General features: G+C 57.6%; 109 protein-coding genes and 6 pseudogenes (2 of these 115 only partly in view). 44 read left to right on the top strand and 71 right to left on the bottom strand.

All coding sequences use genetic code 11. The annotated features are described in order from the left end of the window. Positions 1-2 carry a 2-nt sliver of a glyoxalase/bleomycin resistance/dioxygenase family protein gene (locus tag SULPSESMR1_RS25625; RefSeq protein ID WP_250161491.1) on the top strand. Its footprint begins 361 nt before the window's first position, so only 2 of the gene's 363 nt are visible here; its start codon lies beyond the left edge, outside the window; its stop codon straddles the left edge of the window (only 2 of its three bases are visible, at positions 1-2). Between the two features lie 118 nt (positions 3-120). Here SULPSESMR1_RS25625 and SULPSESMR1_RS21710 read toward each other — a convergent pair whose 3' ends face one another. After that, a complete protein-coding gene (locus SULPSESMR1_RS21710) occupies positions 121-546 on the bottom strand; it encodes a type II toxin-antitoxin system VapC family toxin (protein WP_089423150.1) in 426 nt (141 codons plus the stop codon). Beyond that, on the bottom strand, positions 546-791 hold the full coding sequence (locus SULPSESMR1_RS21705) for a type II toxin-antitoxin system VapB family antitoxin (RefSeq protein ID WP_089423149.1): 246 nt from the start codon (positions 789-791) through the stop codon (positions 546-548). The genes SULPSESMR1_RS21710 and SULPSESMR1_RS21705 overlap by 1 nt, the downstream gene beginning before the upstream one ends. A gap of 906 nt (positions 792-1,697) precedes the next feature. On the opposite strand from SULPSESMR1_RS21705, the gene SULPSESMR1_RS21700 reads away from it, so the two are divergent. The 9 genes from SULPSESMR1_RS21700 (at position 1,698) to SULPSESMR1_RS21660 (ending at position 9,099) form a co-directional block, all read left to right on the top strand. Further along, positions 1,698-2,585 carry an ArdC family protein gene (locus SULPSESMR1_RS21700; RefSeq protein WP_089423148.1) on the top strand — a complete coding sequence of 296 codons (888 nt, stop codon included), beginning with the start codon at positions 1,698-1,700 and terminating at the stop codon, positions 2,583-2,585. 93 nt (positions 2,586-2,678) lie between these two features. Next, positions 2,679-2,882 (top strand): hypothetical protein, encoded by a 204-nt coding sequence (locus tag SULPSESMR1_RS21695; protein ID WP_089423147.1) that lies wholly within the window; start codon positions 2,679-2,681, stop codon positions 2,880-2,882. 1 nt (position 2,883) lies between these two features. After that, entirely contained in the window at positions 2,884-3,390 is a 507-nt protein-coding gene (locus SULPSESMR1_RS21690; RefSeq protein ID WP_089423146.1) for a hypothetical protein, read from the top strand. 35 nt (positions 3,391-3,425) lie between these two features. Beyond that, positions 3,426-4,166: a ParA family protein gene (locus tag SULPSESMR1_RS21685; RefSeq protein ID WP_089423145.1), complete on the top strand. Its 741-nt coding sequence runs from the start codon at positions 3,426-3,428 to the stop codon at positions 4,164-4,166. Position 4,167: 1 nt separating this feature from the next. Continuing rightward, the gene (locus SULPSESMR1_RS21680; RefSeq protein WP_089423144.1) at positions 4,168-5,136 is read left to right on the top strand and encodes a ParB/RepB/Spo0J family partition protein; all 969 of its coding nucleotides are present in this window, start codon (positions 4,168-4,170) and stop codon (positions 5,134-5,136) included. Positions 5,137-5,178: 42 nt separating this feature from the next. After that, entirely contained in the window at positions 5,179-5,508 is a 330-nt protein-coding gene (locus tag SULPSESMR1_RS21675; protein WP_089423143.1) for a hypothetical protein, read from the top strand. Positions 5,509-5,651: 143 nt separating this feature from the next. Beyond that, a complete protein-coding gene (locus SULPSESMR1_RS21670) occupies positions 5,652-6,200 on the top strand; it encodes a toxin-antitoxin system HicB family antitoxin (protein ID WP_250161490.1) in 549 nt (182 codons plus the stop codon). After that, positions 6,193-7,380 (top strand): relaxase/mobilization nuclease domain-containing protein, encoded by a 1,188-nt coding sequence (locus SULPSESMR1_RS21665; protein ID WP_089423141.1) that lies wholly within the window; start codon positions 6,193-6,195, stop codon positions 7,378-7,380. The genes SULPSESMR1_RS21670 and SULPSESMR1_RS21665 overlap by 8 nt, the downstream gene beginning before the upstream one ends. A gap of 798 nt (positions 7,381-8,178) precedes the next feature. Then, complete coding sequence (locus tag SULPSESMR1_RS21660; protein WP_240311381.1) at positions 8,179-9,099, top strand: DUF6282 family protein; 921 nt, start codon at positions 8,179-8,181, stop codon at positions 9,097-9,099. A 57-nt stretch (positions 9,100-9,156) separates the two neighbouring features. Here SULPSESMR1_RS21660 and SULPSESMR1_RS21655 read toward each other — a convergent pair whose 3' ends face one another. Continuing rightward, the gene (locus SULPSESMR1_RS21655) at positions 9,157-9,849 is read right to left on the bottom strand and encodes an IclR family transcriptional regulator (RefSeq protein ID WP_250161489.1); all 693 of its coding nucleotides are present in this window, start codon (positions 9,847-9,849) and stop codon (positions 9,157-9,159) included. 214 nt (positions 9,850-10,063) lie between these two features. Here SULPSESMR1_RS21655 and SULPSESMR1_RS21650 point away from each other — a divergent pair, with 214 nt between their 5' ends. The 10 genes from SULPSESMR1_RS21650 (at position 10,064) to SULPSESMR1_RS21600 (ending at position 19,933) form a co-directional block, all read left to right on the top strand. Further along, on the top strand, positions 10,064-10,855 hold the full coding sequence (locus SULPSESMR1_RS21650; protein WP_089423139.1) for an HpcH/HpaI aldolase family protein: 792 nt from the start codon (positions 10,064-10,066) through the stop codon (positions 10,853-10,855). A 72-nt stretch (positions 10,856-10,927) separates the two neighbouring features. Continuing rightward, a complete protein-coding gene (locus SULPSESMR1_RS21645; protein ID WP_240311382.1) occupies positions 10,928-11,758 on the top strand; it encodes a hypothetical protein in 831 nt (276 codons plus the stop codon). A 159-nt stretch (positions 11,759-11,917) separates the two neighbouring features. Then, on the top strand, positions 11,918-12,820 hold the full coding sequence (locus SULPSESMR1_RS21640; protein WP_157729090.1) for a TRAP transporter substrate-binding protein: 903 nt from the start codon (positions 11,918-11,920) through the stop codon (positions 12,818-12,820). Positions 12,821-12,955: 135 nt separating this feature from the next. Beyond that, positions 12,956-13,468, top strand: a complete 513-nt coding sequence (locus SULPSESMR1_RS21635) for a TRAP transporter small permease (protein WP_157729089.1) — start codon at positions 12,956-12,958, stop codon at positions 13,466-13,468. Then, complete coding sequence (locus tag SULPSESMR1_RS21630) at positions 13,468-14,739, top strand: TRAP transporter large permease (protein ID WP_089423135.1); 1,272 nt, start codon at positions 13,468-13,470, stop codon at positions 14,737-14,739. The genes SULPSESMR1_RS21635 and SULPSESMR1_RS21630 overlap by 1 nt, the downstream gene beginning before the upstream one ends. 8 nt (positions 14,740-14,747) lie before the next feature. Next, positions 14,748-15,674: a 3-keto-5-aminohexanoate cleavage protein gene (locus SULPSESMR1_RS21625; protein ID WP_089423134.1), complete on the top strand. Its 927-nt coding sequence runs from the start codon at positions 14,748-14,750 to the stop codon at positions 15,672-15,674. A 2-nt stretch (positions 15,675-15,676) separates the two neighbouring features. Further along, a complete protein-coding gene (locus SULPSESMR1_RS21620; RefSeq protein ID WP_089423133.1) occupies positions 15,677-16,405 on the top strand; it encodes an NAD(P)H-dependent oxidoreductase in 729 nt (242 codons plus the stop codon). 27 nt (positions 16,406-16,432) lie between these two features. Further along, positions 16,433-17,179 carry an SDR family NAD(P)-dependent oxidoreductase gene (locus SULPSESMR1_RS21615; RefSeq protein ID WP_089423132.1) on the top strand — a complete coding sequence of 249 codons (747 nt, stop codon included), beginning with the start codon at positions 16,433-16,435 and terminating at the stop codon, positions 17,177-17,179. A 528-nt stretch (positions 17,180-17,707) separates the two neighbouring features. Next, the gene (locus SULPSESMR1_RS21610; protein ID WP_089423131.1) at positions 17,708-18,727 is read left to right on the top strand and encodes an IS110 family transposase; all 1,020 of its coding nucleotides are present in this window, start codon (positions 17,708-17,710) and stop codon (positions 18,725-18,727) included. Between the two features lie 408 nt (positions 18,728-19,135). Further along, positions 19,136-19,933: a class I SAM-dependent methyltransferase gene (locus tag SULPSESMR1_RS21600; RefSeq protein ID WP_089423251.1), complete on the top strand. Its 798-nt coding sequence runs from the start codon at positions 19,136-19,138 to the stop codon at positions 19,931-19,933. Between the two features lie 219 nt (positions 19,934-20,152). Here SULPSESMR1_RS21600 and SULPSESMR1_RS21595 read toward each other — a convergent pair whose 3' ends face one another. From SULPSESMR1_RS21595 to SULPSESMR1_RS21560, 8 genes are all read right to left on the bottom strand, one after another. Beyond that, a complete protein-coding gene (locus SULPSESMR1_RS21595) occupies positions 20,153-20,629 on the bottom strand; it encodes a dihydrofolate reductase (RefSeq protein ID WP_089423129.1) in 477 nt (158 codons plus the stop codon). After that, positions 20,626-21,441, bottom strand: a complete 816-nt coding sequence (locus tag SULPSESMR1_RS21590; RefSeq protein ID WP_089423128.1) for a thymidylate synthase — start codon at positions 21,439-21,441, stop codon at positions 20,626-20,628. Before SULPSESMR1_RS21590 ends, SULPSESMR1_RS21595 begins: the two co-directional genes overlap by 4 nt. Positions 21,442-21,641: 200 nt before the next feature. Next, entirely contained in the window at positions 21,642-22,328 is a 687-nt protein-coding gene (locus tag SULPSESMR1_RS21585; protein WP_089423127.1) for a class I SAM-dependent methyltransferase, read from the bottom strand. Further along, entirely contained in the window at positions 22,325-23,221 is an 897-nt protein-coding gene (locus tag SULPSESMR1_RS21580; protein ID WP_089423126.1) for an NAD(P)/FAD-dependent oxidoreductase, read from the bottom strand. The genes SULPSESMR1_RS21585 and SULPSESMR1_RS21580 overlap by 4 nt, the downstream gene beginning before the upstream one ends. Continuing rightward, positions 23,222-23,668, bottom strand: coding sequence for an RrF2 family transcriptional regulator (locus SULPSESMR1_RS21575; protein WP_089423125.1), 447 nt, complete (start codon positions 23,666-23,668; stop codon positions 23,222-23,224). 479 nt (positions 23,669-24,147) lie between these two features. Next, the gene (locus tag SULPSESMR1_RS21570; protein WP_089423124.1) at positions 24,148-24,963 is read right to left on the bottom strand and encodes a substrate-binding domain-containing protein; all 816 of its coding nucleotides are present in this window, start codon (positions 24,961-24,963) and stop codon (positions 24,148-24,150) included. Positions 24,964-24,995: 32 nt separating this feature from the next. Continuing rightward, positions 24,996-25,769, bottom strand: coding sequence for an ATP-binding cassette domain-containing protein (locus SULPSESMR1_RS21565; RefSeq protein ID WP_198362916.1), 774 nt, complete (start codon positions 25,767-25,769; stop codon positions 24,996-24,998). Beyond that, positions 25,730-26,425 (bottom strand): ABC transporter permease, encoded by a 696-nt coding sequence (locus tag SULPSESMR1_RS21560; protein WP_089423249.1) that lies wholly within the window; start codon positions 26,423-26,425, stop codon positions 25,730-25,732. Before SULPSESMR1_RS21560 ends, SULPSESMR1_RS21565 begins: the two co-directional genes overlap by 40 nt. 91 nt (positions 26,426-26,516) lie before the next feature. On the opposite strand from SULPSESMR1_RS21560, the gene SULPSESMR1_RS21555 reads away from it, so the two are divergent. After that, positions 26,517-27,431, top strand: a complete 915-nt coding sequence (locus tag SULPSESMR1_RS21555) for a helix-turn-helix transcriptional regulator (RefSeq protein ID WP_089423123.1) — start codon at positions 26,517-26,519, stop codon at positions 27,429-27,431. A gap of 262 nt (positions 27,432-27,693) precedes the next feature. Beyond that, positions 27,694-28,734, top strand: coding sequence for an IS110 family transposase (locus SULPSESMR1_RS21550; protein WP_089423122.1), 1,041 nt, complete (start codon positions 27,694-27,696; stop codon positions 28,732-28,734). A 361-nt stretch (positions 28,735-29,095) separates the two neighbouring features. On the opposite strand, the gene SULPSESMR1_RS21545 is transcribed toward SULPSESMR1_RS21550, so the two are convergent. Next, positions 29,096-30,448, bottom strand: coding sequence for an IS1182 family transposase (locus SULPSESMR1_RS21545; RefSeq protein ID WP_240311373.1), 1,353 nt, complete (start codon positions 30,446-30,448; stop codon positions 29,096-29,098). On the opposite strand from SULPSESMR1_RS21545, the gene SULPSESMR1_RS25620 reads away from it, so the two are divergent. Continuing rightward, positions 30,332-30,586, top strand: a complete 255-nt coding sequence (locus SULPSESMR1_RS25620; RefSeq protein ID WP_240311374.1) for a hypothetical protein — start codon at positions 30,332-30,334, stop codon at positions 30,584-30,586. The two genes, SULPSESMR1_RS21545 and SULPSESMR1_RS25620, sit on opposite strands and share 117 nt — an antisense overlap. 108 nt (positions 30,587-30,694) lie before the next feature. On the opposite strand, the gene SULPSESMR1_RS21540 is transcribed toward SULPSESMR1_RS25620, so the two are convergent. The 18 genes from SULPSESMR1_RS21540 to SULPSESMR1_RS21455 form a co-directional block, all read right to left on the bottom strand. Beyond that, positions 30,695-32,494, bottom strand: coding sequence for an LPD7 domain-containing protein (locus SULPSESMR1_RS21540; RefSeq protein WP_089423120.1), 1,800 nt, complete (start codon positions 32,492-32,494; stop codon positions 30,695-30,697). 14 nt (positions 32,495-32,508) lie between these two features. Continuing rightward, positions 32,509-34,491, bottom strand: coding sequence for a type IV secretory system conjugative DNA transfer family protein (locus tag SULPSESMR1_RS21535; protein ID WP_089423119.1), 1,983 nt, complete (start codon positions 34,489-34,491; stop codon positions 32,509-32,511). A 146-nt stretch (positions 34,492-34,637) separates the two neighbouring features. Further along, on the bottom strand, positions 34,638-35,666 hold the full coding sequence (virB11, locus tag SULPSESMR1_RS21530) for a P-type DNA transfer ATPase VirB11 (protein ID WP_089423118.1): 1,029 nt from the start codon (positions 35,664-35,666) through the stop codon (positions 34,638-34,640). Positions 35,667-35,672: 6 nt separating this feature from the next. Beyond that, entirely contained in the window at positions 35,673-36,815 is a 1,143-nt protein-coding gene (virB10, locus tag SULPSESMR1_RS21525) for a type IV secretion system protein VirB10 (protein ID WP_089423117.1), read from the bottom strand. Further along, positions 36,815-37,666: a TrbG/VirB9 family P-type conjugative transfer protein gene (locus tag SULPSESMR1_RS21520; RefSeq protein ID WP_089423116.1), complete on the bottom strand. Its 852-nt coding sequence runs from the start codon at positions 37,664-37,666 to the stop codon at positions 36,815-36,817. The genes virB10 and SULPSESMR1_RS21520 overlap by 1 nt, the downstream gene beginning before the upstream one ends. Continuing rightward, the gene (locus SULPSESMR1_RS21515; RefSeq protein ID WP_089423115.1) at positions 37,663-38,346 is read right to left on the bottom strand and encodes a virB8 family protein; all 684 of its coding nucleotides are present in this window, start codon (positions 38,344-38,346) and stop codon (positions 37,663-37,665) included. The genes SULPSESMR1_RS21520 and SULPSESMR1_RS21515 overlap by 4 nt, the downstream gene beginning before the upstream one ends. Beyond that, a complete protein-coding gene (locus tag SULPSESMR1_RS21510) occupies positions 38,333-38,521 on the bottom strand; it encodes a hypothetical protein (protein WP_089423114.1) in 189 nt (62 codons plus the stop codon). The genes SULPSESMR1_RS21515 and SULPSESMR1_RS21510 overlap by 14 nt, the downstream gene beginning before the upstream one ends. A 45-nt stretch (positions 38,522-38,566) precedes the next feature. Further along, complete coding sequence (locus SULPSESMR1_RS21505) at positions 38,567-39,439, bottom strand: type IV secretion system protein (protein ID WP_089423113.1); 873 nt, start codon at positions 39,437-39,439, stop codon at positions 38,567-38,569. 8 nt (positions 39,440-39,447) lie between these two features. Then, on the bottom strand, positions 39,448-39,720 hold the full coding sequence (locus SULPSESMR1_RS21500; protein ID WP_114284581.1) for an EexN family lipoprotein: 273 nt from the start codon (positions 39,718-39,720) through the stop codon (positions 39,448-39,450). Then, positions 39,717-40,418: a type IV secretion system protein gene (locus SULPSESMR1_RS21495; protein WP_089423111.1), complete on the bottom strand. Its 702-nt coding sequence runs from the start codon at positions 40,416-40,418 to the stop codon at positions 39,717-39,719. Before SULPSESMR1_RS21495 ends, SULPSESMR1_RS21500 begins: the two co-directional genes overlap by 4 nt. Further along, a complete protein-coding gene (locus SULPSESMR1_RS21490; RefSeq protein WP_089423110.1) occupies positions 40,415-42,775 on the bottom strand; it encodes a VirB4 family type IV secretion/conjugal transfer ATPase in 2,361 nt (786 codons plus the stop codon). The genes SULPSESMR1_RS21495 and SULPSESMR1_RS21490 overlap by 4 nt, the downstream gene beginning before the upstream one ends. Next, positions 42,775-43,089, bottom strand: coding sequence for a type IV secretion system protein VirB3 (locus tag SULPSESMR1_RS21485; protein WP_240311361.1), 315 nt, complete (start codon positions 43,087-43,089; stop codon positions 42,775-42,777). The genes SULPSESMR1_RS21490 and SULPSESMR1_RS21485 overlap by 1 nt, the downstream gene beginning before the upstream one ends. 20 nt (positions 43,090-43,109) lie before the next feature. Next, positions 43,110-43,400 (bottom strand): TrbC/VirB2 family protein, encoded by a 291-nt coding sequence (locus tag SULPSESMR1_RS21480; protein ID WP_089423108.1) that lies wholly within the window; start codon positions 43,398-43,400, stop codon positions 43,110-43,112. 13 nt (positions 43,401-43,413) lie between these two features. Next, on the bottom strand, positions 43,414-44,082 hold the full coding sequence (locus tag SULPSESMR1_RS21475; protein ID WP_240311360.1) for a lytic transglycosylase domain-containing protein: 669 nt from the start codon (positions 44,080-44,082) through the stop codon (positions 43,414-43,416). A 328-nt stretch (positions 44,083-44,410) separates the two neighbouring features. Then, the gene (locus SULPSESMR1_RS21470) at positions 44,411-44,773 is read right to left on the bottom strand and encodes a hypothetical protein (protein WP_089423107.1); all 363 of its coding nucleotides are present in this window, start codon (positions 44,771-44,773) and stop codon (positions 44,411-44,413) included. A 428-nt stretch (positions 44,774-45,201) separates the two neighbouring features. Then, positions 45,202-45,786: a hypothetical protein gene (locus tag SULPSESMR1_RS21465; protein ID WP_089423106.1), complete on the bottom strand. Its 585-nt coding sequence runs from the start codon at positions 45,784-45,786 to the stop codon at positions 45,202-45,204. Continuing rightward, positions 45,783-46,871, bottom strand: coding sequence for a response regulator (locus SULPSESMR1_RS21460; protein WP_089423105.1), 1,089 nt, complete (start codon positions 46,869-46,871; stop codon positions 45,783-45,785). Before SULPSESMR1_RS21460 ends, SULPSESMR1_RS21465 begins: the two co-directional genes overlap by 4 nt. 88 nt (positions 46,872-46,959) lie before the next feature. Continuing rightward, entirely contained in the window at positions 46,960-47,442 is a 483-nt protein-coding gene (locus SULPSESMR1_RS21455; protein ID WP_089423104.1) for a hypothetical protein, read from the bottom strand. 144 nt (positions 47,443-47,586) lie between these two features. Here SULPSESMR1_RS21455 and SULPSESMR1_RS21450 point away from each other — a divergent pair, with 144 nt between their 5' ends. The 3 genes from SULPSESMR1_RS21450 to SULPSESMR1_RS21440 all read left to right on the top strand — a co-directional run bounded on the left by SULPSESMR1_RS21450 (position 47,587) and on the right by SULPSESMR1_RS21440 (position 50,654). Next, complete coding sequence (locus SULPSESMR1_RS21450; RefSeq protein ID WP_089423103.1) at positions 47,587-48,573, top strand: hypothetical protein; 987 nt, start codon at positions 47,587-47,589, stop codon at positions 48,571-48,573. A gap of 129 nt (positions 48,574-48,702) precedes the next feature. Continuing rightward, positions 48,703-49,290, top strand: coding sequence for a molybdopterin-dependent oxidoreductase (locus SULPSESMR1_RS21445; protein ID WP_205387980.1), 588 nt, complete (start codon positions 48,703-48,705; stop codon positions 49,288-49,290). Continuing rightward, positions 49,287-50,654: a sensor histidine kinase gene (locus tag SULPSESMR1_RS21440; protein WP_157729088.1), complete on the top strand. Its 1,368-nt coding sequence runs from the start codon at positions 49,287-49,289 to the stop codon at positions 50,652-50,654. The genes SULPSESMR1_RS21445 and SULPSESMR1_RS21440 overlap by 4 nt, the downstream gene beginning before the upstream one ends. A 31-nt stretch (positions 50,655-50,685) precedes the next feature. Here the strand turns inward: SULPSESMR1_RS21440 and SULPSESMR1_RS21435 are convergent, their stop codons facing one another. The 8 genes and pseudogenes from SULPSESMR1_RS21435 to SULPSESMR1_RS21400 all read right to left on the bottom strand — a co-directional run. Then, positions 50,686-51,258, bottom strand: coding sequence for a hypothetical protein (locus tag SULPSESMR1_RS21435; RefSeq protein ID WP_089423101.1), 573 nt, complete (start codon positions 51,256-51,258; stop codon positions 50,686-50,688). Positions 51,259-51,316: 58 nt separating this feature from the next. After that, complete coding sequence (locus SULPSESMR1_RS21430) at positions 51,317-53,164, bottom strand: hypothetical protein (RefSeq protein ID WP_089423100.1); 1,848 nt, start codon at positions 53,162-53,164, stop codon at positions 51,317-51,319. A gap of 53 nt (positions 53,165-53,217) precedes the next feature. Next, complete coding sequence (locus tag SULPSESMR1_RS21425) at positions 53,218-53,808, bottom strand: hypothetical protein (protein WP_157729087.1); 591 nt, start codon at positions 53,806-53,808, stop codon at positions 53,218-53,220. 154 nt (positions 53,809-53,962) lie between these two features. Then, a complete protein-coding gene (locus SULPSESMR1_RS21420; RefSeq protein ID WP_089423098.1) occupies positions 53,963-55,810 on the bottom strand; it encodes a hypothetical protein in 1,848 nt (615 codons plus the stop codon). An 18-nt stretch (positions 55,811-55,828) separates the two neighbouring features. Beyond that, complete coding sequence (locus SULPSESMR1_RS21415) at positions 55,829-56,626, bottom strand: hypothetical protein (protein ID WP_089423097.1); 798 nt, start codon at positions 56,624-56,626, stop codon at positions 55,829-55,831. 16 nt (positions 56,627-56,642) lie between these two features. Further along, positions 56,643-57,125, bottom strand: coding sequence for a hypothetical protein (locus tag SULPSESMR1_RS21410; RefSeq protein ID WP_089423096.1), 483 nt, complete (start codon positions 57,123-57,125; stop codon positions 56,643-56,645). Positions 57,126-57,159: 34 nt separating this feature from the next. Further along, positions 57,160-59,172 (bottom strand): VWA domain-containing protein, encoded by a 2,013-nt coding sequence (locus SULPSESMR1_RS21405; protein WP_157729086.1) that lies wholly within the window; start codon positions 59,170-59,172, stop codon positions 57,160-57,162. Positions 59,173-59,556: 384 nt separating this feature from the next. Beyond that, positions 59,557-59,802 (bottom strand): annotated as a pseudogene (locus SULPSESMR1_RS21400) (transposase); the annotation flags it as partial. A gap of 117 nt (positions 59,803-59,919) precedes the next feature. Between SULPSESMR1_RS21400 and SULPSESMR1_RS21395 the strand changes: the two are divergent. Next, complete coding sequence (locus SULPSESMR1_RS21395; RefSeq protein ID WP_089423094.1) at positions 59,920-60,951, top strand: IS110 family transposase; 1,032 nt, start codon at positions 59,920-59,922, stop codon at positions 60,949-60,951. Positions 60,952-61,290: 339 nt separating this feature from the next. Here the strand turns inward: SULPSESMR1_RS21395 and SULPSESMR1_RS21390 are convergent. From SULPSESMR1_RS21390 to SULPSESMR1_RS21345, 10 genes and pseudogenes are all read right to left on the bottom strand, one after another. Continuing rightward, positions 61,291-61,536, bottom strand: a pseudogene (locus SULPSESMR1_RS21390) (transposase); the annotation flags it as partial. A 256-nt stretch (positions 61,537-61,792) separates the two neighbouring features. Then, positions 61,793-62,818, bottom strand: coding sequence for an IS110 family transposase (locus SULPSESMR1_RS21385; protein ID WP_089422115.1), 1,026 nt, complete (start codon positions 62,816-62,818; stop codon positions 61,793-61,795). An 83-nt stretch (positions 62,819-62,901) separates the two neighbouring features. Continuing rightward, positions 62,902-63,441, bottom strand: a pseudogene (locus tag SULPSESMR1_RS21380) (IS30 family transposase); the annotation flags it as partial. A gap of 170 nt (positions 63,442-63,611) precedes the next feature. Beyond that, complete coding sequence (locus SULPSESMR1_RS21375) at positions 63,612-63,755, bottom strand: helix-turn-helix domain-containing protein (protein WP_089423092.1); 144 nt, start codon at positions 63,753-63,755, stop codon at positions 63,612-63,614. A gap of 210 nt (positions 63,756-63,965) precedes the next feature. Next, positions 63,966-65,555 (bottom strand): gamma-glutamyltransferase family protein, encoded by a 1,590-nt coding sequence (locus SULPSESMR1_RS21370; protein ID WP_089423091.1) that lies wholly within the window; start codon positions 65,553-65,555, stop codon positions 63,966-63,968. A 25-nt stretch (positions 65,556-65,580) separates the two neighbouring features. After that, the gene (locus SULPSESMR1_RS21365) at positions 65,581-66,603 is read right to left on the bottom strand and encodes an oligopeptide/dipeptide ABC transporter ATP-binding protein (protein ID WP_089423090.1); all 1,023 of its coding nucleotides are present in this window, start codon (positions 66,601-66,603) and stop codon (positions 65,581-65,583) included. Continuing rightward, positions 66,600-67,550, bottom strand: coding sequence for an ABC transporter ATP-binding protein (locus SULPSESMR1_RS21360; protein ID WP_089423089.1), 951 nt, complete (start codon positions 67,548-67,550; stop codon positions 66,600-66,602). Before SULPSESMR1_RS21360 ends, SULPSESMR1_RS21365 begins: the two co-directional genes overlap by 4 nt. Further along, positions 67,547-68,455: an ABC transporter permease gene (locus SULPSESMR1_RS21355; RefSeq protein WP_089423088.1), complete on the bottom strand. Its 909-nt coding sequence runs from the start codon at positions 68,453-68,455 to the stop codon at positions 67,547-67,549. The genes SULPSESMR1_RS21360 and SULPSESMR1_RS21355 overlap by 4 nt, the downstream gene beginning before the upstream one ends. After that, complete coding sequence (locus SULPSESMR1_RS21350) at positions 68,452-69,402, bottom strand: ABC transporter permease (protein WP_089423087.1); 951 nt, start codon at positions 69,400-69,402, stop codon at positions 68,452-68,454. Before SULPSESMR1_RS21350 ends, SULPSESMR1_RS21355 begins: the two co-directional genes overlap by 4 nt. Next, the gene (locus SULPSESMR1_RS21345) at positions 69,402-71,009 is read right to left on the bottom strand and encodes an ABC transporter substrate-binding protein (protein ID WP_089423086.1); all 1,608 of its coding nucleotides are present in this window, start codon (positions 71,007-71,009) and stop codon (positions 69,402-69,404) included. Before SULPSESMR1_RS21345 ends, SULPSESMR1_RS21350 begins: the two co-directional genes overlap by 1 nt. A gap of 214 nt (positions 71,010-71,223) precedes the next feature. On the opposite strand from SULPSESMR1_RS21345, the gene SULPSESMR1_RS21340 reads away from it, so the two are divergent. Then, on the top strand, positions 71,224-71,868 hold the full coding sequence (locus SULPSESMR1_RS21340; protein ID WP_089423085.1) for a GntR family transcriptional regulator: 645 nt from the start codon (positions 71,224-71,226) through the stop codon (positions 71,866-71,868). Positions 71,869-72,271: 403 nt separating this feature from the next. Here the strand turns inward: SULPSESMR1_RS21340 and SULPSESMR1_RS21335 are convergent, their stop codons facing one another. Beyond that, positions 72,272-72,478, bottom strand: coding sequence for a hypothetical protein (locus tag SULPSESMR1_RS21335; protein ID WP_089423084.1), 207 nt, complete (start codon positions 72,476-72,478; stop codon positions 72,272-72,274). 186 nt (positions 72,479-72,664) lie between these two features. Between SULPSESMR1_RS21335 and SULPSESMR1_RS21325 the strand changes: the two genes are divergently transcribed. The 4 genes from SULPSESMR1_RS21325 (at position 72,665) to SULPSESMR1_RS21310 (ending at position 77,242) form a co-directional block, all read left to right on the top strand. After that, positions 72,665-74,251: a hypothetical protein gene (locus SULPSESMR1_RS21325; protein WP_157729085.1), complete on the top strand. Its 1,587-nt coding sequence runs from the start codon at positions 72,665-72,667 to the stop codon at positions 74,249-74,251. Positions 74,252-74,309: 58 nt separating this feature from the next. Further along, entirely contained in the window at positions 74,310-75,248 is a 939-nt protein-coding gene (locus SULPSESMR1_RS21320; RefSeq protein WP_089423081.1) for an alpha/beta fold hydrolase, read from the top strand. A 250-nt stretch (positions 75,249-75,498) separates the two neighbouring features. Continuing rightward, entirely contained in the window at positions 75,499-76,251 is a 753-nt protein-coding gene (locus tag SULPSESMR1_RS21315) for a hypothetical protein (protein ID WP_089423080.1), read from the top strand. Positions 76,252-76,558: 307 nt separating this feature from the next. Continuing rightward, complete coding sequence (locus SULPSESMR1_RS21310) at positions 76,559-77,242, top strand: helix-turn-helix domain-containing protein (protein WP_089423079.1); 684 nt, start codon at positions 76,559-76,561, stop codon at positions 77,240-77,242. Positions 77,243-77,398: 156 nt separating this feature from the next. Here SULPSESMR1_RS21310 and SULPSESMR1_RS21305 read toward each other — a convergent pair. The 4 genes and pseudogenes from SULPSESMR1_RS21305 to SULPSESMR1_RS21290 all read right to left on the bottom strand — a co-directional run. Further along, positions 77,399-77,685 (bottom strand): annotated as a pseudogene (locus SULPSESMR1_RS21305) (transposase); the annotation flags it as partial. A gap of 64 nt (positions 77,686-77,749) precedes the next feature. After that, positions 77,750-79,135, bottom strand: coding sequence for an ISKra4 family transposase (locus SULPSESMR1_RS21300; protein ID WP_089423078.1), 1,386 nt, complete (start codon positions 79,133-79,135; stop codon positions 77,750-77,752). Positions 79,136-79,157: 22 nt separating this feature from the next. Beyond that, positions 79,158-79,739, bottom strand: coding sequence for a recombinase family protein (locus tag SULPSESMR1_RS21295; RefSeq protein WP_089423246.1), 582 nt, complete (start codon positions 79,737-79,739; stop codon positions 79,158-79,160). Between the two features lie 118 nt (positions 79,740-79,857). Beyond that, a complete protein-coding gene (locus SULPSESMR1_RS21290) occupies positions 79,858-80,463 on the bottom strand; it encodes a plasmid pRiA4b ORF-3 family protein (protein WP_157729084.1) in 606 nt (201 codons plus the stop codon). 673 nt (positions 80,464-81,136) lie between these two features. Here SULPSESMR1_RS21290 and SULPSESMR1_RS21285 point away from each other — a divergent pair. Continuing rightward, positions 81,137-81,586 carry a twin-arginine translocation pathway signal gene (locus tag SULPSESMR1_RS21285; RefSeq protein WP_089423076.1) on the top strand — a complete coding sequence of 150 codons (450 nt, stop codon included), beginning with the start codon at positions 81,137-81,139 and terminating at the stop codon, positions 81,584-81,586. Positions 81,587-81,675: 89 nt separating this feature from the next. Further along, positions 81,676-82,176, top strand: a pseudogene (locus SULPSESMR1_RS21280) (ferric reductase). 221 nt (positions 82,177-82,397) lie between these two features. On the opposite strand, the gene SULPSESMR1_RS21275 reads toward SULPSESMR1_RS21280, so the two are convergent. The 8 genes from SULPSESMR1_RS21275 to dctP form a co-directional block, all read right to left on the bottom strand. Then, entirely contained in the window at positions 82,398-83,348 is a 951-nt protein-coding gene (locus tag SULPSESMR1_RS21275; RefSeq protein WP_089423075.1) for a LysR family transcriptional regulator, read from the bottom strand. 218 nt (positions 83,349-83,566) lie between these two features. Then, positions 83,567-84,913, bottom strand: coding sequence for an NAD(P)/FAD-dependent oxidoreductase (locus SULPSESMR1_RS21270; protein WP_089423074.1), 1,347 nt, complete (start codon positions 84,911-84,913; stop codon positions 83,567-83,569). Next, positions 84,913-85,686 carry an NAD(P)-binding domain-containing protein gene (locus SULPSESMR1_RS21265; protein WP_089423073.1) on the bottom strand — a complete coding sequence of 258 codons (774 nt, stop codon included), beginning with the start codon at positions 85,684-85,686 and terminating at the stop codon, positions 84,913-84,915. Before SULPSESMR1_RS21265 ends, SULPSESMR1_RS21270 begins: the two co-directional genes overlap by 1 nt. After that, positions 85,686-87,194, bottom strand: a complete 1,509-nt coding sequence (locus SULPSESMR1_RS21260; RefSeq protein ID WP_089423072.1) for an aldehyde dehydrogenase — start codon at positions 87,192-87,194, stop codon at positions 85,686-85,688. The genes SULPSESMR1_RS21265 and SULPSESMR1_RS21260 overlap by 1 nt, the downstream gene beginning before the upstream one ends. Positions 87,195-87,197: 3 nt before the next feature. Continuing rightward, the gene (locus SULPSESMR1_RS21255; RefSeq protein ID WP_089423071.1) at positions 87,198-88,115 is read right to left on the bottom strand and encodes a dihydrodipicolinate synthase family protein; all 918 of its coding nucleotides are present in this window, start codon (positions 88,113-88,115) and stop codon (positions 87,198-87,200) included. 95 nt (positions 88,116-88,210) lie between these two features. Further along, positions 88,211-89,509, bottom strand: coding sequence for a TRAP transporter large permease (locus SULPSESMR1_RS21250; protein ID WP_089423070.1), 1,299 nt, complete (start codon positions 89,507-89,509; stop codon positions 88,211-88,213). Between the two features lie 6 nt (positions 89,510-89,515). After that, positions 89,516-90,031: a TRAP transporter small permease gene (locus SULPSESMR1_RS21245; protein WP_089423069.1), complete on the bottom strand. Its 516-nt coding sequence runs from the start codon at positions 90,029-90,031 to the stop codon at positions 89,516-89,518. Between the two features lie 234 nt (positions 90,032-90,265). Continuing rightward, positions 90,266-91,273, bottom strand: coding sequence for a TRAP transporter substrate-binding protein DctP (gene dctP, locus SULPSESMR1_RS21240; RefSeq protein WP_205387952.1), 1,008 nt, complete (start codon positions 91,271-91,273; stop codon positions 90,266-90,268). Positions 91,274-91,568: 295 nt separating this feature from the next. Here dctP and SULPSESMR1_RS21235 point away from each other — a divergent pair, with 295 nt between their 5' ends. Then, positions 91,569-92,597 (top strand): GlxA family transcriptional regulator, encoded by a 1,029-nt coding sequence (locus SULPSESMR1_RS21235; protein ID WP_089423244.1) that lies wholly within the window; start codon positions 91,569-91,571, stop codon positions 92,595-92,597. 5 nt (positions 92,598-92,602) lie between these two features. Here SULPSESMR1_RS21235 and SULPSESMR1_RS21230 read toward each other — a convergent pair whose 3' ends face one another. The 5 genes from SULPSESMR1_RS21230 to SULPSESMR1_RS21210 all read right to left on the bottom strand — a co-directional run bounded on the left by SULPSESMR1_RS21230 (position 92,603) and on the right by SULPSESMR1_RS21210 (position 99,461). Then, a complete protein-coding gene (locus SULPSESMR1_RS21230) occupies positions 92,603-93,574 on the bottom strand; it encodes a prolyl oligopeptidase family serine peptidase (RefSeq protein ID WP_089423068.1) in 972 nt (323 codons plus the stop codon). 937 nt (positions 93,575-94,511) lie between these two features. Next, entirely contained in the window at positions 94,512-95,093 is a 582-nt protein-coding gene (locus SULPSESMR1_RS25110; RefSeq protein ID WP_157729083.1) for a hypothetical protein, read from the bottom strand. Position 95,094: 1 nt separating this feature from the next. After that, positions 95,095-97,956: a 2Fe-2S iron-sulfur cluster-binding protein gene (locus SULPSESMR1_RS21220; RefSeq protein WP_089423066.1), complete on the bottom strand. Its 2,862-nt coding sequence runs from the start codon at positions 97,954-97,956 to the stop codon at positions 95,095-95,097. Continuing rightward, positions 97,949-98,209: a sarcosine oxidase subunit delta gene (locus tag SULPSESMR1_RS21215; RefSeq protein ID WP_089423065.1), complete on the bottom strand. Its 261-nt coding sequence runs from the start codon at positions 98,207-98,209 to the stop codon at positions 97,949-97,951. Before SULPSESMR1_RS21215 ends, SULPSESMR1_RS21220 begins: the two co-directional genes overlap by 8 nt. A gap of 10 nt (positions 98,210-98,219) precedes the next feature. Then, complete coding sequence (locus SULPSESMR1_RS21210; RefSeq protein WP_089423064.1) at positions 98,220-99,461, bottom strand: FAD-dependent oxidoreductase; 1,242 nt, start codon at positions 99,459-99,461, stop codon at positions 98,220-98,222. Between the two features lie 120 nt (positions 99,462-99,581). Between SULPSESMR1_RS21210 and SULPSESMR1_RS21205 the strand changes: the two genes are divergently transcribed. The 9 genes from SULPSESMR1_RS21205 (at position 99,582) to SULPSESMR1_RS21165 (ending at position 109,927) form a co-directional block, all read left to right on the top strand. After that, positions 99,582-100,430, top strand: coding sequence for a LysR family transcriptional regulator (locus SULPSESMR1_RS21205; protein WP_089423063.1), 849 nt, complete (start codon positions 99,582-99,584; stop codon positions 100,428-100,430). A 245-nt stretch (positions 100,431-100,675) separates the two neighbouring features. After that, on the top strand, positions 100,676-102,730 hold the full coding sequence (locus SULPSESMR1_RS21200; protein WP_089423062.1) for a hydantoinase/oxoprolinase family protein: 2,055 nt from the start codon (positions 100,676-100,678) through the stop codon (positions 102,728-102,730). Beyond that, positions 102,723-104,411 carry a hydantoinase B/oxoprolinase family protein gene (locus SULPSESMR1_RS21195; RefSeq protein WP_089423061.1) on the top strand — a complete coding sequence of 563 codons (1,689 nt, stop codon included), beginning with the start codon at positions 102,723-102,725 and terminating at the stop codon, positions 104,409-104,411. Before SULPSESMR1_RS21200 ends, SULPSESMR1_RS21195 begins: the two co-directional genes overlap by 8 nt. Positions 104,412-104,458: 47 nt before the next feature. After that, positions 104,459-105,457 (top strand): TRAP transporter substrate-binding protein, encoded by a 999-nt coding sequence (locus SULPSESMR1_RS21190; RefSeq protein WP_089423060.1) that lies wholly within the window; start codon positions 104,459-104,461, stop codon positions 105,455-105,457. A gap of 152 nt (positions 105,458-105,609) precedes the next feature. After that, on the top strand, positions 105,610-106,032 hold the full coding sequence (locus tag SULPSESMR1_RS21185) for a TRAP transporter small permease subunit (protein WP_157729082.1): 423 nt from the start codon (positions 105,610-105,612) through the stop codon (positions 106,030-106,032). A gap of 3 nt (positions 106,033-106,035) precedes the next feature. Beyond that, positions 106,036-107,349, top strand: coding sequence for a TRAP transporter large permease (locus SULPSESMR1_RS21180; RefSeq protein WP_089423058.1), 1,314 nt, complete (start codon positions 106,036-106,038; stop codon positions 107,347-107,349). A 10-nt stretch (positions 107,350-107,359) separates the two neighbouring features. Beyond that, a complete protein-coding gene (locus SULPSESMR1_RS21175) occupies positions 107,360-108,106 on the top strand; it encodes an SDR family oxidoreductase (RefSeq protein WP_089423243.1) in 747 nt (248 codons plus the stop codon). Then, positions 108,103-109,125, top strand: coding sequence for a Gfo/Idh/MocA family protein (locus tag SULPSESMR1_RS21170; protein WP_162791870.1), 1,023 nt, complete (start codon positions 108,103-108,105; stop codon positions 109,123-109,125). The genes SULPSESMR1_RS21175 and SULPSESMR1_RS21170 overlap by 4 nt, the downstream gene beginning before the upstream one ends. Before the next feature lie 37 nt (positions 109,126-109,162). Further along, positions 109,163-109,927: a GntR family transcriptional regulator gene (locus tag SULPSESMR1_RS21165; protein WP_162791869.1), complete on the top strand. Its 765-nt coding sequence runs from the start codon at positions 109,163-109,165 to the stop codon at positions 109,925-109,927. Between the two features lie 22 nt (positions 109,928-109,949). On the opposite strand, the gene SULPSESMR1_RS25890 is transcribed toward SULPSESMR1_RS21165, so the two are convergent. The 5 genes and pseudogenes from SULPSESMR1_RS25890 to SULPSESMR1_RS21145 form a co-directional block, all read right to left on the bottom strand. Then, the gene (locus SULPSESMR1_RS25890; protein ID WP_349813535.1) at positions 109,950-110,162 is read right to left on the bottom strand and encodes an SDR family oxidoreductase; all 213 of its coding nucleotides are present in this window, start codon (positions 110,160-110,162) and stop codon (positions 109,950-109,952) included. A 22-nt stretch (positions 110,163-110,184) separates the two neighbouring features. Continuing rightward, a pseudogene (locus SULPSESMR1_RS21160) lies at positions 110,185-110,673 on the bottom strand (SDR family NAD(P)-dependent oxidoreductase); the annotation flags it as partial. Positions 110,674-110,779: 106 nt separating this feature from the next. Next, positions 110,780-111,664, bottom strand: coding sequence for a formyltetrahydrofolate deformylase (gene purU / locus SULPSESMR1_RS21155; RefSeq protein ID WP_089423054.1), 885 nt, complete (start codon positions 111,662-111,664; stop codon positions 110,780-110,782). A 34-nt stretch (positions 111,665-111,698) separates the two neighbouring features. Continuing rightward, a complete protein-coding gene (locus SULPSESMR1_RS21150; protein ID WP_089423053.1) occupies positions 111,699-112,112 on the bottom strand; it encodes a RidA family protein in 414 nt (137 codons plus the stop codon). Further along, on the bottom strand, positions 112,109-113,194 hold the 3' portion of the coding sequence (locus tag SULPSESMR1_RS21145) for a pyridoxal phosphate-dependent aminotransferase (RefSeq protein ID WP_089423052.1). The gene runs 126 nt beyond the window's last position; the window shows 1,086 of its 1,212 coding nt (coding positions 127-1,212); its start codon lies beyond the right edge, outside the window; it ends in the stop codon at positions 112,109-112,111. The genes SULPSESMR1_RS21150 and SULPSESMR1_RS21145 overlap by 4 nt, the downstream gene beginning before the upstream one ends.

The raw sequence follows: 113,194 nt of genomic DNA, 5'->3' as shown, positions 1-113,194 counted from the left end.
GATCTGAAAATACCAAAGGCCGCAAAATTCCGCATTGTTCCAGTTCGTGGACTGCGCATCGAAGGTCTGTTGCCCCCGTAGTCCGTTCCACTTGCACCCTCCGGCCCATGTCCTCGATCTTCAGGCCAGATCGGTCTTCGCAAAATCGTTTCCCTTGTAGAGCAGGGGCGCATGGAATGCCTTTGCGGCTGCGTAGGCCAGTGCGTCACCCATGTTGAGTTGGGCAGGGTGCCCGGCCACCTTTCCAAACTTCTTCAAGGCGGCAATTGCTGCCGTGCCCATGCTCTCGGTAAGGTGCATCTCCCGAGCGCCGAGCGACTCGAGCAGCTCTGTCACAAGTTCACTCGCTTTATCGAAGTGTGCCTCGCTCATGTGTGTCGCCCCGTCCGCGTCTCTCAGGTTCCGCGCTGTTCCGAGCGTCGTTTCCACCCGCACAACTGGCGAGATCATCAATTTGCCTCGGGCCTGTTCCATCGCCTTGAGCATCGCCGGAGCTTCCGGCTCATTCAGTAGGACGGCGCACAGCGCGCTGGCGTCAATGAACATCAATCGCCACCCCACAGCTCGTCCATAAACGGTTTATCGTCGCTTTCGCGGGGCTTAAGCCCGGCTTCGGCTGCCTTCCGCTGCACCTTCGCAACGCGCGCAGCCAGGGTTTCTTGCTTCTCCAAGGCAGCTATACTGTTGAGCAGGGCAGTGCGAACAGCTTCGGTTTTCGTCTTTGCGCCGGAGGCCACAAGGTAGCGGTCCACCAGTCTATCAACGTCTGGGTCTTTGATGTAGAGGGCCATGAGAATATCCTTTCAGGATATATAGTATTGCTGAAAAGCATATCCTTCAAGTGTTGTTGTAGGGCTACATTTTTCAAATGAAGGTGAAGTATTCAGGCAAATCCTGATCGTTCGCTGACGCGCCCGCTCAGGACCGGGTCCTAGTCGATCGTCGGCTGCACCGACCCGAGCCAGCTGCCCTGCCTCTCCCTTTGCCCAAAATGCGCCGCCCTCTATCTCGTCCCGAGCCAGCGGTTCGACGCGGGCGAATGGTCGGGGCAGGGCGTCCGTCTCTGCCCTTCGGGTGACGGGCGTCCCTCGTTTCACTCGGCCTTTTGCGGTGCCCAGGATCGAGCGCGCGGGTTTTCCGCTCTTTCATCTTCTCTACAATATCTTGGGGAGCGCCGTAGGCGCAGGGGGCAGACAGCCCCAGGGCCGTGATGGCGGCGGACTTGCCAGACATTACCACAGGTCGCCTCGCTGTCCTGCGCAATATTGGCCGCGTCCAGCTCGTTGCCTGCAAGGCCCTGCCTCGTCCCCTTGGCTGGGCGGGGTGGAAAGCCCGCACCAAGAAGGTTTGGAGATCCCCGCGCTTGCGCGGCGATCACACTGGCAGGGGGGATTCGGGGCTTGCCCGAACGCCCCCTGCATCCCAGGGCCGCGCCTTTGGCGCGTCCGTCTAGGGGACCGCCGGTCCCCCACCGCAACAAGAAAATGCTGCGCATCCTGCGGGGCCGTGTCCTCGCCTTCGGCTGCGGGCCGCACCACCCCCTTGTCTGCTTGATTTTCCCATTGCGGCGGTTCCCCCCCGGCCCTCGCCGGGAGGCAGGATTTCAGGAGAGGGGCGCGCTTCGCGCTTCCTCGCCAGAAACCCCGCCCCAATTTTCGGCACCAGACCGATAGGGCATCACCACAAGGAGGCCAGACATGGCTGACAAATTCGATCTTTACGCCCACGTCACCGACAGCATCATTGCCAGCATCGAAGCAGGCACACCTGCGTGGCGCAAGCCGTGGACCGGCGAGAAGGGCGGCGCACCGTTCCCACTGCGCAGCAACGGCGAAGCATATTCCGGGATCAACGTCTTGATGCTGTGGCTGGCCGCGGATGACAAGGGTTATCGCGCCGCCCACTGGTTCACCTACAAACAGGCGAAGGAAGCAGGGGGACGAGTTCGCAAAGGCGAAAAGTCTTCCACTGTTGTAAAATATGGCACCTTTGACCGCACAGACGAAGAAACCGGCGAAGACCGCCGCCTGCCTTATCTGAAGGCTTATCGGGTTTTCAATGCGGAGCAGATCGACGACTTGCCCGCAGAATATTACGGCGCCCCTGCCGAACCGGCCCGCGATCTGGGGACCGAAGCCAACCCGGAGCTTGACGCCTTCTTTGTAGCGACCGGTGCAGAAATCCGTACCACGGACGAACCGCAGGCATATTACAGCCCCGCCCAGGACTTCATTCACATGCCGCCGATTGCGACTTTCCACGACGCGGCAGGCTACTATCAAACTCTTGCCCACGAGGCGACGCACTGGACAGGGCACAAGACCCGCCTTGCCCGCTTTTCACGGTTTGCCGACCGCAAGCCCTATGCGTTCGAGGAACTGATTGCGGAGATCGGAAATTGCATGGTTTGCGCCCGCCTTGGCCTGATCCCTGATTTTGGGCAATCCGGCGCATATATCAAGAGCTGGTTGTGCGCCCTCAAGGACGACAAGCGGCTTATTTTCAAGGCTGCGCGCGAAGCTCAAAAGGCAACCGATTTTTTGGTCAAGGGTGAGAGTGTGGAAGCAGAAAGGGCCGCAGCATGAGCGGCCGTATCGCTCTGCCCCGCGCCTGATTTTCGGGCGGGCCTTTCAGCCCGCCCATTCTCACATTATTCTGATCTGGAAGGGATTTTCGACATGATGAACGACTTCTATCTTCGCGCCTATTTAGCCGGCCATTCGGGGCAAACCATGCCTCGCTTGGTCCGTCGTCTCATTGCGGGAACCGAGCTTCACCGTGCCTGGCTACTCGGGGCCATGGGATTTTTCGAGCAGGGCGGTATTCGCTACGGTCCTGCTAACCCTTACAGTGTGGCGGCCGATACGCCGGAAAGGACCTAACATGACCTTGCCAGCCAAAGTTCACGCAATCTGGGAATCGGCGGAGTTGCTGATTGCTTTTCACAAAAACAAGAAACGGCAGAAGCGCGACGAACCTTTCCTATGGCGCCCAAAGGAGGCGTTTGCGCGTCTTCTGGCAAAGCCCGAAGACCAAGAGGCGTTTGTGATGTTGAAGGGCGTGGATGATGTCGAGGATGTTCAGATCAAATTGCACCCTGACAAAGTGGTGGTGCGCCGCGATCAGCCATTGGGATGGTCGGGCATCGTCATCGAAGAGCACTCTGTCAGAGTTTTAGTTGATAACGACTGGATTGAAATCAAGCATGACGGAAGTGTCGTGGTTAGCCGTGATATGGAGACAACATATTTGGAAGGTGATGGGTCGATCATCAAAATCAATCCAGATGCCGAGATCATGGTGTCAGGCGATGGGCGGCGCATGAGCCGTCGCACCGACGATCAGATTGACGCCTTTACGGAGGACGGTTTTGTCTCTCGGAAGAAGTAACCGGATAAACTCCGCTGATGCAGGAGAGCAGGACAATGAAAAAAATAGTAGTAGCAAATAACAAGGGCGGCGTCGGCAAGACCACGATTGCAAGCCAGATTGTATTTTCACTTGCGGGCAGGGGGCATTCGGTCATCGCTGTTGACTTGGACAGTCAGCGGAATCTTACCAGCTCGTTTGAACATTGCCTGGTGATTGGTGATGCGCTGGACATGGTGTTGGATGCCAAGCCATTCAAAGCCGGTCTGGGCGCGGGCGAAATCAACGTAATCGCGGGCCATAAGGATTTGCAGGCGCAAAACACCGATGACGTGATGGTCAATGTGAGCAGCGCGCTTAGCAATAGCAATGGTGCCGACTTCTGCGTTATCGACACGCCGCCGAGCTTTGGTGATGTGGTGTACGGCGCACTTCTGGGAGCTGATTACCTTCTGGTTCCTATTGAGCTGAAAAAATACTCTCTGGATGGAATTGAAATGGCCCTTGAGGCGTTTATCGCAGCTCAGGCCGTCAATGATGATCTGCAACTTCTGGGTTTCCTGCCGTCGCGCTTCGATGCGGTAAAGCAGGTGGAGCGTGACGCTTTGGCCGCAGTGGCGGCAGAGTTCGAGCAAGTTGTGATCCGCCATCAAATTCGCAACCGTGTGGCCTATGTGGTGGCGCAGGAGGATGGTGTGCCTCTTTCAGAGATAAAGACGAAGAGCGGCAAGGGCGCGCAAGAAGAGTTCGGGGCGTTCTTTGACTGGCTCTATGGCAAGGTGAACGGAGGCGCATGATATGGCAAGGAATCTAACAAGTACGCTGGATAAACTGGCGGCGGCGGGAAAGCTCGACAGCATCAACAACAAGAAGAAACCTGTTGCAGGTGACGGGCAGGCCGAAATCAAGCTGACTTTGATCGAATCCGATCCAGAGCAGCCGCGCCGCACGTTCGATCAGGGAAAGTTGCGATCCCTAAGCGACAACATCAAGATACACGGCATTTTGCAGCCGATTACAGTTCAGCCTGCCAATGATGACGGGAAGCACCTTATTATCATGGGTGAGCGCCGCTGGCGGGCTGCGAAGCTCGCAGGGTTGAAAAGTATCCCGGCATTTGTGAAGGAGGCCACTTCGCAGCTCCGAGCTATCCAGATCACGGAGAACGTACAGCGCGCCGACCTGACGACAATGGAAATCGCGGTGGCCGTTGAGCAGATGAAAAAGGATGGGATGACACGGCCTCAAATCGCGGAATCTCTTGGATGGAGCCAATCGGCTATTTCCAGGTTCGCGGCTGTGGTGAAGATGCCGGAAGAATTGCAGGAGCTGGCACAGCAAAACGTGCCGGTGTTGGCGCTTTCGGATTTGAATGCTCAGTGGAAAAAAGACGAAGCCGCCGCCCGCGACTTCATACAGGCAACACCGGCAGAGGACGTAAGCCGCGTAACGGTTGCAGCTCTTCGCAACGCGATTGAGGCGGGGCAGGGGCCGCAGAATGCGCCTGCTGAACCGCCCAAGACCAATTTGGAGCCGGTTTTGTCGGCCTTGACCAGTGCAGCGGACGCCGACACAGATAAAGGCGCGCGCAAATCGCCAACTGGTCAGGTGGCTATTCTTTGCCAGCAAGGCGACAAAATAGGCCGCATCCTGACTGATCGTAAGGCGAAAACGAATAAGGCTCTTCTGGTGAGCTTTGAGAATGGCGAACGAATTGAAGAGGTCGCGCTTACAGACATTGTGCTGTTTGAGGTGACCGAATTGTGAGGTGAAACTATGGCTGTGCTACGATTTATGATCTGAAATACAATGATACTGATCCGTCGCCGGGTTCAGTTTATCATGCGCGTGTTCATGTTCCTGTCACTGGGCGCGGCCATTGGTGCGTTTGTTGTGATCTTCACGGGAACGGGCAACGAGCGGCTCGACGATAACCTGCCACTCGTTGCCAAGCTCTTGGCCCCGATCATCTTGGCTGGCACCTACTTTATGTGGAGCGGTGTTTCATATCTCTACGCTAGCGCCGTGTTCCGGCTGACCCCGGAAGGTCGTTCCCGTGACGCTCTTCGACTAAGACCAAGACTGCGCGCGGCGTGTGGGGAAACTCACGCGCCGTTTGTGTTTTTGGGCACCGTATAGTCCGGGCAAGCCCCCTCTTCACCTTCGCAAACTATCCTCGGGGTCCGGGACAGATGTGCAAAAGTGCTCTGGGAGCACAAATCCGGTAGTGAAGTGTTCTAATGCAGGATAGGCTAAGCGCCAGCAATGGGACACAAATTGTCATGCCTCAGAAATCCGAAGTCGCCAAAACCCGTATTTCGCCCACCAGCAAGGCCCGCTTTGAGGCGGTCGCTGCAGGGCACGGTTTGTCTCCTTCGGAGTTTCTTCGGCAATTGATTGAAACGGTTTCAGAGGACGCGGAAGTTTCCGAGACGAGGCAGACCAAAGCGAAAAGAGAGGGCAAGCTGACCGTGCGTGTCGGGAAAGATGTTAGGGCGAAGATCGAGCGCGAAGCCAAAAGCCAGGGTGTCCCACCCTCAACTTGGGCTGCGCGCATTCTGACAGCCCGAACGCAGGCAGCACCGCAACCCGTCAAAGGTGAGCGCAAAGCAATCCGTTGGGGTTTCCGGCAGCTTCGAGGCGCGACGACAAACCTGAACCAAATAGCCACCGCTATGAACCGGGACGTTTTCACCGGGGGACGCTATGCGCCGAAACGGCAGGAGCTGCACGAGTTGCGCAATACGGTTGATGGCCTTCGGGAGCTGCTGAGATTGTACGCGGCGGGACGTTTGGAATTTCAGTTGGGCGAAGAGCTGAGCCATGAGTGATTTTAAATCCGAGTTTGGCTTTCAAGACTGTTGGACCCAGCCCGGACGCCCGCGCACTGTTCGTTCTCCGGCAGCAGGGTATTTTACGACTGGTAAGAAGTCGGACTTGGGCGGCGCGGAAAAAGCGGAGGCAGGGACAGGCAGTCGCGGGACAACAATCAGCGCTGCCGACAAGGCCCGCCTCTCGCGGGTTGTCAATAAAGTGCCCGAGGTCATGGTTAAGGTTTCCCGGCCTGCGAAAACTGACAAGAACGGCAACACCATCACTGTAAACAGACGTACTGAGGGAGCCAGGGTCAGCGCTCATATCGACTATATCAGCAGGAACGGCCAACTAGACGTTGAGACCAGCGACGGCGTGATCCTTACCGGCAAAGCAGCAACCGCAGGTTTGTACCGTGACTGGATGCAGCGCCATGATGATGATCGTGCCAACGGCGATGCGACAGACCGCACCCGGATCACAACGAGCATATTTTTTTCAATGCCGGGGAACACCAACGCCACGGCCGTAAAGGACGCGGTTCGCGATTTGGCGCAGCAAGAGTTTGGCGGACGTCATGATTATGTGATGGCCTTGCACACTGACACAAAGCACCCGCATGTTCATTTTACGGTTCGCACCGTTGGGCATGATGGTGTGAAGCTGAATCTTCGCAAAGCCGACTTACAGCTCTTGCGGGACACGTTTGCGGAAAAGCTACGGAAAAGAGGGATTGAGGCAGAATCGACACCCCGGCATGCGCGCGGCGTAACTCGACAGGGTGCGAAAACGCCAGTCTATAAAATGCGTCAGCGCGGCATAACCCCGTATGTTGATAAGGCAAAGCAACGGGAAGTGAAGCGCGACATGCAGGACAATGGGGGCCGTCTGCCTAGCCAGCCTTGGGACGGTGCGATTGTCGAGCGCCGCAATCGTGTGATGAGAACATATAGCGCTGCGGCGGCAGTTTTGGCGGAATCTCATGATCCAGACGATAGGGCGCTAGGGCGGGCCGTGGCGGCGTTTTCAGGGCGATTAACAGATGTGGCGACCGAACGGGCCGCAATGGTGCATAGCGCCTCTGTGGCCCGCTCTGAAATCCAACGCCAACCTTCCGTTGATCGTGGCCAAGGAAAAGACCGGCCAGATGACGAAAAACGGCCCGAGCGGGGGCGCGGACCGTTAAGGGAGCGTTGAGCTGAGTGAGACGGTCAAGTGCATGAGTCCTACCTGTCGAATGCTTCAGATTGCCTCAGTGTCGGTTATGCGCAGATAGCCGCCGGTGCAAAGTCACGGACCCAGCCGCAGGGCAACCAGCATGATCGGCCCAGTGGGATGTTGGTTGTGGAGCCGCGGCGCTTGACCCCGTCCGAATCCCACACCGAACCGCCAGACCAAGCCTGACGTTGAGGGCCGCGACCCCTCGCCCGGAATGGGCCTCCCCCGTTACCTGTTCCACCATTCCAACGTGCCGGGCCCACTACCCCGGCAGATCGGATGGGGGCATACGTCGATACCTTACCCATCCACGCGGCCTTCCACGTAATTCAGGCGGGTCGGCATCTGCATCATCACTTGCGAGGCCTGCTCAGGCTTCACTCACGTTACGGCCCGCTGGATTGCTCAACTGCCCTTGGCGGCCTTTGTCACGAGGCTTCGACACCGCCAGTTACCCAGCGAAATCGCTCGTCAGCTACCAGATCTATCGACAACTATCTGGGTGGATCCTTCCTCCACTGGTGAAACCCGCCATCGGCGCGCACTGAATTATTCGGGTTAGCTTCGTTCATGGACGCTCTCCTCTTAGCAGTGTTTCAACACCCGCTACTTTAGCACATTTTGATGCCGCCGGGGGGCGTCCACCCCATCGGATACGTAACACTTGACTCAGAGTTCCGTCAAAATTAGGTATTAAAAGCGTTTCGCTGAAAAGAACGCTGGTCTGTACTGCAGAACGAAATCTTGTTCCTAAAGAAATACTCAGGAGGATAGTCGATGACAGAAATCGAAGTGAGCGAGGGTGAAAAGGCCGCTCAGATATCTGAAATTTTACAGGGTGCGGTTGATCCCCACGTGCACAGTGGTCCGTCAATCGCGCCACGTGCTGTGGACCATCTGGATTTGGCGAAAACCTACTCCGATGCTGGATTTGCTGCTGTTGTTACCAAAGATCATGATTACTCGGGCGTTATGTGCGCCCAGTTGATCCGTGACCATCATCCAGAGTTAAAGACACGCATTTTTTCGGGGATTGCGCTGAACAATGTCATTGGCGGGTTTAATGTCTATGCTGTTGAACATACCGCCGCGATGGATGGTCGGATTGTCTGGCTGCCGACTTTGGCAGCGGAGAACCATCTGGAATGGGAAAAGACGTCTGGTTGGGAACACCCAGCGTCGACCCAGAAAATTCGCCCTGCGTCACCGATTCCCTTGTTCCAGGACGGCAAGTTACGGCCAGAGGTGTTGGATGTTCTCGATGTGATTGCCAAGACTGGTATGGCATTAGCGAGTGGGCACATCCATGTGTCTGAAACCAAAATAGTCTTTGCCGAAGCCAAACGGCGTGGAGTGGAGCGGTTGATCTTTACCCATCCCGAGGACATTGTCGGGGCCTCCTTTGAGGATACCAAGGAAATTGCCAAGTTGGGGGCATATGTAGAACACTCCCTAGGGTTTTTCATCGAGGGGTCGAAATTTCGCAACCGCTCTAACGAAGAGCTGCGCGAATTCATTGATTGCGTAGGTTTCGAGCGGACGATCCTGTGTTCAGATTTGGGTCAAGTAGGGACATTGTTACCCTTGGAGGGCTTAAGGCGCGGTGTGGCGACATGCTTGTCTCTTGGGTATTCGGATGCCGAAATTCACGCGATGGTGGCCACAAATGCGGGCGCGGTCATCGGACTGGATGACTAACTGCGCCGGGCCCGTACCGCAGGATTCAGCTGATCAATTTGCCCAGACGCAGATTGGTCAGCGCCATTCGCCCGGCAAATCCCCGATATATCCCAAAGCGTTCGAAATCTCCTGCGCTGCTGTGCCGACGGCCCTGACCTGCTTCTGAGAGGGGGGGGATCCGATGAACTGGGTCAGGCTGACGATCGCCAGGCTGCCCACCAACTCGCCAGAGGCACCCAGTATGGGGAAGGACAGAGCATTCAGCCCTATGGCTGCTTCATTCGGCGCGTCAGCCCAACCACGGGCACGGATCTCCTCAAGATGCTGGGTCAGCACGTCCATATCTGTAATCGAATAGGCCGTTTCGCGCACCAAAGGTTTTGACAGAATGCGGTTTCTGTTCTGCTCGGGCATGAAGGTCAGCGCCATTTTACCCTGTGCAGAGGTTGTGAAACCAAGAACCGATCCCGCGCGCACGCCAACTTCGACGGGCATTTTGCCGCCAAGCGTTGTCAGGATGCGTATTCCATCTTCCTCGATCTGGCCAAGGATGACAGCCTGTTCGGACGCATCGCGCAACGCGCGCATCGGTTGCGCGGCAACACTTGCGATGTCCGATGCATATGCCGCCGCGTTGCCCAACTCGATGAGACGCGACCCAAGCCGGTAGCGTTCTGTTGTCGGCGACTGAACGATGTAGCCTTGTTGCACCAATGTCTGGAGGTGGCGGTGAATCCTGCTTTTCGTCGTACCCAGAGACTCGGCCAAAGCGGTCACGCCCAAGTGGTTTCGTGCTTTCCCCAAGGTTTCAAGTATGGAGAGCGCTAAAACAACGCTTTGAATTCCTTCGGTTTTTTCGGACGAAATTTTTGGCATTTGAGATGACCTGTTTCTGACAATCGAGTGGGTTGACTTTAAGTGCTGACTCGCACAGTGTTCTGTAAAGAAGGATACTGTTTCGGTAGGCGATACGCAATAGGGAGTGAAAACAATCGAACAACATGACTTTCGCACAAAGTTTTTGGCGCGTGAAACGCTATATGGAACCTTCCTGAAGGTGCCTGCGACGATGCCTGCCGAAATCCTTGGAAGCATCGGATATGATTTCGTCGTGATCGACGAAGAGCATTCTCCCTTCAACCGAGAGACGACAGACCGGATTGTCTTGGCCTGCAAGGCCGCCGGGATTGCTTCAATAGTTCGGGTACAAAGCGCCGATCCTGCAAATATTCTATCGGTGCTGGACTGCGGTGCGGACGGGATTCTGGTGCCGCATGTGACCGATGCAGCAACGGCGCGCGCGATTGTTGCCGCCGGGCGGTATCATGGCGGCAAGCGCGGCTTCGCGCCAACAACGCGCGCGGGCGATTTCGGACGAGCAGGCCAAGCCGAGCATATGTCCACGCAGGACAAGCGCGTGACGATCATCGCAATGATCGAAGACCCCGAAGCCATAGAGAATATCGACGATATCGTTGCCGTGGATGGTTTGGACGGGGTGTTCATCGGGCGAGGCGATCTTGCCGCGGCATTTGCCAACTCCGCCGATCCGGGAGCCGAAGTTCGGGCTGCAACAAAAGCCGTTCATATCGCCGCGGGCAAAAACGGCCGCACAGTCGCCATTCTGCCCGGCACAGCAGAGGACGCAACCGCGCAAGCACAGGCAGGCTCAACCGCTTTTCTGATTTCTTCGGATCAGGGTTTTTTGAGAAAGGCAGCATTGCAGATGCACGAAGAGATCTCCCGCTCTGTTGTTCAAGTAAAGGGAAATTGAAAGATGTACGATAAATCCGACCCCCGCGCAGCGCTTGCGTCGAAACAAGGCGCCGCTGGCCCCAAAACAGGGTTGGTTGCGGAGCCTCAGGAAGCCTATTTTTATAAAGACGGTCCACAGATAGAAGATACAAACGGTAAGACGTGGCTGTTGCGGGGCAATAACTTTGTTCTGGCGTGGTCAGAGGCAAATGCAGGTGCGCAGTTTTCGCGCAGCCAGCAGACCGATGAATACGCGGTTATTCTTCCCGCCGCCGGGGCCGAAATCGAATGGAACGGGACCACAACGCAGGTGCCGGGTTGGTCCGTTGCATTTGTACCCGCTGGTGACAGCACGGTTACATTAAAGGACGGGGGACAGGTGACACGCCTGTTCACAACAAAAGCCACAGATCTGGCCGAGCAATGCGCAAATGCGCGCGGCTATGATGTCCCCAGGGCTCATATTCCTGCACTGGAGGCATGGCCAGACCCTGTTGGTGGCTGGAAGGTCAGGCACTACAGCCTTGATGTCCCTCAGCAAGACGGGCGGTTTGGACGAATTTTCCGCTGCACAACGATGATGGTCAATGTGTTGGACCCCTTTATGGGACCGCGGGATTCCACCAAAATGTCGCCGCATCACCATGACGACTTCGAGCAATGCTCATTGGCGATCAAGGGAGAGTTCAGCCACCATTTACGTTGGCCGTGGACCACAGACATGGCGGACTGGCGGGACGATATGACCGTCACGATGCGGTCACCATCTGCTTTGGTCATCCCTCCGCCGGTTGTTCACACGACGCGGGCTGTTGGTTCTGCAGAGAACCAGCTTGTTGATATTTTCTGTCCCCCGCGCGTCGATTTCTCTGAAAAACCGGGGTGGGTGTTGAATGCAGATGACTATCCAATGCCGACCTGACCGCCCATTGCGAAGTTAAAATAGGCGACAGCGTCTGTCTAATAAAACGGGGAGGAGACCCAAATGATCAACAGAAGAAAACTTCTGCAAGCCACTACCGCCTTTGGCGCGACACTGGCCATGCCAAGCATTGCGCGTGCCAAAGGCAAGATGATCCGAATGGCGCATGCGTCCAACGAAATCCATCCTGGGCACATACTGGCAGCCAGTTTCAAAGACGCTCTGGCGGATGTGCTGCCGGGTGCGTTCAACGTCCAGATTTTTCCGAACCGTCAATTGGGCGATGACAAGCAAAACCTTGAATCCACCGTGGCTGGCACTTTGGAAATGGCCATGGTTTCGGGTGTGTTGATACCCTTGGTCACTGGACGCCCGGCATATGATGCATGGCAATTGCCGTTTCTCGTGAAGGACTATGACCATTTTGAAAAGCTGGCCCTCAGCCCGATAGGCCGCAAGCTTCAGGATGATCTGGAACCCGCGGGAATTATCGGACTCGCGACCGCTGATATCGGCCAGCGGCATTTCCTTTCGGTGAATTCCCAAGTGCGCAATGTCGCGGATATGAAGGGTTTGAAGACACGCATTGTGCCAGTTCCACTGCACAAGGCCATCTGGGAGCAGCTGGGTACCGCACCGGTCGGCCTGCCTTACGGCGAAGTTTACGGCGCTCTGGAAACAGGTGTCATTGATGCCGTGGAAATCAACGTATCTTCGATGCTGGGCGAAAACCTTTGGGAGATCGGGAAAAACTTTACGTTGACCGGCCACTACCCCTGGCATGCCTCGAACGTGGTCTCGACAGGCTTCTGGAACACGCTTGCGGATGAGGAAAAAGAGGCCCTGCGCGAAGCGGGCCGCAGGTCGGTTTCTGCCACCTTGGGATATGCGAAAGAGCAGGATCTCGCAGGGCGGGACGAACTGCAGGAGAAAGGTGTCGAGATCATCGAACTCGATAATCTCGCCGAAATGCAGGAAACAGTTGCGCCACTGACCGCGCAATGGGCTGAAAAAGATCCATTGATAGCGGAATTCGTCGAAACTGCGCATAGCTTGGTTTGAAACTGCGGCTGCGCCTTCATCCGGAACGCGCAGCCTCCACACTCTAGGTAAAAGTGCGCTATGAAATTGCCCTCACCCCTGTCGAGACTGGTCTCAGCATACATCACGACTCTGCGGTTTGTCGCGGGGACCAGTATGGCGATCATCGTGCTGGTCATGATTGCACAAGTGTGGTCCCGCTACGTTATGGGCGGGTCGCTCATCTGGGCCGAAGAACTGTGCCGCTATCTGTTGATGTGGCAGACATTTCTTGTTCTCGGCCTCGCTTATTCAAAAGGGGAGTTCGTGGCCATCGACTTCCTGCCGTCGCATCTTTCTGCGCGGGGGAAATGGGTGTTGAAGGCAATTTGCGCCATACCGATCATCGTTTTCCTGGCCTTGATCACAATGTATGGCGCGGAATACGCATCGCGCTTTTCCAATCAGACAATTCCCGCCTTGGACTTCATCTGGGGATCGCTGTTCGGACACCCGTTGGGGCTGCACATTGGCTATATCTACATCTCGGTTTCTGTCGGGTGCGCTTTGATGATCCTGCATGTCGCAGCGGATGTTGTGACAAGTTTCGGACCCCAGATGCGCAGCGCGCATCAAAACGGACTGGATGAGTCCAACAACACAACCGAAATTGGAGGTCGGCAAGGCTGATGGGTGCTTTTTTTGTTATATTCGCAGGCCTGCTGACCAGCGGCATTCCGATTGCTTTGACGCTCGGAATCGCGGGAACTGCGTATCTGTACCTCTCTGGCAACGGCATGATGGCTCTCATGTTGCCGCAGCGCATGATGGCGGGGATCGACCAGTTTGTTCTGCTCACAATCCCGTTGTTTCTGCTGGCGGGCGCATTGATGAATGTGGGTGGCGTTACCGACCGCATCGTGCATTTCGCACGCGCAATGGTCGGGCACCGGCGCGGGGGCATGTCCTCCGTATCAATCCTGTCCTCCGGCTTTTTTGCCGGCATCTCGGGCAGTGCCACGGCGGAAGCTTCGGCGCTCGGCTCGATCCTGATCCCAACGATGAGCAAACAGGGTATGCCCACGGCCTATGCCGCGGCACTGATTGCTGTGTCCTCGGTGATGGGACCGATTATTCCGCCCTCGATCACGATGATTATCTATGGCGTGTTGTCAGGCACGTCGATCGGGCAACTGTTCCTTGCAGGGGTGGTTCCGGGGATCGGCATCGCCACAGGATTGTTGCTCTACGCCTCGTGGCGGGCAAAGCGCGATGGCTTTCCTGTGACGGAACGGATGGTCGGTCGAGACCGCTGGAAGGCGACTATTCGGACATTGCCTGCCTTGCTTCTGCCTGCGATCATTCTGGTGGGGATCAAGACGGGTGTTTTCACACCGACCGAAGCCGCGGCCGTGGCGGTTGCCTATGCACTTTTGATCGGGTTCATCTACCGCGACCTGAACTTCCGCCGCTTGTGGGAATCTCTGATTGCCACCACCCTGGTTTCGGCGTCGATTTTGTTCATCACCTCGATGGCTTCTATCGTGTCGTTTGTGTTCACATTGGAACAAGTGCCGCAACATATCGCGGATTTGGTTCTGACGATTACGGATGAGCCGCTGCTCATTCTTCTGCTGCTCAATATCTTCCTGCTTTTGCTGGGCATGTTCCTGGAACCGATTTCGATCCTGATCCTGACCATGCCGATCCTCTTGAAGTTTCAGGCACTGATCGACATGGACCCGGTTCAGTTCGGCACGGTGGTTGTGTTGAATGTCGTCATCGGGATGGCAACGCCGCCCGTCGGAATTTTGCTGTTTATCACCTCGGCGATATCTGGCGAACCTGTCACCAAGGTCATTCGTGAAGCGGTACCCCTGATAGGGATATGTCTCGCTATCCTTGCGCTGATCGCGCTGGTCCCGACCCTGTCCCTGTTTTTACCCAAAATGTTGTTCTGAGGTTTCCTATGCCACGTAAAGTCATCATCACCTGTGCCGTCACGGGGGCGATCCACACACCCTCCATGTCGCCCTATTTGCCAGTCACCCCGTCAGAAATTGCGGACGCGGCTGTAGAAGCGGCCGAGGCAGGCGCCGCGATTGTTCATCTTCATGCGCGCGATCCGGAAACGGGTCAGCCAGACCAATCGCCACAGGCCTACGAGCGGTTTCTGGGTATCATCAAACAGCGGTCAAATGCAGTCATCAACCTGACCACGGGCGGCGCACCCACGATGAAAATCGAGGAAAGATTGCTTCCCGCGACCGTGTTCAAACCCGAAGTGGCATCCCTGAACATGGGATCCATGAATTTTGCGATTTTCCCGATCCTTGAAAAGCTGAAAGAGTTCAAACACGATTGGGAACAGTCCTACATCGAAGGATCGCGCGACCGCGTTTTCCGAAACACGTTTGCCGATATCGAAGGCATTCTGACCACGTGCGCCGACAATGGTACACGCTTCGAGATCGAATGCTACGACATCGGCCACCTCTATACGCTGGACCATTTCGTGCAACGCGGGTTGGTGACACCCCCCTTCTTTGTGCAATCGGTGTTCGGCATCCTGGGGGGCATCGGCGCTCATTCCGAAGATGTATTGCACATGCGGCGCACCGCCGACCGTCTGTTCGGTGAGAGTTACTGCTGGTCTGTTCTCGGTGCGGGGCGGCATCAAATGCCCATAGCACTCCAGTCTATATTGCTTGGCGGGAACCTGCGTGTAGGCCTGGAGGACTCCCTTTATGCGGGCCGCGGCAAGTTGGCGAAAACCAACGCAGAACAGGTCAAGTTGGCCCGCGAATTGATCGAAAGTCTGGGGCTGGAGGTCGCAACACCGGATGAGGCGCGTGAAATCTTGAACCTCAAGGGCAGTGATAAAGTGGATTTTTAACTATGACTAATTCGCGTAATATTCTGATTGTTGTGGCTCACCCCGAGCCGAAGTCATTCAATCACGCAATGGCAGACGCTGCGGCCCAATCGTTGAAACAGGTGGGGCATTCGGTCACTATATCCGATCTGTGTGGAGAGGGGTTTCGCGCCGACATAGGCCGCCACGATATGACGACAGTATCAGACAGCGAGCGTTTTCACATTCAAGCCGAGCAGACAGAAGCAACACGCCAAAACGCATTTGCGTCTGAGATTGCCCGCGAACAGGCACGAGTCGCCGAGGCCGATAATATCATATTGCAGTTCCCTTTGTGGTGGGGTGGCCCGCCTGCAATTTTAAAAGGCTGGATTGACCGCGTCCTCGCCTACGGTTTTGGCTATGTGGATGGTCGTCGCTTTGACAGCGGAGTATTTCAAGGGCGGCGGGCCATGCTGAGTGTTACAACTGGCGGCACGCCAGCCCGGTTTGCTCAAGATGGCGTTTATGGCCCGATTGGCGGGATTTTGATGCCGCTGGAAAAGTTGGCTCTGGAATACATGGGTTTTGATGTGGGGCCTGCATATGTCGCGTACGGAGTGCCGCGGTCAGACGACGATGAGCGAAAAGCTCATCTTACTTCATTTGCCTCCACGGCACTGGCCCTTGCAAATCAAAACGTGACGCGGACAGACGCGTATCGCACTGCGCTAAATGCAGCGCCCGATGAGGCATGGAGCCGCCTCAGTTGAACACCTGAACGGAAAAGGAAACAGGCTATGAACGGCACGCGATCACTTACTGGAAAAGTAGCTTTGGTGACTGGCGGCTCGCGCGGGATCGGGGCTGAGGTTGCGCGTCGATTGGCGTCGGATGGTGCGGAGGTCGTGATTGCGTATCGTAGCGATAAAGCATCTGCCCAAAATGTTGTTGAAGTTTTGATCGCTGCGGGTGCCAAGGCACATGCGTTTTTGGCTGATATTGCGATTCCAGAAGACTGTGAGAAATTGATTGGCGACTGTATCAAGGCATGCGGTCGCCTCGATATCCTAGTGAACGCAGCGGGGGTTGCGGCCTACCATCCGTTGGATCAGGTCGATGCGGATCATTTTCACGCCATGTTTAACACCAATGTTCTGGGAGCCTTGTCACTTACCCGCGCTTTTGCTGCGGTTATGGATGGCCCGGGTCAGATCATCCATTTTGCATCGCGGCTGGCCGAGACTCCGATGCCCAACACATCCGTCTATGCCGCATCCAAAGCTGCCGTATCTGCGATGACGCTGGCATTAAGTCAGGAATTGGGGCCGCGCGGTATTACCATAAATGCCATCGCGCCGGGATTGATCGAAACTGACATGACCGCCGCCGCAGTTAGCGCGCGCGGTGAGGCGATGCGAAACACTACCCCACTGCGCAGAATTGGGCAGCCAAAAGATATCAGTGGGATCGTTTCATTCTTGGCCTCTGACGATGCCCGATGGATTACGGGCAAAACGATACGTGCCGATGGCGGGTTATTGTAGCCGTCATTGAGTTGACCCGCACAATTGGATCTAACCTTGTAATAGCACAATCCAAAACGGTGAGTGCTCTGATATTCTCCAAGGCGCTGACGTGATCGTATTGTCACATTAACGGGCCAGAGATTGCCGGTGTAGCGACGTCGGCAGTATCTAGAAAATCACATCGCTGATCCTACCGGCGCCAGTCGTTCAGTTGCTTAATGTCAACTGACGGCCGATTGTGTTGAAAAACTCGGGTGAGCTCGAAAAGGCCCGAATCTTCAGAACGAATGTTCTCATAAGTGATGATAACACCCAGTCAGAGCGTCAAACCTGACCGTCGGCAGAACGAAATTCTGGTCCGAGGCCTTTACTCGCAGGTGGATGGAGTTTTTCAACACAATCGGCCCAAACCTGCCGTTCAGCCATCCCCGGTCATGCTGCGGTGCGGCCCGTCAGAGCGGATGGTGTGGATAGCTCCTGCTCCAACCGGCGTCGCAATGCGCCATACTGCAGTTGTTATTGACTGCTTATGAGAGGAGCTACCCAATGCAGGTTACAACTGTCGGCCTCGATTTGGCCAAGAATATCTTTCAGGTCCACGGCGTGAGTGAGAATGGCGAAGTCGCTTTCAACCAAGCTTTGCGACGCGCGCAATTGCTCGCATTCTTTGAAAAACTGCCGCCTTGTCTGGTTGGCATGGAGGCTTGTGGTTCCAGCCATTATTGGGCGCGAGAGCTGAGCAAGTTAGGGCACGATGTGCGTCTGATCCCAGCGATGTATGTGAAGCCCTATGTGAAGCGGGGGAAATCCGATGCGGTCGACGCTGCTGCCATCTGCGAGGCGGTGACGCGTCCGACGATGCGGTTTGTCGCGATCAAATCGGAAGAACAGCAAGGCGTCCTGTTTCTTCACCGTGCCCGCGATCTGATCGTTCGGCAAAGAACCCAGCTGAGCAATATGCTGCGCGGCCTATTGGCTGAGTTCGGCATCGTGATTGCGCAGGGGATCGGCAGCGCAGTCAAGTTCGCGAAGGGTGTGCTTGATGGCGACAAGCCAGGCATTCCAGAAGTTGCTATTGATGTGCTCGGCAACCTCAGCAATCAGCTTGTTGCCCTGCACCTTCGCGTCCGTTGGTACGAAATGCGAATGCGCCTCCAGGCGAGGCAGGACCCCCATGTGATGTTGCTACGCACAATCCCCGGCGTCGGGCCAGTGACGGCGTCGGCGATCGTCGCAACAGCCGGAGACGCCAGCCAGTTCAGGAACGGTCGCGAATTTGCCGCCTGGCTGGGCCTGACACCGCTCAACCGGTCAAGTGGCGGCAAGGAAAGGCTTGGACGCATCTCAAAGATGGGGGACCAATATATCAGGCGTTTACTCGTCACGGGAATGACCTCGCGACTGAGGCAGATGAAGACACACCCGGAACGCGTGGACCCGTGGGCGCGAGCTCTGCTTGAACGCAAACCAGTCCGCCTTGCCACCGTGGCAATGGCGAACAAGACAGCGCGGATCATTTGGGCTGTCTTGACCAAGAACGAATACTACAGAGCGCACACTGCCTAAACTGAGGAGAACAGAACACATGAGACAGCAAGACCATTGAAATGATGGAGCACAGTCAGCCCGTCAGCCAAGACACCCCGTCGAATGTCAGGGACACCCTATTGTCCGAAAAGCGGTTTGGGACTTGGTTTGCGGAAACCATCAGGGCCAGCGGCCGCGTGCGCCGCGCAAACAGGCCGGACACACGTCTGCTTCTGACCAGTGCAAATCAGCTTCAAATATGTCTTGCTTTGCAGCAGCTATCCACACAGGCCATTCGCTGCAACTGCAAAATCTGCGAGGGCCGAATTCACACATTACGGGCAAAGCTGCCGTAAGGCCTTGCAAGAACAAAGTCCGTTTTCTTCCAGTGGATATGTTTCGAAATCTCTCTTAGTGTTTGCGTCGAAACGCAAAATTGGAATCTCGATGAACAGCCCAAAAGATCATGCAGAGGAAAACATCTACGATCCGGCATTTGTCGCAAACTTGTTTGATCGCTGCTCATCAAACTATAGACGTTGGAGCGCTGTCAGTTCTTTCGGTTTCATTTGGCTTTGGCGCCGCCAATGCGTAGGGCGTCTTGCCTATTCAAGAAAAATTGACGCGGTTGCTGTGGATTTGATGGCTGGGACGGGAGAAGTATGGCCTCACCTTTTGCGCCGGTTTCCTGATCTGAGTACGATCACTGCGCTGGATATCTCGCATCATATGCACTTAGATGCCGTGGGTCGCTTACACGGCAAGTATGCGGAAAGGATCACACATTTGGAAGCGGACGCGCTGCAAATGGACCTGCCCGCCAACTGCGCTGATCTCGTGATTTCCACCTTTGGACTCAAAACATTTGATCAGGATCAGCAATCGGTCTTGGCCAATCAGATTGCGCGCATTTTGAGACCTGGCGGTAGCTTTTCTCTGATCGAGGCATCTGACCCAAAAGGATGGGCGCTGCGACCACTTTACCGGTTTTACCTTGATCGCATTTTACCTCAGATAGAGCGGTGGTTCTTGAAAGGTGCGAACGACTTCAGCATGATTGGAACATACACCCGCAACTTTGGCAGCAGTGCCCATATGGCTGATGCTCTGCGCCAAGCTGGTCTGTCAGTGACGCTGGAAAAGCACTTCTTTGGGTGCGCGACGAGCGTAGCCGGTCATAAGCCCGACACTGCGACAATAGAAAGGCTTCAGCCAAAGCCGCTATTCGCTGACTTGCAGAAATAGCTGCACATTGGGCTCGACGCAGCCTTACGGCAGTGCAACCTGTCCCCGCTGCCCGTCCGAGTCAGCCATCGACGTGTTCGGCCCTTACCGGCTATCCACCCGCTGCTAGAATATTGCGATGCAGCTTCACCAGACCGGCCATTGGTGCATAGCGCAGCATTCTCAGATGGTGAATGACGGCAGAGGGGGACCAAGTGGCCATTCTGTGGTATCCTCCCCTCAGCGTCGGATCAATTCGTGTGCGGTGCAGGGGACGCTGTCGCTTTCCAAGGGCAGTTCCCTTAATGTCCTCCATCCGCTCGCATCAAACTGAGGGAAAAAAGCGTTTGCACGTTCGACAGCAAGATCGACTTCGGTGATCAACAGTCGATCAGCAAGGCCAAGCATCTCACGATAGATATATTCACCCCCGATGCCATAGATCCTCATGTGACCTTGCGCGTAGGCCAGCGCGATTGCGTCCTCCACCGTGGGCACGACATGCTCTGCCAGGCTGCGATCGCGCGACACCACGATATTCAATCTGCCCTTCAACGGTTTGACCGGCAGGCTTTGCCAGGTATTGCGGCCCATGATGATAGCACCGCCCAAGGTTTCGCGTTGAAAGAGCCTTAGGTCGGATGGCACGTGCCATGGGATCTGGTTGGCCCGTCCGATCGCGCCGTTCCGGGCCCGAGCAACGATCAGGGTGATCATATTGCCACCGGCGCCTTAATCGCCGGCGCTGGATCGTAGCCCGTGAACTCGAAGTCGTCGTATCGAAAGTCGAAGATTGATGCGACCTGCCGCGCGATCCGAACGTTCGGGAGGGCTCGAGGGTCGCGCGACAGTTGGGTCTCGACCTGATCCAGATGGTTCAGATAGATGTGTGCATCGCCGATCGTGTGGATAAAATCTCCCGCAACATGGCCCGTCACATGGGCAAGCATATGCGTGAGCAGTGCATATGAGGCGATGTTGAATGGCACCCCAAGGAACATGTCGGCCGAGCGCTGGTAGAGTTGGAGATGCAGCTTTCCGTCGAGCACGCGGACCTGCCAAAGCGTGTGGCAGGGCGGCAGGGCCATTCGGTCGATGTCACCTGGATTCCAGGCGGAGACGATCAGCCTTCGTGAGTCCGGGGTTCGTGAGATGCCCTCGATAAGGGCGGATATCTGGTCGACACTTCCCACCACCACGCGCCCATCCGCCTCACGGACGACTGGAAAACGACGCCACTGGTGTCCATAGACCGGACCCAGGTCGCCGTCGGCGTCGGCCCATTCGTCCCAGATCGATACGCCGTTCTTCTGCAGCGTGCGAACGTTGGTGTCTCCCGACAGGAACCAGAGAAGCTCATGCACGATGGAGCGAAGATGGAGTTTCTTGGTTGTGACCAGAGGGAAGCCGTCAGCAAGCGCGTAGCGGCATTGCATCCCGAAGTGGGAGATGGTTCCTGTTCCGGTCCGATCCGAGGAGCGGACCCCCAGATCCCTTACTGTCCTTAGCGCGGTTAGATACGTATGCATTGCCTGCCCCTTGGCTTGGTCACTTCGCCTAGACTTATGGCCTTTTACGGGCTCGATCCAGCTGCCTGACCATCTACATGGCTTTGCCCGACGAGTGTACCCTGCGACTGGCAGCAATGGCTTCAAGCCGATTTGCGGCGGTGCAGCATGCTGATTTACACCCTACCGGCAGCACTGCGGGACAAAGCCGCCGTTGTCCATCAACCAAGATAGCTCACCCATCCCCTAAATGTGAACGCGGCATAGAACAGCTGGATATCCATAAATCCGGCCTGCGCGAGAAGGGCTTGGTCTTCCTGCGGCGATAGGATCGGCAGGCGCGCCTTCAGGGTCTCCACGCTCTTTTCCGCTTGTCCAAGGGACATCCCGTGGGAGGCCATCAAGGCCGCGTTGCGGCGCAGCCAGAGATCCCGTTCTTGCCCGTGCGGCACACTATGATTCATTACCACAAGTGGCGCACCCGGGCGCAGGCGACGGGCGATCTGCCTCAGCGTGTGCAGGCGCTCCTCCTGCGGTAGGAAGTGAAGGGTCAAAAGGCAGGTCGCGCCATCGAAGAGGCCCAGTGATGCGTCATCGATATAACCCTTAGTGAACGTTACGCGGTCGATCATGTCGCCCAGCGTCTGGCAGGCCTGATCGATCATTTCAGCCGAAGGATCGACGCCGTCGAAACGCCAGTCCGGCTGCATGTCCGCGAAGGCGCGCAGTTCGAGGCCCCCACCGGCCCCCAGCACCAGCACCCGGCCGGACGGCGGCACCCGTTCCGCCAGCAGGAGCCCCGCCATACGGTAGACATCATCCAGGCCGGGGACGTGGCGCGCAGCCCGTGCCGCATATCCGGCGGTGTCTTGGCTGAAGGCATGATGGGTCAGCCCATGCTGCGTCATGACATCGTCTCCGGCCAGACCAGCGAGCGATGCATTTGCATGCCAGCCAGTGCGCCGTCGCCAACAGCGAAGGAAACCGCACCCGGAACGAAGGCCACGTCGCCACAGGCGAAGACGCCGGGCACTGTCGTCTGCTTTGACGCATTCACAGCAATGTTGCGGCCCATCGGGTTCTCCGCGATCTCGCAGCCCAAGTCCGAGGGAAGGCTGCTGGATGGGGCGATCGTCGTCGCGACGAACAGTCCCGCAAAGGATAGGGCCCTGCCGTCGGTCAGTTGCACGTCCGCGTCGCCCTCGATGGCATGAATTGACGTGTCCTCGACGGTGATGCCCTTGCGCTCCAATCCATCCCGCCCCTCGGGCTCCAGCATCAAGGCACCGTTGGTTAGCAGAGTGGCCTTACCCCACTCTGCCAGCAATTCCGCTTGATGCACCGACATCGGGCCTGTGGCGATGACACCGATGCGGCCCTGATCAAGCTCATAGCCATGGCAATAGGGACAGTGAAAGACGGACTGCCCCCAGCGCTCTGCCAGTCCCGTGATGTTTGGCAACTGGTCGGTCACCCCGGTCGCGAAAAGGACCCGTCGACCGCGATGGCTTTGCCCTTCGGCCGATGTGACGACAAAGGCATCCTGCTCCCCCGTGATCCCGGTGGCTTCGGACTCCAACCACGTCAGCGTCGGGTAGGCTTCCAGTTGGCGGCGGGCCGTGCTGGCGATAACAGCAGGATCGACGCCGTCCTGGCCCAGAAAGCCATGTGCGTGGCCGGCAAAGCGGTTGCGCCTTTGCCCGGCATCGATGACCAGGACCGACCTGCGCGCACGCAGAAGCTGGAGGGAAGCTGCCATGCCGGCGTAGCTTCCCCCGATGACGATGACATCGTGGATCATTCAGGGTTCTTTCTGGTTGCGCCGTGCGGCGTGCCGGACCGCAAAATCCGCGGCAAGATCGGCAAGGGTGACATTTTCGAAGCGCGCCAACAGCAAGGCCTCGGCTTCGGAAAAACTCTCGTCCAGCGCCGCGTTGACGGTCTGTTCGACCAGACACCCCGGAGCATCGTTGCGATTGCCGACTGCGAACAGTGCAGGCTCGCCCAAGGCGTCATGCAAATGCCGGAGCGAGACAGCCGACAGGTCCGCCGTGATCCGCCACCCGCCTGCATGTCCCCGGTCGGATGTCACGATCCCGGCCTCGCGCAGAAAGCCCATCGTGCGCCGGACAACCACCGGGTTGGTGCCAAGGCACTGCGCCAGATCGTCGGACGTCATGGGCCCCTCTCGCTCTGCCATGTGGAGGAGCGCGTGGAGGACCGAAGAAAGGCGGCTGTCACGCTTCATGTAACTTCAATAGTTATGATTCGATCTACTGTCAAGATGGGCGAGTTCTCACCGGCATAGAGGAGTAGATGTGGGTTCGAAGCCGACTTTCGGCACTGCGGCGAAGCAACCGAGATCATGACGGCTTAATCTGAAATTTCGGCCCTAACCTGCCATTCGCTTAATGACCTGTAGCTTCACGATTGTGTTGAAAAACTCCATCCACCTGCGAGTAAAGGCCTCGGACCAGAATTTCGTTCTGCCGACGGTCAGGTTTGACGCTCTGACTGGGTGTTATCATCACTTATGAGAACATTCGTTCTGAAGATTCGGGCCTTTTCGAGCTCACCCGAGTTTTTCAACACAATCTTCACCAAACCGGCCATTCGCTGCAGGCGCAAACTCACATGAGGCAAATGACGCAACTGCGGAGCTATTTTTTGCAAAGTGCTTCAGAGTTGCAAAAAGGGCGGCGCTAGATTGCCGCCGCCCCCCTTCGGTCATTGCGCGTTGGGAAAGAACAACTGCTCGCCACCGACCTGATACTCGGCGATGGCCTGCTGGCCAGCGTCGGAGACAAGCCAGTCAATGAATGCCTGTCCCTCTTGCGCTTTCACATGCGTATGGAGTTCAGGGTTTACAAGGATCACGCCATAGGGGTTGAACAGGACGGGATCGCCCTCGTAGGTGATGGTCAGATCACCGCGGTTCGAAAATGATAACCATGTGCCACGGTCGGTCAGTGCATAGGCCGGGACCTGGACTGCGGTATTCAGCGTGGCACCCATGCCGGACCCTGTTTCAAGATACCATGCGCCCTCGGGGGCGATATCTGCCGCTGACCACAACGCCAATTCTGCCTGATGCGTGCCACTGTCGTCGCCGCGCGATGCAAAAGACGCGCCAGCTTGCGCGATAGCAGTCATCGCATCCACTGCATTCTCTGCGGCATGGGTATCGGCGGGATCGCTGTCCGGCCCGACGATGACGAAGTCGTTATACATCACATCGAAACGCTCCACCCCGTAGCCTTCAGCGACGAATTGTTCCTCTGCGGGAAGTGCGTGAACAAAGACCACATCGACATCGCCGCGCCGTCCGGTTTCCAGCGCTTGACCCGTGCCCTGCGCCACCACGCGCACTTCGATGCCGGTCTCGTCCGTGAACATCGGCAGAATGTATCCGAAAAGTCCTGAATTCTCGGTCGATGTGGTGGAGGCGACAGTAATGAAGTCCTGCGCAAAGGCCGGAACAGCAACAATCGATCCGAGGCTGGATACGGCACATAGCAAGAGTGCCCGAGTGTTTGAAAGCATGTTGATCTTCTCCTTGATAATCGGTTGAAATTTTACCAGATGAGCTCGCCGCCCAGAAAATCACGGGCCTCGGGTGTTTGGGGCGCATCGAAGAACCGGGCGGCGGGGCCGTGTTCGATCAGCCGTCCGCGATGCAGAAAGGCAACGTCCTGAGCAAGGCGCCGCGCCTGAAACAGATCGTGGCTGGTCATCACGATGGTGATACCCTCGTCACTGAACTGGCCGATCAAGTCTTCGATGGCACGGGTCGCCGAAGGGTCGAGTGCAGCAGACGGCTCGTCCAGAAACAGGACTTGTGGCCGCATTGTCCATGCACGTGCGAGCGCAAGGCGCTGCTGCTCACCGCCGGACAGTAGACGTGCGGGGCGCTCTGCAAGCGGGATCAGGCCGAAACGCGTGAGGGTTTTATGGACCATTTCCTCGCGCGCAATGCGCGCATAACCGGCCAGGGCCAGCGGATAGTTCAGGTTGGCCCGGACCGACCGGCGCAGCAGCACCGGGCGTTGCAACACCATCGTCTGCGCCGCCGGTCGCGGACCTTGCGCCTGCCATGAGATGCTGCCCGAGGTGGGTGCAATAAGCCCGTGGCAGAGACGAAGGAACAGGCTTTTCCCCGCCCCGTTTGGACCCATCACAATCAATCGCCGGCCCGCATTGACCGTGAGGTCAATCCCGTCCAATAGCCGCGTCTTGCCGACCGAATAGCTCATATCCTTGAGCCGCAGGGGAAGGATCGTGGTTGCCGATGCAATGACCTTGTCCACTTTCATCCCAATCGCCCCCGTGCCGATTGTGCTAGTCCCCATGCCGCCGCATTCAGCGACAAGGTGATCAACAACAAGATGATGCCGAGAGCCACGGCAAGGCCCAGGCTGCCACGGCTGGTTTCCAAGGTGATCGCAGTGGTCATGGTGCGCGTATGGCCCGCGATATTGCCGCCGACGATCAGGACCGCACCGACCTCGGCGCTGGCTCTGCCAAAACCTGCAAGGATGCCCGTCACAAGGCTGACCCGTCCATCCCAGAGCAAGGTCGGCACCGCCCGCAAACGGTCCGCCCCGAGCGAGCGCAGCTGTTCACGATATTCGGCCCAGAGGTCTTCGACCACGGAGCGGGTGAGCGAAATCACGATGGGTAGGATCAGGATTGTCTGGGCAATGACCATTGCCGTCGGCGTGAAAAGAAGCGCGAGGTCACCCAGCGGGCCGGACCGTGACAACATCAGGTAAACCAAAAGACCTGCCACAACTGGCGGTAGCCCCATCAGGGCATTGAAAGCCACGACAATCGCGCCGCGCCCGGGAAACTGCGCAAGCGCAAGACTGGCACCAAGCGGCAGCCCGATCAGGCAACCGATGCTGACAGCAGTCAGTGTCACTTTTAATGACAGCGCAATTGTTCCGGTCAAAGCCGGGTCGCCAGAGGCGATCAGGGCAATCGCGATGTGAAATGGGCCATCCATTGACGCAAAAATCCCTTGAGAAATCATAGACAAGTAAACAAGATGCAGTCTATTGTGCAAACACCTAAATAATGCACGGATTTGCAGTATTATGCAGAACGATCCAGAAGATGATGGTGCGCACTCTGGTGTGCCGAGCCTGATGACGACGATTGAGGTGGCTGATTACCTGCGGGTCAAGCAGCGCACGATCTATGAAATGGTTACCCGACAGACGATTCCCTTTACCCGTGCGACCGGCAAACTGCTCTTTCCACGCCGTTTGATTGATGTCTGGCTGGAGGCACAGACCGAAGCCCCTGTCGCAGGCGTTCTTCAGGCAGCGCCGATCTATGCAGGGTCAAACGACCCCTTGCTCGAATGGGCGCTCCGGCAATCGGGCGCGGGTTTGGCGGTGCTGACGCATGGCTCGACGCATGGTCTGCGCGAATTGGCTGACGGGCGCGCGATGCTCGCGGGCAGTCATCTGCTGGATGCTGCCAGCGGAGAGTATAATCTGCCCGCAGTGCGCAGCCATATGCCTGGTGGCGGTTTTGTCATGATCCATTGGGCGCGCAGGGTTCAAGGCCTGTTGATCGCACCCGGCAACCCACAGGCAATCAACTGTCTGGAGGATGTCGTCTCGCAGGGGTTGCGTTTCGCCGCCCGCACAGAGGGGGCAGGATCGCAACTGCTGCTTGATGTCTTGCTCGGCCGTATGGGCCTGACAGCGGATGCTTTGCAGTTTGCGCCCCGGCAGGCCGAAACGCATGGGGATCTGGCCACGATGATCGAAATTGGCGAGGCCGATTGCGGGATCGGTCTACAGGCGGTGACGGGACGGCTTGGTTTCGTTCCGCTGGTTGGCAATGAGAGCTTTGATCTGGTCATGCGCCGACGTGACTACTTCGAGCCCCAGGTTCAGGCGCTGCTGGCATTCGCGCGCACTGACGCTTTTGCCGCCCGGGCAGCGCATCTATCTGGGTATGATGTCACGGAGCTGGGAAAGGTCCGCTGGAACTCGTGATCCAAAGCGATCTTACCGAAGTCGCTGGATTTCTCAGGTCAGCAATCTGTTGTGGCACGATGACCCGCCCTGAGAAAGATTGTCCGACAGCCAGCCTGCCAAACTTTGCAGAGCGCGCTTCCATCACGCGACGTCGACGCATCGTGCTGTCATGACGACATGGGGGCGAACGACATGGTGTGATCGCGGTGGTCGCTCTCCGATGGCGAACGAGGTCTGATAGTATCAGACTCACCAATCAACAGCCGTGAGGAGAACGACCATGAGCCATTATGTTGGTCTCGACGTATCATTGAAAGAAGTTTCGATTTGTGTGGTGGATGCAGACGGCAAAGTCTTGAACCGTGCGTCTGTTCCAACCGAACCGGACACCATTGCCGATTATCTGGCGCAGGAAGCCCCAAACACAGAACGCGTCGTGCATGAAAGCGGGATACTGGCCACATGGCTGACACGCGAGCTTGAACGGCGCGGTGTGCCGATCACATGTATCGACGCCCGCATGGCCCACAAGGCTCTGTCTGCGCGCCTCAACAAGTCGGACAAGGCAGATGCGGAAGGTCTGGCGCAGCTGGCGCGAACCGGATGGTTCACAAAGGTGCACATCCGCAGCGAAGCCTCGGACCGGGTGCGGGCGCTGGTCGCAGCGCGTGAACGGCTGATCCGCATGCGCAAGGATATCGAGGCCCATATCCGCGGCGTCCTGAAAACCTTCGGTATCCGGATGGGACCTGTTCTACGCGCCCATCATCGCCAAGGGTTCCGCGATCAGCTCGCTGAGGCCGGTGGTTGCGATCCAATGCTGGGGCTTCTGGCGCAAACCATGATACCCATCCACAAAACGCTTTGCGCCTCGGCAGAAGCTCTGGGCGATGAACTGATGCATATTGCCAAGCAGAACACATTGGCACGTCGCCTCATGACAGTTCCAGGTGTTGGGCCGCTGGTCGCGCTCAACTTCATCGCGACAATAGATGATGCAAGCAGGTTCCGCCGATCGACCGATGTCGGCGCGTTCCTGGGCCTGACACCACGACGATACCAATCAGGTGAGATCGATAGATCGGGCCGCATCTCCAAATGCGGGGATGCCGAGATGCGCCGTTTGCTGGTCTCCGCCGCCACGTCACTGATGACGCAGGTCAGGCGGTTCTCACCCCTCAAATCCTGGGCGATCCGGCTCAGTGCACGTAAAGGCTTCAAGAAGGCGGCCGTGGCAACTGCGCGCAAAATTACCGTGATCCTACACGCCATCTGGCGTGACGGAACCGAGTTCACTTGGACAAAGGAGCCCTTAACCTGACAAACAGCATACCCGCCTGAGGACAGGGCGGGTTTGGCGTCCTCCGGGACGGAGGCAGATCGATCTCGCGTAAAGCGGTCGAGGTGGCGCAGCCGCACCAACCTCGTGAATGACATTCCAGACGATCAGCCCCGGACGCCATCATGAAGCAGCATCGCCTGACTTCGGAGAGAACCACGACCCCGGCGGACAACAAACCCAACGCCCTTGACATAACCGCGATCAGAGAACCGCTTATTCTCCCTCTACATGAGCTCTTTGCAAACGCAGCGAATGACCGGAATCCGCCGATTTTGTGGAAAAACTAACGTTTGCGATTGCAGAAATAGCTGCTCGAATTTCAGCGCAGGCACCTTTCTTCTCAGGCTTTGCGCGTTTGCTGCGGTGCAGGAAAGATCTTAGCGAGTCTGCGGAGGTTTTGGGCAGTTGCGGCGAGCAGGAATTCGTCATTTGCACCGCATGGACCATGTAATCGAAGTCGGCTCAGGCCGAGAATACGTTTGAGGTGGGCGAAGAGCATTTCGACCTTCTTCCTGAGCTTCATCGCAATCGCATATTCATCCGTTTTGGCCAGATCTCTGGCAACTTGACGGGCATCTTCGTGTTCTTCACGCGTGATCGACCTGGCGTCGGCATTGGGGCAGCACTTCGGCTTGGATGGGCAAACCTGACAGGTCAGCTTCAGCGCACGATACTTTGCGGTGCCCTTGCCCGTCGGACACCGGTTCGGATCGGAATAATTCCGGCGGAACTGCTTGAGCGCGTGCCCCTCGGGGCAGATGTATTGGTCGTTCTGCGCATCCCAGTCGAAATCCGTGCGTGTCCAGGTCCCATCGGGGCGTCCGGCCTTGTCGATCACAGGGATGTAAGGATCGATCTTGCGTTCCACGAGCCAGCCAAGCATTGGGCCTGAACCATAGGCTGTGTCGGCGATCATCCAGTCAGGGACCAAGCCGAATTTGTCTTTCACACGCGTCAGCATCGTTTTTGTCGATCCAACCTCGGCTTGCCGGATTGAGCGGGTGGGTTCCACATCCAAGATGACACCGTGATCCGTGTCGATGAGATAATTGTCGGAATAGCTAAAGAAAGCAGGGCCTTTGCGGGCTGCTGTCCACTGACTGGCGGGATCAGAATGCGAGGTAAACTTGGGCTGCACCTCGCTGGCCGTGCCAAATGCGGCCTTATCCAGCGTGTCGAGATACTCACGCACTGCGCGGGGCGCGTCAGCCGGATCGATGCGCGTCGGGTCCCAGTCTTCCTTCGGCGTGGAGTTCTGCTTGTTGGTATCAGCTTCGATCAGGCTGGCATCGATAGCCATGCGCTGGCCGCTGACCAGACCTTCGGCGATGCAACGCGCGACAGTCGTCTCAAACAGGTGGCGCAGCAGTTCGCTGTCGCGAAAGCGCCCATGCCGGTTCTTGGAAAACGTCGAGTGATCCGGGACCCGGTCGCTCAGATCGAGGCGGCAGAACCAGCGATACGCGAGGTTCAGATGCACCTCTTCGCAGAGCCGCCGCTCTGACCGGATGCCGAAACAGTATCCGACCAGAAGCATTCGGATCAGCAACTCGGGATCGACCGAGGGGCGGCCTGTGTGACTGTAGAACTCCGCCAGATAGGCGCGGATACTGCTCAAGTCGACGAACCGGTCGATGGATCGCAGCAAGTGATCCGTGGGGATGTGATCCTCGAGCGAGAACTCGTAAAACAGTGCCGGTTGCGCTTCCTGCCTCGGTCCCATCATCGCCAATCCTCCCCTCAATTACAGGAATTGAATCAGCAGTTCAGCCCTCAATCAAGAAAGAGTTTTTCAACAAAATACGCCGTTGGTGTCGATCAACGCTTTTGACCCTTGGACCTTCACGCTACCTTCAAGATGCTGCGGTCGCAGTCCGCATTGCGGTCATTCGCGGCGGAAGCAAAATCTACACACTCCTGTAACTCGGGAACGCGGACGCTACCGGCCACGATCTTGTTGCTGAGTGCGTTCACGCGCCTGTTCTGGTGTCTGAGTTGGACCTTTGTTTGCCGTGGCCAGGTTCGGCGGCGTTCGAACACGGGCCTGCTCAATGAGCTTGGATACGTCTTTCGTAGTGATCGCCCGCGCGGCGGCTTGCTGGGAAGCGCTCACATTCGGAAGTCTTTGAACATCGTACTGGCGACCTGCGCGAATGCCGTTCGCAAGCTCGTTGACAGCCAGTTCTCGAACCAATTGCCGATCTTTGTCAGGCACACCCGCAGCACGCATTTCTGCGTCGATCAGCGCAAGTGTACTGGCTGCCCCGCGTAACTGGGGACTGCTGGCCGCGTCTTTGTGTTTCAGTCGTTCTTCAAGACGATCCGAGGGTCGTTGCTGTTCTTGATGATGCTTTGCGCCGTTATTGGAACCGGGCTGCATTGTCACGGAGGGAGCCTCTTTCTTAGCTGCTGGCGGGTCTGCACTTTCGATTACAGGCTCGTCATTCTTCTGGACGGGCACCACGCGGTTGCTTTCGCGCTCTGGGGTACGCTCAATGTCTCGCGCACCCCATTCCCTTCGAAAGGTGTCTTTGTCCTTCATTACCCCTGTTTTGGCGTCTCGTTCTTTGACGGTGACTGCCTTCTGCCCATCGGCAAAAATAGTCGCCTTGTCACCTACCTTGATCTGGTTTTTTTCCAGCATGTCAGGCAGGCCAACGCCCCAGAGCTTATGAGCACGACCATCCGCCAGTTCTAAAGCCACATACGGGGTTGCTGATGCCCCTTCGCGATCACGATAAGGGGCAGCGCCGATGTCAGTAATTTTGCCTTCAAGCCCGTCTTTGTAATTGATCATTGGAACAACGTTGGACTGGCCTTTAGCCTGGTTCTCAGGTTGTCCCGCTGCATCAGCCTGACGACCACTCTTGCCCCGATCTTGGTCAATACGTTCAATGACCCGTTCACCAATCAATTCAGTTCGGCGCTCGGCTTCCGCCCGATCTTTGTCGTTCGGCCTATAGCCCTTAACTTCGATGCCCTGCGCCGTGCCTTCAATCCACATTTCCCGGCGAAAATCTGTCGGTCCTTTCACCTTCATGGATGACCAGCCGCGATGCGCCGCCAGCTCGATCATGTCCATTGCCGTGCTACGATCTGTATTTTTGGTGTGGAGACTGTCACCACGATCTGAAATTGCTGGGCGCTTGTCGTCGTAAGAACGAAACATTTCCTGACGGTTGCTTTCGCGCGTCAGAATAAACCGCTCTTCAAAACTCATCGGGATTGCAAACCGTTCATCCTGCGATTTTTCAGGTTGCGGCTTTTCTGGCTCTGCCGATCCTTCAGGAGCAGTGTCGAGAGCGGGCGTCATTACAGGCTGGGCCTCTTTGGGCGGCTCTTTTCCCTCATCCTTGCGGCCTTGTTGGGGTTGCTGCCTCTCAGGCTCTTTCAGCTCGATAGGCGTATCATCCAGGGCAGGGGCACTTTCCGTATGGGCTTTCTCTGCGATCCGGTCATGATAGGCCGTCCAAAACTGTACATCGATTTCACGAGGTTTGTCAGCTTGGACCGCTTCCAGCGTTGGCACCTGCTTGTAATACGCATCGCCACTGCGACCACTATTTGCCAAAGTACGAGCGCCCTTATCATCCGATTCAATGACTCGGGGAGCAAGTTTCGCATCAGCATCCGCGAAGGCTTTCCCAGCTTCGACCGCAGTTGCATAGCTGTTCTTGTCGTCAGAATGTCCATACGACAGTTCGAAGTTGTGATTTATCTGGTTCTGTGTGTCAGCCATGACTACCTCTCAATCTATGCAATAGCGGGGTGGGGAAGATCGACGCCAAGAGACGTAAGCAGTTCTTTGGCACCGTCCTGCGAAGTGAGTTTTCCTGATTTTTTGAGCGCAGCGAGCTTTTCACGGGCGCTGGAATGATCGAGCTTCAAACGCTCGGGCATAATGCCACCCGGGTTTGTAATTTCTTCGGTGGTCATTTCGACGCTTGCAGGTTGTCCGTTTGCCACGTTCTCGTCGCGGTACTCAGCCAGGGCAGTGATCCGAGCCAACTCTTCCCTCAAAGCGGCCAGCTCTTCGCGCGTCTCGACCTGTTCTTTCCGCAGTTCGAGGTTTTCCGCTTCGACCTTTGCAACCTTACCGTCCAATGCGCCCGGGGAGATTGATGGAATTTCCGGCGGGGCGATTTTCGACCGTTCCAAAAACACCTCTTCAGCATAGTACCGTAGCTTGTTCGCCATCACGGGCGGTTGCCCGGCGATGATGACAAGTGCTTTGGACTGATCCATAGCCAGCAGTTCTTGAGGCATCATCAGAGAGCGTTTTTGCTCACTGGTGCTGACGGTCGTACCTTTGCTGTTGGCGAGGTGTTTTGATCGGGACTCACTCTTGCTTTCCATCGCCAACGTACCAAACCGCTCGGACAGGTTGCGCGCCTCTTTCAAACTCTTCGGAGTGAAGACGACCTCAACCCCCGCGTTATCCATGTAGGCGGCCGCACCATCCGCTCCGTAAATGTCCGAGAGTTGGGCGGGCGTCTGGATGATTGTCAGCACCTTCAAGCCATACCCGGCAAAGTAGCCGATACCACGCTTGAAGGACGGCAGTTCACCCACAGCGGCAAACTCGTCCATGCAAAGCAGAACCTTGTGCTTTAGCTCTGGGTTGTTCTCGGGCAGCTCTTGCATGTTGGCATCAACGCATGACTGAAAGAACAGGTTGAGCAACGGGCCGAGGCGTCCGAGGTTGTTGGGCGTGATGCCGACATAGATTGACATACTCCGCTTCCGAAGGTCTGCAAAATCGAAATCTGATGCAGAAGTCGCACGGTCAAGCAAGGGGTTGGCAAACAGTCCCAGGTTGGCCGTAATCGTGGACTTGACGCTTTCAAAGGTGTTTTCCGACTTAGAAATAAAATCAGTAAGCGCAGCCTCAGTTTGCCACGAGAGCGGGTGACCATCATCTTTGCGTTTCTTAATACGGTCTTTGAAGGTCTTAACAACATCACCACTAAGTGTGAGCTGCCGGAAAATCTCGCCCAGGGTAAACGGCAAACGCGGGGTCTCAGCCAGATAGCCGCCGACACCGACAAAGGCGGTTTGTGCCGCTCGGTCAAAGAAGGGGTCTTTCGATTGCACCGGAATGAACAGGTCGGCCAATCGCTGCAAATCTTCAATCTGAAAATCACCGCCCCGACGTACCGTTGAAAGCGGGTTCCAGCGGTGTGTTCTGCCATTCGGTTCCAGCGGATCGAACAGATAAACGTCCTGCCCACCGCTTTGACGAAAGCCCGCCGTCAACGTCCAGTTTTCTTTTTTAATGTCGAGGACAACCGCAGAACCGGGCCAATTCAACAGGTTTGGCACGACGACGGCAACACCTTTACCGGAGCGCGTGGGCGCATAAATGAACATGTGTTCTGGCCCGCCATAGGTAAGCAGATTCCTGGGTGTCAAGTGGCCTGTAGAAGCGATTTTGACGGCCCCGCCGTCCTCAACGTGCCGTCCCATCTTATCTACCGGCTTACCGTAGTTCCGAGAGGGCAGGGGGCCAGTGAACCCGGCTATCAGCCCGCTTTTCGACCGCAGCGCCGCAGCCTTTATGTCCCGATTTTCGGCAAAGCGCGCTTTGCCGTGCAGGTCTTGCTTAGGCTTGTTCATCAGAAAGGCGATGATCATGCCCAGAGCTGGCACCGCCCCTGCGTAACTTGCGATTTTAACCCAACGGCCTGTCTCCCCATCAAACCCACGGGCTATTACCAGTTTCGGGTAAAGGGCCATGCTCGCAACCGGATCGTATGTAAGACCCAATCCACGACTGAGGACGTATCCAGAAATTATCAGGAATCCGATTGCGGCGACAATGGTACAGGCCCCTAGAAATGTGCCTTTCGCGGCTGGCGATAGTTCAGGCCACTTCTCAAGTATCACGATTTGGCTCCTTCGAATTTGCGGGTTGGGTCGAAGAAAATTTCAGTGATGCGGAACCGGCCATCTCTGCGCTTGACCTGCACAACCACATCAACCATCTGCAACAGCATTTCCTTAATCTCTGAGCGTTTCAGATCACGTCCGGCCTCACTTTCTTTGACCAGCAAAGCGAGCTGTTCAAAGGCCAGCATGGCGGAATTTGCGTGAATGGTTGTGATCGAGCCCGAGTGCCCGGTGTTAACATTCCGCAGGTAATAGAACGCTTCGGCGTCTCGCAGCTCTTGAAGGAAAATCCGATCAGGACGCATCCGTAACGAGCTTTCGAGAAGCTGACGAACTGATAGCTTGGCCTGACCCTGGCCATCCTTAGAGTAAATAAGGCGCACGTTGTTAGGCTGGGGTATGACCAGCTCAACAGTGTCCTCAATTGTCAGGATGCGCTCATTGTCCGGTATCTCCGGGATCAGTGCCTTTGAGAAAGTGGTTTTACCTGATCCGGTTGAACCAGATACCAGAATGTTCTTTTTGTTCCGAACAGCGTATTTCAGGAACGCTTTCCACGACTTCTTGGAATGAAGATCGAGCAGCGTTTTGTCCACGTCCGACAACGAGCCTATTTCAGTAAAAATGTCGTCAAACATTCCCGACTGCTCATAATCTTCAAGTGTGAATGTGCGCTCTGCCGGTTTTCGGATCGTGATACTGACAGTGTCTTGTGGAACTGCCGGAGGTATCACAATCTGGATACGTTCGCCGCCCGGCAAACTACCCGACAAAATGGGGTGCGTCGGGTCGATTGACTGCTTGGTGAAAGTGGCGGCTGTTGTAGCCAGGCTGCTCAGATGCGCGAATGTGAGCGCGTCGATATACTCAATCTTCCAGCCGTCATAAGTTTCAACGAAAAGCTCTTTGGGCCGGTTTATACAAAGTTCGATAACATCAGGCTGGTCTAGGTAGTCTTGGAGCGGGGCCAAGAAGGAAGCAAGCCCCGCAGGGGCTAGCCGAGGCATGTTTCCATCGTGCATGTTCCGTTATCTCGTTTTCAGTCGGTAGACGTTTGAGAAATCCAGATCACGCGCCACCATCACGGCGACCTTTTCACCCTGGTTCTTACGCAAAACGATTGGGACATTGATCGTGCTTTGAAATTCCGTTTGCGCAAGGCTGCTTACGCCATCGGTCGTATTTTCAATCTTGTCGGCGTTGCTCTGGCTGGTAACAAAACCGGCAAGAACATCGTCGATGATGGACAGCATGATTGTGCCGCCAAAACGGGTCCAGAACTGTGTATCAATGGCGCCGTTGAAGCCAGCTCGGCCGAGACCATCCGTTCCGGCCGAGTCGAGCGTTACAACAACACCATTTGGCGTTTCTGCACGCGTCCAGATCACAAAGAGGCGCTTTGTGCCGCGTTGCAGCCCTCCACGGTACTGACCAACGATGCGGGTTCCCTTTTCCAAAAGGGTTACGGTGCCGGTGGTCGAATATATGTCGTCATTCACGGTGCAGCGGACCATTCCCGGCTGAGACGAGTCCATAGCCGTATCAAGTGAACACGGAATGAGTGTGCCCTGCGTGATGGTCAGGTGAGGATTTGCCAAAACCGTAGCCGGCGAACCCTCAAGTTTGGTTGCCTGCAAATCCGCCGCCAGGCCAGAGTTTCCCTGACCTTGCCCACTATCGGTTGAACCAAACAGCCCGGCGCCATCAGCCCCTGTTGCCGCGGCTTGCGGTGACGAGGTGCGAGCGCCTTCAAACGCCATCAGCGGAGCGCGCTTTGAGCTTTCAAACAACAATTCAGCTTCGGTTGGTTCGGTTGGCAATCCCGTTTGCTCGATCCTGATCCGCTCGATTGGCCCGACAGGCTGTTCTTCAGCCGGTGCTGCTGCTGGTGTAGCCGGTACGGGCTGTGGCTCTGCAATATCGGCAGGTTGAAACTGACTGCCCGATTTGATGCGGCGTGTACTTTCAAGAACCTCTTCTGCTGGCGGTTCTTCATGAGTTGGCCATTGCAGGAACGCGAGAAAACCAAGAAATGCTATACCAGCCGCGACACCGAGTTTTTTACCTACCTCTGATCCGCCCGCTTTGCCTTTGCTTTCAGCGATAGCGGTAATACCGCGCTCGCCGTCCAAAGTTTGCCCATCGGTGGGGCTGTCTTGCTCGACTGCCATTAGTTGCTCCCTCCAATGACTTCGCGTTCTACGTGGTGACTGGTTGTGCTGGTGCTGATTGACGTGTGGCCTTTGCCGATGCCCATGTTGTAGATCGCCGTGACCTCGCGCCCGAGGCGCAGACGAATTTCATGGACAACGTCATGCACGATGACCTCATTCCGGCGGACAGTCGTGTTCACTAACCGCTCTTCTCCATCGGTTCCCACCATGTAGACAGACGGCAAACGGTTGCTGCGTTTGAACGTCAGAACCGTCATATCGCCATTGTCAAAAATTTTGGCCGGTTGCAGGTTTCGCGAGCCCGCCGCCAGGAACTGCCAGTTTTTTGTTCCAGAATGTGCGACGGATGCCGACAAACGAGACCGCGCGGCTTGTTCCTGTGCGGCTTGACGTTGTGCAGCTCTTTCAGTTCGACGGGCATCCGCTTTATCGCGCGGGTAGCGAAACCTGATCTGAAAATACACATCGCGGTTATTCGCCAAAATCTCTCCTTCGCGCGTGATCAGTTCGAAAGAATAGGTCCGGGTCGTACCATCTGCGCGTACAGTGGCAACTTGCACGTTTGAAGGGGGATGCGGTTCACGGGGTTTCAGATACAGGATGTTGTTTCGCGGTTTGAACTCCCAAGCGACATTGTCGCCAGCGGCCACGTCCAAGATTTCCTCTGACTGGTCGAACACGATTTGAACCGTTGTACGAACCGTACCGATGACGCGCACCACGTCCCATTCATTGTAGTTCACGGACCGCACCCGACTATCCGAGCTGCTGGGGCTTGGAATGTCCAATGCGAGGGCTGGGGTTGCCGTCAAAAGAGCGGCGGTAAAGATTGCGGCTATGCGTATCATTGCACGACCTCCGGGTCTGTTCGGTAGTCTGGGACGACGAAGCCGAGCGGGTTAATCAATCGGTCTTGCGAGCTTATTTCTGCTGCACCGTCGAACTCGTAGTTGAGGGTGGCGACCCACTGACTACGCCGCTCCAAGTCCTCATCCTCGTTCTTTGTGACCAGGTAGTAACGGACCTGCGCCAACCCATCGTCTAGAAAAGAGACAGAGCGGATTTGGACTTCGGCCTTAGTTTTTCTGCCATAGATATACTGCGGGCTGTCAGGATTTGAGGCGTTGTAGTGCGCCGCAAACTCCGCCTGTTCATCCGGGCCGGACATGAGCATCACATGATTGAAGATCACGTTGCGGGCGGCATAGGAATAGCCTTCGCGTGTGCGGACATAGAGGGCCAGGAAATACTTCGCGACTGCCTCTTCATAGGCTTCCTGACCATCGGTCAGAGCAGTCATTACTTCTGGGACGCCGGTAGCCTGATCTACTCGGATCACGAACGGCTCGACCGACTTCAACGGGGCCAAAGCCGCCACAGCAAAAACGCCGGCACATGCGATCAGCCCCGAGATACCAGCTACCGCCCAAGCCAGCCGTTGAGAACGCTGCGCTGCAAGCAGTTTGTCTTGGTCAAAGGATCGAGCTTCCTCAAAGTATTGCTTAAGCTCTTTCTCATTCTGGATCATTGCTTGCCCCATTTCCGTTGACGCCAATCTCGGCCTGCTTGCGTTGCAGTGCCTCTTGGTAGTCCCATTGCGTCGGGTTCAGCGGGCGCACCACTGATCCACGAACATCGGGCAAGGGCGTATTGGTTGCGCATCCCGCTACACCGAGCAGGGCGACTAAGATAATTTTTTTCATTGGTTTACCTTGATGTACGAGTTGCAGCGCTGGATATGTCCGGCGCTATGTTCTTGTTGCGCTTCCGCCCGTGCCGCCGCGTGTCGGAATGCCCAGATTGCGTTCAACCGAGCGTTGAAGCATTCCGGTCGACGCCTGCGCGCCAGCCGACAGGCCGGAGGCGATGGACGGAATGAGGAAGAAGAAAATGATCGAGCATAGCAGGCCGCTGACGTAAGCCCCCCATGCGACTCCAATATCCAGCACTGACGTCTGCGTGTAGATGTTGCCCAGAAGCGAAACGATCAGAACCGTCAGGACAATCACGAGCAATTTGACCAGCGCGAAATTGAGGATTTGGCCGAGCCATGCAAAGAACCAACCGCGTGTGGCGTCGAACAGTGCAAAGCAAATGAACAGCGGGCCAATCCCGGCCATGATCGAGAGGGCGAACGTGGTCAACAGGCTGACCACAAAAGCGATTGCGGCGAAGATGAATGCCGTGACCAGGACAACAATCGCAATGATGCCGCCGACGATTACGCCGGTCCAGCTTTCGCTCGCATATTGTTCCTGAACTTTGTCCGCGAACTCATGTGCCTGAACCATAACGGAATCACCCGGCATGGTTCCTGAGCCGCCAGTTAGCGCATTAATGAACTCTGAAATGCCATTGTTGATCGTGGAGCCAACCCAGCTCGTGTACTCACCAGCGGAAGAAACGAGAGACCAAATAATAGCCAGTTTGATACCACGCACGGCAAAATCCAAGACGGGTTCCTGGATCGAGCCGCGTATGATCGCGATGCCGTACAGGATGATATACAGCATCATAGCAGCCGTAAGAGGTGGGGTCAGAGCCGACGACATGTTTCCAGCAATAGCATCGGTTTGCGAAGTCAAATTGCTGATGAAATCATCATAAAGACCCTGCCACATCGCCTTACTTAGCTCCCGTCGCCGTATAGAGATTTCACTGCATCTTGTTGGCGCTTCTGGTTTTCGTCACGGGCGGCAGACTGCGTTGCCGCACTCGCGTTCAAGCAATTCGCATCAGTCAGCGCATCGTCCATGACTTCGCACTTTTCCATCATTTCCGCGCGAGCTTCTGGGTTATCCAAAAAGTATTGAACGGTATGATTTGGTTCTTCCTCTTCGAAGCATCCCGCGAGCAGCAGGCCGAGAGGAAGGAGGCCAAGGACGCGGAGGTTCATTTTCATTGGTTGTATAGCTCCTGTGCTGCGTTCATGGTCGCTGCGCGGTTCTGAGCTGCAATTTCCCGGTTGCGTTGTTCTTCAACTTTGGCCTGCGCCTCTTGCAGCATTGCCAGCCCTTGAATGCGGTTTGTGTCGTTTTGCAGCATGGCAGATTCGACCTGCATGCGAGCTGTGAGCGCGTCGATTTCCTTCTGTGTGGATGCGCCACCAATCGCCTGACGCAAGTGCTCCAAGCCCGCTAGGCGGTCGTCAGCGGCTTGAACGATGCGATCCCCGATCGCAGCATCTCGAGCCGATTGCGCACCGATCCGGTCCAGCTCTTGCCGATAGAAATCCTCGGCTGACACGTCAGAGGGCGAAACCTTGGTGTGATCCAAAAAGCCTTGCGCGGTGCTGGACAGATCGCCAAGCGCATCAAGGTTTACATCAAACGAGCTCGCAATCTGCATGGCCTCTGGCCCGAGCAATTCGCGTACCTGCGGATCATTCAGGACTTCGGCAATATCAGCCATGTCGGTAAGGCCGTTTACAGCATCATAGAGCCGCTTCGCCTCTTCCAGTTCCTTGACCATCTGGGCTATTTCTTGGGTAAATTCCTGCTTGGCGTTGGCAATGGCGGTGGCATCAATAACCGGAACACCAGCAAAAGCGGACTGTGTGAGGACCATGGCGGAGAGCAGTAGAGCAGCCTTGAGTTTCATGACAATTCCTTTCGTTTGATGTGGAAAATGGGGAGCCACTGAGACGGATCAGGGTATTGCGCCCTGATGGTGTTCATCAGATTAGTTTCTTCTGTGCGCCCGGACAGGACGGCAAGGGCGTCGTCCTGTCCGCGCAGATCGAGTTCGCACACAACCGAATTGCCGCCTTGTTTGATCAAGAATTGACCAATGGACAGTTCGTTGCGGACAATCTGGTATTCGCGCTGTGTGAGGCCAAGTTCCTGCCTCAACTCGGTTTCATTGGCCTTCTCATTGGCAAAGAAAATCTGGCTGGCGCATTGCTCGATAACGGTTCTCGCGATTGGACTGTTCACCACGTCAGAGGTTGACTGAGTGCCAGCAATCACGATGCCATTTTGCTTTCGGATAACCTTGAGTTTGTCTTTGACAAAATCAACAAAGAAGTCGTCAGCCAGGGCTTTCCAGAACTCGTCAATGACAATGGCAATGCGCTGACCGTTGATGAGCTGTTCGACCCGGTGCATGAGGTACATCATCATCGGATTGCGAATAGTCGGATCATCCAAGAACGATGTAATGTCGAAACCGATCAGCTCGTCATCAAACCCGATTTCATCTTGGTCATTGTCGAACACCCAGGACAAACGACCATCATCCGCCCACCTGTCCAGCCGATTGCCAATGTCATCAGCGCCACCGGACCTGAAGCCGACCAGTTCCCGAAGAACGGAAACTGACCGCTGTTCCTGCGGCACGTTCCCGAGATCTGAAATAGCCGCCTCAATCCGAGCATTGTCCCCAGCTATAAACGGGTGGTTCGGGTCTGCGAGCATAGCTTTCGTCAGTGCCACCAGGAACGCTTGGTTGGCGGGGGTCAGGTCCAGGGCTTTGAACGGGGCACAGCCTGTACGTTCGCCAGTGTGCAAAGCAAGATACGTGCCCCCAGCTGCTCGCATAAAGATTTCACCGCCGCGATCCTTGTCGAACAGAACCCGCTTTACCTTGAGCTTTTCAAGCTGAGACAGCGCGTAGTTGATGACAACGGTTTTACCCGATCCAGACGGGCCGTAGATCGCTGTGTGGCCCAGATCGCCGACATGGAAATTCAGGTAGAACGAACTGTCAGCACTGGTTTTCAGCTTGGCTACTGCCTTGCCCCAATGGTTCCCGTCGCGGTGCCCCGTGGGGTAGTTGTGAAGCGGGGAGAAGGACGCAAAGTTGCGGCTGGTCATAGGCGCAGGACGCAGGCGCTTTGAATGATTGCCGGGGAGCTGTGCCCAAAACGCGCTTTCGATGCCCAGATCTTCGCGTGCTACAATCGCGCCAGAATTCGCAAGGAGATTGCTTGCATCAGACACGTTTTCACGGAGCGCTTTCAGGCTATCGCTGAATACCAGCAGGGACATGTTATGTTCGCCCATGACGTAGTTGCCGGACATAAGCTCATCGCGCGCATCCCTCAGCTCGTCGGCTTGTGAAACTGCATCGTCGCCTGCATTCCGCATCCGGCCTTCCTTGAGTTTCATGCTCTTGATGGCTTCGGAACGTGCTATGCACCGGAACGACTGCGACAAGACAAACCGAAACGGGGCAGTCAAAAGGTCGCTCAACATCGTGGGACGTGTAACAGAGGGATACTCATTGACGCCAAACATGGCGCCAAAAGTGGAGTCCGCTGAATGACGGATTTCCAGCGCTTCGCGACCAAAAATCACCCGATCCGTATAAATGGCCGAGCCGATTGCGCCATGCACAAGCGGCAACAACTGATAACGCCCATTGATGAGCTGGCGTAATACGCTCATAGGCTCTGAGCAGGTAAATCCTAGTTTGCTCTTCACAAGACCAAGACGCTGAACCCCGTAACGAGCAAGGTTTTTGGCAAGAACAGAAGTTCTATCTTCGAGCTGTTCAAGCAGGTCCTGATCAGCTTCGATTTGGCTCTTTCGGGCGCGCCTTACGCCAGTCGCCAATCGTGATGCGGCCATGCCGCGCGGCTGCATATAGATGGTGACGTAAATATCATTGCGGTACAGGCATTTTCCTTGAACTTGCTTGCGATAGGTATTGTCGAGCCAACAACCAAATTCAGACGTAAACTCACCGTCTGGATAGCTTTGGTCTTCGCTGCGGATGATGTGCGTGTAGATCATCACATTGTCATCCGCGATGTTGCGGATGTGATGGTTCAAACCGTCATGAAGCGAATTGATGCCGCTCGTATCCGCGGTGCGGAACGAAGTACCGTCAATTTTGAGCATTTGGAATGCACCGCGGTTTGTCGTGACGATGGTATGTTCATCCGCATGACGAACGAACGGTAAATATTCCGTGGCCATCATTTCCCGTTTCAATAGGCGGCTGAAAAAACTCATCAGTCAACTTCCTCAATCTTGTATGTTCTTTGGACCCGGAGGGGAGAAGGCGAAGAACCGCCCCAGTGGGGGCGGTTTCGACATTTCGCGCCTGTATCGAAGAATCTGAAAAGCACGCGGAATGCGTTCTGATCACGCTTTACGATGAAGTGTGAGATCACAAGGAGAGGACCGGCGAGGATCAGGTAGAAGATAGAATCCCCTATGATCATGGCGAGTCCGCCAACGAAAACCGAGATGAACGCAGCTTCAAGCGGTACTCCGTAAATCGTAGCCGGACGGGTCAGTGCCAAGTACAGTTTGTCGTGGTTCAACCGTTCCTCCTCCATGATGTTTACCCGGTGATCAGGTCGAGAATTTCACCAGCGGCGAAGATTATGATAATCCCTACAATGACCTGGCCTGTCCGGCGCATGTCCATGACATTGAACATGTAAAGCGCACCAACGATCATGACAGCGATCAGCGCCAGCGGACGACGAGCGCTGTTGAATTCGTTGACCACATTGTTCAGGAAGTCGGTGAAACCTGCGGCTGCGGCGGGACCGGAAAAGCCGAGTAGAAGCACTAGTGCAATGCTCGCAGGGGCCCCCAAGCGGTTGGTAAATGCTGCGATAGATTTCATGGGGCGGTTCCTTTCAATTGAACACGAGAGCAGGCGAGTTTGAGCCTGTTGTGAACACGTCCCATGCCGGGGTTGCGTCCACGTCCACAGGCGTAGAGGCTGATGCGGGTTGTGGTTTGGTGGTGGCGGGCGCTTCAATGTCCCCGCCCATCACGCGCTCAACGTAGCCGTTGGTAAAGCCGCGCGTGAATGTTCCGGTATTATAGGCTGAGAGAGCTTGGTGTAGCGCAGTCTGGGGATCCGAACCTTGCTTACGTGCGCGGTCATAACCATCACGCAACACCACCTCCGATGCCGTGAGGTTTGTGCATGAATCAAACACGGTTTCAACTGTCAGGTTAAGCCATTCCAGGTTCGCAGAATTGATCTGCCCCAAGCCCATGTCGATTGAATGGCCTTGCGCGATCAACTCGCGCGCGATCCGCGTAGCTTCCTCATGCGAGTTGGGGTTGTAGTTTCGGCGGTTCGCCCCGTTTACACCGATGGCGAACCGTCTGAAGCCGCTTTCGGCTTTGACGATCTTCTCCATGATTTCAGGGGTAACCGAGGGAGCGCAGTTTTCTGCGATCGCCCGGAACGCAACAGGGCTCAGTGTCTCTGCCGCAAGGGGTGAGAAGAGAGCAACGTAAGAACCAATACTAGCAAAAATTACACGAACGACGCTCTGGTTGATTGTTTTCAACTGCGTCGTGAGAATTGCGGACTGCGCTAGAAGCGCATCGCGTTCACAAGGCTCAATCTTCGGAGCTGTGGTCTTGCCCTTCCTGGGACACAGCGATCTGGCGCGGTGTCGAGACGGGGACATTGGTCGCGCCTGGGAAGATGCGCACGTGGAAACTGGCGAGCGCATCAGCAGGCTTGATATTGCGCGTTTCGCCAGTTTTGCTGTTAGTGACTGGCTCTTCTTTACCGTCGGGGTGGATGCCCCATAGCTTCCAGAGCCACCGTCCCCGATTGCCCAACCTTTTACCGAGGCAGGGGCATCCAGCAACGCAAAAAGAAGAAGATTGCTAGTCGTCGCTTGGAGTAGCCGGGTTGTCGCCGAGCGACAAAATCTGACGCGTGCCTTTTTCCATAGGAATTGCGGGAATTCGGAATCCAGCCGCGTGAAGCAGCGATATGAGACCATTGGCCGTTTTGGCCGTTCGGATCTTAATGTTCTCGCCTGGAGTGGAGGGCATCCGAGTGGACGAAATATGCTTTTCAAAGGTGCCGTCGGCGTTGACGACGCGGACAACCCACTCCCCATACCAGACAGCGGCTTTCTTATATGCGTCCTCTGTGCAGACGACTTCAGCCTGGAACCCTGATCGAAGGAGTTCGTGGAAATGCTTGGTCGTAACCACATTCGGCGCTTCTTTGTCTAAATCCATCCCTATTCTCGCGCTCTTTCCATTGGCCGACGAACAGGGTGCCTTCACCAGGCAACCCCGTTGTAGATTGTTATAAGTTGTGTGACAAGTTATAAACTTTGCACATGCATACTTTTCTTCGCACGACTACTGTTACGAAAAATGTCAGAAATGTCCAAGAGAGTAGGTTATGAAGCATGACGATTTAGAAAACGCCTCGGTCAGAGCTTGAAAGCTTGATCGACGAGGTTGACGCGAACCAACAACAAATTCGCGATACTCGTGAGGTCGATGGACTGCCCAATTGATATGCCGAAATGCTCGGCGCATTGTTTGCAAGTCGTGTGACCGCCATTCAGATAGAACTCGGGCGAAGATCGCTTCTAGCTGTTACCGCTGCATCATGCGGGGTATCCCTCTGGGAGGTCAGGCTGGAGTGGTCGTCGGGATTATTCTGCTTCCGAGAAACCGGTTACGCCCATGGTACCATATGGCTGCGCCTGCATTCCGGCACAATCCCAGTCGGGAACGAGTTCCTGGGCGGCCTGACGAGCCATTTCGTTTGCCTGTGCGTTCCGGCGTCCATCGATATAGGCGACGTGGCAGGTATTACCTGGCTCAAGTTTGGTCACAACCAGCACCTGTTCGTCAGGACCTCTGATCTCGCTGCGATCAATGAAATAGCGCAGAACCGTCGCGACCGGTTGCGATGCTTCCTCGGGCGGGCCGGAGAAGATCCACTCGAGTGTTTCGCCCGTTTTGTTTCTGCTCGGCAAGCTTTGTTGCCACGCGATTTCGTTCGCGGCATCCGGGCCGTAGGAAACAAAGACGCGATGTTCGCCGTGTCGAAGCAGAACGGGGAAGCCTGCCAACCCTGTGCAAGCGAAATCGACTGCAAGATCGTATCGTTCCACAATTTCGCAGCGGTTCGGGTCGAGATCCGTGTACGCACTTTGCCAATCCTGCGCCACTGCCGGCACGGGTAAGGCGGCAATTGTTGCCAGAACTGTGACAATGTTGGGCCGTATCGTCATGAAGTGGAAGCTCCACTTATGGTGGGTTGTGCCGGGTCGATAGAGGTCAGCCCCGTTAGAAGAAGGACGATCAAATCCGCCTGCCGACGGGTGCCGGTCTTGTCAAAAAGGTTGCGCAGGTGGAATGCAACCGTAGTCGGAGCGATGGAAAGCTCGCTCGCGATTTTATCGGTTCGCTGCCCCTGAGTGAGAAGACGGGCAACTTCAACTTCTGTCGGGGTGAGATCGAAGAGATCCGCGAGGACCTCGGCCGACATGGCAGGGCGGTTCTGGGGATCAGTAATGAAGGCCACAGTCTGTGCCTCCATCTCGGAGGCGAGAGAGATACCGGGTAGCGCACAGATTGTCAGGTGGAAGTCCCGACCACCCGAGCGGCGCGCAATAGCCAGACTGGCTAGGCAGTCACGGCCTTGACGCGCCGCTTCGCTGACTTCGTGCCACCGGTTCCGTATGTCAGCCGTGATCCGCGCAGAGTCGGTATGGATGACCTTGTCGATTGAAATCCCGTCGCGAGCGTCATGAATATCCCGTGCGATCCGGTTTGCAAAGACGACCTGTGTCGCAGAAAGCAAGACGACGCCAAAGGAAAGAAGGTCGAGAACCTTTTGTATCCCGTCGGTTGAGGTGGAAGCGCCTGATTGTGCCGCAGACATTGCCTGGCGCAGATTCCAGATACCTTCATCGATGCGATTAACCTCCCGCAAACGCGCCTCGATCGTGGCAAGCATGAGATCATAATCGACCGGCTTCACCAGGTAATCGTCAGCCCCGGCGCGTTTGCCGTTGATGATTTCATCCCGTCCGTCCAGCGCCGTGAGGAACACCAGCGGCACATGAGCGAGGTGGGGATGTTTGCCGCGCAGTGCCTTGAGAAACCCGTGACCGTCGAGTTCCGGCATGGAAATGTCGCACAGGATGAGATCAGGGCGGGCCGTGTCCAGAACTCTCAGTGCTTCGCGCCCGGTTGCCGCGCCGACGGCCTCATAGCCCGCGGCAACGAGCTCCTCGATAATATCCTGCCGCAGGTGCCGTTCGTCCTCGACACATAGAATTGTTCTTTTCGCGCCATTGGCTGTTGTGATCATTTCAGACAACTTCCCTTACGACCGAATAAACACGCTGGTTGAACAAAATACCATGCTCGATTGCGGCGTAAACTTTTCGGTGAGCGCATCAGCACCCGGCAATATCAAGCCGAGCGGTGGTTTCGTCGATCACCTTCTCGCCGTTGGCGTAGACGGAGGCTGTCATGTCCGCAGACAGTGAGCCCGGTGAAAACTCGACCCCTTCCTGGCTGGCTCCACCGCGCACAAGCCATGCTGATTGGTCATCGTTCGAGGATGCGTTTTGGGCGCCTTCGGGAGTGGGGGCGGCGTAAATCGTGAACTGGGTTGGTGCAAATGTCGTGGCGTAGAGTACAAGATATACGTGCGCGCCATCGGGCCCACTGCCTGGAACCGTCATTCTAAGCTGAGTTGCGTTGCCTCGACTCATGAGCAAACAATTACCGGAAAATTGATATTCCGCGCTTTCGACAATGACGATTGCCTCGGCCTCGGGGGATCTGTCGATGGAGGTTTGCCCTACCGCCGACAGCGACATACCCAAAACGAGTGCCGACGTCGCCATGAGAATCGTGAGAACCGGTTTCCACATCTGTGTTCATCCTTTCATGCGGTGTTTTAGTGAACTCTAACCGGAAACTGAATGCTTCTCCCCCTGCAAATGGAGGGGGACGCGTAGCGTGGGACGCAATAACCTGTGACGAGGATATATCTGGTAGACTGGAGCAACGGATACATGTGGGATTTTTCGGTCGGTCGAGCGCTGGGGCTGATGGTGAAGACCTTGCCCTTCGTATTGCTGCGTATGGCGGTCTATTTCGGCGCCACTCTCGCCTATGTTCTGATGACCGGTGCAGGCGCCGGGATCGGCTGGGGGATCGGTGGTTTTGGCGATGAAGGATTTCAGGCCAGCGCGACGCTGTGGGGCGGCGTGTTCGGCTTCGGCGCGGTTGCCGCTGTGATGTATCTGGCGCGCGAGTATATCCTTTATGTCGTCAAGGCCGGTCATATCGCCGTTTTGATCAAATTGCTCGAGGGTGAAGAAATGCCCGAAGGACGGTCGCAAATCTCATATGCACGCGAGGAAGTGACGCAGCGATTTGCGCAGGCCAGTGTGCTGTTCGGGATCGATCAACTGGTCAAGGGCGTGTTGCGCGCCATCACTGGGCTGGTGCGCGGCATTGTCAGCATTCTGCCGATCCCCGGCGCGCAGCAGCTGGTCGCAATTCTGCGTGCGTTTCTGCGCATTGCCGTTGGCTTTATCGACGAGGTTATCCTAGCCTATGCGATCCGCACGAAATCCGATAATGCCTGGGCTTCCGCGCAAACCGGGGTGGTTCTCTATGCGCAGAACTACAAGCCCATGCTCAAGAATGCGGCCTGGCTGGCCCTGATCGTCTATGGGCTGTCCTTCGTGGTTTTTCTTGTCATGCTCGCCCCGGCGGCGCTGGCCGTCTATCTTATTCCCGGAGCATGGTCGGCCGGTGGGATCGTTTTCGCGCTGCTTTTTGCGTGGTCGGTCAAGGCGGCCCTGCTGGAACCCTTCGCCGTGACCTGCATGATGGAGGTCTATTTCCGCACCATCGAAGGTCAGATTCCCGATCCGGCGTGGGAAGCCAAGCTGGAACAACTGTCAAAGAAGTTCTCCAGACTCAAAGAAAAAGCATTGTCCTACCAGCCGCCTCGTGCCGAGCAGGATGGGCAGGCACGAACGAACGGCTGAGACCATCGTGAGTCACCTGCCGGCCAGCGTGAACGAAGCGGGCATCATCCCAGTCTTTCGGCTATCTGTAGTTGAACGAAAGTCGTTAAAGGCGTTTGATACTCCTATTTGGTGACGAGGGGGAGAACGATGTTACGACACACACTTGCCTGCGCAGCCCACCCTTTGAGAGGAAAGGGCGATGCCCGGCGGATGATATGGGCGCAAAGAACGGCGCGCGCCGCATTTGTGTTCGCGGCAACAAGTCTTTCTGCACCGGTCACCAACGCGGAAGAAGGAACCTTCCCCGCTCCCGCGGGTGAGGTCGTTCTGACCATTACCGGCAATATATCTCAGACCAACCGCGATCATATGGCGGTGTTCGACGAGGAAATGCTCAGAGCGTTGCCTTGGACAACTCTGGAAACGACGACTGTCGTAACCGATGGCGTAAAGCGGTTCGATGGTTTCCTGATGCGGGATCTACTCGATTACGTCGGCGCTGAAGGCACGGGGGTGACGGCTGTCGCGCTCAACGACTATGTCATCGAGATCCCGATGGAGGATTTTTCGCGGTTCGATGTGCTCATCGCCGCCAGCATGGACGGCAAGCGCCTGCTGCCCAGCGACAAGGGGCCGTTCTGGATCGTCTATCCACGCGATGACCACGAAGAATTGCAGGATATCCGCTACGATTACCGATGGGTCTGGCAACTCATCGAGTTGGAAGTGCATTGACCCGGAGAAACGACATAATCGCTTATGTCGTGGCGGGGACCGCCATCGTCGCATTTGCTATCTTGCTCATATTCGCCCTGTTCAGGCTTGCGGAAACAGAGGCCGAGATGCGCGAGAATGAAGGCGACAACATGCTGTGGGCGATTTCGCGCACCCAGTCTGCCGCGCTCCTTCTCGATGCTGCGGTTACTCGGTATGTGGCTCTGCCGCAATCGACGGCCGATATTGAAAGGCGATACAATGTCTTGCTCAGCCGCCTGACTCTCCTTTCCGAAGGACCGCAACTGCGATATATGAGCGATCTTGGCATGAGCGACAATCTCGCCTTGGCTGAACAGGAGATCAGAGCGTTTGAGGGTGAAATCCTCAACCTGTCTTTTGGCAATACCGGAACCGTGGCCGCGATCCACGAAGTTCTGGGGCCGCTGATCCAGGAGTTGGGGCAGGCCGGCAATCGTTCTATGGTCAGACAATGGGAAGCCACCGGCGCGCGGCTCGACAAGCAGCGTCAGTCTATCCTGCAGGTCATTACCTCCATCCTGGCGATTGTCGCGCTCGGGGTATTTCTGTCAGTTACCATGTTGCGCGCCATGGCTGGGCGCCAACGTTTCCTGCGTTCTTTCGAGCGCGAACAGGAAATCGCTGAAGCCTATCGCAGCTTCGTAGCCCTTGTTTCGCATCAGTTTCGCACACCGCTCGCCGTGATTGATTCCGCGATGCAGCGTCTGCTACGGAGCGGGCGCACCATGAAACCGACTGAAATCGAACGGCGGGCGGAGCAGGTCCGGGCTGAAGTCGGGGGGCTGACCGATCTGATCGGCGCGACTCTTGATGTCGTTCGACTTGAAGCGGGGCATGTGACGGCCGACCCGGGGGTTTGCAATATCGAAACGCTCGTCAATCGGGTCAGAGCAGGTCAGCTGGCCGAGACTCCTGGTCACGTCATAAAGGTGCAGATCGCCGATGAGGTGCCCCCGTTTATCGAAACCGACGCGCTTCTGGCTGAGCAGATTCTGAACAATCTCGTTTCGAACGCCGTGAAATACTCACCTGAAACTGAACCTGTCTCCATCCGGGTTTCGGCACTGAACAGGCAGATTTGCTTTGCGGTTCTGGATAGCGGTGTGGGTATCTCCGATGAAGAACAGGAAAAGCTGTTTGGGCGCTTCTATCGCGCCAGCACCTCGGAAGGCGTTCCCGGTATCGGCGTCGGGCTTTCCATCGCCTCCCAATTAGCAACGCTTCTGGGGGGCGAACTGGAATGCATCAGCCATGCGGGAATCGGCTCGACCTTCACGCTCAAACTGCCGATCGACTGGGGAACCCCCGACGCGGAATCCAATGCCCAACGCTCAACTGCTTGAAGTTGTAGAGGTTCGGGAAATTTGATTGCAATCAACCGTCGATTTCAGACAGCGTGAGGCGCAGATCCATCGTCATGCCATCAACCGACCATGACGATTGCAAACCATAAAGCAATCCCTTGCTGGCGATAAGGTTAATGTTGTAATCGAATGTCCGGCCTTCCTGAGAGGTTGCAATCCCCCTGCCGGTGAGCCTGAGAAACGTGTTGATGTCGCATCCCTCCATCAGGCGCACGTCTTCGCTGCTGGGCATCTGGATGTCGTCGGACTCGGACCACTCCCAGTCCGGTTCACTACCGCTAACGGGCATCAGATCAATGGGTGGGGTGTCCTCGGCATAAAGAACCAGCACGCCGTCAATCAGGGCAAGGGTTGCACGATGTGTCTGAACATCTGGCATCGGAATTTTGACACCGCCTGACGACAATACACCCGGTCCGGTCGTCACCATATAATCCCCGACGAGTTCCTCCAGCGATGGCTGATACTCGCAGAACACCATCGGCTCGGCGTCTTGCGCCAGGGCAGGAAGTGGCATGAGTGACATGGTGAGCGCCGCGCTGGATGCAAGCGCGCTGCAAAACGATTTGAGATGGTAATTCATAACCTCATGTCCCGTTTCGTGTGTGAACTGGTCGCAGACTTTCTGCAATCCCTGACGCCTATGGTCCAATGCAGGAGGCGGTATTGACGCGAGACGCAATCGCGGCGTTGGAAACGCTGAAAGCCATTTCGATTGTAAGGTCGGTCGGCCCGGCAGGCGGGGCATCATACGGTAGGGAGGTGGGACGGGTTGTCGTCCATGTTCCCGCGATGTGCACGTGTCCGGTAACCCAATGGGGCGAGATCGACTCGATTGTCAGAACGCCGGCCTGGCCCATGTATTGCATCCCGTATTCACCGACGAGTGGATGCTTCTCGTCCAGAACGAAGGTCGCCACGACCTGACCTGCATAGTCTCTGGCATGATCTTGCTGGCCTACAATCTCCTTTGGTCCGGGATGGGCAATCGGATAATCGCCCGGCCGCATGGGACCATTCTGAAGCAACATCAAGCTGATACCTATGAGCTCGTCTTTCCCGAACGCGTCGAGCTGAAACATGCAGGGCTGATCCAGCCCGGCTTCGAGGATTAGCCGCAGGCGCATCGGTCCCCAGAACTGGCTGAACACCCTTCCTGAAACCGTAATTGGCGCGTCGATAGCTGCATAGTCCGTCCCCACATCGTTCGGACTGGCAGAGTTGGGCCCCGTCATCTCGATATATTCATGGTAGATCGTCACGATTAGCTTGAAATTCTGATCTTTATAGGCGGCAGGGTCGCGGCCGACATTGGCGACGCGGATAAAGAGTTCGCGATCCAGGTCTTCGCCAGCCTCGAAGTAAACGTTGCGATTGGGCCCCGAGACTTCGTCGTATCGGTTATCTCCCACGATCAAATGGAGCGCATCTGGATCATCCGACACCAGTCGAACTTCTACAGCACGGCTACCTGTGCTTGTCAGACTTGCCCGCTCGGGAATACTGATAGTAAAGGCGCGGGCTGCAAGTGGCCTCACACTCGCCTCCGTCTCCACCGAAACATTGCCCGGTTGACCAAGGACCGGTTTCACTTCGGCCACGCTCTCAAAGAAGTTCCGATTGTTGCCCACTTCGGCAATAAAGGCCGGGAAGATATCGTATAGCCCGTTGGGGTCGAATGCCTTTAGCGCGGCGTCGGCGATTGGGACTGAGCCCCTGGGAGATGAGTTGCCGGAAGAAGGAAGAGCATTGGATACCCTTTCCGCCTCAGCCAAAAACACATCGAAAATATGGTATCGCCCGGGTGGTGCACCTCCATATCGCTTTGCCAGATACAACCAGAAGGGAAAGGTCGCGTATCTGTTGTCGGCGGGAGTACCAGCTGAAGTTGCCGGGTCGTTTAGCGGATAATCGAGATAAGGCGTCCCATAATGGCCTGAAGCACCCTGGTTTTCTGACAACGCGAGGCCCAAGGCTTCGGCCATCCCTTCCAGAACCCAATCCTTGCCGTCATCCATAAAGATGCTCTCGACGCCATACGCGGCCTGGACGGCATGAAAGACCTCGTGGACCAGCACCTCGTCCAGTGTGACGCGCAACCCATAGGCTATGGACAAGATTTCATCGTTGAAACTGTACCCGCCAACGCAGGGACCAATGTCGCAAGCGATGGCCGGCTCCTGCACATGGACGATGTATGGGGAACTTTGTAAAAATCCTTCCTCCGGCAAAACCTGCGGTGGGCGAAATCCTATGGCCTCCAGCGTTCGGCTTGTCTCGCTCAGTTGATCGAGCAGGCCTTCGACCCGGCTATCCTCGAGATCGCAAACAATATCTCTGGCTTCGATACAATTCGCGTTCCACTCGGTCGTAGACCATTCTTCCGCCAGCATCGGTGGCGCCAGAACGGCTGAAGCTGCCATGATTGAAGCGGTAAGCTGTGCCGTCCTTGCGAGAAGCCAACTGAGACGCCCCACGACAAACTGCATGCAAGGCTTCCCCTGTGATATTATTAACTGGCACACACATGATCCCTTCTTGATCAGCCATCTTCGGGAAGCTGGACCTGCGTTTCGATAGAGCCCGAAATTTGCTGACAGTTGCTTTCGTCGGGATCGGCATAGAGTTCCTCGGCACGGCAAAATTCTGTCGAGAATTGCGCCGTTATCCGTCCGACCTCGCCGGAAAAATCATATGACTGGATTTCAATTTGTTCGCCGCGTCCGTCCCATACGGGCCCGGTCATGCCATCGGTGAAAAGGATAATATCTGGAGTAGGGTGCGCATAGTCGATGCTTTCAGGCTCATCTTCGCCGCTGGGATTGTTCGGAAGCCCCCGAATTCGCTGCCGAAGGTGTTCTGGCAACTGCGATTGTACAGATTGAATACCCTTCGAGTATATCAACTGGATGTTGAGAATTTCTCCCCCGGAAAACCGCGGTTCCTCATAGGCATCAATTGTTATGGTGTCCGCAAGTCTGGAAATACTAAGTCTAGCAGATGCTTGGGTTCTTCCACCGGATTGATCTATGACCGTGAACCATTCCTTCTCCTCCCCGTCGAAACTGAACGTGACTCGACCGAATTCTTCCGCACTCACCGGCTGGGAAACAAGGCCTATGAAGAGGGCCAAGCCATAGATTCTGCACTGCATTGCGATCCCGTTCCTAATTGTCAATCAGTTCGCTATTCGAATGTTCAGATTCCGATATCATGGCTAGGGATTACGCGCCCCGTTCGTTTGAAGGGGGCAGCCGCCCATCGCGGGGCTGCGGAGGCTTGGATCTCTATGGCCTACTCACAACGCAAGCGTCGCTATCCAACGTAGACCATTGATTGCGGATGCTGAAATCGATCTCGATGGCGTGAGGATTTGGCCCATCGGGTGGAGGGCCGCCACTGACATAGCCCTTTGAACGCAAAGTGCCAAGGATGCGTCCACTTCCCACTATCCAGTTTGACGTCACAGTCGTCAGGGTCAACACGCCTCCCGTGGCGTCATATATCTGGGGATAGCCTTGCGCCAAAGGATGGAGTTCACCCAGTGTGAACCCTGCAAGCACTTGGTTCGGATAATTCTCTGGTCGAATCCCGCGCGGCTCACTGACGATCGGATAGCTTCCTGGCGCGATCGGACCGTCATGATTCATTTGGAAGTATACTGCATCGGGATTCCGCCCTTCGTCAAAGAGCTGAAGTCGCAACACGCACGGGTTGGACAGGCCCATTTCTAGTGTGGTTTGATGACCACCATGTGGAGAAAGATAGCCGGACATCCGATCGAGTTTTTCCATCGAGGCGCTTGAAATTTGTTCGGCCAAGCCGGATTGGGAACCCGCTTTACCATTGCTCTGCATGAACGCGTATTCATGGTAGACCGTTACGATCAGCTTGAAATTATGATCTCTGTAGGCTGCCGGATCGCGAGAAACATTGACGACGCGGACGAAATATTCGTCGACCGGAAAAACGTCAGTGGCTAAGTCTCCGCGGAATTTCGCTGTATAGACGTTGCGCTCTCCACCCGATGATCTCGTGATCGCATCAAACCGGGTATCATCGACGATGAGGTGCAGAGCTTCGGGGTTTTCAGTTTCGAGCCGGATTTCGACTTCGCTGGCCTCGTGATCCTCACCGGCAGGTACTCCTATGGCCCGAATGTGGTAGGGTTTTGCGGCGAGGGGTGCGACTGTTCCGTCAATCTGAAGATTATAAAGCCCCGGATGAGCATCTTCGGGAGGCAATACGTCATATGTATCCACGTCCGAATATCGGTTCTGTTCGGCGCCATATTCGGCAATGAACGAAGGATAGATGTCGTACAGTCCTTCGGGGTCATACCGCCGCAATGCGCCATCTATCATGTCGATCGCCCTTCGGCGTGTCCCGTAGTTATCCGCATCGCTAAAGATGTCGTGCAAAATGGTTATGCCGTCGGGGAGGCCACCGCCGTAGCGGTCAGCGAGGTAGAGCCAGAACGGGTAGGACAGATATCGGCTCTCAACCCCACTGAGCGTACGCATGTCGTACAATGGAGAATCGAGAGCTGCCGTACGCCGAATCGCGTCGACGTCCCCGGCGCGTACTGCTTCGGCTGCAACTGCGGTGCCCTCGATAATCCATTCACCCTCCTTGCCAGTGTCCCAAAGCGCCGCGAGTGCCGGGTAGGCAAACTGGATGGCATGAAACAATTCATGCGTGGGTGTGTACATGAACCAGACGCCTTCCCTGTCGAAGACCCAATAGTCCTCGTAAGAGAGGCGCAGAAGCTCCGTTTCCGGGTGATATGCACCCCATGTGTTTCCATCACCCCAGGGTTGTTGCTCGAAGAATGCCGGATAGGTGCCCAATATATCCGAGTTGGCGTATCGCCTGTCTATTGCGGGTGGACGAAAACCCAGCGCGCTGAAATATCGGCTCGCTTCGCGCAGTTGCTCAAGCGAGACAGTGATGCCTTCGTCCTGCAAGTCGCAATCTGAGGCCCGATATTCATAGCAAACCGGCTGCCAATCGGTCGTCGGCCATTCCTGTGCCTGTGAAGATGTCGTCAGAACGGCTGCTGCCAGCATGGCGAGACCGACAGGGATTATCGCCGATCTGATGAGCCAGAAAATTCGATCAACGGCATGAGGCATCGGAGGTCTCCTTCGCGGTCACCGGCTCATTGTCACGGGCGCCTTGGCGATGGCCCGCGTTCCGTTCTGGTTGACCTCGAAGATGAGCATTCCGGTGCCGGAATTGGGGCTCTGGAACTTGACCAGCAATGTCATGGTCATGTCACCGGTGCCAGGCAGTGTACATGGAATGAAATCGTCCATAACATATAGCTTTCCAGCCTTCTCCATGGCTGGAATGATCGTGTTTACGACATAATCTGCGGTGGCATTATCACTTATGAAATCGCCGATGGCCTGCTTTTCCCTACTGGTAAAACATACCATCGTCGACCTACGCACCGGCATCGACTTCGACAATTCGTCGGGAAGCGCCAGCGCGATCACCGTTGTTCCGTAGGGTGACGCGGGCGCATCAAGCGAATAGGTTTTGGTTCCGACCATCAGTGGCAGCGCGTACCAGTCGCAGTCTTCCCCGGTATTCAGAAGGCCTTCCTTGTCGGCCTCGCTCACCAGCTCCTGGATTTGCGGGACCAACGATTCATGGGTCGGAAACATGATCAATTGTTCGTCCGGGCCATTTCCCGTCAATTGCGATGTACCGGTTTCCGGATCGTAGGCCATCGTCAGACGCAAGGGTTCATGCGGCGGCAATGGCATAGCTCCCATGACCGGAACGATCATCACCCCCGCGCCCTGCTGAACCGACCATGTGCCATCGAGCCCCGCCAGCAGGTCGCGCGGTGCCGTGGGGCAGGCTTCACTGCCCGATTGGGCATGCGCCTGCGCCGTGGCGACGATGGACAAGAGGATGACTAGGAAAAGCTTGCGAAACATTGTCCGGCCCTCACAATTATTCCAGAACAGCATCGAAACTCAGGTCGATGCTGAATGTATCGTCGGGATCGGGGTTCTTGTGGCCGATCCTGTCCATTTGGGTCAGGGTCCCTTGCACCCGGCCGGAGATCTCCAACAGATCGCCGGCGATGGCGGAATTCGTAAGAGTCAGGGTCAGCCCGTCATCATCGTCGCCGTAATACATGCGAAGGGGGTTTTCGTGCATTCGCGTACTGACTTCCACATGCGAGAAGTTTCCGTCCAGATTACCCATCCATTCGGCACCCAAACTCATGGCACCCAGACCACGCCCCCCCAGAGCATCGCCTATGATGTAAAGGGAAATGTGAGAGTTTCCGTAATCCGATTGCTGGGAAAAGACGGACAGTTCGACTTCTTCACCGTCGATGGTGCCCGTCACCGTGCCACCGGGGTCGGCCGCAAAAGCGGGCATGGCCGCGAAGAAAAGACCGGCGAATGCTATGGTCAAGTTGCGCATGGGAGGGTTCTCCGTTGTATCATTGGGTGAGGCGTCATTCGCCGACCGCGACGATCGTGCGTCCCAGAACGCTCTGGATGCTCAGATCGAGGAAACGCACCTCGTATAGGCCGGGTTCATTGGGCAGGATGATTTCCGTTTCGGTTTCAGCACCCACCGGATGGGCTGAAATCCATGTGAAATCAGGCGCATCTGCCTTGGCCAGCGCCACACGGCGGTCGGCGTCTTCGGGCGCAATGGTCCAAGAGACTGTTATAGTCTCACTTGGCGCAGCACTTTCTGGTGCATTCAGCCCTGCGCCATCGTCGAGCGGCGCGTCTGCCGGCACGACTTCGAGTGGCACGGCGGCGATCACACGGCGGCCTTCGTCAAGCCTGTAGCGCACCTCGTAAAGGCCAGGTTCTGAAGGTGCTTTCAGCGTGGTTTTATTCTCCGTGCGGGCCGGAGCATAGCTGAGTTTCTCATCGGCAGGTGAGCCTGCCGGGGCGATAAGCACCAGATCACGAGGATTGACAGACGGCTGCCAGGAAACCTGAATTTCCGTTTCCGCACGAACCAATGCCGGTGCCGTTAATGCGACCTCTGCGACGGTGACTTCCACGGGTGCCGAGGCCAGAATAACCCGCCCTTCATCCAGCCGATAACGCACCTCGTAAAGTCCCGGCTCGGACGGCGCGGTCAGTTTCCCTTCGATATCGTCGCGCACGGGAAGGTAGCTCAATTTAGCATCAGCCTCCGAACCGACCGGTGCGATCAACACGAGATCGCGCGCGTTCAGGGTCTCGCTCCATGAAACATCGAAAACAGTTCCGGCCACCACAGAGACGGGCGCTGTCACGCTGACGTCGGCGGCCACAACCTCAACCGGGGCAGACGCCAGGATAACCCGCCCCTCATCCAGCCGATAACGCACCTCGTAAAGTCCCGGCTCGGACGGCGCGGTCAGTTTCCCTTCGATATCGTCGCGCACGGGAAGGTAGCTCAATTTAGCATCAGCCTCCGATCCGACCGGTGCGATCAACACGAGATCGCGCGCGTTCAGGGTCTCGCTCCATGAAACATCGAAAACGGTTCCGGCCACCACAGAGACGGGCGCTGTCACGCTGACGTCGGCGGCCACAACCTCAACCGGGGCAGACGCCAGGATAACCCGCCCCTCATCCAGCCGATAACGCACCTCGTAAAGTCCCGGCTCGGACGGCGCGGTCAGTTTCCCTTCGGTGTCGTCGCGCACGGGAAGGTAGCTCGATTTCGCATCGGCCTCCGATCCGACCAGTGCGATCAACACGAGATCGCGCGGATTCAAGGCCTCGCTCCAGGAAACATCGAATAGGGTTCCCGCTACCACAGTTTTTGGGGCCGATACCGACACCTCTTGTTTAGGTTCAGGCTCCGGTTCAACGCTTGGTACGGACTCCGGCTGTGCTTCTATAACCTGCTGCACTTGCGCTATTGCACCGCGCAGCTCGTTGGCATCCTGCGCCGGTACAAAAGTTCCGCCGGTATTTTCCGCGATGCATGAAAGCTGCCGTTGATCTTCACGCGCGATATCGAAACCGATGACATGGGTGGTGAAGGCAATGCCCTGTTCCTCAAGCTGAGCGGAGATAGAACAGGGATCGGCCTGACAGGATTCTATGCCATCCGAAATCAGGACGACGGTGGCGGGATTGTCCCGAAACGACAGGTTCTTGGCCGCCTGCACCACGGCATCGGTCAATGGCGTTTTGCCGCGTGGCGTGATGGCGTTCACGGTTTCCAGAAATGATGCCCGATCTACCGGGCCCGGCGGGATCATGAGTTCTATGTCACTGCAATCACCTTTGCGCCGGTGTCCGTATGCCAGAAGCCCCAGATTGGTCGATTGTGGCCATGTTTCGACCAGATCGGCCATGACTTCCCGCGCGGTTTCGATCTTGGCGACGCCGTCGATCTGGCCCCACATCGAGTTAGAGCCGTCATAAACAATCACCACACCTTCGGCGGCGGAGGCGGTGAAAGGTGAGAACCCTAACAAGACTGACAGAGCTACGGTGATTTTCTTCATGCGATTGGTCTCCGAGCATTTTAGCAACCCGCGCTCACCCAGCGCCATGGGACTCGGTTTGAAGTCTAATCGGGGTCAAGCCATGTGTCCCCGTTCGTTTGAAGGGGGAATCCAACCATCTCAATGTGAAATGGCATTGCAATTAATGATCCCTGGGGAAAGACGTACTATTATTGCTTATATTCTATCTGTTGTCCGTATATTTGGCAGGGTTAAGGTGTAATGCCGCGTCACACTTGAGAGGTCAGCATCTGAATTGAGTGGTCGTGGCGTGGCGGATCGTTGTTTGGATGAAGCTATACATTTGGTTCAACCCGCGTGGGAATGTTCAGGCAAGCGGACCACGCCCTCAACGGACTGTGAGCGATACCTGAAGTGCGACTCCTATTGCTTCTGAGGGTAGGGAGATCGGTCCATCTCTACCATCATCTTCTCGCGGAACACTTCGGCGGGCGTCTTCCAGCCGAGGCATTTTCTGGGTGTGGCGTTGAGGCGGTCGCAGATCATTTTCAATTCATGATCTGTGACTGCCGTGATGTCGCGCTTCCTCGGCAGCCATCTTCGCGCGCGGCGATTGGTGTTTTCGACGGTGCCTTTCTGCCAGGGTGAAGACGGATCGCAGAACATGGGGTAATCGCGGGACGCTTCACACTTAGGCATGGATGTTTGGGAATGAGGTACCTGCCGATATGATTGAGTATCGAGCTTGTGAAATGGTTCGGTCAAACCATTGGATGGAGATTAACCATGTGTCAGCATATTGGACTTGATGTTTCTTTGAAAGATACGGCGATTGCGATCCGGCAGGATGGTAAGCGGATTTGGCGTGGAAAATGCCCATCTGATCCGAAAGACATTGCACAAATAATTCGAAAGCACGCACCGGACCCAGAGCGCGTTGTATTTGAAACTGGGCCCCTGGCTACTTGGTTTTTCCATGCTTTAACTGCGGAGGGTCTGCCGACCGTCTGCATTGAAGCACGACATGCACAAAAAATACTCGGCGAAACGCTCAATAAGACCGATGCGAATGATGCCGACGGTCTGGCTCACCTGGCAGAGACTGGCTTTTATAAAGCCGTGCGGGTCAAGTCGTTCGATGCGATGCTGGTCAGAACGTTAATCGGCGCGCGTTCCCAACTTCTGACGATCACAACCCAGCTCACAAATCAGATCCGAGGTGTCCTGAAGACCTTCGGTCTTATTGTACCCAAAGGCATAGGTAGTGTGTTTGATTTCAATGTCCGTGGGCTATTGGAAGGGCAAGCTCAATTAGGGCAGATTATCCTGCCATTACTTGAAGTCTGGCGCGAAGTGCGTGAACGCGTAGCAATCCTTACCCGACATGTGCTCGCCGCAGCACGGCAGAGTTCACATGCAAAACTCCTGATGACGATACCAGGCATCGGGGCGATCACGGCCATGTCTTATGTCGCAGCGATCGAAGCCCCGGAAAATTTCAAAAACTCACGATCGGTTGGGGCTTGGCTCGGTCTGACAACCCGGCGTTATCAGTCCGGAGAGGTGGACTTTAACGGCCATATTTCTCGCAGGGGAGACACCCGTCTGCGCGGCCTGCTTTATGAGGCGGCAACAGCTTTGCTGACAAGAACAAGCGCCGCGACTGAAAGCCAGCTTAAAACTTGGGGGCTCCAGCTGCGTGAACGGCTTGGTTTCAAACGCGCCGCCGTGGCTGTTGCCCGCAAGCTCGCAGTCATCATGCACACCATGCTTAAGACCGGTGAATCCTTCAATCCATCAGCTGGAGAAATTGCATAAGCGCACTCGCCAGCTCACCAATCTCACCGTGTCATCTACCTGATGCGGGGAGGCGTCCCTGTCGTGGACGTAAGTCGGGCCATTCCGAAAGACTTGGCAGCAGCGCTTCAAGACTGCGTGCAGAACATAGGAAGGCCTCACCTGCGGAACTCAAAATGCGGCGGTCCATCGTGCCGACCGCGAAGACAACCAAGCTCCCGACATACGCTACATTCTCCCGCGTCGAGGCATCGAGATTAGGGCAACTATCCGAGCATGTTCGGACAATAACGCGCGTCGCGTGACCCTTTTGGTGTTTTCTGAAGAGGGTTGACTGAGGCCATACGATTAGACAACGCAGGTTTGCGTCCCGATCTCAGCCTGAAGGTGGGGCCAGCTGACGAACTCTGTGCCGCGATCGAAAGTGATTGAGCGACGCGCGATGTGCGGCAGATCACGGACAGCTTTCATGATCTTGCCCATCACCGGTTTGGTGCGCTTGTTCGGGTTCTTCAATAACACGGTGAACCGGCTGACACGTTCGACCAGTGATGTGACGTTCGATTGTCCAAGCTTCTGTTTGAACAGCATCAAATCAGCCTCCCATGTGTGGATGCCCGCTTTGATGCAAGAAATATTATCAACGGTTTGAACATGTGATCGGGTACGGTCATGTGTCAGGCCTCAGATTGCGGCGTTTCACATGCCGCGGGCCGGTATGGCGATGCGAAGGTCAGGTCCATATCAATGACACGAGCGCTAAGCTCTCTGGGAAGGCCTGGTTTTCCTAACCTCGATCTAGTCGATCATTTGTCCTTACTGTCTCAATGTCCTTCTCACATCATACCGAGCGATGCAGCCTTTAGGCTACCGCGATCGGATCTCGATAATCTTCGTGTTTCGTCATCATCGCCCAAATGATGCGCGCCGTTTTGTTGGCGAGCGCGATGGCTACCAGCATGCGAGGCTTACGCTCTAACATTTGCTCAAGCCATGAGCCTTTGGGTGGACCATTTTTAATCGCCCATCTGATCCGTGTCATGGCCCCAATTATCAGCAGTCGCCGAATGTCGCGCTGCCCCATCTTTGATGTTCGCCCTAACACTTGGCGCCCACCTGTCGATTTCTGAACCGGGACCAGACCAAGCCATGCCGCAAAATCCCGGCCGCGTTTGAAGCCTTCCAACGGCGGAGAGAATGCCTTGATCGCCATTGCACTCACAGGACCAATACCGGGCGCGGTCTGTAGTCGAATCGTCTCTGGGTCGGACTTCGATTCCTCTTTTAGACGCCGCTCTATCGTAACGACTTTGTCGGTGAGCACATTAAGCTGATCCAGATGGACACGGCTGAGTTCAATAACGATTGAAGGCAGGTCACAATCCGGGCTTTCTATCTGTTCTGCTAGTTTCTTCACAAAGTTCCGACCGGGAGGGGCGATGATGCCATACTCCATCAAATGGCCGCGTAGCGCATTGATGATGGAGTTACGTTGCCGAACAAACAAATCCCGTGTCTTGAAGATCATCGAACGGGATTGCTGTTCAGCTGATTTAACAGGCACAAACCGCATGGTCGGTCGGACTGCCGCTTCGGCAATAGCCTCTGCATCATTGGCGTCATTCTTCTGACGCTTGACGAATGGCTTCACGTAGATCGGCGGGATCAGACGAACATCGTGGCCCAGCTTCAGGATCTCGCGACCCCAATAATGCGAAGAGGCACAAGCCTCCATCGCTACCACGCAAGGCTGCTGCTCACTTAAAAACTTCAAAAATTGCCCCCGCGACAGCTTCTTGCGGAACACAGGTTCGCCGACAGCCGTCGCGCCGTGCGCTTGGAAAACGGACTTTGCCAAGTCGACGCCGATCATTGTAACTTCATTCATGGTTGCCTCCAGTTTGGTGCTTTCAACATCACCACTATGGCACAGTTTGATGCCGGTTCCGGGGTGGGGCATCCACACCATCAATGACCAAACTGGCGGCGGTGCGCCACGTCGTCCGGACGGAACAAAATGCTGACATCACGGTCGAATTTCGGCGCCTGACGCTTTCTGGCTCGACGCGGACGGCGCGCCTTGCGATGTTCGGGCAGGTACCACCAAAGCTCCTGGTCCATGCCTTCCTTGGAGTAGATGTAGCGATAGATCGTCTCCTGGCAGACGCGCAGCGCAGCACCTTCATAGATCATCCGGTTGCCGATCTGCTCAGGCGTCCAGCCTTGTTTTATGCGTCCGATCACCGTCTGGCATAACCCAGGATGCCGGATCAGCTTGCGCTGCACAGATCTCCGTTTATCTGTCCGCAATTGAGCCGCGTGACCGAAGTAGCCCGCATACTTCTTCGGGAAGGCGTCATCGGCCCAGAAATTGCGTTTGATCTCGCGAAAGATCGTCGATTTGTGGCGGTTCAAGACGCGTGCCATCTCTCTGACGGGCACCCTTGCGTGCCACCAGTTCTCGATCTTGCGACGTTCTTTCAGTGATAGTTGCGTGTAAACGGCTCCCATGCCATAATCTCCTATTAGATAACCCATTGGTTTCTAATAGGAGTCGCACTTCAAGGTAGCGCGCACCCGGCTACAGCCTTTGCACGCATAAGCATGGTTATGTAATAAACAATGGGCTAAAGTTCGCTAAACCTGAGCGCTCGCGTACCATTAATTTGGCTTGGTTCTTTTCAGGTTTTGGTACCCTGCGCTGTCAGGCGGTAATCCAACTTCGCCCGGGTTAGGCCAAGGCGGTGGGCTGCGGCTGATATATTGCCGCCCGCTTCTTGCAGCGCGCGTTGCTCAAACTGCGCAACGGCGCCATCTATCGACATATCCTGACCCAGAGCCTGCAATCGATGCCAGACGCTTTCGAAGCGTTGAGAAGCCGCTCAACCCAATGCAAGGTTCTTGTCGATCCAAGTGGCATTCTTTGATGACGTGGATGCCTGTCCCGACGGCACTGCAATGTGAAATAGTGGCGCGGTGATGCAGTGCTACTAACTTTGGAGCGCCGCCATTCGTGGACCAATCCAGACCGAATCTCAGAACCCGAGCGCCATCCCGTCCTTCCGCGCGTCGCTGCCACCGCTAAGCATACCGGTCTGCGTGTCGATTAGGATCGCCTGAGAGCCGCCGATGGGGCTGGTCATCAGCCTGAGTTTGTGGCCCCGCTTGGCAAGCTCCTCGCGCGCCGCTTCCGAGACGCCGGGTTCGATTTGAAGCTCGCCACCGAATGCGAAACTGCGGGGAGCGTCCATCGCCTCTTGCAGCGACATGCCCCGGTCGAAGACGTTCGACAGGAAGGCCGCGTGGCCTGCAGCCTGATAATCGCCGCCCATCACGCCGAAGGGCATGACCGCCTGCCCGTCCTTGCAAAGCATTCCCGGAATAATCGTGTGCATCGGCCGTTTGTACGGTGCAATGGCATTGGGGTGCCCATCGATCAACCGGAACGATGCGCCGCGTGAATGGAAAAGAACTCCGGTCGTGGGGTCAAATCGTGTCGAGCCGAAGCCGTGGAAAATCGAATTGATGAAAGACAGCGCGTTGCCCTCCGCATCCACCACGCAAAGGTAGATCGTGTCGCGATGCTCGGGCTCGTCCCAGAGCGCAGGCGTGCCCGCGTGGGTCATGTCGATGCGGGCCGCGAGTGTATCGACGATTTCGTCCGATAGCAGGGTTTCGGTCAGGCCGTGGCAGCTTTCTGGATCGGCAATCAGTTCGTCGCGGTGATGATAAGCGATCTTGGTGGCCTCCGCATGGATGTGAATACGGTCGGCTTCGCTCATGTCGGCCGCAAGGTCGATTTTCGACAGGATGCGCAGGATCAGCAGTGCGGCAAGGCCCTGACCGTTGGGCGGACATTCGACAACATCATGTCCCGCGTAAGCGGTCGAAATCGGTGTCACCCAATGGGCCTGATCACGGGCGTCGTGAAAGTCTTGCTCGGTGTGCAACCCGCCGAGGCTTTGCAGGTGAGCGGCCATTTTGGCGGCAGTTTCGCCTTCGTAAAAGGCTTTAGCACCGTGGGCGGCGATTTCGCGCAGTCGGGTCCCTAGCAACGGTTGGGCAAATCGAGAACCCGGTGCAGGCGATTTGCCGCCCGGTAGAAAATGCACACCTGCGGCCGGGTCCTTGCCAACGATTGCAGCGTTGTCGGCCCAGTCCTGCGCAACGCGCGGGGTGACGGGAAAGCCGTCCTCGGCATAGCCAATGGCGCGGGCGAAGATGCGATCCAGCGGCAGGGAGCCGTGATCCTCATGCAGACGACACCAGGCCGAGATCGCTCCGGGGATCGTCACGGCGTGGGGCGAGGTCTGGGGAATGTGGTCGGTCAGGCCGGCAGCTTTGAGCGCCTCGACCGTCGCGGCGGCGGGGGCGCGGCCCGAACCATTCAGTGCCTTCACTGCACCGCCCTTGGGTGCGTAAAGTGCAAAGCAATCGCCGCCGATGCCGGTCATCAGCGGATCAACCACGCATTGCACCGCGACAGCTGCGATGGCGACATCCACCGCATTCCCCCCATCGGTGAGGATATCGAGACCGGCGGCTGTGGCCAGCGGGTGCGAGGTGGCGATCATGGCGCGACTGGCCAGCGTGTCGGGGCGGCGGGCAGAGAAGAAATCGAACATTGGTAGGTCCTTTGAGGGGCTTGGGTCAGGGCTTCGACGCGAGGCCCGGTAGGGTCAGCGGGTGAAGGCAAGCAACGGCGCGGTCAGCGCCGAAGCTGCCAAGGTGTGGATCGCGGTCATGACAGTCCGGTTGCACATTCGGACAGCGTGAGGAAAAGCGGCAGCCCTTGGGCAGGTCCAGCGGGCTGGGAATTTCCCCCGGCAGCGGATCGGGCATAGGTTCAAAGAAACGCGGCGCGGCGGCCCGCAAAGCGGCGGCATATGGATGCGCAGGTGCGGCAAGGACCGCATCAGTTGGCCCTCTTTCGACAATGCGGCCAAGGTACATGATCGCGATTTCTTCGCAAAGGTAGCTGGCCACGCCAAGGTCATGGGTGATGAAAACCAGCGTCAGCCCCATTTCACGCTGAAGCCCGCGCAGCAGCGTCAAAAGCTGCGCCTGCGTGGAAACATCGAGGCCCGATACCGCCTCGTCTGCGACCAGAACGGAAGGCTCGGACGCCAGTGCACGGGCGATGGCGACGCGGCGGACCTGCCCGCCGGACAGACCGGCAGGGTAACGTTTTCCGGCGTCCGAAGGCAGGCCAACGCGGTCGAGCAGCAGGGCCACACGGTCAGGAATTTCCCACGCAGGTACGATGTCAAAGTGGCGCAGGGGTTCGGCGATCAACGCCTCGACCGTCATGCGCGGATTAAGAGAGCCGCGGGCATCCTGATAGACCATCGCCACGTCGCGGGCGAATACGGCGCCCCGCGCGCGGGCGTTGCGGATGGGTCGGCCGCGATAGAGAGCCTGCCCCCCGCTGGGTGCGTCAAGCCCCAGCAGAACGCGCAGGAGCGTGGACTTCCCCGACCCGCTTTCGCCCACCAGCGCAACCGAGGCACCCTGCATCACGCGCAGACGCACCCCGTCAAGTGCCCTAAGGTCCAGCCGTTCGCGGGTAAATCGGCGGCCGGGTGGACGGACGTGAAAGATTTGCTCGACCTCGATCAGTTCGAACACCGGCTGGGCAGGGGCATTGGTCGGGAAGGGCGCGGCAACGGTCATAGTGGATTCCAGCAGGCAAAAAGGTGGCCCGGTGCAGCGCCTTTGGTCAAGGGTGGCACCTCGGTTGCACAGCGGCCCTGAACGCGGGGGCAGCGGGTGGCAAATCGGCAACCCACGGGCATGCGGTCGTGGGTGGGAACGGTCCCTTCCGGCGCAACCACATCTTTGCGGCCAATTTCGACCACACAGCTTTTCAACTGACGGGTATAGGGATGGCGATGGTCGTCCAGCACCGCGCGGGCCGGTCCAGATTCCACCACCTGCCCGGCGTAAAGCACGACAATCCGGTCACAGGCCTGACTGGCCAGAGCAAGGTCGTGCAGCACAAATATGCAGCTTGCCCCCTTTTCGCGAGTCAATGACAAGATCAACCGGATGATCTGCGCCTGAATGGTCACATCCAGTGCCGAGGTCGGCTCGTCAGCCAGCAGCAGATCGGGCTTGCAGGCCAAGGCGATGGCCACCATGACCCGCTGCTGCATTCCACCCGAAAGCTGGTGCGGAAAGGCAGACAGCCGCGCCTCGGCATCGTTGATCCCGACAGAGGTAAAAAGTTCGACGGCACGCCGGTGCGCATCGACCCGCTTAAGGCCAAGGTTGCGGCGCAGCGTTGTGGTCAGCTGGTGACCCACGGTATAGGCAGGGTTCAGGGCGGCACCGGCATCCTGAAAAATCATCGACAGGCGGCGGCCACGCAGCCCGACCATCTGCTTGCGCGACAGGGACAGCAGGTCCCCTGCTCCAGCCAAATCCGCGCGCCCCTCAACTTGCGCATCGTCCATAAGCTGCATCAGCGCCGTCGCGATGGTGGATTTGCCCGCCCCGCTTTCGCCGACCAGCGCAAGAGTTTCGCCCTCATGCAGGGTCAGGTTGACGCGGTCGAGGATCTTTGCAGCGCCACGGTGCACTGTCAGATCAGTGACGGAAAGAAGCGGATCAGCGGTCATGCGCCCCTCCGGCTTTTCGGGTCGAATTCCTCGCGGATGGCATCGCCCACGATAGACAGGGCGATCAACAGCAGTGCCAAGGCGAACCCCGGCATGGCGGACATCCACGGGGCGAAGCTGACGAAATCCCGCCCCTCGGCGATCATCAAACCCCAATCGGGCGTCGGGGGTGTGACGCCAATGCCAAGGAAGGACAGCGAGGAGGACACAAGGATTGCCTCGGATATGCGAATGGTCACCTGCACCACCAGCGGAAAGGCGACGTTTGGCAGGATGTGACGGCGGATGACATGGGCCGAAGGGATGGACATCAGGCGTGCGGCCTCGACAAAGCCCTGAACGCGGACACGGATCACATCGGCACGGACCGTGCGGGCAAAGGGCCCGATCAGCGACAGGCCAACCGCAATCACCACTTTGTCTACCCCCTGCCCGAGGATGGCGATGAAGGCGACAGCAAGGATCAGCGACGGCAGCGCGAGGATCGCATCGATTACACGCATTAGCAGCCATTCCACCCAACCGCCCGATAGGCCTGCCGCCAGCCCGATAATCAGCCCTCCCGCCGCGCCGATCAGCACCGAAAAGATGCCGATGATCAGCGCATAGCGGGCGCCGTAGATCACACGTGACAAGATGTCCTGCCCGTAGCTGTCGGTGCCCAGCAGATGCGTGGCTGTGGGGCCCTGCATCATCGCGTCGATCGATTGCGCGACCGGATTGTAGGGTGCCACAAGCGGGGCAAATATTGCAGCCGCAACATAAAGGACCGATACAATCAGGGCCGCTGTGAAATAAGGCCGCCGCAGGAAGATCGAACGTCGGGCACGCCCGGAACGCTGCCCGTTCGGCCCGGCCGGAGGCACGGTCGCGGGCGCAGGGGTACCGATGGAATCCATAGTCATTTACGGTCTCTCAGTCTTGGATCGAGGATGGGATAGGACATGTCCACCAGCAGGTTCACCCCGATGAACAGAAACGCGGTCATCATCACACCGGCCTGTACAACGGCATATTCACGTCCCAATACGGCCGAGGTGAGCATCTGCCCGATGCCGGGCAGGTTGAACACGGTTTCGGTCAGCACCGTACCCTGAAGCAATGTGCCAAGCTGGAGTCCGAGAATGGTGACCAGCGGCATGGCAATATTGCGCACCCCGTGCACCCAGACGACCCGCCATTGCGGCTCTCCACGGGCGCGGGCGGCGGCGATATAAGGTTCATCCAGCACCTCGATCAGCGTGGCGCGGGTCAGGCGCGTGATCATGGCGATGAAATAGGTCGAAAGGGTCAGCCCCGGCAGGATCATATGATAGATGCCGCGCCAGAAGTCGGTCCAGGGCGACACATAGCCCATGACCGGAAACCAACCAAGCTTCACGCCGAAAAACCAGATCAGCAGGATGCCCAGCAGAAAGGACGGAAAGGCCGTACCCGTCAGCGCAAATACGGCTGCGCCCGCATCAAAAGCGGTGTCCTTGCGGACCGCTGAAATAACGCCAAGCGGCACGCCGATCAATATCGCAAAGGCCAGCGAGAAGAAGGCGAGGGTCAGGGTGACCGGAAGCGCCTCCTCGAAGCCGTAGGTAAAGATGTCTGTGCGGGCGACAAAGGAGGTGCCCCAGTCGCCCTGCACAAAGTTCAGTGCCCAGCTTGCGTATTGTGCAAGAAATGGGCGGTCCAGGCCCAATTCGGCCGTCAGTGAATCGTAGGATTCCTGCGAATATTCCGAGCCAAGCATGATCTGAACCGGATCACCCGGTGCCATCTTGAGCAACGTGAAAGTCGCAAAAGAGACAATAACCAGAACGACAAGCGTCTGGCCGATCTTGATAAGGGCCTGGACCAGCATCAGGTCATGCTGACTGTATGCAGGTTCACGAGATCCGCTGGAATGTATTCAAAACCCACCACTTTGTTCGAGAACACTTTGAAGATTGGCATATGTGCCATGATCCCGATTGGGGCCTCGTCCATCAACAGGTCCTCTGCCCTGTGGTAAAGCGCGGCGCGTTCCTCGACATCCAGAATAGTCTGGGCCTGCTTGCACAGGTCGTCGAACTGGGTGTTGACCCAGCCGCAAAAGTTCCAGGCGCCGTCAGAGCGGAACTCCGGGTAGAGCGTTTCGTCAGGATCGAGGTCAGCGACCCATTCGAAATCATAGAGGTCGAAATCGCCTTCGTTCCGGCGCTTAACCCAGGTGGCGGGTTCGATCAGCTCAAGGTTCACCTTGATCCCGATCTGGGCCAGCATCGGCGCGATGGTCTGGGCGACACGGGTGCCGACCGGGCCACGTTCGGCCATCATGTAGGTCACTTCGACCTCATCCTGACTTTCCGCCAGCGCACGGAATTCCTTGGCTTTTTCAAGGTCAAACCACTGGCCACGACCCGACGTTGCGATATCTGGGTCAAAATAACCGGTCATCGGCGGGGAAATCGGGGTATAGGCTTGCTGGGCACGCCCGAAGTAGGCCTGTTTCACCAGCGTTTCGCGATCCAGCGCCCAAGCGACGGCGCGACGCAGGTTGATGTCGGTAAAGGGGCCCGTCTTGCAGTTCATGCCAAGGAAGGTGTAGTTGCCCTCGATTTCGCCGTAGAGCGTCGCGCCGGGGAACTTGTCGACCTGATCGACCAGTTGCATGGGGCAGTCGGTCATGCCGTCAATCTGACCCGAGAAGAGCGCGGCCAGCGCGGTCGAGGCCTCGTTCATCAGCAGGAAAGTGACCTTTTCAAGCTTGGGCATGCCCGCTTCGAAATAGTCCGAGTTTGCCACCAGTTCGATCGCGTCGTTTTCGCGCCACGAGACGAACTTGAACGGACCGGTGCCAACAGGGTTGCGCCCATAGTCCGCGCCATATTTTTCGACCGCAGCAGGGCTGACGATGGTGCCGGCGCGCCCGGTGGACCCGTTCAACGCAACGGGCAAGAAAGCGTAGGGCTGCGAGAAATGCAGCTTCACGGTCAGAGGATCGACAACCTCTACCTCTTCGAGCAGCTCAAGTTTCCAAGCGTGGGGCGACTTAGGTTCCCCTTCTTTCACACGCAACAGCGAGAATTTCACCGCCTCTGCATCGCAGGGGGTGCCGTCGTGGAACATCACACCTTCGCGCAGCTTGAACACGTGGGTCTTGTCGTCTTCAAGGTCCCATGTTTCCGCGAGATCGGGCTCGAAGGTGACCATGTCCCCGTCGTAGACGATCTTGAGCAGACCGTTGTGAATGTTGTTGATGATCTGGATCGCTGACAAGAAGCCGGTGAAATGCGGGTCAAGTGTGTCGACAACCTTGATCGAGGCGATCTTGAGGTGGCCAGAAGACTGAGCGCGGGCGATGGCCGGAAAACTGCCCGCAGCAGAGGCAGCAACGATGCCTGCGCCCATGCCCTTAAGCACAGCACGACGGCCGAGACGCACAGAAATATGCTCGGCCAGAATCTTTTTGTGGTCGGTCTTTTTCATAGTTTTTCCCCTGGTGGTATGGTCTCCTCCCATTTTCCAACGCCAACAGAATAATCCTGCTGCCACGCTTTCCTGCGTGATGGGCAAGTGCATCAAACTGTGGCTCAGGACGGTTCTTTTGTTCCTTTCTCCCCGTTTCACGCGTTTCAGGTTGGATTTAAAATGTATACCTATGCAATACATAAGTGCACATTTGTAGAAAGATGAATGACAGGTGATTAATCGGACAGCAGATAACATCCTTGATGCGCTGGTGGACGGCATCGTCACCGGACGGATGCGCCCGGGGGAGCCGTTGATCGAAAAAACGCTGGCCGAACAGTTCGGCGTATCGCGCACGCCAGTCCGGGAGGCGCTGCACCGGCTGGAACAATCCAATCTCGCCGAACGCGGCCCGCGGCGCGCCTTTGTCGTGCGCCAAATGCACGCGGATGATCTGGCCGAGTTGTTCGAGGCCGTCGGAGAGGTCGAGAGCGCGCTGGCCGCACTGGCGGCCCACAGGCTGAGCGAGATCGAACGACACCGACTGCTGAGCGTGCTGGCACAGGGGAAAAGCTGCGGCGAGGACCCCGATGCCTACGCGCTGGCCAACGCCCGCTTTCACGAGACGATCAAGCTGGGCGCACGTAACGGGACGCTGGCGGCGGCATTGGACGATCTGAATCTGCGCACGCTGTTCTGGCGCGCCGCAAATTTTCACAAAGACCCGACGCGGCTTGCAAGTTCTCGAACCGAACATCAGGCCATTGCTGATGCCATACTTGCGCAAGATGCCGAGACCACGCGCAAGTTGATGCGCAGCCATGTGGCAAGCTCTTATATTGTGGTGGCCGATATCCTGTCGCGCCGGACCCCCTGAGAGGGCGATTGGCCAGATTGCAGCCTAAGCGGGTGTGACCCTTGTCGTTGCCGCCTGCTTTGTGACGGAGCGATGGCGCGCCTTCAGCTCTGTATCGCTTCAACAACCTGAACATCTGCCGCTTTGTGACGTCCAGCATGTCGCACCGTTCTGAACGCTCAGCCGTCCGTCGTTGATCTGTGCCAAAACTCCTATGCGGTTCAACTCGCGCTCGCTCATCATCACCCATCCCATGCTCAAACTCCCGTTGTCCATTTGAACAAGAGAATGACACTCCTTGGTTTGCACAGGGGTGACATTATCACTTTGCTGCATTCGTGTCTTTGCATAAGCATGGGTAGTTTAATTAGGACAATGTTATTGACCCAGTTTAAGATGAACCACAGTGATGAAGGATTCACGATCAGCGGTAAAAAACATCTTCAAAGGGCTCCGCTTTCCACATTGGAACCACGTGACCGGTGTTCCACTCGTAAAGCCAACCAACAACATCCCCGCTTGCTTTGTCCAGGATGCGCTTAATCGGCCGTGCGCTCTTCCTCTGTTTTGTTTCCCGTTTGCACTGCTTAGATTTGGTCTCGACGTCTGAGATAGTTGTCATCTGCGTCATTTTGGTCTTCTACCCTCTGTTCCATGTGCGCAAGTCAGTGCTCCGGCAAGCCAAAGCATCTTCAGTCAAGGCTGTAGGGCCATGACTGAAGATTCTTACCAACTCAGAGTTGAAACAAAGTGTTAACTGTGGCACGAAACGGAATGAAATCTTACGAAACATGACGAAACAGAAAATTGTAAGCACTTGATAAAAAATAATAAATATTTTTTTCCGCCAATAAAAGATAACCGTGATTTCAAGGAGCTTTTCAATTACCTGTCGTCTGTAGGTGCAGGTCGGCCAGTAGAGAAAGATGGGATTCCCGGTGGCCCGTGGACGCCCGAGCTTCTTGCCAAGGAGATTTCTGAAATCAGTACAGATCCGGATGGGATCGATCTGCGCACTGTACAGCATTGGTTTCAGGATAATGAAAAGGGGATCAGCTCGGACAACATCCGTTGGTTGGCGCGGATATTTGGATGCCATGACCCCGAGGCGACTGGCGTGTGGCAGGCAGAACTTATTGCCGCAAACAGGCGGCTTGTCGCCAAAAGGAGAGGTCAGCGAAGACGTGTGTCAGCAGCCCAGGCTGTTGTGCTGCCAAAGATCAACAACGATGAAAGGGAACATTTAAGCCTGGCCGAAAAGTCAGAAGCAATGTTTGACGGTCACAACCCCCTGAATCTGCCTATAGTTGTGTGGGGCAGTTGCAGTGTTCTTTGGTTTTTGGCCTACTTTTCGGGTGTCCACAGCATCACTTACAGCCCATTGGAGGGTGTGAGTAAACAAGTGGGCTTCTTTTGGTCCCCTGCTTGGAATGTTGGCGAACTGATTTTTCTGCCCATCTTTCTGGTTATCACGGCACAGTTGCTCTCTTTCTGGAAAGACGAGCGACATGGCTTGTTCGCATCTGGGGTTGCTAGAAAACGTGATGACGATGGCTGGATGAACAAGGTGAGGTCGTTCTCTGTTTCATTTTGGGCGATCATGTTCATATGCTTTGGGGTAATATTCCTACTTCAATGGTCAGGCGTCTATTTATTTGCGTTGATTGAGAAAAAATCTGACATCTCTATGGTGGATTGGCTCCTTGTGGCGATCGAGCGGCCAGACGTTATCTCAATTCCGGCGTCACTCACAATTTCATTTATCGCTTTCATGTATTCGGGCGTGATCTACATGTTGTTCTTTGCCGGTCTCCTGTTGCTCTACGCCATAGTAAATGATTTCTCCGAGATGTGCGGATCGCGAAGATTTCTAAGCGGCGATGGCCAACAGCATCAAATCTGTGAAGTCGGATCTACAATCATGCATGGGGTATTTCGGTGCGCGGTCTTGGGCAGCCTGATTGCTGTAAGCATCAAGCTTAACGCTGCCTACCTGATATCAGACGGGGAAACCATTTTTGACTGGCTGATCAATGACGCATCCTATGCTCTTGGTCTTGGTGATGAAAATTGGGGCTGGATTAATGGGAGTCCGTCACCGTTTATTACGAGTTTATTTCTCCTGCTTATTGTCTACTTTGTCTTTTTTTCCTGTATGGCGCAGATATTTGTGTCCTTGGAGCGGTCGATAGAGGCACGAAGCTGGAATGGTAGGCTGAGGGTTACATGGTTGAAGATGATGGGCGTCATGATACTGCTCTGTGCAAGTTTCTTGCTGATCGGACGTTTCACAGGTTTTTCCTTGCTGCTGGCTGCAAGCGTATTGATTGCGCTAGGTAGCCTTTTGTGGCGAGCGCCGGTGCCGGTGCGGCAAAGTAAGTTGGAAGAAGGGAAGAATGTCTGATGAAGCGGGTGATTTTGTTGCCACGAGCGTTTTTTGAAGCTGAAGGAATATTGGTCTAATGGAAGAGGCAACCCTCTATTCAGGTATCTCCGCAGCCCCTGCGCATGGCAAAGCTTACTGGATACATACAGATGACGGTGTGCGCGGTCGTGTTGCTTTATGGGAACCAGAAGAGGTCAGCAAAGGGACTGTTCTGGTGTTCCCTGGGCGCTCTGATTACATTGAGTTATACGGACATCCGGTCAATGATCTTGTCAAATGTGGCTATTCTACCTTCGTGATTGATTGGCGCGGACATGGGCTCGCAGACAGGGTTACTGAAGATCCGAAGGCTGGCCATGTTGCTCGGTTTACGGATTACCAAAAAGATGTTGCTGCAATGGTGCACGCGGCAGAGACCTTAGATCTGCCAAAGCCGTGGTATTTACTCGGTCACTCTATGGGCGGGTGCATTGGATTTCGTGCTGTGTTGGAAGGTCTGCCCGTGGCGGCATGTGCTTTTACGGCCCCGATGTGGGACATTCATATCTCCCCGGCTCAGCGTTTTGCAGCTTGGCCCCTGACATGGGCAGCACAAACATTAGGCAAAGGGCATCTCTATGCTCCGGGATACTCAGATCAAAGCTATATTCTCAATGTGGGCTTTGAAGAAAATAGGCTGACCAGTGACTTCGAAGTGTTTCAATATTGGGTCAATCAAGGCCAAAAGGCACCCGAGTTACACACTGGTGGTCCAAGTATGGGCTGGCTCTTTCAGGCTCTAAAAGAGACGCGAAGTCTATCAAAATCACAGTCGCCAAATCTGCCCTGCATCTCATTTTACGGTGACCAAGAGGAAGTTGTGAGCATTGCTGCGATACAAGATCGCATGGTGCGTTGGCCTGGCGGGAGTTTACAGAAAATCCAAAATGCCAAGCATGAGCTTCTATTGGAAACCCCAGAAACCCGCGAGATCTTGATGGCCAAGATATGTGAGCTGTTTGCTGACAATCTGTAAAGGTGGGTAGTCCCTGATCATGTCGCGGCTCCGGTCTCTTTCGGGCACTGTTTACTCGGAAGGAATGAACGGTACCGAGCTACACAGACAGGTTCCGGACCTGATGATGTAGTTCTCACTTCATCTACACAAAGTTATTGATGTTCCCCGCCCCTTCGACGTATATCGTTATAAAGCGTCAAACAAGTTATAAACTTTGTAACTCGAAGGGGACATGATGTTGCGCCAATTTCCAGGGTCTTCAGCTCTCATGTTGGCTGTCGTCGCCGCAAGCTTCACAGCAGCACCGCAGCGGGCACACGCACAAACTTATCAGATTGATTGTGCAATCTTGCTCTGTCTGTCCGGCGGCTGGCCCGAATCTGCCGAGTGTTCCGCTGCCCGCGCAGAGTTCATTCGCCGAATTACGCCCTGGCCTGTTGAACCGCCGCTGCAAATCTGGCGCTGTCCGATGCGTGCGGCGCTTGAAGCGCCGGACCCCACTGAATTGAATCGAACACGCCTCTACGACAGTTTCATGCAGGGCGACATCCCCATACCCCTTCAATCAATTCCAAGCGCACCACTCACGGATTTCGCGCTGAAACCGCACCCCGCCGTTCTTCACCAGAGCGGCGGTAACGCGCGGCGCTTGCCTGACGGTTTCGCCCTGCAATTCGTTCAGGAAGGCGAATACAGCGACGACAACGGGACCGCCGACATTGACATAAGCAGCTCCGAGTTTGATTTCGTGCGCTCGATCCGTGTGACCAACGTCAGCTCCGCCCGCCAGTACCAGTCTGGTGATGAAGGCGACTGCCAGCGGTACGCAATTGTCCGCGTGGGATCATATGGCACCCAGGGCAACTTCCAATGGTACGACTCGACCGTCAATGCCCTGCCCCAGGCCCACACCGGCATGGAGCAATATGGTCAGAATTGTCCCAGCCTCCACCACCGTTCCGTGTTCGTGGACTGGCGCGATTACGAGGGCAACTACGGCTTCGAGCAGGTCAACTACTAACACAAACGCCTGTGAGCCATCGGTTGCCGAACACCATAATTGCGATGGTCGGCTGCAATTTTTAGCTAGAACCCGCAACAAGAATAATCAGAGGAGCAGAGACCACCCCACAAACGAAAACCCCCGCAAGGCGTGAACCTTACGAGGGGGGTTTGAGACTAAGGGACGCCAATCCCAACAAGCCACACTATCCATCTAGGCTCGTTTTTATCATCCCCCTTACATCGCAGGCAAGCAAAATAACGCTCTTGAGCGAACATTAAATATTGCCCGCAGATTACGCCTCGCATCATCGAGGACATGAGGAATGACAGGCAGCACAAAAGCGCCGACACCGAGCACACATCAGTTCATCACTTACCTGGAGGAAGAAATTCGACCGCTCCTGACCGAGAAGTTTTCAAGGCCACAGGTTTCGGTCCTGATCGACCTTCTGCGATTTTTGGAGCAACAACGGTACGATTTTTCCGCCGACAGAGCGTTCCAGACCCGGCCTATATCAAACGCGGCTATCGCTGATCAGTTTGGCGTCACAGAACGCACCGTACGGCGCTGGATAGCGCAGCTTGAAGGGTTAGGTATCCTGGAGCGGCAGAAGCGCAAAAACCCACATCATGCGTACAAGAACTTGCTTAACCGGATCCGCTTTTCCAGTTTCTGTGGATGGTTTCGAGTATTGTTGGCAAAGATCCCGGACAGCCTGTGTCCGCCCAAGAAGAAAGATATAATTAATATATCTATTAGCTCAAAAAATCCTGGGGGACAAAAGAAGCCTAATGCAATCTTCCCGACCAAAGGCAGCATCCGATATGATCGCTTCTGGCGAGAAACGGCTGAGACGTATTTGCCAAGCGGTAGAGGGCGGCCTTGCATGGATATGATCGCGGCGAGGTTCAGGGAGAACCTGAAATCTCACCTCCTGGCCTTTGACCATCCTTCCATTGCAAACCGATGGATCAAGTTCTGCCAACGAGCAAAGCCAGTAAATTAACCCGGATAATTCATGAAGGTATCGTGTTCTGCTCAGGGGGCGGCTTCCTGGATCTCGGGTGTATCGCGCGCATACGGCGTCGGCGTCCGGTTGGCAGGCCGGCCGGCGACTTGGGTCTTGGGTGGGTCAGGTTTCGGGGTTGTCGGGGCGCTTGCGTCAGGCAGCTTTCGTTGGGGCGAGGGCTCGAAGAGAAATTGGAGAAGCCCCTGTCGCGGGCAGGATGCCGGCAGTGTGACGATGATCCGGGTATTCTTCTCGACGATGGTGGCGGCCAGCTTGACGAGATGCAGCCGCAGCGTGTCGAACTGGGCGCGACGCCACGGTGAACGCTTCAGGCAAGCCGCGTGGAGCTTCCACCAGATCCAGTAGGCGCAGCCGTGCAGCATCAGGCGCATCTGGTTGGCGTTGGTTTTCGAGCACGCCGTCCTGTCTGCTGCGAGATGGGCCGGCGAAACCGATCGCCGCCCCCTGCCCCAGCCCGAGAGAGTACGGCAAAGTGTGGGGCAATTACGCTGCCATTTTGTTGTCAGCGTCAGCTTTCATGCCGGGATACCATTGCTCGAATTTGCCTCGAAGCGTCCCGTCGAGCGCTCGGGTTCGGGTTTGCAGCATGAGGTGCGCGCCTCGTTTTGACCAGCGCATCTGCTGACGCTTGCCGAAGCGCTTTCCAACGACGGTGTTGACGGTGCTTTCGACAAAGCCGGTTGAAACACGTTCTCCGTACCGCCTTCTCTCAGCATAGTTCGGGATCATCGAGGCGTTGTTGGTGATGTAGGTCTCGAACTCCAACGCCGCCTTTTGAAGTGCCTTGATGCTGGCATAGTCTGTCTCGACATCTTCCAGATCGATGACAAGGTCTTCGATTGCTGCATGACCATCGTGCAGGTTGCCATTCCAAAGGAAACCTTTGATTTGGCACAGCAATCTGGCCAGTTTCTCGGCGTCCTCTTCATTGCGATGCGCCAGCCCTTTCACGTATTGCTGCATCACGGTGATGCGCATGGTGATGTGGAACCAGTCCAGGATGTGCTCTGAGGCAGGTGCCATATACCGTGCCATGTTGATGACCGTGTCTCCGCCGTCGGTCATAAATGTCACCGGTTGGTTTTCCTGCCAGCCCTGATCCTTCAGAACCTCGTGCAGTCGCCGCTTGGGCTTGTCATCATGACTTTGGACAAGCCCAAGGTAGCGGCTGGGACGATCTGTGGAGCTGGATTTGCCGACCGTGACCTCGAAATGCGACTGACCAGGGTCGCGCGACCGCACATAGCCGCCGTCGATACCGACGGTGATTTGGCCTTCCGGGTTGGGAAGCTGGGCGCGCTGGTGGGGGCTGGTTTCAATGAAGCTGTAACGCTCATCAGCCAATTCTGCCTCCATCCGTGTGGCCACGCGCCCCAAATGCCTGCGGATGGTGTCTGGATTGAGCCTCACATCAATCGGCAGCACATCTTTCAACAGATCGGAAGTGACCCCGAAGGACACAAGGGAAGCCCATTTCGTCTCAAGCCAGAGCAACTCCGGGGCGATATGGTCAGACAAGAGTTCGTTCAGGGGGCTAAAGGTTTTGGCTGGACTATTGTGGCACTGGCAAGAATAGACGCGCGGACTGTCAATGGCGATGTCGCCGAAGACCGTCCGGTATCGAATTTGCCGCCATCCTTTGCCACGCAGCTTTTGATCACAGCATGTACAGCGTGCGCGTTTGATGCAAAACGCCTCGCACTGCGCGGCAACAACTTTCTGCTGGATGCCCAAAAGAACGGCTTTGCCTTCCTCTATGGACAGGCCAATGTTACCAGCGGCCTCAATGCCTTTGGAGAAGGTGCCAATCTTGTCCGTGTGGGCGGTGCCGTCTGGCGCAGTGATAGTGACGCTGATTTCGATATCCATCTTCGGGGTCCTGCCTGCTTGATTATTTTGGTTCTGAATCTCTCGCCCTCATGATCGTCTGCCGACTGGTGCCCATGTCGCGGGCGATGGAGGAAACTGTCTCGCCATTGGCGATCCTTTCACGGACCAGCGCCTGCTCATCAGCTGAAAGGGTTGATGGGCGCCCCAGTGTTTTGCCTTGCGCTTTCGCACGCGCCAGCCCCGATTGCGTGCGCTCGATCAGCAGGTCACGCTCGAACTGGGCAACCGCGTTGATCACACCCATCGTCAGCTTGCCCGCAGAACTGGTCAGATCCACGCCACCCAATGCAAGGCAATGCACACGGATGCCCAGGGTTTCCAGCTTGGCCACGGTGGTGCTGACATCAATCGCGTCACGCCCCAGCCTATCCAACTTGGTCACAACAAGAACATCGCCGCGCTCCATCTTGTCCAGAAGACGCGCAAATCCCTTCCGGTGTGCGATGGCCTGTGACCCTGAAACAGTTTCGGCGATCATCCGGTGCGGCTCCACCACAAATCCCGCAGTGGCAATCTCCCGGATCTGGTTCTCGGGGTCCTGTTCGATTGTCGATACTCTGGCGTAGGCAAATGTTCTGGTCACAGGGCTGCTGTTCTGTCCGGAAATGTCGTCCAGAATCATACACCTGTTCGATATCTGTTCAATGTATTTTATGGACAGGCCATCATGCCCTGTCCGGAACCGAACGATTTCGGACGGCTTACCCGAATTTTTGGTGCATCAAATCGCGGTGCCGCCCATCCCGAAATGCTTGATTGACCAACTTTTGTGAAAACTTGCCCGCTTGGTAAGGCTCTCGTGCAACGACACGTTGCATCGCGGCTTCGACCTCATCAGTCAGCACATCACGCACTATCAGATCAGTCGTGTCCCGCTTGGTCAGGTCATCCAGCCACTCAGCCATGACGCCGAAATCTTGCCACGCGCCATACCCATCCGCTTCATCGCGGCGCTCAAGGTAACCCCGCGGACCGCCGCATTCTTCAGGAGGGCAGGCCCCGGAACCGCCAGTACACAGGGGATAAGACTTCTTCGGATCAGCGGCGCAGGCACTCTCGATGCGGATCTCATGCACCCAGCCATCACCCATGTCGTACGTGTAGGAAAACTTGTCGTTCTTTCGAAACGAAAATTGGGCCAGCGGTACTCGTGGACTGCCCATCATCAATTCAAAGGAGCCGTATTGCACCGCATAGATATCGAAGGCGTACAGATGAATGCCCTCCCATCCCATGGCCACCTGCAAAACCCCATGCAGCTCGTTCAACGTCATGGTTGTTGGAACCATCACGCGGCGCCAGATCATCGGACTGATCCCCAAAAGCCGAACCTTCAGCTGAATAATATCCCCTGGCGCACCCATGTCCCAATCGTGCCATCAATGGCTACCAACGGCAATTGCCCCACGCTTTGCGGTACTCTCCCAAGTGCCTGCATCTGGCAACCCTCCCATTTCACAGGCGTGCCAAATTATGTGACTTTGTCACGTATTTTCTGTTTAGTGCCCCCGCATCCGCAGTAGGCTATCACTCACTTTGCCGCGATAGGGTGAAGTTTCGGGAGCGTTATGCCACAGAGCCAGCGCGGGCCACAGAATGGACAAGAGTTTTGTTCAACGCTTGGCTAGACGCCCCGCAGATGATCGGCGGTCCCGGATCTTCGCCGCGATAGCACACTCACAAATAAATTTCGCGAAAATGGTCAATCCCGTTGTTCGTCAGAGCTCGTGCCGCTTGTTCCTCTCTGCAAGGCCACGCATCAATGCTAAAATTGCCATCGCGAAACCGTGGGAAGCCCTCCACCTCATGCGCATCATCCCATAATTTGTTACAAGATGGTTGAACGCGAGCCTAAATGACTATGGTTTTTAGATTGGTTAAGGCAACCGATCTTCCATGCGAAGCCATGAGATCCTACAGGAGACTCGAGATGACACAGAGAAGATCAACCCGTCGCAAATTTCTCGTTTCCGGTGTGCAATGTTCGGAGCATCCTTGGCAATCTGTGCCTCAGGCATTTTCGTGCCAGCCCGTGCACAGGGCGTGGCGCCGACACCCACCAAGCGCGGCGGATCCAACAACTATCTTGCCGGAGCGCTGATCGTCGAGCGCATTGGAAGCGGCGGCTTCTGGATGACCGGCACCGTGCGCCGCGCTGGCGACGGTGCCCCCGTTGCGGGCAGGCGTATTCAGGTATGGGCAAATACGACCGAAGGGCACGAACGTGATCCGCACAGCCATGGCGCGACACTCACTGATAAAAATGGTGAATTCCGATTAGAGATGCCGCAGATCGTTCCTGCCTTCGGCCAGCCACATGGTCACCTTGCGTATGACAGCGGCGAGTTCAAGACCGTCTTCCTACGTCCAGTGATGCCAAACTCTGGCGATTCGAGCCTGAGTGCGCATTTTGTTCTGGAGCCCGTTTGATTGCTACACGTCCCATCTGCGCGTTCCTGATCTGGGCCGGCCTCGCAGTTGCTGTCGTCACACCACTTGCTGTGGCGGCAACCAGCCCGTTGCTCGCATGGCGACAACCTATTTATGTCATAGCTGGGTTTGCCGGAGCCGTGGCGATGGCCATCGTGCTTTTGCAACCGCTGTTGGCAGGAGGATATTTGCCTGGCCTGCCAGCGCCTCGCGGCAAGCGAATCCATCGCTGGACCGGTTTCGCACTGGTATCGGCCATCATCATCCATATCGGTGGCCTGAGGCTAACCAGCCCGCCGGAAGTTGTCGATGCGCTCCTATTCACCTCGCCCACACCGTTCTCGGCTTAGGGTGTCCTTGCAATGTGGGCCTTCTTAGGTGCTGCGTTGCTGGCGGCTCTGAGGCGGTGGTTGCGGACCCGGCCTACGACCTGGCGTCTCGGTCACACCGCCCTCGCAATGGTTGGCGTGGTGGGCAGCGTGGTTCACGCAATGCTTATCGAAGGGACGATGGGCACGGCGTCAAAGTCCGTTATCTGCGTGCTTGTACTTGCGGCAACTCTCAAGATTCTCGTTGATCTGCGCATCTAGTCCCGCACAACGCGCCACCGATCTTGACTGGCAACAGCACGTCTTGCGCATGATTGGGAATACCGTGACACATCGATGCCATCGGGGGCGGTCACTTTATCAGAGTCAGATCATATAGCTCCAGCAACTTCGGATTGAAGTCTTTTGCTGCCAATCGAGTCATGGTATTTTCTCCGTTCAGTGCTGCAAAATTCGGCGATACACGTATCAAACTGGGGACTTCAGGAGGTCTTCGACTGCGTGCCCGCAAGCCGAGACAGAATAAAATCAATGAACTGAAGGACGTGGGGCTTGTCCAGCGATGCCGCGTTCTGTTTGAGGTAATAGCCGCGATCCACCTGAAGCGGTTTATCGAAAAGACGGCAAAGCCTGCCCGCATCAAGCTGTGATTTTACCAGATGGTGCCACCCCAGAATAACCCCCTCGCCCGCCACGGCGGCATCAAGCAGCAACGGGTAATTGTTGCTGACCAGATAAGGCACAGACAGCGAGACCGAAACATTTGTTGCGCGGCACCAGTCGTCCCAGGTGACCGGGTGCCAGCCGATGGCGTTGGCGGTCCAGTGGGTGCGGTGCAGATCAAGAAGACGCGCCTGCGCAAGGCTGCCCGGATCGTCCAGCGGGCCATGCTCTTTCAGATAGGCGGGGCTGCACATCGGTTCGACCGTCTCGGGGAAAAGATAGTACAGTCTTTCCCCCACTTCGCAGCGTTCGTTGCCACAAATCACCGAAATATCGACCTCGTCGAAATTGCGCAGCGCGTCATCCTCGTCCGAGGCGAGCAGCGCGAAATTTACGTCCGGATTGTCCGCCCGGAACTGGTTGACAAAGGGTTTGAGCCAGCCGGCAACAGACGCATTGGTGCCCGAACAGGTAATCACCGCGACGTCGGGTGGCGACAGGATTGCACCGATGCCGTCGCAAATATTGTCGAGCCCCTGGCTGACGGATCTCAGCAGGCTTTCGCCCGCAGGTGTCAGTTCCAGACTGTTGTGTTTCCGTGTAAAAAGCGTGACCCCAAGGGCCTTTTCAAAACCCCGTATCTGCTGGCTGATTGCGGCCTGCGTGACATTCAGCTCGGTCGCAGCCGTGGTAAAACTCAGATGCTTTGCCGCCACTTCAAAAGTGGCGAACGATCCGAGCGATGGAAGATAGCGGCGTTTGGGTAGCATGGTTAAGACTAGGCATTTTTACGGGCTGGCAACAAGAGCGTCATGACTGCGACCGGCCAAACCTTTGGTGACTGCCTTGCCGCGAACAGCGGTTCTGCTGATCCGATACGCGGTACAGGACACTATTGCAGCAAACGGTAAAACAGGACTGGGCGATGGCGATATTGCCGGGCAAAGGGAAACACCACAATTGCGAACGGAAAACCCTGCCACCGGCCTCATTCGTGTCTTGCCAGCCATCCCTTCCAGTTCAGATATGCCGTCGCGCCCAATTTCGCCAACGGCGCAGGCGGAAGACGCGCGGGTTTCTTTGGCCCGGTGAAAAACGCGGTGATGGCCGAGCTTTCGCCGCTGGCCTGTTCGGCCGCAGCGATGCCCGTCAGCGTCCCACGCGTCGTACCCAAACCGTTCTGACAACAGGCCGCAAAGACACCGTTATCAATCTCACCCGTCACCGATACGTCGTTACGCGACAGACACAGCGGACCCGACCAGGTGTATTCCATCCTGACGTCACCCAGTCCGGGGAAACGGTCAGCGAACTTCCTGCGCATGATCTTTGCGGCGCGGCGCATCTTGTATTCGGTGCTTTCCAGATGAGGGAGGTATTCGGCGCAGGTCCGGACGGCAATCCGGTTGCCACCCTGCCCCGTATCAATCCGGCGAACTGTCGTTCCCATTGGATCGGACGGCGTGATCCCCCACCGCGGCTGCCCACCAAGGCGGCGCAGCGTGTCACCGCCCAGTTCTTCGGTCATGCTGGCAAAGAGGAAAATATGCATGAGACGCCCGCGCGCGATACCGAAACTTTCGATATGGCCGTTGTTGGCAAGGATTATCTTGCCCGTCGAGACAGAGCCACCAGAGGTTTCAACGCGCCAGCCCGCCCCTTGTCGGCAAAAGGCGGTAACCGGACTGTTTTCATAAATCGCCACCGCACGGGACAACCCCAGCGCCAACCCCCGAACGTATCCGGCGGGCTGAATCATGACAGTTCCGGGTGTATAAAGCCCCGACACATAATACCGGCTGCCGGTCACTTCGAACATTGCCTGTTCGTCCAGCATCTCGTGACGTTCGCCCAACCCCTGCAAGTGATCGCCATAGGATTTGTTCTGCGCGTGGCTGCTTTGAGTCGCGGCACCGTTGATCTTGCCCGCCGGATCGAAATAATTGGTGTCGATCCCGTAATCCTGCACCGCCTCGTGGGCGAAGCTGATTGCCAGACGGTTCAGATCGATCAGCTTGCGATCCCGGCCCTCGCTTGCCCCGGCATAGTTTTCCGACGCCAGATTATGGGGCAGGTCGATCATGAACCCCGAATTGCGCCCGGCGCCCCCGTCACCCACACGAGTCGCGTCAAGCACGACAACCTTTGCACCGGGGTTCAACTGTACCAGACGCCGCGCCGCGGACAGCCCGGCAAAGCCTGCGCCGATCACGGTAAAATCGGCGGTCACGTCCCCTTGCAACGGCGGCGTCGCGGGGGACGCTCCAAGAATTGCACTCCAGGCCGCCCGCCCCGCAAATTTGGGCAGTCTTCTTGCCACGTATTCGGTTTGCATTACTGATCTTTCAGAGGCAGTTGAAGTTTTTCCCGAAGGCTGTCCAGACCGGCCTCCAGGGCAATAAGAGTTCCGTTGTTTGCCAGTTTCCTGCTCAGCGACTGGTTCAACCCACGTTCGGTGCCCAGTCCGGCGCGCAACCGCGCAAGATCAATTCCGGTCTCTTGCGTCAACAGCGTACAATATGCGCCGACCAGCCCCGCCAGATAGTTCGCAGCTTCGGCACGATCATCGGTAAATGCCGACAACCAGTTCGCGGCAACATCCATCTGATCAAGCAGGGGCAACAGCACGGCCGTCGCGGCAAAATGCGCGTTCAGCATAACCTCCGAGGTGCAGACGTGAATATCCACATAGGGGCCGAATATGTCGTAAAGACTGGTATGGTCCGGATAGACGGCCAATGGCGTACCGCCCAGGGGCATGGGGGGCAACGGAATGGCGATGCAGATTTCGGTGACAGGCGCGCAAAGTTGCTCAAGTTCGGAAATCGGCATTCCGGCCATTACGGAAATAACCGTCTGGTCGTTGCGGAAGGCCAGTTTTGGCAGTTCCTTGCGTGCCGTATCGGCCAAAAGGCACAGAACCACGACATCGCTTTCGTCCACGACGGTCTGGTTCTCAGCCCGACGAAGCCCCGGATGCCTGGCCTGCAATTCTGCCGAAACCCGCTCGTTGCGATGGGAAACTATAATGTCATGCCCTGCCCCGGCGATGGTCTGAACCATCACCGAAGCGATTTCACCGGTTCCGACAAAACCGATCCGCGCCATTAGTCCACCTCGGAATCGAACGGATCGCCAAGATCGATCCAGATCGTCTTGAGCTGGGTATATTGGTCGTGGGCGTGGACCCCGTTGTCACGCCCGCCAAAGCCCGATTGCTTGTATCCGCCAAAGGGCGTGGTGATGTCACCTTCGCCAAAGCTGTTGACGGTCACGGTTCCGGCCCGCAGTGCGCGCGCACCACGGATTGCCCGGCGCGCATTGGCGGTAAAGATCGACGCCGCGAGGCCGTATTCGGTGTCATTGGCCACCGATATGGCCTCGTCAAAGCTTGATACGGTGATAACCGACAGGATCGGGCCGAAAATCTCTTCGCGGGCCAGCGTATCGTCGTTGCTGCCCACATCGACGATGGTGGGCTCGACAAAGGCACCATCGATCGCCTTGCCGCCTGTAATGATCTGCCCCTTTTCCGGCAGTGCAAGATAGCTGCAAACCTTGTCAAAATGCGCCTTGGACACCAGCGCGCCAACGCGCACCGAAGGATCCAGCGGCGCGCCGACGTTCCATTGACGGGCGGCGGCCTTCACACGTTCCAGAAGATCGTCCTTGATGTCCTTGTGAACGATCAGGCGCGCGGCGGCAGAACAGTTTTCGCCCATATTCCAGAAGGCACCGTTGACCACGTGTTCGGCCACGCTGTCCAGATATTCGGCGTCGTCCATCACAATGCAAGGGTTCTTGCCCCCCATTTCCAGCACAACTTCCTTGAGGTTGCTGTCTGCCGAATAATGCAGGAACCGTCGCCCCGTCACTGTCGAACCGGTGAACGACACCATGTCCACATCCGCATGTTTGCCCAGCGGCTCGCCCACCTGGGAACCGCTGCCGGTCACGATGTTCAGCACGCCCGCAGGCACGCCTGCCTCATATGCCAGTTCTGCAATCCGCAGCGCGGTCAGGCTGGTTTCTCCCGCCGGTTTGACCACCACCGAACAGCCCGCAGCCAGCGCCGGGCCGATCTTCCAGGCCATCATCAGCAGCGGAAAGTTCCACGGCAGAACCAACCCGACGACACCGACGGGTTCGCGCACGACCATTGCGATGTGATCGTCCGACGCAGGCGCCACCTGATCGTATATCTTGTCGATCAGTTCCGCGTGCCACTTGATACAATGGATGGTTTCGGGCACGTCCACGGTTTCGCAGTCATAGATCGTCTTGCCACTGTCCAGGCTTTCCATCACCGCCAGTTCGCGGGCGTTGCGGGTCATCAGCTTGCACAGCCGGATCAGCACGTCCTTGCGTTCGGACGGATGCAGTTTCGACCAGCGGCCGTCGTCAAAGGCTTCGCGCGCCCTGGACACGGCAAAATCCACGTCCTCGGCATCACAGGCCGCCACATCGGCCAGTTTTACGCCGGTCGCCGGGTTCACCGTCTCGAATGTCTTGCCGGATTTTGCCGGACGAAAGCTGCCGTCGATGAACGCATTCACCGGCAGGGTCAGGTTGGCCGCGATGGCCTCGTATTCTTCGCGTGTCAGAAGCTCGCTCATGGATCAATTCTCCGCCTTGATGGCCGCAATGGTGATTTTGAGTGTGCTGACAACCTGCTCAAGCTGGCGCTTGTCATCCTTGTTCAGACCGCGCAGCGGCGGGCGCATCGGCCCTGTGCGCAGGCCCGCCATTTCCGTGCCGTGCTTGACACACTGGATGAACTTGCCGCCCTGTTCGAGAACACGCATCAGCGGCATCATGGCGGACATGATCCGGCGCCCCTTGGCAAAATCGCTGTTCACGGCACAGGTTTCATACAGGAAAACATGTTCCTCGGGCAGAAAGTTCGAACCGGCGCAAATCCAGCTACGCGCGCCCCATGCAAAGAATTCCAATGCCTGATCGTCCATACCGCACGACATCTGGATATGCGGATAGTCGCGCGCCAGAAGGTGTACACGGTTTATGTCGCCCGAGCTTTCCTTGATCCCGATGACATTGCGCGAGCGGCAGACGTGATCGAGAAATTCCTCGCCCATATGCACCCCCATCCGGCCGGGATAGTTGTACAAGATGATCGGCAGATCGGCCGCGCGGTCGATGGCCAGCGCATTCAGCGCATTTTCACGTTCGGTCGGGACCGAATAGGGCGGCGTGCCCAGCAAAAGCGCATCGGCACCCATATCGCGCGCGCCCTGCGCCAGCGCGACCGAATCCGGGGTTCGCATGGCGCCAGTGCCCACGATCAACGGCAAGCGCCCGTTCAGCCGGTCCTTGATAAAGCGCGCCAGTTCCAGCCGCTCTTCGACGGTCTGGGTATAATTCTCGGCGGTTGAACCACCGGATATGATCCCGTGAACGCCGTTTTCGACCAGATGCTCGACAATATCGGCCAGTGCATCAAAATTGACGGCACCGTCGTCTTCGAACGGGGTCACGATGGGCGTATAGATCCCCTCAAGTGTGAACCTGAATGTCATTGCGTGTTTCCATTAGCGATGTTGTGTCAGAGTGTGGCAGGCGTGCATCGTAATGTCGTGCGCCTCTTTTGCGGGCGCACGACAAGAATTTTCCGCTACTGGATAAATCCAAGAAGTCGGGGCAAAAACAACGCCAGCGGTGAATAGTATGTCGTGATAAGCATGACCGGAAATGCCGCAAACGCCATGAAGTAGAACGCGGGCGAGATTACTTCCGACATCCCGACCCTGCCAACGCGACAGGCCATGAACAGGATCGGCGCCATCGGCGGGCTGTTCGCCCCGATGACAATGCTGGTTCCGATGATTGCCGCAAAGTGGATCGGGTCAACGCCGATCTCGGCCATGACCGGCACCATCAGCGGGCTGATGATCGCAATCACGCTGACATCGTCCATGATCATTCCCATGAGGATCAGAAAGATGTTCACAACCAGAAGAATAAGCAGCGGGTTCGAGAATGTACCCAGAAGCAGGTCGGTCAAATCCTGCGGCACCCGTTCCAGCGTGAGAATCCGGCTGGCGACGAACGAAAAGACCAGAATGATCATGATAACGCCGGTTGTGGTCGCGGCATTGATCACAGCCTCGCCGATCCCGCGCAACGTCTGCTCGCGGTAAACGAACAATCCGATGGGAATGGCCAGTGCCACCGAGATGGCCGCGGCCTCGGTCGGCGTGGCAAAACCGCCGTAGATCCCGCCCAGAATGATAACCGGCAGCAACAGGGCCGGAATGGCCCGCCAGCCCGCCGAAGCGGATTCAGACAGACGCTGCCCCCACGGTGCTTTCTCGGTGTCCCCACCCAGTTTCCGGCTGACATGCAGGCGGTTGAGAAGCGAAAGAAAGATCATCAGCAGGATACCGGGACCAACGGTCGCCAGAAAGCAGGCTGCAACCGACTGTCTTGTCACGACTGCATACAGGATCATCGTGATCGACGGTGGGATCAACAGACCCAAAAGCGACGAAATACCCAAAAGCGCGCTGGTATAGCCGCGCGCATAGCCGTGTTTTTCCATCGGGTCGATCATGATGGAACCGACAGACGCCACAGCCGCCGACGCAGTGCCCGAAATCGCCCCGAAGATACCGCAGGTTACCACCATCGACGTACCCATGCCGATGCGTGAACGCCCGACCAGTGCCTCGACGAATTCGACCAGACGCCGGGCAATTCCACCCGATTGCATCAGGTATCCGGTCATCACAAAAAGCGGCAGCGCCACCAGGATCACCGAATTTACGGACCAGAAGCCGGTTGTCATCAACGACGAAATATCAACGTCATAGGCGATCGACAGGATAAGCGTCATGGTGGCGAACGAGAAGACAACCGGAACCCCGATCATCATCAGCACCACGACGGCGATAATTGCAATAAGTGCACCCATTTCAGATTACTCCACTTCTGCGGCAGGATCGCCGGACTGCCAGTCATCGCCGCGGATCTCATGGATCAGGTCGCGCACCAGGTAGACGATGAACAACACCGAGGCGACGAAAAGGCTGGATTGAGAAATCCACCACGGAATCCCGAAAACCGGCGTGGACTGGCCACGCTCCAGGCCAAAGGAAAATAACGCCCAGGCCCAGGTGCTGAACAGCACCGCGATAACCAGCGATATTGCGGTGGAAATCAGTGCCGCAACCCGCCAGACCTTTGGGTTTTTCGAGATAACGCGCACAAAGTCGGCAGACAGGTGCGAGCGTTCGCGCGATGCCAGCGCGGCACCCAGCATGTAAAACCACATGATCGCAAGCAGCATGATTTCTTCCAGACCAAAGACGGGTGCCCCGAACATCCGTGTCAGGATTCCGATGACCAGCATCAGGGCGACGGCCAGCCCGATCACAATCAGGACCGGATGGATGACGCGCACAAGCAGCGCATCAATTTTTCCCAGTATGTGCATTATACAAGTTCTCCCTTGTTCAAAGACGGGCCGTGCCGTGCACAGCCTGTCCCGGAATGGTTCCCGCCCCGATTATTGGCAGTGGTTCAGATTGATGAGGGGCAGGTTTGGTTTTTATGTTTTTGAATCAAGAGCTTTCCACGACTGCCGGGCAGTCCGGAAACCACCCGCATCCTTGTGGCAGCCTGCAACGGGCCGCCGGAACGCGGCCCGCCCTGACAGTTTTTCGCAGATTTATTCAGGAACAGATGCGTTGGCACGCACCACATCCATGATTTCCTTACCCAGCGCCTCTTCGGCCTGTGGCCAGACTTCGGCGCGGACACGTTCGACCCAAGCCGCTTTTTGCTCGGGGGTGGGAACGATGTATTCCATGCCCGCCTCTTGTGCTGCGGCGATCCATTTGTCGTCTTCGGCCTTGGCATTCTCGAACTGCTGGTCGATCACGGCGATGGCAGCCGAATCAATGATACCGCGGTCTTCGTCATCCATTTCTTCCCATGTGCCGCTGTTCATCAGCAGCGAATAGGACGAAAAGTTATGCGACGACTGAACGAAGTAATCGAGCTGGTCGCGGAAATATTCATAATCCCAGTAAATGACATTGGATGAATCGCCATCCACAACGCCGGTCTGGATCGATGTATAAACTTCGGCCCAGTCGATTGGAACCGCCTGAAAACCCATCGCCTGAAGGGTCTGCGGCAGCGGGAAGATCGGTTGCGACCGCACCTTCAGGCCCTGCGCCTCTTCATAGCTGGTGGCATAGCGGCCCTTGGTGGCGATACCGCCGAAACCCTCGGGGAACGGGCCGAAATATTTCAGGCCGATGTCCTGATAGATCGGTTCAAGCACATCACGCACCCAGCCTTCGCGCCCGAACGATTCAATGGCGTCCTCCCAACCCATCACGAGATAGGGAATGTAGTTCGCGCCGATCCGCTGGTCATAAGAGGTTTGCGGCCAGGTGATCATCATGTGGACGTTGCCCTTGACGAGTTGGTCGAACAGCTCCTGCTGGCCGCCCAGTTCGCCCTGATAGAACACGTTCACACGGATACGCCCGTCCGAACTCTCTTCGATTCGCGATGCCCAGTCCCGCAGTGCGCCGCCAAGAACCGATTCACGGTCGCCGGCTTCACTGGTCAGTACAAGTTTGTATTTCTTGTCGCTGGCCTGCGCCGTAAACGGAACAAGCATCGCTGCGGCCAATGCGATTGCGGAAACGCTGAATAATTTCACCTTGAAGTCCTCCCCTGAACCTTGATTTGTGGCAATGGGCAGATTGTACTGCCCTGTCGGCCAACCATTGATGGCGGGAGGAGGTCGCGCAAACGAGAATATTCATCGCCCCGGCATAAGCATTACCTAATGCGCCCGGATGTGCCTGTGCCGGAAACAAAATTTCAGCGCTGGCCGTTGTTACCTGCGCTTTGCGCAAGGGCTTTCAATACACACCCGAATATTGCGATGATGGCGCATAACTTGATATAGCTGCGCCCGGAACGGGAAACCAATGATGACGCCAGACAGCCAGATGACAAACAAGAGTTCCAGTGAAAACCTCGTGCCGGTTGGTGCGCTCTTTTTCCCTGTTGCTGAATCGAAACCGGAAAAACGGTTCAGCTTCTTGCTGTTGCCAAACTTCACGCTTCTTGCGTTCAGCTCGGCGCTGGAACCCTTGCGTATTGCAAATCAGTTGTCGCAAAAGCCCTTGTACAAATGGGATATTCTTTCGGAAGACGGCCAATCCGTCAGATCCTCTTCCGGCGTTGATATTGCGGTGCGCGGGTCCATCGACGACCTGTCACAGGACTCGCATCTTCTGGTATGCTCGGGCAATCTGGGGACGGCGGGCGCCTCGGACAAGACATTGGCACGCCTGCGGCGCCATCAGCGGTTTGGCGGCGGACTGGGCGGGATATGTACCGGGGCGGTTACGCTGGCGCAGGCCGGTCTGCTGGGGCGGCGACGATTCACCCTGCACTGGGAAAACCAGCCGGGCTTTGCCGAAACATTTCATGACCTGTCGCCCTCGAGCCGCCGGTTCGAGACCGATGGCGATCTGCTGACCTGTGGCGGCGGGGCGGCAGCGGTCGAAATGATGCTGTGGGTGATCGAGCGCGATTATGGCAAGGAATTCGCGATCATGGTTTCCGAAATGTGCCTGCGCGCAGGCGGCGGGGAACCACCGGACGAACAGCGTTCGTCGTTTGCGATGGCGATCAGTTCAAGAAACCCGCGCGTCATCAATGTGGTCCGCGAAATGCACAAGAGCATCGAAGAACCGCGGACACTGGAACAACTGGCCGACGATGTCGGCTATTCCCGGCGCCAGATCGAGCGTCAGTTTCGACTGATATTCAATGAATCACCCATGCAGGTCTATCGGAACATCAGGTTGGACCGGGCGCGGCAACTGTTCTCGAACAGCGATCTCAGCGTGACTGAGGTGGCCACGGCCTGCGGGTTCCAGCCAGGCACCCATTTCTCAAAAACCTACAGCAGAAGGTTTGGCATTTCACCCTCTGCCTATCGGTTTCATCTGAACAAGGATCGGGCCTGAGTGTCTTATGATTTCGACTGGGCAAACAGCCAGTCGCGAATGGCCGAAATACTATAGGCGGGATCGAAGGAATACATATGCTCTCCGCTGCCTTGCGGTGTGGCCACCCCTTCGGGCATCACGGTGCCTTCGGCGAACATGGCAAAGTTAATCCGGTTGCCTTCGTCCAGCAGAGCATCGACTGCGGCGTTCATCGTGGCATCGTCCCAGTTTGCATCCCAGTCAGTCGCCCGCGAAATATCGGCCCCGTTGATGGTCAGCAGGTCATACAGCTCTTGTTGTCCAGCTGACGCTTTTGCATCGCCCGCAGCCACAACATAAAAGAACGTTGCATCCCCCAACCCGGCCAGCGTGGTGATGTCCCATTGGCTTGACACAAACATTTGCGCAGCGAACAGATCGGGATATTTCGCGCTGAGATACAACAGCGTCATGCCACCCATCGACTGACCAGTGGCATAAAGCCGGTCCATATCCGCCCCTTGCTCGTGTGCGACGGTTTCAACCAGCCGGGCGGCCAGTTCGACATAATCCGTCATTGAATAGCTGCCGTGATCATCGAGAATAACTTCGGGGAATTCCGGCACAAGCACCATACTTGGGTGTTTCTCCTGATCCGCGTCAGTCGCCCAGATCAGCCCGCCGTATCCCTGCGACAGGGGCGCCGTCACATCCTGGCCAGACACACTGGAATCGGCAATGAAATAGACCAGCGGCAATGGTTTCGCCCCGTCATGGCTGTCAGGCACAAACAGGTTATAGGGAACTGTCAGCCCGGTTTCGGCATCCGTGTATTCGAATTGCCGGAATTTCGGCAGCACGTCGACAATCATGGTTTGAAGCGCGGCATCTTCGCTCTTGTTAACGCCACCGCCAAAACCGGAAGCAGCTCCGTATCGGTCCCAGACCCCGTACCCCGCGCCGCCAACAAGAACTATTGCGGCGACCGCAATCAGTTTCGATTTTCCCGCAAGCATGGCGAACTCCCTGTCCCGATTGTAGACTTTAAGCTGTTAAGGCTAACAATTGCATATATGTACTGCGGACCAGATGCGCACAAGTCTACGAACGCGGAGCGCTTCTAACGCCACCTTGGCCTTAAACTGATCTGCAAAACTCCGGCGCTTTGCCATTCTCGTATCCCGTCAAAGGTTTAGGATACACCTTAGCTGACTGCTCTGTTTTCTGGGACCACTTCAGTCTCGGCTGATCCCAAATTCCCGTGCCATCGACCAGGCGGCACATGCGGTCCGCTCAAACATCCATACAGGGACTTCCAAAGACCGGTCCGATCGGCTGCCATTGCGACTGCATCGAAACACTGAATCGCCGGGCTTGTCGATCACCTCATGGACATAAACCGAACGACCAAATCAAGGGTGCCATCGATAAAGAACTTCACGCCGGTCGATAACGTGGGTGTTCTGATGTTCAATTCTACAACGAAGAAAGACCCCACAGTGCTATCGGATACAACGTTCCGATTGCCATGCATTATCCCGATAGCGTCACCAGCCCGTTATCGTAAAAGAGCCGAAAACTCCAACTTCCGGCGGTCCAAAGTTGAGAGCGGTGCAAACCGACCATGCACTAACATACGGAAAGGATCAATCGGTGGCGGCAGACCACCGCCTGAGAAATACGTTTGTTAGTGAGGTGTGGGTAAGTTGGGGAGAAACATGCAAGAGGTCTAGGTGTCATTCTGCACTCAGCCGGAATCTACCACGAGTTGGCGGAGGGCAAGCTCACCATCCTTAGAATGGATATCGAGCTTCCCTCCACCGGCTAGTGCGCCGCCTGCTTGGCCACGCCTCGCTCGGCGGCGGCGACGCAGGTTGCACATGAGACGCAGGACTTTTTGCAGTATCAAACGGTGGTGGAGCGGATCAGCCTGCTGTTCTGAATGGGCACCATTCAGGCGGGCTTGACCAGCCCGAACTCCGGGCAGCACTCCTCGAAGACCCGCAGCAGGTAGCCATGTGACGCAATGTCGGCAAAGACATCTGCAACCACGCCGTCCCCCTCGCCGGTCAGAATGATCACCGCATCCAGCCCGGCGAACCGCGTCTGTACAACTCGCTCGCCCGGTAGCACCCCGCTCGGCATCAGGTCGGTAGAGGTGCAGCTCGACAGCACGTCGAGTGCGCCCGCCCCCTCGAACCGGAACCAGGCCCAACTTTCTTCGCGGTAGCCCGAATAGACCCCGGCAGGCAATTCGGCAAATCCGGCGGGCAGCGCCTTATCGCTCTCGAAGAGCACGAGCAGTTCAAGCGAACCTAGCCGTGCGATACGTAGCCCGTCGTGCCGGACGACACTATTGATTGACTCGGGAAAGGGTAGGCCGTGCGCCGCGCACCATGCCGACGTACCTCGCCCGCGAAGGCCCATCCGGGAGCGGTGGGTGAGGTCGGTGATGCGTCTTGCGCCTTGCAGATTGGCTGAGACTGCCGGTGCAGAAGGAAAGCGGCGCAGAGCGGGATCGGGGGCAAAGCTCATCTTATCCATCCTGACGTGTGTTTTCGGGGTCGTAGAAGGCATGACCAGCCAGGCTGACGCTGACCAGCCGCCCACTTCTGCCGCGGATCGTTATCTCGCCGCCTGCCACCACGTCTTCAGGCGCCGCATAGGCGAGGCCGATCAGACTTTCCACGGTGCCTGACGGCAGAACCGAGGTCACATGCCCCACGGCCTTTCCGTCCTTCATGACAAGGCACGATTCCCCGATCTCCCCAAACAGGGCGAGCGGCGTTTCGAAGCGGCAGAGTTTTCGATTCATGCCTTTGCTTCGGCGGTATTCCACCGCCGGCTTGCCAAGGTAGTATGGTTTCTTCTTCGACAGCGCCCAGTCCATGTCGAGCTCGTCCGGCGTGCTCAAAGCATCTGTGTCCTGACCGATGATGATGTGCCCTTTTTCCAGTCTTAGCACCCGCGAGGCTTCCAGCCCGTAAGGCGCGACACCTGCGGCACGCAAGGCCTCCCAGAGTGCCGGGGCATAGCTGGAGGGCGTGTGCAGCTCGTAGCTTAGTTCACCCGTGAAGCCGATCCGCATGACCCGCACCGGGCAGCCTGCGATTACTCCCTCACGACCTTCGAGAAAGCCGAACGACTCCTGATCCAGCGCCACGTCGCCCTCAAGCCGCTGCAATACCTCGCGGGCACGCGGGCCGGTGACGTTGATACCCGAGAAGGCGGCAGTGACATTCTGGATGTCGACTTCCATGCGCCACTGGGTTTTCCACCACGACATGTCCGAAAAAACCCGGTCGACCGCGCCGGTGGTAGCGGTGACGTAAAAGTCGTCATCCGCGCGCCGGTAGGCCACACCGTCATCCACCACCGAGCCCATCTCGTTGAGCATCAGGCAGTAGCGCACCCGCCCCACGGGTTGCTTCGCGTGCGCCATGGTGTAGATCCGGTCGAGGAAGGCGGCGGCGTCGGGCCCGCGCACGGCGAGCTTGCCCAGCGTCGACACATCGAGCATGGCGACGTCTTCGCGTACGCTGCGCACCTCACGGGCAATGGTTTCCTGCATGTCCCCGGCGCCGTAGTAGAGCGGTCGCCACCAGGCGCCGACCGGTGTCATCTTCGCGCTTTCCGCCCGGTGCGCCGCGTCCAGCGCAGTCAGGCGCTCGGGTGTGCGCGACGGCCCAGCCAGTACGCCCAGCTTCTCCGGGCCGAATGGTGGTCGAGCCGTGGTCACGCCGATCTGCCCCACGCTGCGCCCGGTCTCCCCGGCCACGATCCTCGCAGTCTGAAGCGCAGAGTGGCGACCCTGCGAGGGGCCCATGCCGACGGTGGAGTAACGCTTCACCAGTTCCAGCTCGCTGTAGCCATCGGCCACAGCGTTGACGATGTCCTTGACCTGGAGATCCTCGTCGAGATCGACAAAATCGCGCCCAGCCTTGTCCGGTGCAGGCACCGGGTAGGTGCGGTGCAACGCGGCCTCTGGGTCTTCCAGCGCGTCGGGCATCGAGGCCTCATGACCCAGCGCGCGGGCCGCCGCCGCCCCGGCCCGCGCGCCACTCAGGCGCACTGCGTCTGGCGTGAACACTCCGGCGACACCCCCGGCGAGATGCATGGCCTCGGGATAGCCTGACAGGGTGAAGGCCTGCCGCGCATCGTCAAAGCTCAGCTTCGCTCCAGCGTGGAGCGGAAGCTGATAGCCGGGGGTCGCGCCCGCGTCGATCGCGGCGACATCGCAGGCCAGCGACTCGCGGCCCTCCGGCATTTCGATCTCCAGCGCACGCAGGCGGTGGTTGCCCCGCGTCCCCTGACCCGCCACGATCCGTGCAGCCCTGATCACCCGCACGCCGCGCGCAGCCAGCGGCGCGGCGCGGTCAGCCAGCCCGTCGTTGCCGGCAGGCAGCAGCAAGGCGGCCAACTCCACCCCAGCATCAAGCAGGTCATGCGCGGCGTCGATCCCGTGCGGCGTTCCGGCAAAGACAACTGCTCGCGCGCCCGGCTTCACGGCATAAAGCCGCATCAGCCGTTGGGTCGCAGCGGAGGTGACAATGCCCGGCAGGTCGTTGTTACGAAACACCAGCGGCTGCTCCTGCGTGCCACTGGCCACTACGATTTGGCCCGCGCGAACGCGGTAGAGCATGTCGCCCTGTATCACCGGCAGGAAGTTGTCGGCATACCAACCGTTGCAGGTGGCCCCGGTCAGCACTCGGATCGATGGGTGGTCCAACGCCGCCCTCGTCGCGGCCAGCCGGCCTTCCTGCCCTCGGCCATATGTCAACGCGCCGCCCGTTTCGGGCTCGGCATCTACGACGATCACTCCTGCACCGGCGTCAGCCGCAACCCGCGCTGCCGCACAGCCCGCTAGCCCGGCGCCAACCACCAGCACGTCGCACTGGAGATTCTTCTTACGATAGTGCCCGTGCCCCTGCATGGTATCGACCACGCCGAGGCCCGCCGACTTGCGGATGACCGGCTCCCAGAGCTTCAACCAGCTGTTTCGGGTCGGCCCGAAGAATGTGCGGTAGTAAAACCCGACCGGCAGAAAACGCCCTAACCGGTCCAGAAGGCTGCCCCGATCAAGTTCGGCACTGTGCGAGGTGTTCTGCGCGGTGACCTTTAGGCCCTCGCTCAGCACGCGGCGATCAGCGCGGACGTTCGGCTCGCTGCCGATCTGCACGAGAGTGTTGCTATCCTGCCCGCACATCGTCAGAGGTCCTCGCGGGCGGTGATACTTGAACGAGCGCGACAGCACCCAGCGCCCATGTGCCAGCATGGCGCTGGCGACGGTATCGCCGCGCAGGCCGGACAATGCCGTGCCGTCGAAGCTGAAGGCGATCGGCGTAGTGCGGTCGACCCTCGTGCCCCAGGGGGCGGGAAGGCGGGTTTGCTCAGGCATGGGTGTCCTCCAGCCCCTCGGGGAGCCATGTGCGGATGATTTGATCTGTCTCGGTATGGCGCTCGGCGAGGAACACCGTGTTGGTGGGCCGGTGACGCCACCATTCGACCATCGGGCCAATCGAGTTTTCGTGAAAGAAGACGTGGCGTACCACAGTCTCGGCATTTTCAGAATCGGTGCAGCGCTTCGGCCCAAGGTACTGGAACTCCGAGATGTCGCGCAGCCCGTTTAACGGGCAGGTCAGTTGTTTCATGTGCCTCTCCTCAATGGCTCGCCGCCGTTGCGCCCATTTCGTTGAGCAGAGCGAAGTTCTCGAACCGCTCCAGAGCAAAGGGCTTTAGAATGTCAGGCGTCCGCCCGGTGGCTACGCACTCGGCGAGGTATTTCCCGGCCACCGGCGTCGCCTTGAATCCCCAGGTGCCCCAGCCGGTGTCGAGCCAGTAGTTCGTGAGCGGCGAGGCCCCCATGATCGGGCTGTAATCGGGCGTCATGTCTGTGATGCCCGCCCATTGACGCAGCAGTTTGACGTTGTGCAGGAACGGAAATAGGCGCAGCGCGCCATGGGCGAGGTGCTCCTTCTGGTCGAAGGTCGAGCGGGTGGAGGCAAGCTGGTAGGGGTCCGAGCCGCCGCCGATCACGATTTCGCCGCGCGAGGACTGCACAAGATAGGTGTGCAGGTTGGCCGATGAGGTCAGGATGTCGAGAAACGGCTTGAGCGGCTGCGTCACCATCGCCTGAAGCGGAAAGCAGCGGATCGGCAGGTCGATGCCCGCCAGCGCCGCGATCTGGCCATTCAGCCCGCCGGCGGCCTGAATCACCTGGCCCGCGCGGATCGTCCCCCGGTCGGTCACCACCTCCGTCACCTTGCCACCCTTGGCGTGGATGCCGGTGACCGTGGTGCGCTGGTGGATCTCCACTCCCTTCTCGGCCGCCCGCTTGGCATACCCCCAGGCCACGGCGTCATGCCGCGCGGTACCTCCATCGGCGTGCCAGAGCCCTCCCATCACCTCGTGCTGGCCGCCCTCGTCCATGTTCAGATGCGGGCAGAGCTCGCGGACAATCTGCTGGTCCACTACCTCGATCCGGGTGCCAGCCAGCTTGCCCATCTCGGCCCGCAGATGAAAGCTTCGCATAGTCGCGTCGGAATGGGCCAGCGTGAGCTGCCCGCGCTGCGAAAACATGATGTTGAAGCCGAGCTCGTGGCTCATTTCCTCGAAGAGCGTCACCCCCTCCTTGTAGAAGCGGATCGACTCGGCGGTGAGGTAGTTGGAGCGCACCGTCGTGGTGTTGCGCGCGGTGTTTCCTCCGGCGAGGTAGCCCTTTTCCAACACCGCGACCGAGCGGATGCCATGCTTGTTCGACAGGTAATAGGCCGCCGCCAGCCCATGACCGCCGCCGCCGATGATGACGACATCGTAATGCGGCTTCAGATCCGGCGTGGCGGGAATGTCCCGGTAGGGCTTGTGGCCCTTTCTCAACCCGTATCTGAGCAGTTCGAACGGCATTGGCTGGCTCCTTGTGTTAGCTCATAGGAAGCTCCAGCCCGCCCGATATCGCAAGAAAGCAATCTTTGCCGTCAGGCACCAGTTCTGTTATGCCTCCAAAATCCAAGCGAAGAGCATCCCATGCGCGACCTTCCTCACCTGACCTATCTGCAAGCCTTTGAGGCCGCCGCTCGACACCTAAACTTCACCCGCGCCAGCGAAGAATTGAACTGTACCCAGGCGGCGATCTCCCAACGGATTCGGGGGCTCGAACAGCACTTCGGGCGGCCGCTCTTTCATCGCAAGGCCAACGGGCTCGAGCTCAGTTCCGCCGGGGCAGCCTACCTGCCCGGCATTACCCAAGCGCTCGACGTGATGGACGCTGCCACCCGCGGGCTGACGGGGCGCAAGCCCGAGCAGGCGGTGACGGTCTCGGCGCCGATTTCCTTTCTCAATCGCTGGCTCACACCGCTTCTGCCCGCGTTCACCGCCGCGCACCCCGACATCGGACTGCGCCTGAACAGCTCAATCTGGACCGACCCCAACCTCGACCTCGCCGACCTGTCCATAGGCTTTGCAGAAGACGCCCTGCTGCCCAGAGACGCCATCCGGCTAGCGCCTGCACCTGTAGTGCGCGTCGCGACGACGCGCGCCACACCCGCACCGCGGCGGATCGAGGTGCAGGGCAAGTTTCCTCTTTGGGATCTCTGGCGCGCCGCCGCCGAGGATGCCCCGACCACCGCCCTGCCGCCCTGCCGCGTCGACACCGCGGATACCGCCATGCATCTCGCCAGTCAGGGCCTTGGCCACGCGGTCGTTTATGCGCCCTACACACACTCTCTTGTCGCGGCGGATGAACTGGCGGCCTCCGCTCCGGTCGACCTCGGCCATGTGTTGATGCTCCAGCGTAATCCAGCGCGGCGTACCAGTAGCGCCGCCACATATTTCACCGACTGGCTGACGGCACGCCTATCCAGCTCCGGGCGCTGACCCTCGAGCCGACGAATCGGCCGACCTCGACGCCTCCCGCTGCGTCCATTTCTGGCACGATGCACCCCCCGCGTCCCGATTCACCGGTGTTGTTTCCCACAGCATCTTCCCGGAACATCCCACCGAGTTTGCCTGATTTTCAAGCGCTTGGTCGACGTCAGTTAGAATTTCCGACAAGCCCCTTGCTTTTATGTATCCAAACTGGATGCTGAAACTCGAAACAAGAACCAGAGAGTTTTCGGCGCATGTTTGATCAAGAAACGAAGGGCGGCTGGATCATCGGGGTCGATGTCGGGGGGACGTTCACTGACTTCGCGGCCCGCAACACCGCCACAGGCGCATTTGCCGTCCACAAACGGCCGTCCACCCCGCATGACCCTTCTGAGGCAATCCTCGAAGGCTTCCGCGAATTGCAGGAAAAGATCGGGATCTCGGGCGATGACGTGAGCCGCTTTGCCCATGGCACAACCGTCGCAACCAATGCCCTGCTCCAGCGCAAGGGCGCCAAGGTCGGGGTGGTCACGACGCGTGGTTTCCGCGACCTGCTGGAGATCGGCCGCCAGGTGCGCCCCTCGATCTACGACCTCCAGGCCGACGCCCCGCCACCGCTCGCCGATCGTCAGTCGCGCCTCGAAATCGAGGAGCGCATCGGCCCCGATGGCTTAGTGCTCACCCAGCTCACTGACGCGTCCATCGAGCGGCTCATGGACGAACTGTCGGAACTGCCCGACATCCAGAGCCTCGCTATTTGCCTGCTCTTTTCCTTCGCCAACCCCGATCATGAGCAGCGCATTGCAAGCGCCGTCAAACAGGCCCTGCCAGACCTCTACGTCTCCGTCTCTTCCGAGGTACAACCAGAGTTTCGGGAGTATGAGCGCTTCAGCACCGCCCTTATTAACGCCTTCCTTCAGCCCGAGGTCAGCCGCTACATGGACCGGCTTCAGGCCGCCGTTGGCCGCGCCGCGCCGCGGGCGCGCTTCGGCATCTTCCAGTCTTCCGGCGGGCTGATGTCGGTCGATAAGGCGGCGCAATTTCCGGTGCGCACCGCCCTCTCCGGCCCCGCCGCGGGCGCCGTTGGGGCTACTGCCGCAGGCGCGGCCTCCGGTATCGGAAACATCATCACGCTGGATATTGGCGGCACCTCAACCGACGTTTGCCTCATCCGCGATGGCAAGACGGAAATCGCCCATGTCCGGGAAATCGCGGGCTTTCGCATCCGCCTGCCCATGGTCGACATCCACACCGTCGGCGCGGGCGGCGGTTCCATCGCGCAGGTAGCCCCGGACGGGCTGATGCGCGTGGGGCCGGAGAGCGCGGGCGCCGTGCCCGGCCCGGCCTGTTACAGCAAAGGCGGCACCGAACCGACCGTTACCGATGCCAACGTCTACCTCGGCCGCCTGCCGCTGTCGCTTGCCGGTGGTGGCCTCACCATCGACCCGGCGAAGGCCGAGGCGGTCATCACCGAGATTGCCGCCAAGCTCGGGGTCTCCCCGGTCAAGGCCGCGCTCGGCATCGCCGGGATCGCTACCTCCAACATGACCCGCGCCATCCGCGCCGTCTCAACCGAAAAGGGGCATGATCCCCGCGAATTCGCGCTCATGCCCTTCGGCGGTGCGGGCGGGCTGCACGCTGCCGACGTGGCCAAATCTCTCGGCATCCGTCGCATCCTGGTGCCCCGCGCACCCGGCATTCTCTGCGCCGACGGGCTCCTGGAGGCCGAGCTTCAGGAAAACTTCGTGGCCACCCTTCGTACCCGGCTGGACGGGGATGTTTCCGGCATTCGACAGGTGGTCGAGCAGCTCTCGCAGGACGCACGCTTCTGGCTGGACACTGAGGCCGAAGGTGCCGAGGAGGGCCGCGTCGTCCTGTCGTTCGACATGCGCTACGTCGGCCAGAACTACGAACTGCCGGTCGAGGTCTCCAAAGAGCCGGGCAATGTGGAGACCCTCAAGGCAGCCTTCCTCGCCGAGCACATGCGCGCCTACGGCCACGCCGACCCCGACGCGCCCATCGAGATCGTCAACATCCGCGCCAAGGGTGTCGCCCGACTCGTGCAAGGCGCCACCGACCTGGCCGGACCTGCCAACCTGGGCGCACCGATCGAGCGCACCCAGGTCTGGTTTGAGGAGGCAGCGCCGGTCGAAACGCCGATCTACGACCGCACCACCCTGCCCATCGGCACCCGGCTCGATGGCCCCGCAATCATCACCCAGCTCGACTCGACGACAGTGGTGCCCCCCGGGGCCGCGGTGACGGTCGACAAGGCGCTCAACCTGCTGATGGAGCTTGGCAATGCCTGATGACATCGATTACCCCGCACCCGAGATCGACCCGATTGAGCTGGAGATCACCTGGAACGGCCTGAAGTCGGTCGCCGACGAATGCTTCCTGACGATCATGCGCAGTGCCTTCTCCACCAACATCAAGGAGCGGCACGATCACTCCACCGCCATCGCCGACGCGTCCGGGCGGCTGGTGGTGCAGGCCGAGAATGCTCTGCCGATCCACCTCGCCTCGATGGCCGGGCTGATGACCTACATCCTCGACCAGTACGGCGACACGCTTGCGCCGGGCGACATCTTCATCGGAAACGATCCTCATGTCGCCGGTGGCACCCACCTGCCCGACATCAACCTCGCCGCACCGATCTTCGACGGCGAAACCGTCATCGGCTTCGTCGCCAACATCGTTCACCACGCCGACGTCGGCGGAGCGGCGGTCGGATCCATGACGGGCGGGCTTGACGAGATCTACAAGGAAGGCTTGCGCATCCCCATCGTCCGGCTCTACCGCCGCGGCGAGTTGGTAGAGGACATGCAGCGCCTCCTGCTGCTCAACATGCGCCTACCTGAAGAGCGGCTGGGCGATCTCAACGCCCAGATCGCCGCCGCCCACCTTGGCCGCCGCCGGGTGGAGGAGATCATGTCCAACATCGGCGCTCCGGCCCTCAGCCGCACCTTTGACAACATCATCGAGCGCACGCGGATGCGGATGCAGGCGGCCATCGCAACGCTGCCTGACGGCCAATATGCCTTCTCCGATGTCATGGACGACGACGGGGCGGGCACCGAGGACATCCTTATCAACCTGGTGATCCGCAAGGCGGGCGAGGCAATTGCCTTCGACTTCACCGGCACCGATCCGCAGATGGTCGGCAACTTCAATTGCACCTTCAACGCCACCCAGTCGGCAGTCTGCTTTGCGCTCAAGGCGCTGCTCGACCCTGAGGTCCCCAACAACCACGGCATCTTCGACGCCATCGAGATCACCGCGCCTGAGGGCACGCTCGTCAACTGCGTCTTTCCGGCCGCCGTCGCCATGCGGGCCAACACCTGCCAACGCATCGTCGACGTGGTGATCGGCGCACTTGCCGAGGCTCTACCCGACCGTGTGATCGGCGCCACAAACGGCGCCAACACCTCCGCCGTCTTCGCCGGGATCGACCCGCGCAACGGCAAGCAATACGTTTACCTCGAAACCCTGGGCGGCGGCATGGGCGCGCGGGCGACCCACGACGGCAAAGACGGGGTGCAAGTGAACATCACCAACACCTCCAACCTGCCGGTCGAAGCCATCGAGCAGGAATATCCGCTGCGCGTCGAAGGCTACGCGCTGGTAGAAGACAGCGGCGGCGCCGGACGGCACCGGGGCGGCATGGGCATCCGGCGCATCCTGCGGCCCGTGGGACATATCTGCGAGTTCAACGGTGTCGGCGAGCGGTTCCGCAACGCGCCCTGGGGCGTGTTCGGCGGCCAGCCCGGCGGCACCGGCTCCTTTGCCATCGAAACCGAGGGTGACCAACCCCGTGCGCTGCCGCCCAAAGCCTCCGGGATCAAGCTCACCCCCGCCTCCCGCGTGGTCATCGAGACCCCCGGTGCAGGCGGGTACGGCCCGCCCGCAGAACGCAGCGCCGCTGCGCTTGAGGAAGACCAGTTGTCCGGAAAGTTCACGGAAGGCTTCATCAAACGAAACTACCCCTAACCCCGCGCAACGACCAATAACCCAACCAACAAAATGGAGAGTAAACTATGAATATGAAGGCAACAGCGTTCCTGCTCGCCACAGTGCTCGCCTGCGCACCGGCACTGCCAGCCAGTGCGCAGGAGATTTCGTGGGATCTGGCCAATGAATACGGCCAGTCCTCTATCATGGGTGTGGGCGACGAAGCCTTCATCAAGGCCGTCGACGAGCTTTCGGGTGGTACGATCAAGATCACCGCGCATTACGACGGTTCGATCGGCTACAAGTCGGTCGATCAGTTCGACGCGGTCGGCGATGGTGCCATCCAGATAGCCGATACCGTGATGGGCGCTGTCGCCGGGATCGAGCCGATCTTCCTACTTTCCTCCCTGCCCTTCATCGCCGGTTCCGATGCCGACGCCAAGCTGCTCTTCGAGGTGGCACGACCCGAATACGAAGCGGTCTTCGAAAAGCACAACCAGGTGCTGCTCTGGGCCACACCCTGGCCGCCGTCGGGTATCTGGGCCAACAACCCGATCACCACGCAGGAAGAACTGGCCGCGCTCAAGATCCGCGCATGGGATCCGAGCGGCGTGCAAACCATGAGCAACGCCGGCGCTAATGCGGTGCAGATCAGCTGGGCCGACACCGTGCCGCAGCTCGCCTCCGGCGCGATCAACGCCGTTCTCACCTCGGCCGACGGCGGCGTGAGCGTCAAGTTCTGGGAATTCTTGAGCAATTTCACCGCGGTGAACTACTCGATGGCGCTGAACATGACCCACATGAACAAGGACGTCTATGATAGCCTCACCGATGAGCAGAAGCAGATCGTGATGGAAGCCGCACAGATCGCCAGCGACGTCGCCTGGGCCGAACTCGGGAAGCGCGTGGAGAAGAACTTTGAGGACATGCGGGCCAACGGTGTCGAGATCACCGAGAGCGTCTCGCCTGAATTCCGCGCGGCGCTCGTTGAGGCTGGCGAAGCTGTCTATACTGGCTGGCTCGAAAAGACCGGTGAAACCGGCCAGGCCCTGCTCGACGAGTATCGCCGCAAGCAAGGCAAGTGAACCGAATGAGGGCACCTTTGGGTGCCCTTTCCATTCACGAGGGAAAAGGAGTGACTTGCATGGTTAGACGCGGCGTTACTGCTCTATCGGAATGCTGTTCGAACGTCGGGATCTGGGTTTCCGCCGGGCTACTGATCTACATGGTCCTCCACGTGAACCTCGAGATCATCCTGCGCAGCTTCTTCAACAGCTCCACAAGTTCTATGAGCGAATTCACCGGCTACGCGATGGGTGCGATGACCTATCTCTCGATTGCCCACACTCTCAAGTCGCGAAAGCACGTCCGCGTCAGCCTGATCCGCGCCCTGCCGGGCCCGAAATTAGCCGTCACCGTGGAGCTGTTCTGCTTGACCGTCACGTTCGCCATATTCGCCTTCGTCGCAAATAACATCTGGGCCATTCTCAGCCGCGACTTCACCCGCGGCTCGGTGAGCCCGACCCTGATGGAAACGCCAACCTGGTATATCGACGCCGCCATCTTCACCGGTCTGGTCTTCCTGCTCCTGCAAATCTTCTCCAGTGCACTGGACGCCCTCTTTGATGGCGTGCCCGATGACGCGGTCGAAGGAGACTGACCGATGGAAAGCCTATATGTCGCCGCCGGGGTGCTCGGCCTCATCATCCTTTTCCTCGGTCTGGGAGTATGGGTTTTCTCGGGTCTACTGCTGGTGAGCATCGTTGGTCTGGCCGTGTTCATCGACATGCCACTCGCCCGGATCGGTACAATCCTCGGACCGATCATGATCCGCAGTTCCACAGGGTGGGAGCTGTCGGCGATCCCCATGTTCGTCTGGATGGGCGAGATTATTCTGCGAACGGACATCTCAACCCGCCTATTCCGTGGTCTCTCGCCGCTGACCTACCATCTCCCGGGCCGCTTGCTGCATACCAACATCGCCGGTTCAGCGATCTTCGCCGCGATCTGCGGCTCCAGCGCGGCTACCACGGCGACCGTCGGAAAGATCACCGTTCCCGAGCTTGAGCGGCGCGGCTACCAGAAGGCGCTGACCTATGGCTCGCTGGCAGGCGCTGGCAGCCTCGGGCTGCTCATCCCGCCCTCGATCATCATGATCGTCTACGGCGTCATCGCCGAGGTCTCCATCGCGCGGCTATTCGCGGCGGGTATCTTGCCGGGCATCATGATCGCTGGTTTCTACTCGACCTATATCATGATTGTCAGCCTCCTTTTTCCGAGCGTCGCCCCCGCCGAAGGGGAGCGCCCGACTGCGGGCGACATGTTGCGCGGCGTCGTGGACCTGATGCCGATTGGCCTCCTCATCACGCTGGTGCTTGGGGCCATCTATTCTGGCATTGCGACACCGTCCGAAACCGCCGCCGTCGGGGTGGGCGTAACCATGGCCTACACCGCCGTTACCGGCCAGATGAACCGCAAGGTCTTCCGCGAAAGCCTGTTTGCCTCAGTGCACACGAGCTGCATGATCAGCGCGATCATGATCTCGGCCGCCTTCATGTCCACCGCGATGGGCTTCATGCATGTTCCGCAAGACATCTCCGCCGCCATCTCCCAGTTCGACCTCTCCCCCTTCGCCCTGATCGCCCTGCTGACGCTGCTCTACATCGTGCTGGGAATGTTCCTCGAAGGGGTGTCGATGACAGTGATGAGCTTGCCAATCACACTGCCGCTCATCATGGCTGCCGGCTTCGACCCGATCTGGTTCGGCATCTTCCTCATCTTGATGATCGAACTGGCCCAGATCACGCCACCGATTGGCTTCAACCTCTTCATTCTGCAAGATCTCACCCGCACCAGCATTACTCGCATCATCGTGGCGGCCTCGCCCTTCTTCCTGTTGATGTGCGTGGGCGTGCTCTGCATCACCGTTTGGCCAGAGATCGTGCTCTGGCTGCCCGATCAGCTCTACTCCAAATAGGATGTCCTTGATGTCTCACTCCCGTCTCGACGGAAAGCTCTGCATTGTCTCTGGCGCTGCCGCAGGCATCGGGCGCGAAACAGCCCTAGCCTACGCCATGGAGGGCGCCGAAGTGCACGCGCTCGACCGCGACGCCTTAGGGCTGGCAAGCTTGGCCGCTGAAGCCCAAGGCATCACGCCTCACACCCTCGACATCACCGACCCAAAGGCAGTGGCGGCATTCCACACCGCCCTGCCCCGGCTTGACGTGCAGTTCAACTGTGCGGGCATCGTCACCGTCGGCACGCTGACAGAGTGCTCTATGGCCGACTGGGAGCGCGCGCTCTCGGTAAACGTCACCTCGGTATTCTTGATGATGCAGGCCGCAGTACCCTTGATGAAAGCAGGAGGCGGCGGCGCGATCATCAACATGGCGTCGGTCATCTCCTCCATCGGCGGAGCGCCACAGCGCTTTGCGTACGGGGCCACCAAGGCGGCGGTACTCGGCATGACAAGCTCAGCTGCGTTGGATTATGCAAGCGTGGGCATACGCTGCAACGCCATCTGTCCGTCGGGGGTGGAGACCCCCTCGATGACACAGCGCATCAAAGCTATGGAAGATCCGCATGCCGCGCGCGCCGCCTTCTCGTCGTGCCAGCCTGTCGGGCGGATGGGCACGCCTGCCGAGATCGCCGAACTGGCAGTCTATCTCGCATCCGATGCCTCGGCCTACATGACAGGCAGCCACGTCGTGATCGACGGGGGAGCGAGACTGTGAACGGGGCAGCCGTCACCGCAGCCATCGTCGGGCTGGGCCGCTGGGGGCGCAACCTCGTCGAAGCGGCGCGCGGCGGGCCGCTTCGCTTTACCCATGCCACCACCCGGAATCCCGACAAGGCCGCCAAATTCTGCACCCGACATGACCTCGTCCTGCAGCCTGACCTGAACATCCTACTTAAAGAAGTTGACGCGGTGGTTCTGGCCACCCCGCACAGCCAGCACGCCGCCCAGGTGCGGATCGCAGCTGCCGCCGGACGGCACGTTTTCGTAGAGAAGCCACTGGCCCTCACCGTCAGCGACGCAGCCACGGCCTTCGATGCCTGCGAAGCGGCGGGTGTGCAACTCGCCGTCGGGTTCAACCGCCGCCAGTTGCCCGCCTTCCAGCGCCTTGCAACGATGGTGGAGTGCGGCGACATCGGCAGGCCGCTCCACGTCGAGAGCAGCTTCTGCGGACCATTTGGCTACGACTACAGCAATGATATGTGGCGCGGCTCCTCCGAGGAAAACCCGGCGGGCGGAATGGCGGCCATGGGCATCCACGTTCTGGATGCAATGATCGCACTCTTGGGCCCGGTCGCGCGCGTTTCGGTCCTCAGTCGCCGCCTCGCCGTGACAAGCCAGCTCGATGACACAACAACCGTGCACCTCGATTTCGCCTCCGGTGCAACCGGCATCCTCTCGACCCTGATGGCCACTGGCCCGTTCTGGCGGCTCCATGCCTTTGGTTCGAAAGGATGGGCACAGATGCCCGACCAGACCCGCCTGATCACTTCCGCACTCACCGGCGCCCCATGCGAGGCCAGCTTTGAGGTAATCGACACGCTGGCCGCAGAACTCGCGAATTTTTCATCGGCCATCCGTGGCGGCGCGCCCTACCCCGTGACCCGTATGCAGGCGCTCGCTGGCGTGGCAGCCATGGAAGCCATCGGAAAATCTGCCCGCGACGGCGGAACCTGGACGGATGTTCTCGCTCCACCGCAGGCCGCTGTGCTGGACACGACCCAAGTTGCACCCTAACGCTGTCATGAAGTTCGGCAGGACAGGAGACAAGCGCATGTCAGAACGCGATGGTGCCAAGGTCGCCCGCACGCTGCGGGATGCCATCCTGCGGCTGGACCTACGGCCCGGCGTTCTGCTAGACGAGGCCGAACTCGGCGATCGCCTGAAGGTGTCGCGCACGCCCATCCGCGAAGCCATCATCCAGCTCATTGCGGACGGACTCGTGGTGCGCGAAGGCCGAAAGGCCAAAGTCGCTCCACTTGATTTTGACGACATCCCCAAACTCTACGACGCGCTTCTGATTTCAAGCCGCCTCGTTCATCGGCAGGCAGCGCTAAACCGCACCACGCGAGACTTGAAAGCCATCTCGGACGAGATGGAACGGTTCGAGGACCTTGCCTCCACCGGCAATGGGGTGGAGCGCTCAGAGGTCAACGCCGCCTTCCACAAGGCCATCGCAACCGCCGCTGACAACCGCTACATCTCGGATTTCTACGAGCAGGCCCTGCTCGGAACAATCCGCCTGTCGCGCGCCAGTTTCAGCAAGGTCGAATTGTCGGGCCGGAGCCCGGAAACCACCGACCTATCGGACCACCTCGCCGAGACCATCCGCCAGCACCGCTGCATTTACGAGGCAATCGAGGCCCAAGACGTCGCCGCAGCCGATGCAACTGCCGTGGAGCACTTCCAACTGACAAAGAAGCGAGTGATCGAAGTGCTGTTCGGCCAGACCGCCGATTTCATCGCGCAGGAAGACCTCACGCTGGACAGCTGGGATCTGTCACAACTGCCGGGCAACGGCAAGAACAGCGCGCACTGATCTGGTTCAGGTCGCGCCGCCTTCAGCGGATCAGAACACCCGACGCCATGAACCCTCCGTCAACGTTCAGAACGTGCCCGTTGACATACCCCGCATCCTCCGAGGCCAGAAACTGAATCGCCGCGGCGACCTCCTCGGGTTTGGCATAGCGTCTTGCCGGGATCTGTGCCGCCCAGGCCGGACGATCCTTCGTCAAGCACCATCGGCGTGTCCACCGGCACCGGAGCCACCGCATTCCCGGTTGTCCCCTTGTCGCCCAGTTCCGCAGCCAAGAGTCGCGTCAGCATGTCCACACCCCCTTTCGTGCAGGAATAGGCGCCCCGACCCGTGTTGGCGATCTGACCATTAACGGAACTGACAGTGATGATCCGCCCCCAGCCTTTTTTCAGCATCTGCCGTCCGGCGAACTGACAACAGTTCAATGTGCCGGTGAGGTTGACCTCCAGGATCCGGCGCCAGTCGTCCGGATCGAAGTCGAGGATAGGCCCAGTCTTCACTATGGCCGCCGTGGTGATAAGGATATCGGTTCCTCCCTCGCGGGCAACCACTTCAAAGGCAGCCTCCAGTGCAGTCCGGTCAGTCACATCGGCTTTGAGCGTCATGACCTTCCCGTGTGGAGAAAGCCGCTCCATCGCCGCGTCCAGCGCCTCGCGCGTGCGATCCATAATCCAGACGCTTGCTTCTGCCTTCGCGAAGGCAGACGCCGTCTCGATCCCGATGCCACCGGCACCACCGGTGATTAACACGTTCTTTCCTCGGAAATCCTGGATCAACTTCTACTCCCCAGATTCCTAAATTCGACGCCCGGAGACACCATAACAGAAAAACCAACCGGTCCGACGAGCGAGGGCTCTACCCCATTCGATCGGATGCCATCGCGCCCGGAGACGCTGGGAAGACGACCGTTTTCCCACCGTTGAGGAAAATCCGCCGTTGGACGTAGGCATGAATTGCCCGCGCCAACACCTGCGCCTCCACATCTCGGCCGAGGCTGACATAGTCAGTGGAGTCCTGCGCATGGGTCACCCGCACCGTGTCCTGCTCGATAATTGGCCCCTCGTCGAGGTCGGCGGTCACGAAATGCGCCGTCGCGCCGATCAGTTTCACGCCGCGATCGAAAGCCTGCTTGTAGGGGTTCGCGCCCTTGAAGCTGGGCAGGAAGGAATGGTGGATGTTGATGATCCGCCCCGCCATCTTTTGGCACATCTGGTCGCTCAAAACCTGCATGTAGCGCGCCAGCACCACCAGCTCGGCGCCGGTATCCTCCACCACGTCCATGATCCGCTGCTCGGCCTGCGGCTTATTCTCTTTCGTCACCTTGATGTGGTGGAACGGGATGTCGTGGTTCACCACTACCTTCTGATAATCCAGATGGTTGGAGATGACGGCAACGATCTCCACCGGCAGCGCCCCGATCCGCCAGCGATAGAGCAGATCGTTCAAACAATGTCCGAAGCGGGAGACCATGATGATCACCTTCATCTTGTCTGCCACTTCACTGAAGTTGAAGGTCATGCCAATAGCAGCGGCCACCTCTGTGAAACCGTTGCGGAGATCATCCAGACGGGCACCAGTTTCGGAATTGAACCGCACCCTGATGAAGAAATTTCCGGTTTCGCGGTCGTCGAACTGCGAGCTGTCGGTAATGTTGCACCCATGATCGGAAAGATATCCCGAAACCGCAGCAACGATGCCACGTTTTGACGCGCAGGTTACGGTCAGCACAAACTCGGACATGTGCCCCTCCTTGGTTGTTCGTTTGGTGAGTGTTTCAGAGAGCCGCAACCAACTGGATCTCCACCGGTGCATTGCCCGGAAGACCGGCCACGCCGATGGCGCAGCGGCTGCAAATACCCCGGTCGCCGAGCTGTTCCCGCAGGTAGGCCGAAGCGAAATCGGCCACCTTGCTGTGCGCGCCAAAGCCCTCTTCGGCCCAGACATAGACCGTCATCGTCAGCACGGCGGCGATCTCCTCGCCCACCTCCAGGCGGTCTTCCGCCGCTCGCAGCGCATTGGCGCAGGCCAGTCGTACCGCCTCGCGATGCGCCTCAATCTCGCCCGAGTGAACCGGCCCCTCGAACATCATCCGCCCGCTCTCGCGCGGCGTCATCCCCGCGGTGTAGATCAGTCCGCCGTGGCGTTTGGCGGCCACGTAATCGCCTTGCGGACTGGGCCCGCCGCTCATACCCGGTACCGCTCAACCAGCACTGCCAGCCGCTTTACCGCCGCCACCGAAGCCGCGTGATCCTGTGAGAAGTTGAGCCTGACGCTGCGGCCACTGTGCGGGCTGAACTCGGTCCCTGGCGTGACCGTCACCCCTGCCTGCTCCCGCAGGGCGGTCACGAAATCCCCCGGCGCAATTGAAAGCTCGGGCAACTCCGGAAACAGGTAACTTCCCGCCCCAGGCTCCCGCACGCTGCAGCCGTCGATGTCGCGGAACAGCGCCACGAGGTCATCCCGGATCGCCTGGTGCGCCGCGATCCGCGCGGCCATCCAGCCCTCCGGCTCGGCAAACCATGTGTTCAGCACCGCCTGGCAGTAGCCGGGCGCACGCAAGGACACGATTGCCTGCAACTTTTCCATCCGCTCGATCACAGCCGCTGCGCCAAAGGCCACGCCCAGCCGATAGCCGCTGAGCGACTCAGTCTTGGACGGGCCCATAATCGTCACCACGTTGTCTGCGTCGATCTTCTGCGCCCGCAGGTGGGTGTAGTCATACCCCGCATAACGCAAGCGCGAATAGAGCTGGTCCACGATCACCGTCGCCCCGTAGCGCCCCGCCAGCGCGGCGATGCGGCCGATCTCGTCAGCTGAGTAGACCACGCCCGCCGGGTTGTTCGGGTTGGAAAAAAGAAACACCTTCGCCCCCGCCCGAAACGCCTCTTCGAGAGTCGTTAAGTCCAGCCCTGCGCCCGACTTGGCTTCGGCGTAGTGCATCTGCACTGGCACCATCTCACCCTCGAAGAAATCCACCAGCTTGCGGTTGGCAAAATAGTCCGGCTGCACGATTGCAACTTTGTCGCCGCGTGCGACCGTGGTGGCTACGGCGAGGAACAGCGCGCCCTGCGTACCCGGCGTCACGATCATCCTGTCGCGCGCATCGACCGGCGCGCCAGTGAAGGCCGCCAGCTGTTCGGCCAGTGTCTCGCGGATCGCCATCGCCCCACGATACTCGGTATAGGCTTGTGCCCCACCCGCTTGAACGCCCGCCTCGAAGGCCTCGAAAGCGCCTGGCGCAGGTTTATGGGCATCGACATCCCCGTGGGA

Source organism: Pseudosulfitobacter pseudonitzschiae, assembly GCF_002222635.1.
GTDB lineage: Bacteria > Pseudomonadota > Alphaproteobacteria > Rhodobacterales > Rhodobacteraceae > Pseudosulfitobacter > Pseudosulfitobacter pseudonitzschiae_A.
This window is presented reverse-complemented; position numbering and strand designations above follow the sequence as displayed.

What these genes read in the sequence shown, in the direction of transcription:
- SULPSESMR1_RS21710 (WP_089423150.1), bottom strand. Translation starts at nt 546, where the DNA reads ATGTTCATTGACGCCAGCGCGCTGTGCGCCGTCCTACTGAATGAGCCG.
- SULPSESMR1_RS21705 (WP_089423149.1), bottom strand. Translation starts at nt 791, where the DNA reads ATGGCCCTCTACATCAAAGACCCAGACGTTGATAGACTGGTGGACCGC.
- SULPSESMR1_RS21700 (WP_089423148.1), top strand. Translation starts at nt 1,698, where the DNA reads ATGGCTGACAAATTCGATCTTTACGCCCACGTCACCGACAGCATCATT.
- SULPSESMR1_RS21695 (WP_089423147.1), top strand. Translation starts at nt 2,679, where the DNA reads ATGATGAACGACTTCTATCTTCGCGCCTATTTAGCCGGCCATTCGGGG.
- SULPSESMR1_RS21690 (WP_089423146.1), top strand. Translation starts at nt 2,884, where the DNA reads ATGACCTTGCCAGCCAAAGTTCACGCAATCTGGGAATCGGCGGAGTTG.
- SULPSESMR1_RS21685 (WP_089423145.1), top strand. Translation starts at nt 3,426, where the DNA reads ATGAAAAAAATAGTAGTAGCAAATAACAAGGGCGGCGTCGGCAAGACC.
- SULPSESMR1_RS21680 (WP_089423144.1), top strand. Translation starts at nt 4,168, where the DNA reads ATGGCAAGGAATCTAACAAGTACGCTGGATAAACTGGCGGCGGCGGGA.
- SULPSESMR1_RS21675 (WP_089423143.1), top strand. Translation starts at nt 5,179, where the DNA reads ATGATACTGATCCGTCGCCGGGTTCAGTTTATCATGCGCGTGTTCATG.
- SULPSESMR1_RS21670 (WP_250161490.1), top strand. Translation starts at nt 5,652, where the DNA reads ATGCCTCAGAAATCCGAAGTCGCCAAAACCCGTATTTCGCCCACCAGC.
- SULPSESMR1_RS21665 (WP_089423141.1), top strand. Translation starts at nt 6,193, where the DNA reads ATGAGTGATTTTAAATCCGAGTTTGGCTTTCAAGACTGTTGGACCCAG.
- SULPSESMR1_RS21660 (WP_240311381.1), top strand. Translation starts at nt 8,179, where the DNA reads ATGACAGAAATCGAAGTGAGCGAGGGTGAAAAGGCCGCTCAGATATCT.
- SULPSESMR1_RS21640 (WP_157729090.1), top strand. Translation starts at nt 11,918, where the DNA reads ATGGCGCATGCGTCCAACGAAATCCATCCTGGGCACATACTGGCAGCC.
- SULPSESMR1_RS21635 (WP_157729089.1), top strand. Translation starts at nt 12,956, where the DNA reads ATGGCGATCATCGTGCTGGTCATGATTGCACAAGTGTGGTCCCGCTAC.
- SULPSESMR1_RS21630 (WP_089423135.1), top strand. Translation starts at nt 13,468, where the DNA reads ATGGGTGCTTTTTTTGTTATATTCGCAGGCCTGCTGACCAGCGGCATT.
- SULPSESMR1_RS21625 (WP_089423134.1), top strand. Translation starts at nt 14,748, where the DNA reads ATGCCACGTAAAGTCATCATCACCTGTGCCGTCACGGGGGCGATCCAC.
- SULPSESMR1_RS21620 (WP_089423133.1), top strand. Translation starts at nt 15,677, where the DNA reads ATGACTAATTCGCGTAATATTCTGATTGTTGTGGCTCACCCCGAGCCG.
- SULPSESMR1_RS21615 (WP_089423132.1), top strand. Translation starts at nt 16,433, where the DNA reads ATGAACGGCACGCGATCACTTACTGGAAAAGTAGCTTTGGTGACTGGC.
- SULPSESMR1_RS21610 (WP_089423131.1), top strand. Translation starts at nt 17,708, where the DNA reads ATGCAGGTTACAACTGTCGGCCTCGATTTGGCCAAGAATATCTTTCAG.
- SULPSESMR1_RS21600 (WP_089423251.1), top strand. Translation starts at nt 19,136, where the DNA reads ATGAACAGCCCAAAAGATCATGCAGAGGAAAACATCTACGATCCGGCA.
- SULPSESMR1_RS21595 (WP_089423129.1), bottom strand. Translation starts at nt 20,629, where the DNA reads ATGATCACCCTGATCGTTGCTCGGGCCCGGAACGGCGCGATCGGACGG.
- SULPSESMR1_RS21590 (WP_089423128.1), bottom strand. Translation starts at nt 21,441, where the DNA reads ATGCATACGTATCTAACCGCGCTAAGGACAGTAAGGGATCTGGGGGTC.
- SULPSESMR1_RS21585 (WP_089423127.1), bottom strand. Translation starts at nt 22,328, where the DNA reads ATGACGCAGCATGGGCTGACCCATCATGCCTTCAGCCAAGACACCGCC.
- SULPSESMR1_RS21580 (WP_089423126.1), bottom strand. Translation starts at nt 23,221, where the DNA reads ATGATCCACGATGTCATCGTCATCGGGGGAAGCTACGCCGGCATGGCA.
- SULPSESMR1_RS21575 (WP_089423125.1), bottom strand. Translation starts at nt 23,668, where the DNA reads ATGAAGCGTGACAGCCGCCTTTCTTCGGTCCTCCACGCGCTCCTCCAC.
- SULPSESMR1_RS21570 (WP_089423124.1), bottom strand. Translation starts at nt 24,963, where the DNA reads ATGCTTTCAAACACTCGGGCACTCTTGCTATGTGCCGTATCCAGCCTC.
- SULPSESMR1_RS21565 (WP_198362916.1), bottom strand. Translation starts at nt 25,769, where the DNA reads ATGGGGACTAGCACAATCGGCACGGGGGCGATTGGGATGAAAGTGGAC.
- SULPSESMR1_RS21560 (WP_089423249.1), bottom strand. Translation starts at nt 26,425, where the DNA reads ATGGATGGCCCATTTCACATCGCGATTGCCCTGATCGCCTCTGGCGAC.
- SULPSESMR1_RS21555 (WP_089423123.1), top strand. Translation starts at nt 26,517, where the DNA reads ATGCAGAACGATCCAGAAGATGATGGTGCGCACTCTGGTGTGCCGAGC.
- SULPSESMR1_RS21550 (WP_089423122.1), top strand. Translation starts at nt 27,694, where the DNA reads ATGAGCCATTATGTTGGTCTCGACGTATCATTGAAAGAAGTTTCGATT.
- SULPSESMR1_RS21540 (WP_089423120.1), bottom strand. Translation starts at nt 32,494, where the DNA reads ATGGCTGACACACAGAACCAGATAAATCACAACTTCGAACTGTCGTAT.
- SULPSESMR1_RS21535 (WP_089423119.1), bottom strand. Translation starts at nt 34,491, where the DNA reads ATGGCCCTTTACCCGAAACTGGTAATAGCCCGTGGGTTTGATGGGGAG.
- virB11 (WP_089423118.1), bottom strand. Translation starts at nt 35,666, where the DNA reads ATGCACGATGGAAACATGCCTCGGCTAGCCCCTGCGGGGCTTGCTTCC.
- virB10 (WP_089423117.1), bottom strand. Translation starts at nt 36,815, where the DNA reads ATGGCAGTCGAGCAAGACAGCCCCACCGATGGGCAAACTTTGGACGGC.
- SULPSESMR1_RS21520 (WP_089423116.1), bottom strand. Translation starts at nt 37,666, where the DNA reads ATGATACGCATAGCCGCAATCTTTACCGCCGCTCTTTTGACGGCAACC.
- SULPSESMR1_RS21515 (WP_089423115.1), bottom strand. Translation starts at nt 38,346, where the DNA reads ATGATCCAGAATGAGAAAGAGCTTAAGCAATACTTTGAGGAAGCTCGA.
- SULPSESMR1_RS21510 (WP_089423114.1), bottom strand. Translation starts at nt 38,521, where the DNA reads ATGAAAAAAATTATCTTAGTCGCCCTGCTCGGTGTAGCGGGATGCGCA.
- SULPSESMR1_RS21505 (WP_089423113.1), bottom strand. Translation starts at nt 39,439, where the DNA reads ATGTGGCAGGGTCTTTATGATGATTTCATCAGCAATTTGACTTCGCAA.
- SULPSESMR1_RS21500 (WP_114284581.1), bottom strand. Translation starts at nt 39,720, where the DNA reads ATGAAAATGAACCTCCGCGTCCTTGGCCTCCTTCCTCTCGGCCTGCTG.
- SULPSESMR1_RS21495 (WP_089423111.1), bottom strand. Translation starts at nt 40,418, where the DNA reads ATGAAACTCAAGGCTGCTCTACTGCTCTCCGCCATGGTCCTCACACAG.
- SULPSESMR1_RS21490 (WP_089423110.1), bottom strand. Translation starts at nt 42,775, where the DNA reads ATGAGTTTTTTCAGCCGCCTATTGAAACGGGAAATGATGGCCACGGAA.
- SULPSESMR1_RS21480 (WP_089423108.1), bottom strand. Translation starts at nt 43,400, where the DNA reads ATGAAATCTATCGCAGCATTTACCAACCGCTTGGGGGCCCCTGCGAGC.
- SULPSESMR1_RS21470 (WP_089423107.1), bottom strand. Translation starts at nt 44,773, where the DNA reads ATGGATTTAGACAAAGAAGCGCCGAATGTGGTTACGACCAAGCATTTC.
- SULPSESMR1_RS21465 (WP_089423106.1), bottom strand. Translation starts at nt 45,786, where the DNA reads ATGACGATACGGCCCAACATTGTCACAGTTCTGGCAACAATTGCCGCC.
- SULPSESMR1_RS21460 (WP_089423105.1), bottom strand. Translation starts at nt 46,871, where the DNA reads ATGATCACAACAGCCAATGGCGCGAAAAGAACAATTCTATGTGTCGAG.
- SULPSESMR1_RS21455 (WP_089423104.1), bottom strand. Translation starts at nt 47,442, where the DNA reads ATGTGGAAACCGGTTCTCACGATTCTCATGGCGACGTCGGCACTCGTT.
- SULPSESMR1_RS21450 (WP_089423103.1), top strand. Translation starts at nt 47,587, where the DNA reads ATGTGGGATTTTTCGGTCGGTCGAGCGCTGGGGCTGATGGTGAAGACC.
- SULPSESMR1_RS21445 (WP_205387980.1), top strand. Translation starts at nt 48,703, where the DNA reads ATGTTACGACACACACTTGCCTGCGCAGCCCACCCTTTGAGAGGAAAG.
- SULPSESMR1_RS21435 (WP_089423101.1), bottom strand. Translation starts at nt 51,258, where the DNA reads ATGAATTACCATCTCAAATCGTTTTGCAGCGCGCTTGCATCCAGCGCG.
- SULPSESMR1_RS21430 (WP_089423100.1), bottom strand. Translation starts at nt 53,164, where the DNA reads ATGCAGTTTGTCGTGGGGCGTCTCAGTTGGCTTCTCGCAAGGACGGCA.
- SULPSESMR1_RS21420 (WP_089423098.1), bottom strand. Translation starts at nt 55,810, where the DNA reads ATGCCTCATGCCGTTGATCGAATTTTCTGGCTCATCAGATCGGCGATA.
- SULPSESMR1_RS21415 (WP_089423097.1), bottom strand. Translation starts at nt 56,626, where the DNA reads ATGTTTCGCAAGCTTTTCCTAGTCATCCTCTTGTCCATCGTCGCCACG.
- SULPSESMR1_RS21410 (WP_089423096.1), bottom strand. Translation starts at nt 57,125, where the DNA reads ATGCGCAACTTGACCATAGCATTCGCCGGTCTTTTCTTCGCGGCCATG.
- SULPSESMR1_RS21405 (WP_157729086.1), bottom strand. Translation starts at nt 59,172, where the DNA reads ATGAAGAAAATCACCGTAGCTCTGTCAGTCTTGTTAGGGTTCTCACCT.
- SULPSESMR1_RS21395 (WP_089423094.1), top strand. Translation starts at nt 59,920, where the DNA reads ATGTGTCAGCATATTGGACTTGATGTTTCTTTGAAAGATACGGCGATT.
- SULPSESMR1_RS21385 (WP_089422115.1), bottom strand. Translation starts at nt 62,818, where the DNA reads ATGAATGAAGTTACAATGATCGGCGTCGACTTGGCAAAGTCCGTTTTC.
- SULPSESMR1_RS21375 (WP_089423092.1), bottom strand. Translation starts at nt 63,755, where the DNA reads ATGTCGATAGATGGCGCCGTTGCGCAGTTTGAGCAACGCGCGCTGCAA.
- SULPSESMR1_RS21370 (WP_089423091.1), bottom strand. Translation starts at nt 65,555, where the DNA reads ATGTTCGATTTCTTCTCTGCCCGCCGCCCCGACACGCTGGCCAGTCGC.
- SULPSESMR1_RS21365 (WP_089423090.1), bottom strand. Translation starts at nt 66,603, where the DNA reads ATGACCGTTGCCGCGCCCTTCCCGACCAATGCCCCTGCCCAGCCGGTG.
- SULPSESMR1_RS21360 (WP_089423089.1), bottom strand. Translation starts at nt 67,550, where the DNA reads ATGACCGCTGATCCGCTTCTTTCCGTCACTGATCTGACAGTGCACCGT.
- SULPSESMR1_RS21355 (WP_089423088.1), bottom strand. Translation starts at nt 68,455, where the DNA reads ATGACTATGGATTCCATCGGTACCCCTGCGCCCGCGACCGTGCCTCCG.
- SULPSESMR1_RS21350 (WP_089423087.1), bottom strand. Translation starts at nt 69,402, where the DNA reads ATGCTGGTCCAGGCCCTTATCAAGATCGGCCAGACGCTTGTCGTTCTG.
- SULPSESMR1_RS21345 (WP_089423086.1), bottom strand. Translation starts at nt 71,009, where the DNA reads ATGAAAAAGACCGACCACAAAAAGATTCTGGCCGAGCATATTTCTGTG.
- SULPSESMR1_RS21335 (WP_089423084.1), bottom strand. Translation starts at nt 72,478, where the DNA reads ATGACGCAGATGACAACTATCTCAGACGTCGAGACCAAATCTAAGCAG.
- SULPSESMR1_RS21320 (WP_089423081.1), top strand. Translation starts at nt 74,310, where the DNA reads ATGGAAGAGGCAACCCTCTATTCAGGTATCTCCGCAGCCCCTGCGCAT.
- SULPSESMR1_RS21315 (WP_089423080.1), top strand. Translation starts at nt 75,499, where the DNA reads ATGTTGGCTGTCGTCGCCGCAAGCTTCACAGCAGCACCGCAGCGGGCA.
- SULPSESMR1_RS21310 (WP_089423079.1), top strand. Translation starts at nt 76,559, where the DNA reads ATGACAGGCAGCACAAAAGCGCCGACACCGAGCACACATCAGTTCATC.
- SULPSESMR1_RS21300 (WP_089423078.1), bottom strand. Translation starts at nt 79,135, where the DNA reads ATGGATATCGAAATCAGCGTCACTATCACTGCGCCAGACGGCACCGCC.
- SULPSESMR1_RS21290 (WP_157729084.1), bottom strand. Translation starts at nt 80,463, where the DNA reads ATGATCTGGCGCCGCGTGATGGTTCCAACAACCATGACGTTGAACGAG.
- SULPSESMR1_RS21285 (WP_089423076.1), top strand. Translation starts at nt 81,137, where the DNA reads ATGTTCGGAGCATCCTTGGCAATCTGTGCCTCAGGCATTTTCGTGCCA.
- SULPSESMR1_RS21275 (WP_089423075.1), bottom strand. Translation starts at nt 83,348, where the DNA reads ATGCTACCCAAACGCCGCTATCTTCCATCGCTCGGATCGTTCGCCACT.
- SULPSESMR1_RS21270 (WP_089423074.1), bottom strand. Translation starts at nt 84,913, where the DNA reads ATGCAAACCGAATACGTGGCAAGAAGACTGCCCAAATTTGCGGGGCGG.
- SULPSESMR1_RS21265 (WP_089423073.1), bottom strand. Translation starts at nt 85,686, where the DNA reads ATGGCGCGGATCGGTTTTGTCGGAACCGGTGAAATCGCTTCGGTGATG.
- SULPSESMR1_RS21260 (WP_089423072.1), bottom strand. Translation starts at nt 87,194, where the DNA reads ATGAGCGAGCTTCTGACACGCGAAGAATACGAGGCCATCGCGGCCAAC.
- SULPSESMR1_RS21255 (WP_089423071.1), bottom strand. Translation starts at nt 88,115, where the DNA reads ATGACATTCAGGTTCACACTTGAGGGGATCTATACGCCCATCGTGACC.
- SULPSESMR1_RS21250 (WP_089423070.1), bottom strand. Translation starts at nt 89,509, where the DNA reads ATGGGTGCACTTATTGCAATTATCGCCGTCGTGGTGCTGATGATGATC.
- SULPSESMR1_RS21245 (WP_089423069.1), bottom strand. Translation starts at nt 90,031, where the DNA reads ATGCACATACTGGGAAAAATTGATGCGCTGCTTGTGCGCGTCATCCAT.
- SULPSESMR1_RS21235 (WP_089423244.1), top strand. Translation starts at nt 91,569, where the DNA reads ATGACAAACAAGAGTTCCAGTGAAAACCTCGTGCCGGTTGGTGCGCTC.
- SULPSESMR1_RS21230 (WP_089423068.1), bottom strand. Translation starts at nt 93,574, where the DNA reads ATGCTTGCGGGAAAATCGAAACTGATTGCGGTCGCCGCAATAGTTCTT.
- SULPSESMR1_RS25110 (WP_157729083.1), bottom strand. Translation starts at nt 95,093, where the DNA reads ATGAGCTTTGCCCCCGATCCCGCTCTGCGCCGCTTTCCTTCTGCACCG.
- SULPSESMR1_RS21220 (WP_089423066.1), bottom strand. Translation starts at nt 97,956, where the DNA reads ATGCCTGAGCAAACCCGCCTTCCCGCCCCCTGGGGCACGAGGGTCGAC.
- SULPSESMR1_RS21215 (WP_089423065.1), bottom strand. Translation starts at nt 98,209, where the DNA reads ATGAAACAACTGACCTGCCCGTTAAACGGGCTGCGCGACATCTCGGAG.
- SULPSESMR1_RS21210 (WP_089423064.1), bottom strand. Translation starts at nt 99,461, where the DNA reads ATGCCGTTCGAACTGCTCAGATACGGGTTGAGAAAGGGCCACAAGCCC.
- SULPSESMR1_RS21205 (WP_089423063.1), top strand. Translation starts at nt 99,582, where the DNA reads ATGCGCGACCTTCCTCACCTGACCTATCTGCAAGCCTTTGAGGCCGCC.
- SULPSESMR1_RS21200 (WP_089423062.1), top strand. Translation starts at nt 100,676, where the DNA reads ATGTTTGATCAAGAAACGAAGGGCGGCTGGATCATCGGGGTCGATGTC.
- SULPSESMR1_RS21195 (WP_089423061.1), top strand. Translation starts at nt 102,723, where the DNA reads ATGCCTGATGACATCGATTACCCCGCACCCGAGATCGACCCGATTGAG.
- SULPSESMR1_RS21190 (WP_089423060.1), top strand. Translation starts at nt 104,459, where the DNA reads ATGAATATGAAGGCAACAGCGTTCCTGCTCGCCACAGTGCTCGCCTGC.
- SULPSESMR1_RS21180 (WP_089423058.1), top strand. Translation starts at nt 106,036, where the DNA reads ATGGAAAGCCTATATGTCGCCGCCGGGGTGCTCGGCCTCATCATCCTT.
- SULPSESMR1_RS21175 (WP_089423243.1), top strand. Translation starts at nt 107,360, where the DNA reads ATGTCTCACTCCCGTCTCGACGGAAAGCTCTGCATTGTCTCTGGCGCT.
- SULPSESMR1_RS21165 (WP_162791869.1), top strand. Translation starts at nt 109,163, where the DNA reads ATGTCAGAACGCGATGGTGCCAAGGTCGCCCGCACGCTGCGGGATGCC.
- SULPSESMR1_RS25890 (WP_349813535.1), bottom strand. Translation starts at nt 110,162, where the DNA reads ATGCGGTGGCTCCGGTGCCGGTGGACACGCCGATGGTGCTTGACGAAG.
- purU (WP_089423054.1), bottom strand. Translation starts at nt 111,664, where the DNA reads ATGTCCGAGTTTGTGCTGACCGTAACCTGCGCGTCAAAACGTGGCATC.
- SULPSESMR1_RS21150 (WP_089423053.1), bottom strand. Translation starts at nt 112,112, where the DNA reads ATGAGCGGCGGGCCCAGTCCGCAAGGCGATTACGTGGCCGCCAAACGC.